We start from the raw sequence: 115,343 nt of genomic DNA on the forward strand, positions 1-115,343 counted from the left end.
ATGTGTTGCGAATACCACCAGATGGAAAAGAGCTGGCGTCAGGTTCTTGTTGTACAAGTAATTTTCCTGAAAATTCTTCAATCATTCCGCCTTTACCATCAGGTTCTATAAACGAATCATGTTTTTCTGCGGTCCCTTCTGTTAATGGTTGAAACCAATGCGTATAATGTGTGACACCATTATCTTCCGCCCATTTTTTCATTCCGTTGGCTACGCCATCAGCAATGGAACGGTCAAGACGTTCGCCATTTTCCATAACATCCATCATTTTGTTGAAAATGTCTATCGGAAGATATTTAAACATCTTTTCGCGGTTAAACACATATTTTCCGAATAATCCTGATGGACGCTGCTCTTTTGGAATTTCTAACTCTACGGGACGTTTTCTAAAAGCCTCTTTTACTACCTCAAATCTTAAGTTATCCATACTTATTTTTCTTTTAGCAAGTCATTATGATGCAAAAATAACCATTTAGTCGGAGTTTGCAAAATAATTATAATATTTTGATGGCTTTTTATAATAGAAAATAAGATAGGTCATTTTTATTTATTGTTCTTTGTATAAAAGAGGCGGTAGTTATATAATCTTTAAGAGTGTTCCTGCAATATGGGGTAAGGCTATATTTCGTTTTGGTTGGAGTGTGTTGTATATGTAATTCTGCTTCTACAAAATCTATATGATTTTCCATTATATATATTAATGTGTATTACTCTTCATTCTATTTTCTGAATTATAATTTTGAATAAAAAAATAGCCTATATTTACTCACGCAAACATAGGCCTTGCCACTTAACTAAATAACTCAAAAAATTACTTGACTCAATTCTCATCAGTGCATCTTCTCACGAAGACATACTAACTAACATTTGTTTGACTATTAACTTACTAATAACTATTTTGTATATTTGTAATCAAGATTTATCTCATAAGATGGTGCAAAGGTATAGATAAAAAAAAGTATTACCAACTATTTAGACGTCTTTTTTTTATGGAATTATGAAATTTTATGACTATAATTTTGACTCAAACGATGTTTTTGTTCTCTATTTCTAATAAATATAGCTGCATTTACCATTATTTACTATCTTCTAATGCTGATATGTTCTCTTTTTCTTGTAACCTTTGTGGAATATCTATGACAAAAGTATTATTATATGAAGGCTTTTTAGATGTTTCGAGACGTTTACGTGTAGATGATTTCACCTTGTTACAAGGACTTTTAAGTACAAAAGACAATTATTTTGTCTTTTCTTTCTCCGCCAAAACTAAAGTAATATCGTTGTAAGTTACATCGGGCGGGCATGCATCTTTAATATATTTTATACCTTCGTTGGGCGGAAGATTATTTGCTATGTGCCGAATGGTTGTTATTTTCTTTTCTTCTACAAAGTCGGTGGCTTGTAAATCACCACTTCTGACATACTTTGCAATATGATTTACGATAGTCTGCAGCGTTAGACCGCGTTCTTTAGCAATGGCTTTTAGGTTCATTCCTGCCTTATAAAGTTTGTAGCTTATGGTATGTGTGGCTTCTTTTTCCTTTTTATCAGCCTTTGTTTTACGTTTTTTATTGCGTTGTTTTGCTACATTTTCATCGCCCATTGATATTAAAATAGCCTCTTGTTTGCATTTAAGATAATGACTTGTGCTAAAGTCTTCCGTCATCATATCTTCCAACAACAATAATTTTGCTATTCTATTTTGTTCAAGATCAGCAATATTGTTGTCTATGCGTTTAATTGCTTCTTTGTTTTTACTTTCAATTCCTTTGGTTTGTTCTATCTGTTCTGGAAATATATTCGAAAGCTCATTGTAAAAATATTGTGCACTGTTCTTTATTCTATTTAGAAATTCTGGATTATGTAGTTCTGCTGTTGGAATACCTTTTATGAATAGTGTCCATTTCGTAGAAACGTTGAGAATGCGTTTTTGTAAATCTGTAAGTGTTGTTTGATGAAGTGCAATTAGTTTGGCGTGCTTATGAAAATATTCTACTAAAGTTCTAAAAAGAGCTGATTCGGCAGTAAATATTTCGTTAAAGTTGAATAATTCCAGCAGCATCAACCTGTAATATTCTTCTTTTAGCAATGGTAAATTCTTGATGCTTTCAACAGCCCGCATATTTTGTTGAGCAATATAGCTATCTACTCTTGCATCGTTGATAACTGCATTTTTGTTTAGTGTTGAAGCTAACACTAAACCTTCTAACGAACGGCATCTACTTAATGCAACATAAACTTGTCCAGATGCAAAAGCTTGTTGTGCATCTATTATTGCATGTTCAAAAGTAAGTCCTTGGCTTTTATGAATGGTGATAGCCCATGCCAATCGTAATGGATATTGTGTGAAAGTTCCTAATACTTCGCCTTCTATTTGTTTCGTTTGTTCGTTGAGCGTGTAACGCGTGTTTTCCCAAGTTTGTGGTTCAACTTCTATTGCTTCGTCCTCGTTTGGACAAGTTACTACGATTTTCTCTTTATCAATATAAGTAATTCTCCCAATTTTGCCGTTATAATATCTTTCGGAACGGTCGTTATGTATAAACATTACTTGTGCGCCACACTTTAATGTCAATTCATAGTCGGCTGGATAACTATTTTCGGGAAACTGTCCTTCTGTTCGTGCGCAAAATTTATATGCTTTCTCTTTAATCTGTTCTAATTGTCTATCGTTTATATTATCGGCAATGCGATTGTGAGTTGTCAGATGTATGTAATCGCTATTTTTGCCGGGATTGAAATTTGCTTGATAACGTTTATTTAAAATTTCAAAATCGTTGTCGGTTACATTGCCATTTCTAAAATGGTTCAATATGTTTATAAAAACTTCGTCTTGTTGTCTGAAAACTTTTGTCAGTTCTATTGTTACATATTGTGTACTTTGCAGTGCTTTGGAATCGAAGAAATAAGGTGTATTGTAATAGCGACTTAATAGTTTTTCTTCTTCCGGTTTCACTATAGGTGTAAGTTGTTGTAAATCTCCAATCATTAAAAGTTGCACTCCGCCAAATGGTTTGTTATGTTCTCTGAAGCGACGAAGTATTGAATCGATAGCATCGAGAATGTCAGCGCGAACCATACTTATCTCATCAATAATGAGCAAATCGAGCGTTCGCATAATTTGTCGCTTCTGTTTGCTATATTCAAAGCGTGGTTTTACCATACTTTCGGGAACGAAAGGCGACAGGGGGAGCTGGAAAAAGGAATGAATGGTTACACCATTCGCATTAATGGCAGCAACTCCAGTAGGTGCTACCACTATCATTCGTTTCGTGCTGTGTTGTTTTATTGCACGTAGAAAGGTTGTTTTTCCCGTGCCTGCCTTTCCTGTTAGGAAAATGCTGATGCCTGTGTGTTCTACAAAATCCCATGCATTGCGCAATTCGGTGTTCTTTTCCATTATTTTGTGGTATGGATATTATTCAGCAAATTTAAGAAAAAAGTATAAGAACAGCAAATTTGTATTGACGAAAATCAATTAAATTGATGAATGATAATAAAACAGCTAATATTGTTTATTCTCATCTTTATTTCTTGTCTAAAATGCGATATGCTTGTACCTTTGCACACGTAATAGGAAATAAGAACAGACCAAAGCATTCAAGATAATTCAATAGGTAAAAGGAAGAGGTAAAAGAGATTTTCAGGATTACATAATTTGGAATTGACTGGATAACAGGTCTGGAGAGGTAAAAAAGATAGTTGATTAGTTATTATTATAGAGTAAATAGTTTTAGTTAGTTGATGATTTGAGAAAGTAGAAAGGTGGTGTTTCGTGAAGCGAGGCGCCACCTTTCTGCATGTAAATTGCGAGTCGAAGAAATAATAATAATAAATTTTATTTTTCTAATTATAAAATTTTATCTTTTAATTAAAATTTTCGACGATTCTTATTAAAAAAGATTGATGGTTATAAAGAGTGGAGCAGAAGTTAATTACATTGATTTTTTAGCGTAACCAGTAGTAGTGAATATATTTTAAAAAAACGGACTTGCAATAGTTTATAGAACCTAATTGCAAGTTCGTTTTTAGTTAGCTTTCATAGCTTTTCTCCATAACATAAGTCACCGGCATCGCCAAAACCGGGAACAATATATTTGTGTTCGTTCAAGCCTTCGTCTATTGCACCGCACCAAATAGTAGTATTACTATCAGGAAAAGTCTTTTTTATATGTTCTATTCCTTCTGGAGATGCTATTACGCAAGCAACGTGAACATGCCGTGGCGTACCTTTAGACAGTATTGCCTTGTAGCCAAGTTCCATTGAACCACCTGTTGCCAACATTGGGTCGGCTATAATTAAAGTTTTACCATCTATATTAGGAGTTGCCAAATATTCTACGTGAATGCCCACTTCGTGGTGTTCCTTATCTTTATATTCCCTGTATGCACTTACGAAAGCATTGCCTGCATGGTCGAAGATATTGAGGAAGCCATTGTGGAAAGGAAGTCCTGCGCGGAAGATAGTGGCGAGCACAATCTTGTCGGTAGGCACGTTTATTTTTGAAATGCCCAGCGGAGTCTGTATTTCCTTCGTTTCGTACTGAAGTGTTTTAGAGATTTCGAATGCTTCGAACTCTCCTATTCGCATTACGTTGTTGCGGAAGAGGAGACGGTTTCTCTGGTAGTCCTTGTCGCGGATTTCTGCCATGTACTGGTTTACAATGGAGTTCTGTTCCGAGAAGTTAATGATTTCCATTTTTTCTTTATTATAGTCGGGTTATACAGGACGATAGTTTTTCATACGTCCAAAATTTCGGCAAAATTAAGAAATAAGTTTAGCATTTGCAACGTCTGAATAGCAAATATCTTTCAGTAATAATATTTTTTATATTCTTTAACCTTATAGCAATGTTATCGTTGCATTTTTTATATTTATGATTTTGCATTGCATCATAAAATTATTACCTTTGCGGTGTGTTTTTAAGGTAAAATTGTTACAAGATACGGATATTAATTTCAACATAATTTTATATTATAACAAATGGCAAAATTTGATAAGAGCGTACTTGCGAAGTACGGCATTACAGGTACAACAGAAGTACTTTACAATCCTTCTTACGAAGTATTGTTCAATGAAGAAACAAAAGAAGGTCTGAAAGGTTACGAGGTTGGTCAGGAAACAGAACTTGGTGCTATCAACGTAATGACGGGTATTTATACCGGTCGTTCTCCTAAGGATAAGTTCATCGTTGATGATGAAACTTCTCACGATACAGTATGGTGGGATTCAGAAGAATACCACAACGACAACCACCGCGCTACAAAAGAAGCATGGGCAGCTGTAAAGGACATCGCCAAGAAAGAACTTTCAAACAAGCGTTTGTTTGTAGTTGATGGTTTCTGCGGAACTCACAAGGACACACGTATGAAGATTCGCTTCATCATGGAGGTTGCCTGGCAGGCTCATTTCGTAACAAATATGTTCATTCGTCCAAAGAACGAGGCTGACTTCGATCAGGAACCAGACTTCGTTGTTTACAACGCTTCCAAGGCAAAAGTTGAGAACTGGAAAGAACTTGGCTTGCATTCAGAAACTGCTGTTGTGTTCAACGTAACTTCTAAGGAGCAGGTTATCATCAACACTTGGTACGGTGGCGAAATGAAGAAGGGTATGTTCTCTATGATGAACTACTTCCTGCCATTGAAGGGTATAGCTGCCATGCACTGCTCAGCAAATACCGATATGAACGGCGAGAACACGGCAATCTTCTTCGGTCTTTCTGGTACAGGCAAGACCACACTGTCTACCGACCCTAAGCGTAAGCTTATTGGTGACGACGAACACGGCTGGGACGACAAGGGTGTATTCAATTTCGAAGGTGGTTGCTATGCGAAAGTAATCAACCTCGACAAGGAATCAGAGCCTGACATTTACGGTGCCATCACACGCGACGCTCTCCTTGAGAACGTAACAGTAGACAAGAATGGCAAGATAGATTTCGCTGACAAGAGCGTAACCGAGAACACTCGCGTTTCTTATCCTATCTACCACATCAAGAACATTCAGCGTCCAGAGTCTCAGGGTCCGGCTGCAAAGCAGGTAATCTTCCTTTCTGCTGATGCTTTCGGTGTACTTCCTCCAGTATCAATCCTCGATTCTGAACAGACAAAGTACTACTTCCTTTCTGGATTTACAGCTAAGTTGGCAGGTACGGAACGCGGCATCACAGAGCCTACTCCTACATTCTCTGCTTGCTTCGGTCAGGCTTTCTTGGAACTTCACCCAACAAAGTATGCTGAAGAACTGGTTAAGAAGATGCAGAAGAGCGGTGCCAAGGCTTACTTGGTGAACACGGGCTGGAACGGAACAGGCAAGCGTATCTCTATCAAGGATACACGCGGTATCATCGATGCTATTCTGAACCACTCTATCGACGCAGCTCCTACAAAGCAGATACCTTACTTCAACTTCACTGTTCCTACGAAGTTGGAAGGCGTTGCGACTGAAATCCTCGACCCACGCGATACATACGCTGATGCAGCACAGTGGGAAGAGAAGGCCAAAGACCTTGCTGGTCGCTTCATAAAGAACTTCAAGAAGTACGAAACGAACGAAGCCGGCAAGAAGCTCGTAGCAGCTGGTCCACAGCTCTAATATATATAAGGTGTAACGAACGGACATATATTAAGATGTAACGAAGGCACCTTATTAAAACTTTTAAACTCACCTTTGCGTATCGCGGAGGTGAGTTTTTTTGTGTCCAAAAGAATGCATTGCAACGAAAGCATTAGTTAGCGTGAGTCGGGCGAATTATCAATGCACGGGGTCATCGTGTTTCAATCTTCAGAATACCGTTATTCACGGGGTCAGAGAACAGCTGTGTCTATGTGCTCCGAAACGCCATTCGTCGTAACCCTGTTGCGACGATTGCCGTAACTCCGTTGCAATTTTAGGAGCTGTTCAGAAGCGGGTTGCCTTCGAACCCACATCATTTTAATTTCATCGAACTGACATTATTTTTGTTAGAGTTTTGCAGAGGTCTCGGAACAGAAAAAGCCCACGATTGCAACGGCAATCGTGGGCTTTTGTATGATTGAATGTGTTATAGCACAAGTCTTACGCTTGCAAGACTTGCGCAACGGGTTTTATTTTGCCGGTGTCATCACCACTTCTACGTGGTTGCCGGCAGCGAGCAAGCCTTTCAGGAATGCTGCAATCTTCTCCGGAGTCAGGGCCTCAACGGCAGCCTTGTAGCCGGTTTGAATATCTACACCCAATGTGATATACTCGTTGAGAACATTTATCCAGTGATCATTGCTCTTTGCGCTGATGTCAGCCTGCTTGAGCATAAAGTCTTTAACCTTCTGTAATTTGTCAGCATCAACCTTTACACTGTTGTTCTTAATACCTTCGTTGAGAAGCTTAACAGCAATTTCAGCCTTCTTAGGATCCATCGGGCACTGTGCCTGAACAATGGCAAAGGTCTTGTCGGCTGCCTGATTCAAACCGCCACTTGCACCTACCGAATAGGCTGCTCCTTGGTCTTCGCGAATGTCCTTCAAGTAAACCATAGACAATACTTGGGCTGCAGCGTCTACAAGTACAGAGTTCTCTAAAGTGTACTTCATTGGCTGATGCCAGAACTCGAAGCTCATTGCCTTTGGAGTCTCTGACTTGAAGGTGAAATGGTTCTCAACTTTGCCCTTAGCGAGGCCTGGAATTTCCTTCCAGTTCTCTGCCTTGCCCTTTGGCAGACAGCCGATATACTTCTCGATAAGTGGGCGGAGAGTAGCCTCGTCGTAGTTTCCAACGAAGTAGTAAACGAACTGACCAGGGTTGGCATAGCGTTCTTTCCATATCTGGATTATGCGGTCGTAATTCACGCCTTTGAGTGTGTTCACTGAAAGAGGGGCATTGCGAAGCTCGTGATTGTAGAGCGTAACCGTTGCAGAGTCGCCAAATACACTTTCAGGAGAAAGGTTTTTATGCTTCAAAAACTCTTCGTACTGCTTCATGAGTGCGTTGAAAGCCTGCTCGTCTTTTGTTACATTGGTTAATTTGAGATAAACCAACTGCATCATGGTTTCAATATCCTTCGGTATGGACTGGCCGTCTATATATTGATAGTATGTACCGAGCGACAAGTTTGCACTTGCCTGTTTGCCATAAAGAGCCTTTATTAAGTCTTGTTTAGAGAAGTTTCCAAGACCACTATTGGCTATTACAGAATTGAACAACTTAAGATTGTCGAAGTCTGCCTTGCCATACAAGCTGCTTCCGCCCTTGGCTGTAGCGTAGAAACTTATGTCGTTGGCTTGGAAGTCGGTCTTCTTTAAGATAACGCGAGCACCGTTGCTCAATGTAAGTTCCTTGTAGCCGAGCTTCTTGTTCTCTGTTTCCTTCACTATCTTGCCAGCTTTTGGCAACTTCTTAACGTCCAGCAATGGTTCACTCTTTACATTATCAACGTATGGAGTAATCTTTTCTGCACGCACTTCCTTGATGACTTGTGCCATCTGTGCTTCTGTAATGTTTGCCTTTCCAGGCTTGTCCTGTGCGAAGATGTAGACAACGAGGTTGCTGTCCTTGTCCGAAATAAGCTCTTTGGCATACTCGTTCACTACCTGATAGTTCAGTGCAGGCATCTCAACGAGCTGCTTCATAATCTTGTATTCGTCTTCCTTGCTTGGTATTGGCTCGTTCTTCAGGAAGTGGTCGCGCAGTTCGTCGCCGTATTCGCTGTTGGTTGTCTTGTCGCGATTGGTATAATCAGACTCGATTTGTGAGAGATACTCCTGCTTTGTACGTTCAAATTCAGTTGGCGTAAATCCGTATTGGCGTACACGTTGAGCCTCGCGATAGATGGCTTTTAATGCTTCCAAGTCCTTGCCTTCCTTGGCAGAGCCCCCCAAGTTGAATGCTTCTTTTGTGCTTGAAAGCATATAGTTGCCGTCATAACAATATGCCATGGTGAAAGGACAGTCGGCTTTCTGCTTCATTTCGCTGAAACGTTGGTTTAGCATCATGGTTATCATGGTCTTCATATAGCTGTCAATGTAATATGCCTGACTTGTTTTCATTTCGTCAGGGAATACGTCGTGCTTCATCATGATGCCGATAGTAGTGTTCTGCATCTCCTTATCCTTGTCGAAGACATAGATGGCTTGTGCGTTGTCTTGCACCGGAAGCTTCGTTACCTGGGCTGCGTTGGCAGGAACTTTAGCATTAGCCCACAGCTTCTTAATCTGTGCTTCGATGTGGTCTACGTCTACATCGCCCACAACGATGATACATTGATTGTCCGGACGATACCATTTGTGATAGTAATCACGGAGAGCTTGATACTTGAAGTTGTCTACCACGCTCATCAAACCGATAGGCAAGCGAAGTCCGTACTTGTTGTTAGGATAGAGCTTTGGCAACGAACGGTCGTAGATACGCATCATAGCATTCTGTCCTAACTGCCATTCTTGGTGAATGACACCACGTTCCTTGTCTATTTCCTTGTCGTCGAGTGTCAGACCGTTCGACCAGTCTTTCAAAACCAACAAGCAAGAATCGAGTGCTGTCTGACGCTTTGTCGGAACGTTGCTGATGCGGTAAACAGTCTCTTCGATAGAGGTGTAAGCGTTCAAATCGCTGCCAAACTGCACGCCGAGTGAGCGTGTAAACTCCAACAGAGTAGAGTCTGGAAAGTGTTCGGAACCATTGAATGCCATGTGTTCAAGGAAGTGAGCCAAGCCACGTTGTGGTTCTTCTTCCTGAATAGAGCCGACACGCTGTGCAATATAAAAGTTTGCTACGTGTTCTGGCCAGTTGTTGTGCAAGATGTAATAAGTCAGCCCATTGCTGAGTTTACCCTGCCTCACGTTCTTATTCATAGGAATAGACCCAAACTGCTGTGCGTTTGCCATTCCTGCAACAAAGAACAAGGCTGCAAAAAGGAAATGTTTTAGTTTCATTTTATAAGTTAGATTAAAAATATTGTTTACTAAGTTGCACAAAGGTACTTATTTTCCTATAATAATTCAGCATTTTTCTTATATTTCTATGGTTGTCTTGTTAAATATAGAGAAAGTCATTGCTATTTTGTCTTTCTTTTATGTTTCCCACTTCATCGGTAACTAATAAAATCTTTGTACAGCACAGAATATTTATCATTAGTAAGGATTTTGTCTGATGGAACGAGCCGATTACTTTATACATTCCGCTCTTATAGTTCTATTTATACCTGTATATAATACGACTTTCAACGGACTTTTGCAAATTATCTAAGCTTAGATAGAAGTTTCTCTAAGCTTAGATACAAATCTACTAAAGCTTAGATACAAATTTATCAAAGTTTTGAGAAATTAACTTGATGCCTATATAACGAATATGGGGCATAGAGAAAATAAAACGGAACTGGTAAATAATTATGATTTCATCGGTATATTAGTCGCAAATTGCACAAGGTATTGATTTCTAACTATAGTTATTCCACCTTATTATATATATGGGTAAAGGAAACAGAGATAATGGTAAAACTCATGGGAACTGATACTGCAAACATAAAGCAGATAATTAATTGCTAAAACTTGATTAATCTTTTTTTTTGCCGTACCTTTGCCACAAAGTATAGAAGATGACTGTTTTAAAAGTTATAGCCAAAGTTTTAGAGGAAGTAAGTCTGCCTATTAGGAACAATTTTTGCTTTTTCTTCTTTATGTATCTCGTTGGTATTGTTGTTTCGTATGCGGAACTTCCTGCTAACAGAGAAGATGCATCGGTATATGGAAACCTTTGGTTAGAACTGTTTTTCGACCTCTACATCATTTGTATTTTACTTTCGCTGATACCTAAACGTGTGCGTTGTTGGCTGACTGGAGCATTTTATGTAGTAGCCTACACCACAAGCATAGCCGATCTTTTTTGTTGGGTGAAGTTCCAATCGCCCTTAAATCCGTCAATGTTACTGTTGGCTGCAGAAACCGATAAGCGCGAAGCAAGTGAATTTCTAAGTAGCTACATCAATTCAGAAGTGCTTACATCGAGTGTCGGATTGCTGTTGCTTATAGTTGTCGTGCATTGTTTGTTTGCAGTGTGGAATATTTATCGCAGACGGAAAAACATAAGACTTCCAATGTGGATAGGCATATTGAAAGACAAAAGTGCCTGTTTTATCGGGCTAATCGCACCCTTTTTGCTTGTAATATCGGCTGTTTCGTCTTTCCACAATAAACGCGAGATGGTGCAGATGTTCTCGTTAAAGACGATAGGTGCAGTAGAACACGAACTTACTACACCTGATTGTGCTGTATTTTACACACCTGTCTATCGACTTGTATTCAGTCTTTATGCCAACCATTTGGCATCGCAACAAATAGACAGGCTGGTAGAAGCGAAAGACCATGCGACCGTTCAAGGTTGCACTTTCGATGCAAAGAACATAGTTTTGATTATCGGCGAAAGTCTCGGACCTCACCATTCGCAGCAGTACGGATACTTTATGAAGACTACGCCACACCAAGTTGCGCTGGAGAAATCGGGGCTTCTCATACCTTTCACCGACGTAGTAGCACCGTGGAACCTTACGAGTTTTGTTTTTAAAAACATCTTTTCAATGCACGTTGTTGGTCAGGAAGGCGAATGGTGCGACTATCCGCTCTTCCCACAATTGTTCCGCAAGGCAGGCTATCATGTGTCTTTCATCACCAATCAGTTCCTTCCGCAAGCCAAAGAAGCCGTCTACGACTTCAGTGGAGGCTTTTTCTTGAATAATAAAGAACTGTCGCAATCGATGTTCGATACTCGGAATACACGCTTGCATACCTACGATGAAGGATTATTGACCGACTATGACAGCAGGCTGAAGGCAGAAAACAAGGAACACAACCTGATTATATTCCACCTGATAGGTTGCCATGTGTCGTACAATCGGCGCTATCCAGCGGATAGAAAGCATTTTAAAGCATCAGATTATAAGCAGAAACGCCCGGAACTAACGCTGCAACGGCGTTATATGGTGGCACACTACGACAATGCCGTGCTGTACAACGACTCGATAGTAGACCAGATAGTGAGACGTTTTGCCAATGAAGAAGCTGTGGTAATCTATATGCCCGACCACGGTGAAGAGTGTTTTGAAGGCAAACGAGACATTATATGCCGCAACCATTCTGCCAAGATTGATTACGACTTAGCACGCTACGAATTCCGAGTTCCATTCTGGATATACTGCTCGCCCAAATATATAAAGAGGCACCCAGAAGTGTTTGCACAAATAAAAGCAATAAGGCATAAACGTTTTATGACCGATGCTTTACCCCATCTGCTGCTCCATTTAGGTGGTATAAAGGCGAAAGACTATCACGGCGAATACGATATTCTGAGTCCACAATACAACGAGGAGCGTCCACGAATACTTAAAAACACGACTGATTACGACGACCTGGTGGTTGCACATAAACGAAAAACTGCGATGAAACCGTAGATTATTGACGTAAGAAAGTAATATACATGGATAGTAGAACGAACAAAACAATAAGTCGAAGAGCAGTGGGGAAGATGTTAAATCGCACAGAATGCAACATCTTGCGCGGCATTGCCATTGCCGGTATAGTGCTTCATAACTACTGTCACTGGCTTCGCCCCATCGTAAAAGAGAACGAATACCAGTTCAATCAGCACAATGTGGACTGGTTCAACAACATTATGGCGCACAGTTTCACCGAGCTGACGTTTTTTCATCTGCTTTCTTTCTTTGGTCATTACGGCGTGCCCATCTTCCTTTTCTTGTCGGCTTACGGCTTGGTAATGAAATATGAATCGGGCAATGGCACCGCAAATCAGCCGAGCACATATCGCTTTTTACGCTTCCATTGGCTGAAACTCTTCCGTATGATGATAGTGGGCTTTGCCGTATTCGTATTGATTGATGCAATAACTGCGGGGCAACACCATTACGAAGTGATGGACATTGTGGCACAAATGGGCTTGTTCAACAACCTTCTGCCCAATCCCGACGACATAATATGGCCTGGTCCTTATTGGTTCTTCGGCTTAATGCTTCAACTATACATCGTTTACCGCTTGTTCTTGTACAGAAAGGGCTGGACGTGGGTGGTGTCTTTCATTGTTGTTTGTACCATCATCGAATTGCTGTGCGACCCTAATGGCGAACCATTAAACCGTTGGCGATATAATTTTATTGGTGGAATGCTGCCTTTTGGTTTGGGTTTGCTCTGCGCAAAGTATATGCGAGACGTGCCTTTGCGTATTTACGGAGCAACGTTTATAGGCTCGTTGCTCTTCATTCGGTCTGGTAGTAACTACTTTTTTACATGGCTTTTCGTGCCAATGTTTGTGTGTTTAGCAAGTATCAGCTTTGTAAAACTGCTTTCGTATTGGAATCGGTGTTATCCCAAATATACTTTTGGGGTGGCAAAAACGTTTGAATGGTTAGGTGTTATATCAGCAGCACTGTTTATTTCGCACCCTATTACACGGAAAATAACTATTCCGATATCGCGTAGTGGAGATTATTGGACAGGACTGTTACTCTACATTATTACTTCTGTTTGTGTCGCTTGGCTGTTCAAAGAAATAATGAAACGTGTACCATCGCCAAAACTTTGATATGAGAAGAAAAGGATTAGAACTTGCAGATATTAGCCGGTTCCGTGGAGAACTGATGGGCTTGGCAATATTGTTTGTCATGCTTTTCCATGTAAGCGTACCTCGTACAGATATGTTCTTCGGACTTCATCGTATCGGAAATATAGGTGTCGATATGTTTTTCTTTCTCAGTGGTGTAGGACTTTGGCATTCCTGGACGAAAAGTTCCGATACAATGCGGTTCTATCAAAAGCGACTTTTACGAATTTATCCTGCATGGCTAATTGTAGCATCGCTGTATTACATTCCTGATTTCTTTTCTATTCCATGGTTGCAACATCATGGGAACAGTACGGATATAATCGATTTAATCGGTGATATTACGATAAATTGGGACTTTTGGATACACGATGAATTAACGTTCTGGTATATCCCCGCAACTATGATGTTGTATTTGGTTACACCTGCTTACTTGACACTTATTGTGAAACACCCCATATACCGATGGATTCCTGCCGTCATGATGGTTTGGTGTGTGGTTGTTCAATATGTTTTGCCCATCTATAATGTTGTAGGACACCTTGAAATATTCTGGAGCCGTGTACCTATTTACTTTATTGGACTTAATTTTGGTGCTGCCGTAAAAGAAAAACGAGTTCTGGAAAGTAGTTCCATTTGGCTTGTTCTCTTAGTTTTTTTAGGAACATTTGCTACTTGTGTTTATTTGGAACAAGTACGACATGGACGTTTTCCCTTGTTTTTGGAACGTCTGATATATATACCGCTCACAATAACAGGAGTATTCCTGCTTTGCAAAACATTAGGTTGGTTGTCGAATAAACGTCTGAACAAGGTTCTTATATTTGTGGGAAGCATAAGTTTAGAAATCTATTTACTGCACAACCACTTTATACTTATCTATATAGAACAACTTAGATGGCATTATTGGTCAAAGTTTTTTGCAACACTTGTTATAGTGCTGCCCTTTGCGTGGCTTCTACATAAAGGTGTAGAAAAACTAACAATGATAATAAAAAAGAATTAAGACTATGAAGGAGATTATCAGATTAGTACGCCCACATCAGTGGATAAAGAACCTTGTAGTGTTGTTTCCTGTCTTCTTTGGTAGGGCTTTGGGTAATATAGAATCGCTTTACGAAGGTTGTATAACGATGATGGCATTTTCTTTTATAGCTTCTTCCATATACTGTTTGAACGATATTGTTGATGTAAATGATGACCGTCGGCACCCGCAAAAGTGCAATCGTCCTTTAGCTTCTGGCAGAATAAGCATTACACAAGGTTATTGTATTATGGCAGTAATGGTGATTTTATCGATTGTTTCGCTTATTTTCTTGCCTGCCCACCGTATTGAAACGGGTGGCGTTATTGTTTTTTATTGGGCTTTAAACGTTGCTTATTGTTTATTTCTAAAGCAACATGCCATTATAGACGTTTGTGTTGTTGCGTTTGGTTTCGTATTACGTATTCTCGCAGGAGGTATCGCAACCGATATTCGATTGAGTAAATGGATAGTTTTAATGACTTTCCTTTTGATGCTATTTCTTTCGTTTGCCAAGCGTCGCGACGATGTTTTACGTATGAACGAAACTGGCGAAGCACCGCGGAAAAATACTATTCGTTATAATCTGACCTTCATAAATCAAGCCATTACCATAACTGCAAGTGTTACATTGGTATGTTACATTATGTACACAGTAAGCCCTGAAACAATCGCAAATTTCCATACAGACAATCTCTATCTAACAAGTGTTTTCGTCCTTCTGGGTTTGTTACGGTATATTCAGCTTACAGTAGTAGACAAAAAGAGCGGTGATCCGACAAAAGTCCTTATTCACGACCGTTTCATTCAATTTATTGTATTGGGCTTTGGACTAACATTTCTTGTTATAATATATTTCTTATAGTATGAAAGTATATGCCTTCGATTTTGATGGAACATTGACGAAAAAGGATACTTTTGTCGAATTCATCGAATATTCTAAAGGATATGGGAAAACTTTTTGGGGACTTATGTTGTTTTCTCCTATCCTTGTGTTAATGAAATTACGTCTATATCCTAACTGGAAAGCCAAACAGCGTATATTCTCATGGTTCTTTAAAGGAATGGAAATAGACGAATTTAATAAACTTTGCCAAAATTTCGCAACAGCAAAACAAGACATAATCCGCCAAAGTGGATTAGAAACGATTCGTAAAGCACTTAGCCAAGAAGATAGTGTGATTGTTATTACGGCAAGTATAGAAAACTGGGTGAGACCTTTCTTTCAAGAATTTGGAGATAAGATACGAATCGAAGGCACACAGATAGATGTCAGATTAGGCATTATAACAGGCAGCTTTTTAACAAAGAATTGCTATGGACAAGAGAAAATAAAGCGATTAAAAAGAGCATTTCCATATAGAAAAGCCTACAAACTAATTGCCTTTGGTGACAGTAAGGGCGATAGTTATTTACTAAAAGAGGCAGACGAAAGCTACTATAAGCCTTTCCGGACGAAACGGAGGATAAACTTCGATGAAATCGTTCGTTTTTGTGTTGTAGGTGTTTTAGCTACCGCACTTCAATATGGAATATATCTTTTATTAATTAAATGGATCGACCCACGAATTTCTAATACCATTGGCTATTTGTTAAGCTTTATGTTTAACTATATAGCATCGACGAAATTTACTTTTAAAGTTAAATCAACAGCAAAGCGTGGAGCAGGCTTTGCTGTCGCACATCTTGTCAATTATGGATTACAAACTATACTTTTAACTTTCTTTCTTTGGTTCGGATTGCCTAAGACAATTGCCATGATTCCTGTTTTCGGTATATGTGTTCCTATAAATTTCCTATTAGTGCGTTTATTCTTAAAACGACAATAGGATAAGTTTATGGGTAAGACTTACCTACGAACACTTGTGAGGTATATTATAAATGTGTATCTTTGCAACTCTTAATCAAGAAGTAAATGTCTGTATCAGGTGTTTTTGCAATAAAAAAAGAAGAGCGTTTATTAGCATTTTCTATGCTTTTAGTCTTCTTGGCATTTAATGCACTGCTCATAAGTAGCCATTTTGGAGTCTATACAATGGGAGCGCATGGAGGTTTTTGGTCGCTGTTCACCAAAAATTTCCGTATGTCTGGTTACGATAATTGGTCATGGATTACCATTTCTTGTATGCGAGTCCACTTTGAAACCATACGGCATCCACTATTTTTAACACTGCTTTATCCTTTGTATTGGCTCGACCATTGGCTTATAAATGCTGTGGGGATTAATTTTGCAGTATTCTTTATGGCTGTTATCGTTGTTTTTTCAGCATTCTATAGTGTTATTTTCACTTACCGGATTTTGTGTGAGGTATTAGATTTGAAGCGAAAAGACGCAACTTTACTCACGCTTTTCTTTTTCTCTTTCGGTCATATTCTTGTTCCAGCAATGGTCCCCGACCATTTTATAATATCCTTAATGTTGCTTACACTTACACTTTATATTGCAGGAATGCGGCAAAAGCAAGGAAAGTTAATAAAAGCGTGGGAATCTTTCCTTCTAATGTTCTTTACGGCAGGAATAGCTGCTTCGAATGCAGGAAAAACAATCTTGGCTGGTATTTTTACAAACGGTAAAAAGCTCTTTAGTTTTAAATATCTTGTAGTGGGTATTCTGCTCCCTTTAGCTTTACTGTTTGGAATACAACAAATACAATACTATCAAGTAGAAGTTCCGCAAGAAGAAGTAACCAATAAAATTGTAAAAAACAATAAAAAGAAACAACCTGGAAAATTTGAGGCTCATACAAAAGAACGCAATGCATGGTTGCAAGCACATACGGGACGCGCAGCGAGCAGTGAAGGGATAGGAAAGCTGATGGATATTTCTACTTCTCGAACTCAAACATTAATCGAAAATTTCTTTGGCGAGCCCATTCAGCTACACCAAAAATATCTTCTAAAAGATGTATCTTGGGATCGCCCCATATTTGTAAAGTATAGTTGGATAGCCAATTATGTCGTTGAAGCATTAATAGTATTGCTTTTCATTATCGGAATTTTAGCAGGTTGGCGTTACAAGTTTATGAAAATGCTTCTGTTATGGTTTGCCTGCGACTTTACGTTGCACATTATTATGGGCTTTGCCATCAATGAAGTATATATTATGACAGCAGGCTGGGCTTTCATAATTCCTATTTCCATCGGATATTTGCTGCGTATTCTTTCTCATCAGTCTCGACTTATTTTGCGCATTATATTGCTGGCATTAACAAGTTGGTTATGGATTTATAACGGCGGACAAATCATTTGTTATCTCATTCAATGAAAGCTATTGTAGGTTTCCTTAGTATTAAGAGAGAAGAACACCTACCAGTGGGCTTATTCTTTGTGTGGCAACTATTGTTACAAACTCTTGCCATTACAAAATATGTACCATTATTTACGAATCCATCGAGCAATTACTATAAATTGTTTGTAGACAACTACCATCTCTCTGGTTTCGATCCTTTAACCTATTTGGTAGTTTCCGATTGGTCGTTAGCATTCGATGTAAACCGACACCCACTGTTGGCACTCTTTTATTATCCTTTTGCGTTGTTAAACGAATTGCTCATTTATATTACGGGAACAAACTTTGCCATTTATATAGTTGCATGTGTTTTGCTATTCTTCTCTACCTGTGGTTTTGTTCTTATGTTGCGTATTTTGCGCCAAATCATCGGTATATCTTCTTTCGATTCAGCGCTTCTTGCATTCTTTCTCTATTCTTTTGCTCACGTTTTACTTTCAAGTATAGCTCCCGACCATTTCATTTTGTCGATGTTTATGCTTTTGCTCACGTTGTATATTGCAGGAAAATGTATGAAAGAACAGAAAGAAATGGGCATTTGGCAAACTGTTCTATTGTTTTTGCTTACTGCAGGCATATCTCTGAATAATGGCTTAAAAATATTTCTTGCCAATCTTTTTACACGAGGCAAACGATTTTTCACTATAAAGAACCTTCTTTTAGCAATTATTCTACCCTCTGCAGCCATCTTTACAATTGGAGAATGGCAACACGAACAGTTTATTGCCGATAAAGTAACAGCATTAAAAATTAAAAAGCGTAATGCCATTAAGGCAGAACGCAAGGCTATGTTTGCTGCATTTAAAGATACTACCCACATTAAAGATAGTGTAAAACAAGAGAAAGTTTTCCAAAATATGTGGAGAGAACATCGCAGAAATGTGTTGAGAGCAGAAGATAAACAACCACAAAAAGCACATTCGGGCAAACCAGTAAGTAAGCTACGTTTTCTGAATTGGACAGATATTTCTACTTCTCGTACAGAAACGATTGTGGAAAATTTATTTGGCGAATCCATACAGCTACATCAAACGCATAAATTAGAAGATATAATGAAGACACGTCCTGTTATTGTTTCCTATAATTGGGCAGTCAATTATATTGTAGAAGCTATAATTTTTCTCCTTTTCATCGTAGGAATTTGGTGTGGACAGCATTCTAAATTTTTGTGGCTCTTCCTTTCTTTTGCTGCATTAGATATGGTATTGCACATTGGTTTAGGCTTTGGCATAAACGAAGTTTATATAATGGCTGCTCATTGGATTTATGTTATACCTCTGTCTATTGCTTTTCTTGTGCACAAAAGCTATGGAAAAAGACTGTTCGGAGTGCGTACTTTGCTTGTCCTGCTTACACTGTATCTCGTTGTCTACAACGGTTCATTGCTCATCAAGTATTTGTATTTTTAAATATTAGTAGTTATGAAAGCAAGTGTCTCTATCGTTTTATGTACTTACAATGGGGCAAAATACCTCAGCGAACAGTTAGATTCTATTCTCGCACAGACATATCCGCCGCACGAAATAATAATACAAGACGATAATTCTACCGATGAAACCGTTGATATTATTCACGAGTATGCTCGTAAATATAGTTTTATGAAGTTTTTCAAAAACAATTCTGAGCATGGTGTAAATGGTAATTTTATTTCTGCTATGCAACGAGCCACAGGCGATTATATAGCAATTTCCGACCAAGATGATATTTGGGAAACAGACAAAATAGAAAATCAGATGAATAGTATTGGTAAAAACTTACTTTGTTCTGGTTTTTCGCGTCCTTTTTCCACCGATGGCTCGTTTGCCTATTTCGACCATCGAAAACGTAATGTAAGCGTAGTCCGAATGTGTTTCTTGGGGCTCCCCGGACATACATTGTTGTTCCGCCGTGAACTTGTAAATATGTTGCCGACATTGGAACATTCAATTTACAAATATTCTATGTACGATGCTGCACTTTCAATAACGGCAGCTGCACATAAAAGCATCGTATTCATCGACAAAATACTGGTTAATTTCCGCCGACATTCTGCAGCGACTACCTATAACGATTATAAAAAAAGTTTGCCATCGTGGCAAAATGCTTTATACATGTTGCGGTGGGGAATAAAGCATTACAAGGAAACAAGAAAGCGCATACGTCCTATTTTTGCAGCAAAACTGTTGCTTTTAAATTATGTAAATGCTAATAACGACGAGGCAAATGCTGCAAAAACGATACTCGAATTAGAATTGCAAAACGGCATTTTACCTTTTTTAAAATTGCAATATTGCTGTATGAAGAATTATAAGCACCTATTTCATACCGAAGGAAAAGGATTTTTACGATTCATTCGTGCAGCTCTTTATCCCATTATGCAGCTACAAATGTATGCACAATAGTTACTTTGTTATTCAACCTATCCTAAAAATTATGTAAACAAATTTTGTTTTAAATAAATTCTAAAAAATAATAAGTAGAAATATGCTGGTACAAATCTTTGGTTTCGCCATTCTATCTTTTATACTTGTGGTAATGTATGGCATTAAGTTTAAGCCTAAAAGTGAAGTACTTCCTATGTTAAGCGTACTTGTTTGTATGCTTTTAAGTAAAATACTGCGTCAATTGTTCAATTTAAATACCATAGAAGTAACACTGCTTTCTATTTTCTATTTATTCTTGTTAGCGTTACTCCTCAAGATTTTTGTATCAAATAAATAGTCTATATTTAAAATAATATATGGTAGATTTCAACGAAATTATGCCTTTCTAAATTTTATATGAAAAATTATTTCTTTGTAATATAAAAACGATGCATTTATAATATAAAAAAAATATTTTCTTATTATATTTTTTATGTATAAGTTAGAGTTTTTTTCTTAGCTAAAATAAGTTATAATTTCAGTGAAAGCTTTTCTCACGTCATACGTCCTAGTAAAATAAAGATAAAAGTAAGGGGTACCTATTGCGAAACCTACGAAATAAAATACTGCCCCACGCCAATCTTTCTCCTTAATATTCTTGTACATTTTAAATAATATTCCTAAATCACAGTAAACGACAAAGATAGCTGCTAGTATATGTAATACACTTAATATAACTCCTAACATATAATTTCTTTCCTTAATTCCGCAGTATTATTCCTTGTGAGGTACTTTTATATATTGAAGTGACATTTTTGGGATTTATCCATTGATATGGGGATTTTCTGGGGTTCTTGGTTCTTGCATAATCATGAAATCCCCCACCCAAACCAATGGGGAAGTATGATAACCACAAAGAAATACTGTTTATTCAATGAAGACCTCAGAGTAGTATGCTTTATTTGTATATAGGTTCAGAACGTTCTGCCTTCCAGTGCGCACCCATTTTGCTGGCACGCTGACAAAATGCAGGATAAAGGCTTTCAGCCTGCTTGTCTTTTTCAATGGCTTGACCTTATCGCTGATATGACGGACGAGATAGAGATAGAAGTTCTTCAGCATGGCGGTAACCATCATGAAAACCATGTTCTCAGCCATAAAGGAAAAGGGCAGATGCGACCATCCGAAGTCATTGTTCTGTATGTCGAAGTTCTTTTCGCTTGCTCCACGCTCATTATAAATACTTCCATAACAGAATGCTTTGCCGCTACTTCCACGTTTACCCAATACAGATTCGGTAAGTTTTTCAAAGCCCAACTTTGAGAAAACGTCCATAATGTGATAAAATCCACCGAAAGAAGTGATATTCACGTTTTTAATTGCTACCTTTGCCATGTCAGTTTTTTGCTTACTTGTTATGTTTGCAGCACTAAGATAGGTGAAATTTCAGACATATTCAAGTGTTTTGAAAATTTTGTTTCTCAGGCACTTGGGATTCTCACAAGAATTTATGCTGCAGAATTAAGGTATTATAAGATGCGAACACGAACTTACTTTTTTAAGCCAGTACAATAATGAAATATTTTTTTATATTCGTGTTAGTATTATTCTCTTGTTCAGATCCAAGGGGAAAAATTACCCTATAATTTGAGCGCACAAGTAGTTTATGAATATCCTGCGCATTTTGAGATAATAGATTCGCAAGGATTTCCTGTACTTGGGCCAGGCTTTAGATATACAAGGTCTTCCAGTTTTATAATTGCAACAACTATTGCCTATGGTTACAATAAAAGCGGTATAATAGTGCAGGTTACAGATAAACAAAAAAGAGTCCATTATTTAAAGACAGAGGTGAAAAAAATAAATAATGATTATAATATAACTTTTATAGAAATAAGTAACAAAGCTTTTAATAAAGAAAAAAAGAAATATAAATGGAAGATGGTTAGTATATAGTTATTATGGCTTATTTCTGACATGTCCAAGTGTTTTGAGAACTTTGTTTCTCAGGCACTTGGAGTTCTTACAAGAATTTATGCTGCGGAATTAAGGTAAAAAATAGATATGAAAAGATTTGGCTTACTATTGATTGGCGTAATGCTTGTTATTACAACTAACTGTAATAATCAGCAGTTAAATAACACATATTCATCGAATAACTTATCATTTATAAAGAATGATAAACTTCATTATAATATCTTCTTAGTCGCATGTGACACCTGTGTTCCTATTATAAATAAGGGCTATAGAGTGCGTGTTAAGCTGACAGATAAACAGAAAAGTATCGTTAAGAAAATAAAAAAGGAAATGTGGAGGCACTTATTATCTGATAAGAAGACCGATTTTGCAGCAAATCTGATCCTCTATGATATTTATGATAAAGATGCTATTCTACTCTTTGTATTAGGTAACAATATAAGAGATTGGAGGAAAAATCTAAAACGGGATGATACATTGTTTTGGTTGAAGAAATTAAAATGAATTCGTATTGGTCATCAAATATAAAGCGTTATGAGGAATATTATATTCATTTTATCGATGCTTCTCATAAGGGCGGGACACTCCTAAAGCAGATACGAGCAATGGTAAGCTTTGGACAAAGAAAGTGAATTAATAAAAATACTTATCAATGGGGTATAGCATATATTGCTCCATTGATAAGTTAAAGTTTTGATTTCCTCTATTACCTCAATTCCGCAGCATTATTCCTTGTGAGGTACTTTTATATATTGAAGTGACATTTTTGGGATTCATCCATTGATATGGGAATTTTCTGGGGTTCTTGGTTCTTGCATAAGCATAAAATCCCCAAACCAATGGGGAAGTATGATAACCACAAAAAATACTTCCATAACAGAATGCTTTGCCGCTACTTCCACATTTACCCAATACAGATTCAGTAAGTTTTTCAAAGCCCAACTTTGAGAAAACGTCCATAATGTGATAAATTCCACCGAAAGAAGTGATCTTCTCGTTTTTAATTGCTACCTTTGCCATGTCAGTTTTTTGCTTACTTGTTATGTTTGCAGCACCAAGATAGGTGAAATTTCTGACATATCCAAGTGTTTTGAGAACTTTGTTTCTCAGACACTTGGAGTTCTCACAAGAATTTATACTGCGGAATTAAGGATGAAAGTGTTTTTACTTCTTTTATTATTATATTTTCCTCTTAACAGTAAAGTAGCGGAAGATCATCAGGTGGATGTTACCTTATCGTATGAATCTGGGTATATTTCCAAGAGTCTATATATAAATGGAAAGAAAGAAGCTGTCTATAAAAGCAAGAAAAAGAAACCTATAAGGCTCTCAAAAGTCGAGAAAGATATGCAAAATATCTTTTTCGAACAATTAAAATACTTGGAATCGTGGGGGGTGATTATAAAATATCCAGAGGTTATTTTCGAAGACCTTTGTATTATCTCTGATATATTATCCAATTATGATAAGTCGGAAATTCAATCTTTTATTCAAACAAAAGGCGATTGTAAAACAATTAATATATTAAAAATCAACAAATATTACACATATATTAATGCAAGAGTCGATTATGTTTTAACGCTCACAATAGTTATAGAAAAAGGTTTACTTAAAGAGTTCCGATATGAATACATGCCAGATTTTTCTGACGAGACCGTTATTTACAGATGTCAGTACAAATATGATAATTATGGTAGAATTATATATATAACAACTTTGGGGAAAGAAAAAAATGAGATTAGAATAACATATGCGAGTTTAAGATAATCCTTAATTCCGCAGCATTTTTTTATGTATAAGTTAGAGTTTTTTCTTAGCTAAAATAAGTTATAATTTCAGTGAAAGCTTTTCTCACGTCATACGTCCTAGTAAAATAAAGATAAAAGTAAGGGGTACCTATTGCGAAACCTACGAAATAAAATACTGCCCAACGCCAATCTTTCTCCTTAATATTCTTGTACATTTTATATAATATTCCTAAATCCAAGTAAGCGACAAAAATCGCTAATAGTATAAGGCCTACACTTAAAATAACTCCTAACATATAATTTCTTTTATAATAGTAATATTTTTGGGGGTATTAATAAATTGTTTCATTGCAAAAATAGAGATATTTATTAAAACTACAACACAAATAGCAATATTTTAACTATTCAACGTTCATTACCGCTGAATAGTTACTAGAGTTTTTTCTTAGCTAAAATAAGTTATAATTTCAGTGAAAGCTTTTCTCACGTCAAGATCCCAAAAAAAATAACAATAAAAAAAAGGGGTACCTATTGCTAAGCATACGACATTAAATACTACAGAACGCCAATCTTTCTTCTTAATATTCTTGTACATATAATATAATAGTCTTAAATTCAAGAAAACGACAAAGATAGCTGCTAGTATATGTAATACACTTAATATAACTCCTAACATATAATTTCTTTTATAATAGTAATAATTTTTTGGTATTAATAAATTGTTTCATTGCAAAAATAGAGATATTTATTAAAGCTACAACACAAATAGTGATATTTTAACTATTTTTAGTTTTAGGTGGATATAACGTAACTATTCAACGTTCATTACCGCTGAATAGTTACTAGAGTTTTTTCCTTAGCTAAAATAAGTTATAATTTCTGCGAAAGATTTTCTCAGGTCAAACGTCACAAAAAAATGATGATAAAAAATAGGGGTACATATTGCTAAACTTACGACATCTAATACTACTGAGCGCCAATCTTTCACCTTAATTTTCTTGTACATATTATATAAATGTCTTAAAATCAAGAAAACGACAAAGATTGCTGATAGTATATGGATTACACTTAATATAACTCCTGACATATAATTTTTTGATATTAATAAATTGTTTCACTGCAAAAATAGACAATTTATTAAAACCGTAACACAAATAGTAGTATTTTAACTATTTTTAGTTTTAGGTGAATATAACGTAACTATTCAGCGATAAGGTGTATAAACTATTTTTGATTATCAACAAGTTACATAAACAGATACATACAAATTCTGGTAAAGAATATCATTTCGAGCCTTTCTACTACAATATTACGTTTATAAGTTCTTGACATTCAACGTTCATTATCGCTGAATAGTTACAATATAACAGCTTAAATTTAATATTTGTTAAAAATCGGGAGGGGTAATACTTTTCTAAGAAATATTTATAAATTTGTATTCGAAGAATGTCAGGAAAAGCATATTATTACGATCTGCCCAAATAATTGGACCAACAATGAAACGAAAGGGGAGTATGTAATTCTTGCCTTTACGAATAAACAACAAGATAAAATTATTTTATCTATCCGTAAGAAAATAACTTCTTCACAAATAATAATAAAAACTAAGAACAATATACCTATGCTTATCAAACCACAACAACTATTATTGCTTCTGCTCTTTATATGCATAGGGGCAAAAGCACAAGAACGAACCATTTTGCTGCAGGGATATGTGAGAGATGCATTTACAAACGGAGGCATAAAAAATGTGTCTGTGATTTTGATGGATGAAGACAGTACCATTATAGATAAACAAACCGTGAAATACATTGATGAGGATAAAACTTATATGGAATCTTATTACAGTTTCAATATTCCTGCCTCTCCTAAAAAGTATATTGTTAAAGCGGAACAATCTGGATACGAATCGGCTTTTTCTAATTATAATGTGAAGTATATTGCAAGAAACCAGTCGTTCCAAGTTCCAACAATATATATGAAACGAAAATCGAAACTACAACAAGTGAACGAATTAGACGAAGTTGTGGTAAAAGCTACTAAAGTAAAGATAGTTTTTAAAGGCGACACAGTTGTTTATAATGCAGACGCTTTTAATTTGCCCAATGGTTCTATGCTCGACGAACTTATCAGGCAAATGCCTTCGGTAACACTTAATTCGGCAGGAGAGATATTCAAAGATGGAAAGAAGGTTGATAATCTTTTGCTGCAAGGAGAAAAATTTATGAAGGGAGAGAAGAACCAAAAGATATTGTTGAGAAATCTCCCGGCTTACACGGTAAAGAATATAAAATTTTATAACCGAACGAATGAGAAGAACCAATATTTAGGTTACAACAACGAGAAGAAAGAGTTTGTAATGGACGTGCAATTAAAAAAAGAATATGCTACAGGCTATATTGTAAATGCCGAGGCTGGTCTTGCTACACACAAACGTTACAATACAAAACTATTCGGACTAAGATATACTCCACTTTCGCGCTTGTCGTTTTTTAGTAGTGCTAATAATATTAACCAAGATTTGCGTCCGGGTTCTGATGGAGAATGGGACGCTTATAAAGCAGGAGACGGAGTTTTAAGTTTCAAGATTGCAGGTTTAGACTGGTTTCTGAAAAATACAGACAAGTCGGTGTCCAACGAATTTTATGTAAAGACACTTTGGCGCGATGGTAATTACGATGCTAAAACTATTACCACGACTTTCTTGCCTACACATAACAATTATGCTGCGTCTACCCTGCATACAAATGGGAAAGAGACTTCGATTACAGCGCAAAACGATTTTATTGTCTCTAAATCGTTCTATCTATATGCATCTACATTCTTTGAATATTGGAAAACATCGGGTACACTGAATTCGAAATTGGCAACTTTCCAAGCTAATCCTTTCAACAGCGTTAAGAATACAGAAGATTTGCTGAATGACGTCTTTAATAAAAACGATTCCACTATAAGGAAACAGCTTGTAAATAGCAACAAACAAGACAGCGACAACCGATTTTATCGTTATGGAATATGGCAGACACTTGAGGTTTCGAAAAAACTTCCATGGGGAGACAATATTAGTTTAGAAGCAGAAGCATCGTACGTAAAGGAACGCAAAAAGAATTTTAATGGTTACCAGCTTCAGTTTATGCAAACAAATACAAATGAAACGGAACACCAATATGTGAATGAGCCTTCGCACCACTATAATATTGCAGCCAAGTTGGCATATAACATTCATCTGCTAAATAATTGGAACTTTAATGCAAGTTACGGTTATCAGCAAAATTATCAATACGACAGTTTTAACAGGTACCGGTTAGATAAGCTTTCGGGGTGGACAAATAGCAGACATCGGCTCACGGATTTGCCTTCTACAAGAGATTCACTATTGTTGGCTATGGACTTAAACAACAGCTACCAAACATGGAATAGATTTCACATGCATAGTGGAACAATGCGGATTTTCTATGATAAAGAAGGTAGAAAAGGTACTACGCGGATAGATTTTTTATTACCATTGGCTTATAAGTATAATTGTATGAATTATCTGCGCAGTGATATTGACACATTGGTTTCTCGGCGCGACTGGCTTTTTACGCCTACAATTTCGTATAGTTTCAGAGGTGCAAATGGAAAAAATTGGCAACTGGCATACAACATGGAAGTTACAACGCCCGATTTGAAACAAACAATAAGAGTAACCGATACATCGAAGCCGTTGTCGGTTTATATGGGGAATGGTGATTTACAGAATACTACGACGCACAGTTTCTCGGCAAGTTATGGCAACATTATACAGAAACTAAAAGGACAGTATTATTTAAGTGCCGACTTTAAATTGTTTCATCAGGCTGTGGGCAATGCAATGTCGTATAACACAACAACAGGAATTTACACTTATCAGCCACGCAATATAAACGGTAATTGGATTGCTGGATTTAATAATGGCTTTTCAGTCCCCTTAGACAAGAGAAGGATATGGACTTTAGAAAACAATATGAGTTTAAAACTCAATAACAATGTAGACTTCGTTACCCTAAACTCCATTCAGAGTTACGGCATAAGCAAAGTGCGTAACTTCTATTTTACCGATGGTATAAAACTCACTGTACAGAAAAATAGTTTGCGCATAGCATTCATAGGAAATATAGATATTCATAACTCGAAAAGTTTGAACAGCTATTTTAAGACTTTCAGTGTTTGCGACTTTTACTACGGCTTGGCTGGCAACTATACGCTTCCTTACGATATACAGTTTGCCACCGACCTGAAAATGTATGGCAGGAGAAAATACAGCGACCAATCTTCCAACAACAACTGTCTTGTCTGGAATGCATCGCTCGTAAAAACATTTATGCACGACAGGCTAAACATCAGCATTACAGGCTACGACATTCTACAGAATATCTCGAACCACACATACATTGTGAATGGACAAGGAAGAGAAGAAACGTTTTACAACAACATTCCAAGCTATGTCATGCTGACTATTGGATACAGAATATCGAAAAAACCTTGAAACTTTAGCAAGTACAGCTTGTTGAAGCGAAAGGCAGAATAATTTTTAATATTTAATTTTACCAATATGAAAGAGCTTTCTAAATTTTTCGCTGCTCCGAGTAGAAAGCTTTTAATGCATAAAGAGCTAAAGCCTATTAATTGGTACCTGATAAAAGCAAAGGCTCGTGTTTGACGACAGGACTGGCATAACTTTTTATCACAAAGAACAAGATGCTTTTCTTATCGCTTGAAAGTATTCGTTGGGAAAGTTTTCTACCGAGCATCACCTTTCAGAACATTGTTCTATGCCAGGAAAAACGCATTATATTTTCCCCCTATTCCTGTTTAGGGAAATGATGAAAAGGGGGAGTGAAAGCAAGGTGGGATTATAATGCGTTTTCCCTATAAGCATTAAGTTATTGTTCCATAAACATATAAATGCCATTTCATCGTTGTGTAAATATCATTATAATGACATCTAACTACTAATTAATGTCCATTTAAACAGAACACATTTGTTCATAATCATAGTTATAACAATCTGAATATTCGTGGAGAAGAAATAATAGTAAGCATCTTTTATAAATCTTAGCTACAATTAGAAGAATAAAGAGTAGATTTCATGGGCACGAAACTCTTTATGAGACCATTGGCAGCTAAAGATTCACACCACAACCAAACAAGGCAAAATCGCCTTTCAAAGGGTCATCGGGGAATATCTTAAGTAAGACATCGGTCAATCGGCGTGCAACCGACATGGTTGTCGATGTAGTATTCAGTAATTCCAAACTATTGGCTTGCTGCAACACATGTGTATCTAAAGGAATTATAAGCGATTGTTTGTCTATCAGGTCGTGCCAGATTCCCAAATCGACGGGGGAGTCGTTGCGCACCAACCAACGCAGAAACATACAGATACGCTTGCACGACGATGAAGTGTTTTTAGGCACAATGCCCACCACTTGCCGTTCGGCAAAGAATGCGCACAGTGCTTCTATGGCAACAATAGCTTCTATTTTATCGGTTGTTTCGCCGTTTTTCTCGCTTGCAAAATGTTTTATATATTCGGCAATGCTGCCATAGCGGTTCAGCATTTCGGCAAGTACAGAGAAAAACGAGTGCATGGTATGGTTGGTATAAAGGCGATAAAAGCAAGCGGAATTGTCGGGAATATCTCGCCGAAAACCTTCTTTGACAATCCACTCGTAGGGATTTCCTTTTGCACAATCGAGCAGGAACTGAATGCGCGGCATAAACACCCTGCGCGAACCGTAGCTTAAACACGCTGCCATGAAAGCCATAACTTCCTTGTTTTGCCTGCCATCTACTTGGTGCATAAACCACGATGGGTCGCCGTCAAGAAAGTTCTCGTTCTCGTATAAAGCAGCAAAAGCTACGAGTTTCTCCTTCGTAGCTTTGCTTATTCGTTGTGCTTGTTTCACAATTATACCTTTATTCCACCCCTAACTTCAAGATTTGTTCGGCGTGTTCCTTCACCTTAATCTGCTTTGGAGTGAAGATCTCTTCTATCACTCCCTCTTCGTTTATAATAAAGGTGGTGCGATAAGTGCCCATATAGGTGCGGCCGCACATCTTCTTTTCGCCATAAACGCCAAACGTTTCGTTCAGTGTCTTGTCTACATCGGCTATCAATGGGAAAGGAAGATTGTATTTCTCGATGAACTTCTTGTGCGATTTCTCGTCCTGAACGCTCACACCTATTACGGCGTAGCCACGCTTCTGCATCAGCTCGTAGTTGTCGCGAAGGCTGCAAGCCTGCGATGTGCAACCGGGCGTAGAATCCTTTGGATAGAAGTAAAGCACAATCTTCTTGCCTTTATAGTCGCTTAGTTTAATCTCTTTTCCGTCTTGGTCGGTTCCCAACAGTTCGGGAGCCTTGTCGCCTATATTCATACTTTAATGTGTTTAAATTGTTTTATTGAGTTACTACTGTTGCAAAGTTAGTCATTATTTTTTGTATTTATTCCATCTCCCCCACATAATAAATATAAAATCGAAAAGTTTGTATTGGACATTCATGGAAAAAGTTACAATTTACAAAAGATTTGTTCTTATACGCCTTGATATCTTTTTGTAACCGACACTACACTTTTTCTAACATTTAAACCGTATTATTCTCAAATACATGACAAAATGTGTTAAAACATAATAATAAACAGAACATTTTTCCAATAAAGGCTCCAATGATAGTGTAAAAATGTTATTTTTGTATTATCATAACACAAAAACAAATAATATGGGGACTTTAGTAATTGCAGAATTACTCGTGGTTTTGGCTATGATATTTATTGGCGCACGAGTGGGAGGAATTGGATTAGGTATTTATGGCATGATTGGCGTGTTTGTCCTTGTCTTTGGTTTCGGACTTAAACCAGGCTCAGCACCAATCGACGTTATGATGATTATTGTTGCCGTAATTACGGCTGCTGCAGCTTTGCAGGCATCTGGTGGCTTGGAGTACTTGGTAGGAATAGCCGCCAAATTCTTGAGAAAGCACCCCGAACAGATTACTTACTTCGGTCCTCTGACCTGCTGGCTGTTCTGCGTCGTTGCAGGAACAGCACACACGTCTTATTCGTTGTTACCTATTATTTCCGAAATAGCACAAGCCAACAAGATACGACCCGAACGCCCGATGAGTCTGAGCGTTATTGCAGCCTCGCTGGGAATAACGGGAAGCCCCGTAAGTGCGGCTACCGCTGCATTAATCAGTCAGGATATTCTCGGCGCAAAAGGCATCGAGCTGGGCACAATCCTGATAGTCTGTATTCCTGCATCGCTCATTGCTATCTTGGTAGCAGCCTTTATTCAGAACCGCGTAGGCAAGGAATTGGAGGACGACCCTGAATACAAGCGCAGAGTGGCAGAGGGTATCATCAACCCTGAAGAAGACAAACGCAACCTTGAAATTGCAGAAGAACAACCTAACCCACACGCAAAATACTCTGTTTGGGCATTCTTTGCAGGCGTTATCTTGGTGGTCATCTTCGGTTTCTTCCCCAAACTGCGCCCTGAAGGCGTTACTATGAGCCAGACAATCGAAATGGTAATGATGTCAATTGCTGCAGTCATACTCCTTGTCGGCAAGGCAAAGGCAAGCGATGCAGTGAATGGAAACATATTCAAAGCAGGTGTGAATGCCGTTGTAGCCATCTTCGGTATTGCGTGGATGGGCAGCACTTTCTATCTCGGCAACCAAGAATACTTGAACAATGCCCTGTCGGGTATGATTTCGACGGCACCTTTCTTGTTCACAGTGGCGTTGTTCATTATGAGCATTATGCTCTTCTCTCAAGCCGCAACCGTAACTACTCTCTACCCTGTGGGCGTAGCCTTGGGCATCAATCCTATGTTTTTGGTGGCAATGTTCCCCGCTTGCAATGGCTATTTCTTCTTGCCAAACTACCCTACCGAGGTGGCGGCACTCGACTTCGACCGCACGGGAACAACGCGCGTGGGCAAGTATGTAATCAATCACAGCTTCCAGCTGCCTGGCTTTGTTACGACCGTCGTTTCTATCGGTGTGGCTGCAATCATCGTGCAGTTCCTTTAAAGAATAATGAAGGTAAAAAGCAAACTAAACATTAACAACTTATTAAAATTCAATTTATTATGAGAAGATTTAAGATTTCAGTTCTATTGGTATTGACACTGTTGGTGTCTTCAGTGGTATTAGCACAGAAACCTAAGATTCGTATTTTGGCAACAGGTGGCACAATCGCAGGTGTTTCTGCATCGGCAACAAGCTCTGCGTATGGCGCAGGACAAGTTGGCGTTCAGACTTTGATAGACGCCGTGCCTCAGATAAAGGACGTTGCAAACGTTTCGGGCGAGCAGATTGTAAACATCGGCAGCCAAGATATGAACGACGCAGTGTGGTTGAAGTTGGCAAAACGTATCAATCAGCTGTTGAACGAAGAGGGTTACGACGGCGTATTGGTTACTCACGGTACCGACACAATGGAAGAAACAGCTTACTTCCTTTCGTTGACGGTTCACTCTGACAAGCCTGTTGTATTGGTGGGTTCTATGCGCCCTTCTACTGCTATCAGTGCAGACGGTCCTGCTAACCTCTACAATGGTATCTGCGCCGTAGCCGACCCATCTTCAAAAGGACAGGGTGTAATGGTTTGTATGAACAACGAACTGTTTGAAGCCAAATCTGTATTGAAGACCCATACCACAGACTGCGCAACTTTCAAAGGCGGTATTTACGGCGAAATGGGTTATGTTTACAATGGCAAACCTGTTTATTTGCACAAGCCAATGGCGAAGCAAGGACTTCAATCAGAGTTCGATGTAAAGAACTTGACCGCACTTCCAAAGGTGGGAATCGTTTACGGCTATGCCAACTGTTCGCCACTTCCGATGCAAGCTTTCGTAGATGCCAAGTACGACGGCATTGTTTTGGCAGGTGTGGGCGACGGCAACTTCTATAAAGATGTGTTCGATGTTGCTCTGAAAGCTGTCGGCAATGGCATCAATGTCGTACGTGCAAGCCGTGTTCCGTTCGGTCCTACCAACCTTAACGGCGAGGTAGACGATGCGAAATACCACTTCATTGCATCTTTGAACCTTAACCCGCAAAAGGCTCGCGTGCTTCTGATGCTTGCCTTGACAAAGACGAAGGATTGGCAGAAGATTCAGCAATACTTCGCTGAATACTAATCGCCGTGCATAAAATCGTAAAGGAGCGAGAAGGAAATATCGCCCCTTTACGATAGTAACATTGAGAGAAAACCACTTTTCCCACTCACAACATAAAGACAAAGAATTATGAAAAAGACGATACTTTTAAGCGCATTGTTGGCAATTGCAACAAGCGGAATGGCACAAGACAACCACAGCTATGGTGCCGGAGACGGCGATTTCAAATCGCTTTCTGAAGAAGTTGCGAAGCTGAAGAAGCACAACGACATGTTCAACGTTTATTTCAACTACGCTGCTTCGGGTCAGATTTCACAAGATGCAAACAAGGATTGGGGCACAAGGTTTGCCAACAAGCAGTTGCGCATCGAAATAAAAGGTAACCTGACCGACAAGCTTTACTACCGTTTGCGCCACCGTTTGAACAAGGCGAACGGCGCACAGAGCGAAGACAACTTCGCCAAGGCTACCGACATCATGATGGTTGGATACAAGTTCAACGACAAACTGAAGATTGAAGCAGGTAAGATGTGCCAGATTTGGGGCGGTTTCGAGTTCGACGAAAATCCAATGTACATCTACCAATACTCCGATATGGTAGACAATATGGACAACTTCATGGCGGGTGTGGTACTCAGCTACAAGCCAGTACCCACACAAGAGCTTGCCTTTGAGGTGAGCGATGCCCACAACAACAAATTTGCAACAGAGTATGGAAGCAACCCCGTATCGTTGGAGAAGAACGGAGTCCGCCAATTAAAGGCTTCAAGAAATCCGCTCACCTACATTGCCAACTGGAACGGAAGCTTCTGCGACAACAAGTTGCTCACACGTTGGTCTTGGGGAATACAGACGCAGGCTGAGCACAAATACTCTCGCATGTTGGTTTTAGGTCAGCAGCTAAACCTTCCGAGAATGCAATGGTACTTCGACTATATGGGCGCATTCGACGGTTTAGACCGTTTGAAGATTGCATCAAGCGAAGCAACGGCAGTGCCTGCACATACAGGAGAATCGTATTTCAGCGACGTTCACTACAACTCATTCATCACAAAGATGAACTGGCAGTTTGCTCCTCAATGGAACTTAATGCTGAAAGGTATGTACGAAACAGCAAGTGTAACAAAGATAGAGCAGATGAAGGACTATCGCAAGAGCTACGCCTATATGGGTAGCATAGAGTACTACCCTGTAAAAAGTCAGGACTTCCGCATCTTCTTGGCATACATTGGCCGCAAATACGACTACAGCAAGGCTTCAGGATTGAAGGATTACAACACGAATCGCATTGAGATTGGATTTATGTACAGAATTAAAGCCTACTAAATCACAAACTTAAAAGTCTTAAAAACAACATTACCTTGCGTTTAGCTACATACATCAAAGAGCCCTGTCAGACTTTCCGACAGGGCTCTTCCATATTATTTTCTGATTTTCTCAGCTACTTAAAACGTAAGACCAAGACCAAATATCACAGAATGACGCGTTGCTTCCAAGTTGGGTATATTCGAATGCGTGTATTTAAACTGCTTCAGGTTGTAGCCCAACTGAAAGTTTACACCGAAATGCTTTGCAAACATCTTTGTATATCCTACACCAAGATTGAACAATACGCCCGGCGTGAAATCATCTTCCTCGCTGTCTATACCATATCCCAAGTCTGTAAATACATAAGCATCTTTCATCTTTTCGATGGGCTTATACCTTAACGTTACATAGATAGGAAGCGTATTGACATATCCTTGAGTATATCTTGAAAGACCAAAGCCTGCTCCCACTGAAACTTTAGGGTGTACATCGTAGCGTGCTGCTAAGGTCAGCGAGTTTCCACCCATTTTATAATCACTCCGAGTGTCTGTATGCCGATTTATACTTACTTTTTCAGTCAATCCGAAATAATAATGGTAGTCTAAATCAACGTGAAACTTGCACTGCGCCTCAGCATCCATTGATTGAAACAGTATCAATGCAAACAAAATAACTATTGATTTCAAGCGAAATATTTTTGTCATAAACTATAATAATTAAAATGCACAATCTTGTTGTTTAATATAATCTTTAGCAATTATGGGTGCTCTTCCCCACCACCTTCAGGCTTCTTCTTGCCCTTCGTTTTCGGCTGTGCAGGCACTTTGAAGAACTCTACTCCGTGCAGTGTCCGGAAATCGGGACTTGGCGTAAACAGAACCTGCGTCTTCGTGATGTGTGTAGACGGCTTGAAGTCCTCTTCCTTCTCCACGGCTTTCGAGGTGAATGTGGGGCGGAAGGAGCCGAGCGGTCCTGCGTCCACGATGCTTCCCTGCGAGCAAAGACGGTTCAACACTGTGCGGAATTTGTAGAAAACGGCTGCAATGTCAGCTTGTCCTACGGTAGAATCTTCCGCCATAATCTCACAAAGTTTGTCGAAACTTACACGTTGCTTTTGGCAAACAGGGCTGGCTACATACATCATTGAGCCTTTCTTGGCACCGATTGCCATTTTGCGTTTGTTTAATGAATAGTCCATAGTATGTGTATTTATAGTTTAAAAAGTATAGCGCACCGTTCAGAAAGTTCGTACACTTCACTCGCTTCTTGTATGCGCCGGGTACAGGGAAAACGAGGATGTTTGTTTTATATGCCGAACAAGCTAATAAAGCAGCAGCAGTCCGGCAACTGCTGCATAGCAAATCATGCGGATAGGGTTTATCTTCAGCCACATCGTGCCAACAAAGGTGGTAATAAATAAGGCAAGACTTATGCAGAATTGCCATAAGTTTATATTGGGCGACGAGAAGTTTTCGGCATTGCAGAGCAACAAGGTTGCAGCAGCCAGCAGACCAACCACCACAGGACGAAGCCCCATAAAGACAGATTGAACCAAGGGCGTCTTCATATATTTCAGGAACATCTTGCTGATGAGAAGCATCAGAATGAGCGAAGGCAGCACCAATGCAACTGTGGCTGTAACACTGCCTAACACTGCCATTCCGCCTGTAAAGCCTGCATTGTGCACTGCCGTGTAGCCGCAATAGGTAGCCGAATTTATGCCAATAGGACCAGGTGTCATCTGCGAAATAGCCACGATGTTGGTAAATTCTGCTGAAGACAGCCAGTGGTGGCGTATCACCGTCTCGGTCTGGATAAGCGAAAGCATTCCGTAACCGCCACCGAAACCAAACAGTCCAATAATGAAGAAAGTGTAAAAGAGTTGCAGAAAAATCATGTCTATTCGGTTGGAACAATGAATTTACCATACAAATATCCGCCTGCAGCCGCTGCGATGAGCACGTAGATGGGATTTACGCCCAAGTAGGCAATCAGCAATGCGGTAACAATCGGTATCCAGCAGTTCGCCAGATTAATCTTTGCGTTTTTCGCAAGCGTGAATGTTGGCACGGCAATGAGCGCGACGACGGCAGGGCGAATGCCACGAAACATGGCTGCCACCCACGCTATGTCCATGAACTGGTGGAAGAAAAGTGCGATGAAAAGAATGATAAGGAACGATGGCAACGCTGTTCCCAGACTCGTGCACAGTGCTCCCGGTGTCTTTCGGAGCTTGTATCCGATGAAAATACTTATGTTTACTGCAAACACGCCGGGACAACTCTGTGCAATCGCAATAAGGTCGATGAACTCTTCCTTGCCTATCCACCTCTGCTTATCCACCACTTCGTTCTCTATAATAGAAATCATGGCGTAGCCGCCGCCCAGTGTGAACGCACCAATCTTGAAGAATGTCTTGAAGGCATTCCAATAAATGGCAAGCCCGCCTCTTCCGTTTGAGGCAGAAGAAGACAGGCTTGCATTGTTTAGTTCTTTGTTCTTGTTGTCTGACATTGCTATTTTATTCGTTCCTCAACCCATCGGCGCGCATTGACAAATGCCTCTATCCACGGAGTAACTTCGTCGTTGCGACGGTCTATTGGGTACCACGCTTGTTGCCAAGGGAATACAGAACGTTCGAGGTGAGGCATCATTGCGAGGTGTCTACCATCGTCAGAGCAGATACCAGCTACATTGTAATTGGAGCCGTTCGGGTTGCCCGGATACTGCGCATAGTTGTATTTCGCAACAATATTATAACGATCTTCAGGTTCAGGAAGCATAAACTTGCCTTCTCCATGTGCCACCCAGATGCCAAGTTTGCTGCCACTAAGCGACCCTAACATAACGCTTTCGTTCTTAGGAATGCTTAATCCGAGGAAAGCACTCTCGAACTTATGGCTGTCATTGTGTACTAATCGGGCACGATTCTTGTGTTCAGGATTGATAAGATTGAGTTCTACCATCAGCTGACAGCCATTGCAGATGCCTAAAGAAAGAGTGTCTTCGCGTGCATAGAAGTTGTCGAGTGCTTGTTTTGCCTTTGGATTATAGAGGAAAGCACCTGCCCAACCCTTTGCTGAACCGAGCACATCGGAGTTGGAGAACCCACCGCAGAACACTATCATATTTACTTCTTCAAGTGTCTCGCGACCCGAAATGAGGTCGGTCATCATAACATCTTTCACCTCAAAACCTGCAAGATAGAGGCTGTAAGCCATTTCGCGGTCGCCATTAGTTCCTTTTTCCCGAATGATGGCAGCCTTTGGTTTGTGGCGTGTCAGATGCGTTGTTGTGTCGTTGTCCTTCCATCTATTTGGATTTAAACCGTACTGCTGCAACTTGCCTGTGAAGCTTTCGTTGAACTTCATCTCTATTGGTTGCTTCTTATAGTTATCGTGTCGTTTCTCGGCTAACCCATTTGCAGTCTGCTTACGGTCTAACAAGTAAGATGTTTCGTACCAAGCTTCACGCAAAGCATCGATGTCGAAGTCATGTTTCCAACTTCCATCGGCAATGCTAAGCGTACGGCTTTTGGTGTTTGGATAGCCAATGCGTGCGAAACCAATGCAATTGTCTTCCAAGAAAGCCCTTACTTCGTCGTTGTGTTCGTTGGCAACTTGAATGATGACACCTGGATTTTCGGCAAACAACTTGCGCACAATGTCGTCGCCTTGCATATCGTGCAAGTTGATGTTCAGACCACCTTCAGGATTTGCAAAAGTCATTTCGAGCAGCGTTGTAATCATACCACCAGCCGAAATATCGTGTCCTGCAAGAATCCAACCGCGGCGAATCATCTCTTGAATGGCATCGAAGCAATCGCAAAAGTAGCGAGGCTCCTTCACGGTAGGAACGTCAGAACCAACCTTGCCCAGGCTTTGTGCAAAGGCAGAACCGCCCAGACGCTGCTCGTCGAAGCTGAAATCAATGTGATAAAGGCGTGTATTCTTGTCGTTTACCAATACTGGCGAAACCACTTGGCGCACGTTGCTCACCTCTGCACCGCTTGAAACGATGACTGTTCCCGGCGAAACAATCTTCTCGCCGTTAGGATATTGCTGTGTAAGCGACAGCGAATCCTTACCCGTTGGTACGTTCACACCAATGGCGCAGCAGAAATCCGACAAGGCTTTCACTGCATTGTAAAGGCGTGCGTCTTCTCCCTTTTGAGCACGGCAGGGCCACATCCAGTTTGCTGAAAGACTGATGCTGTCCATTCCGTTGGCAAGCGGAGCCCATACAATATTGGTCAGCGACTCAGCCACAGAGAGCACCGAGCCTGCTTCCGGCGATGCCAAGCCTGCTTGCGGAGCGTGTCCGATAGCGGTGGCAATGCCCTTGTAACCACGGTAGTCGAGTGCTACCACACCACAATCAGACAGTGGCAACTGCACTTGTCCTTGGCATTGTTGGCGTGCTACACGTCCAGTAACCGATCGGTCTGCTTTGTTTGTAAGCCAATCCTTGCAAGCTACGGCTTCTAATTGCAACACACGTGCAACGTAATCATCAATCTTTGCAATGTCGTAAGTAACATTGGCATATTTGCGTTCCACCGTTTCGTCTTTCATTACGGTCTTCGGTGAGTGCCCGAACATTTGCGCAACATCAAGGTCGAATGGTTTTACACCATCTTTCTGAACGAACGAGAAGTGCGCATCGCCCGTTGTTTCGCCTACCACATACATCGGTGCACGTTCGCGTTCGGCGATGCGACGCACGTGGTCGAGATACTTCTCGTCTATCAGCAAGCCCATACGTTCTTGCGATTCGTTGGCGATGATTTCCTTTGCACTCAGCGTTTTATCGCCGATAGGCAGCTTATCCATGTCTATTCTGCCGCCACAATCTTCTACCAACTCGCTCAAACAGTTCAAATGTCCTGCCGAACCGTGGTCGTGAATAGAAACAACAGGGTTTTCGTCTTCTTCCACCAACGCACGAACAAGATTGTAGGCGCGCTTCTGCATTTCGGGATTGGCACGCTGTATAGCATTCAACTCGATTCCGCTTGAATAGCGTCCAGTATCTACCGATGACACCGAACCGCCACCAAGTCCGATGCGGTAGTTGTCGCCACCTACAACAACGACTTTGTTTCCTGGTTGTGGCGTTTTCTTCAAACAGTCGCGCTTCGCACCGTAACCTACACCGCCAGCAAGCATAACCACCTTGTCGTAAGCATATTTTTCGCCGTTTTCTTGGTGCTCGAAAGTCAAGACAGAACCTGCAATCAGCGGTTGTCCGAACTTGTTGCCAAAGTCGCTTGCACCGTTAGAGGCTTTCGTAAGTATCTGTTGAGGCGTCTGATAGAGCCATTCGCGCACTGGCAGAATGTCTTCCCAGTCACGCAAGGCGGGCGTCTTTCCATTTTCGTCTTGCAAGCGTGGATAAGCCGTCATATAAACTGCAGTTCCTGCAATAGGCCAAGAGCCTACACCACCGCCCATACGGTCGCGAATTTCGCCACCTGTGCCTGTTGCAGCACCGTTGAAAGGTTCTACGGTAGTAGGGAAATTGTGGGTTTCAGCCTTCAGCGAGATAACGCTCTCAATGTTCTTCACACGGAAGAAGTCGGACGTGCTTTGGTTTTTCGGAGCGAACTGTTCTATTTCGGGGCCTTCTGCAAAGGCTACATTGTCTTTGTAAGCAGACAGAATCTTGCCTGGATTTTCCTTTGTTGTTTTCTTTATAAGGTTGAAAAGACTGCTTTCCATCACCTTTCCGTCGATGATGAATTCGCCACCGAATATCTTGTGGCGGCAGTGTTCCGAGTTTATTTGTGCAAAACCAAACACCTCAGAGTCGGTCAGTGGGCGGTTGTTCTGCTTCTCTACCTTATGTAAATATTCTATTTCCTCTGGCGACAGTGCCAATCCTTCCTCCTCGTTGAACTTCTCAAGATTGTCAACGAACTGTATTTCTGCTGGCTGAATATCCACGGTGAAGATGTCTTGGTTCAATCCATCGTAGTTACGGAATATCATTCTGTCCGGATTTGCTTCCATCGACTGCGAAGGGAAATATTCTTCTATACGAGAAATGCCACTGATACCCATATTTTGGGTGATTTCAACAGCATTTGTACTCCAAGGAGTAATCATTTCGCGACGTGGTCCAAGATAGTAGCCCGACAGTTCTTTATCGTTCATTACCTTTGCGTCGCCATAAAGCCAACTCAACTTTTCGACCTCTTCCTTTGTTGGATTATGGTCGATTTCAGTAGCAATTACTGTATCGTAAGAAGCCAAGAAAAATAGAATCATATTCGTTTTATGTAATTAGGTGTGTATCATAGAGGTTGCTAAATGCCATCAACGCACCTCTTATTAATAAGATTTTCTTTTGCAAAGATACACTTTAATCGAGGAAAGTACAAGAAAATAACTTCCTTTTTTAGGATAGTTAGAAAAATTAACTGCCATTCTGGTTAAGTAAAACAAAGACCGTCAAACTTCATTTGAGACGAGCAAGACGAAGTAATGTCTTTCCGAAGAACCTGAAAAGAATACAAACGCATATAAAACAAATACGGAAACTCTCAACGAGCTTCCGTATTTATGTTGTTTAACTCAATTGTTATAGTCTATGAATAGAGGAAGCCTCACGGTCTCCTGATATCCCTTACTACAATCTGTTAAACTTTTACCTTTAAAAAATAACTAAAAACCTAAATCTATTACTACTAACCTAAACAATCTATTAACCTTTTGACACTGCAAAGATACACAGTTTTTGGAATTACTGCAAATGTTTTAGCGTTTGTTTTCCCTAAAAAAGCTAAATATTGATATAAATCAACGAGTTTCAATCAAAAAGCTCCAATTATCTTGTAAAAAGTGTATTTTCTTGCAATAGTATGCTCGAACAAGTTTGATATTGCTTGTTTAACTTTACGAAAACATTCGTTTTATCTTCTCAAATACTTTTCTTACTGCTGCATATCTATATGCTTTAAGCTTAGACCATTAGTTTTTTGATGTCAAGATAGACTTCTTTCAAATAATATTTCGTACATTTGCAATCACTATTTGTGTATTCTCATTGTTAATATAATGGGAATAGAAACAAATACTAACAATATAAATACGTCGCATTCGAATACGAAGAAGTAAGACGGAAGAGGAATGCCTACCACTGTTTTACTGTAGAAATGCAGAAAGAGAAATATCATCAGTAAACAAATAGAAATACAACGAGAAATGAGAAAATTAGTTCTTCTATCATTATTAGCTATCTTTTGCAATGCCTTACCAGCCTTAGCACAGACCGAATATTCTCCTCAATGCAAGATGAACTTCGGAAAAGGTGAAGTGTACACGATAGAAGTGGGAGCCGTCGAAGACCAAGAAAGCGACACTACCATAGTTGGTCCTGTTGCCATTATATTGCTGAAGAACGGCAAAGAGGTATCGCGCTTTAATACATTTGCCATAGGCGATAACTGTCCAGCCGACGGATTTCACGACATAAAGGTTAAAGGACGCTACTTTACAGTAGAAGATACGTACTGTGCAGGGTTCTATTTCGTACTGACTTATACCACATTTCGCTACGATACAAAGAGAAAAGAGTTTGTATTGCACCGTTATGGCGAAAGCTACATATACAGGGGAGACCCCGAAAAGGACATACCCGACAACTCATACTTAGTGAAAGAGTATATTCCTTTTAGTAAAGTAACAACTGATTTGTTGCTTAATCTAAGGAAACACTTCAAGTAATGAGCCGAATTCTGACGAATGTACAATCGGCATGTGGCTATTACGACGATGCTAAAAAGTTGCATGCAAACTACATAGCCTTGCATCGAAAGATGAAAAGACGCACCATCGCCTACAAATAACAGAAATAAAGAGGTGCTTGCCTTGCTTTATATAAATATAACAATGAAAAGATTAGTTATCCTTTTAGTATTGACAGTCCTGTATAACATCTCTTCTGCTTCGACTAAAGGCAAGATAATAGAGCAAAAGAGATTGTACTTTGGGAAAAATGCAGACTACTATGTAATTGCAAAAGAAAACGGGAAAGGTGGCGGAGATGTTCCGCAGTGTGGTCCGATTGATATTATACTGAAGAAAGGAAAGAGGGAAATATCGCGTTTCCAGTCTTTTCCTATATGGTACAATTGTCCCTTAGACGGTTTTCTCGGTATCACTGTCAAAGGTCGTTACTTCACAATAGAAGACTCTTATTGCGACATAGCCGACCGAGTATATACCTTTACTACATTCAGATACGATGCTACGAAGAAAGAGTTTGTGCTGCATCGGTACGGAGAAAGCTATATAGACAGCCGTGAACCTGAACGAGATATACCCGAAAAGTCGTACTTGGTAACAGAGTATATACCTTTCCAAAAGGTAACAGCCGAACTGTTGCTGGGTCTAAAAAAGAATTTCAAGTAATCGAAATAACATATAAGAGTTCTCTCAAATGGATATACTATATATAAATAAGGAGAAAATACTCTGTAACTTCGAGGAATTGAGCAACGTATGGGACGCTTCGGCAAATATATCTCTGTGCCTTGACATTCAAATACCAGACTTTGAACTTATCGTTACTGAATTATTGAAGAAGCCATCAAACGACTTAGCCTATAGCATTCTGTCGGAAATGGCAGAAAAGAACGGTTTAGACGAAAGATTGATGCGCTTGATTTATGAGCAAGGGGACAAGGCTTGCAAGGTAGCAATCAGTCTTCGGAACGACTTGCCAATGGATTTGAAAGTCAAATGTGCAGACTCCAATGATGCAGACGTCAGAGAACATTACTTCAATATGCCATGATTTGTATTAAACGAAAGAAACTATGAAAGTATCTAAACAGGAAATTGAAGCTGTAACAGCACTCTCCCCAGAGGAGCGTTATGGCTATTTCATAAAACGAATATGCGATTGGGAGCAGGTGTGGGGGCTGTTTGAAGACGACTGCATTGTACTGAACGAGGCTAAGAATGGTAAGCTGTATGTGCTTTTGTTCCCATTTGAAGACTTTGCTTCGCACTATGCGACAAACACAAAAGGTATGCAAACAACCTCATATAGGAGTTTTGATATACACAAATTCGTTGAAACAATCATGAAAAAGTTGCAGGCAAACAACGTTAGCAATGCTTTGGTCTTCCCCGTACCCCATGGTTATGGACTGAACGTTACGATGGAAGAGATTGTCGAGGACATAAAAAACGAGTTGAAGAATTACGAATAAAATATATGAAGCAAACCATTATAAAGAAATTGAGTGTCTTCTCTAACGAAAATCCTACATTATTGGGCAGCATTGCAACCAACAAGCAAATTGAAAATGCCAAAAAGATACTTCGTGTAACAATGAACGAAGACTACAAAGAGTTTATTCTGAATTTCGGAGGTTCGTATGCTAGTATGGCAAAAAACACCCTTTTGCAAAGCCATAATGCTTGTAAATACTCATCTTCTCAGGAACTCTAAAGATCAGGAAAACACCTTTTGCACTACAAAACCCACTGTTTTATAACGCAAAAACCACCCTTTCACCCTGCAAAAACCACTGTTTTGCATTGCGAAACAGGCGTGTTCGCAATACGCAGACATACAGATGGTTATACAAACACATAGTGGGAGAAAAATGTTTACATGTTGATTGTCGTCCATTGGGTATATAACTTCCATGGGAACGGCAATAAAAAAGGTCTTCGAACGCAGGTTCCATGCATTCGAAGACCTTATTCCGCTATGCTGACAGCAATTTAATTCAATGGATAACAGGCTGTTTCGCCAGCATATTTGCCTGCATTGCCTACTTTCTTTTTATTTCTCTGCAGACTCGGGAGCCTTACCAATGAGGTCCATAAACTGGTCGAGCTTAGGCGTAATGATAATTTGTGTACGGCGGTTGCGCTGCTTTCCAAGTTCCGTATTGTTGGTTGCAATAGGATTGAACTCGCCACGTCCACCTGCAGTCAGGCGCTTTGGGTCTACACCGAAGTGAGATTGCAAGTACTGTGCAACCGATGATGCACGCAAACAAGAGAGGTCCCAGTTGTTACGAATGTTCTTCATCTGTGCACTTTGTGCGTTTACTGGAACGTTGTCGGTATTACCTTCAATCAGTACATCGTAGTCTCTGTAGTCGGTAATAATTTTTGCAATCTTGCTAAGGGTCTGTTCTGCACGGTCGTTTACTTCGTACGAACCACTCTTATAGAGCATATTGTCTGCCAAAGATATATATACAACACCCTTCAACACCTGAACATCAACCTCTTTAAGTTCCTCCTTGCTGAGGCTGCGTGTAAGGTTGTTGGTGAGAACGAGGTTGAGCGAGTCGCTCTTAGTCTTCACTTCTACAAGGTGTCGGATATATTGGTTACTCTCATTGATTTGGTCTACCAACTTCGAAATATTGATATTGTTTGAATTGGCATTGTTCAAACTCTGGTCAAGACTACTCTGCAAGGCTGCTGCACTTGCCTTTGCTTGTGCCAATTGGTCTTCCAAGCTCTTTATCCGGGCATTGTTTGCTGCAATCGTTTCCTTTGCGTTCTGATACTCACTCGATAGTCTTTGATTCTCCGATTGGCAGTTTTGCAAATCTTTCTTGCTGGCGCAACCTGTCATCAACAGTGCACCTGCACACAAGGTTAATACTAAAAGGTTCTTTTTCATATTGCTATAGTTTTTTAATTTATACTTATGACATTCGTTTTATCCGCATATAACGGACGCAGACTTATTGCACCTGCTTATTGTACAAAGGTATTCATTTAAAAGCAGATACCCACAAAAGTAAGAAAGCTTTATGTTATTTTAAGCGAGTTTAAGCATTTTCAAAGTAAAAATGCTTGTTTTCCCTATTCTATAGGCTCTATCTTAGGTTCTTTTACATCGGAAGGCGCCGCGCCATTGTCGTTCGTTTCCTCTTTAGTAGCGGGCGGTGGTGTAGACGAAACATCGATAGGTTCCGGCTCCGGTATGCCTTTTACACCATTGTTTGCATCTTCTGTTTCTACATAATCTACCTTTTTGTTCTCTTTTACTTCAACCTCCTTCGCTTCTTCTCTGGTCAATACAGGTATTTTCGACGTAGTATCGATACCTATCACCGTGCCCGACATGTCTACTTCGTACTTGCGTGGTGGCGCCATGTCGCGTGTTGCCATAAGTATCGACAGCAATAGCGAGCCTCCAAAAAGTATTCCCGCACAAACAGCAACGGGCTTGGTGTACGTAGGTTTCTTATTTTTCTGTGAGTTCATAAGCGCATTTCAGAATAAAAAACGTATGCGAAAGCAAAGTTACATCTACTGTACAAAAGTACTTAAAATATACAATATTGCCAAAGGAAAGTATAAAATGCTATTGTTTATTCTTATTTATCTGATGTTCGGAAACTGCATCGCTTGCTTTATTGAGTGCTTTTCCAACATTATCTCCAAACTTTTTACCAGCCTCGCTTACTTTTCTTAAGAACTTCTTTCCATTCTTTTCTGCCTTGCCGGCAATTCTTCCGATGGCAGCGGACTCTCGTTCCATAAACTGTTCCATGCCGTCGCCTATGGTGCTGAGACCTTGCTTTATTTTCTCTTCCGAAGTTTTCTTCCTGTACAATGTAGTATCAGCCGTATTGATATTGTTGTCGGCAGAATTGTAAGTGCGGTTTTTTGTATCCTTTCCTGTGTTTTGTTGGTTCTGCTTCTGTGTAGAAACCCGTTTCTTGGCAGGCACAGGATAGTTTAAAACGGCATTTGTCTGTGCACTAACACGTGTGCCAAATCCTATAAGAAGGAGCAGCAGCAGAGTATAGATAGTCTTTATCTTCATATCATTCTGTGAGTTTAATTTATAGAAATAACGTAGACAGCCCTATAATATTACTTTTTTACGAACAGCCTGACCACAAACCAAGCGTGTTTTGCAAGGGTCGGGAGTATGCCATAGTGCCTACACATAACTTGAAACCGTTCGTACAGCGAAGTCCGATGATGCTTTGTAGTCTGTCCTTCTTCTAAGTAATTGGCAATTACCGCATGTACATTTCTTAATAATAACCCTTCTTTTTCGCCTTCACGCATTATCTTTATGCACCAATCAATGTCGGCTGAATAACGGAAACGTGTATCGAAAGGAATCTTTTTGGCAATGTCCAATCGGGCATAAAAGGCTTGATGGCATACCAACATACCATCGCGGAACGAACGCCAAGACAGCTTTTCGGGCGGTTGCAGCCTGCGATGATATAAGAAGTTCCCTTTTTCGTCTACAATATCGGTATCTCCATATACGACGGCAGGACGCCTTTCGCCATCGCCAACCTCGGCTGCCAATGCTACTTTTTCTATTGTATCGGCAGCGGGAAAGCGGTCGCCAGCATTCAAAAACACCACATAATCGCCATTTGCACGTGCCAATCCTTTATTCATAGCATCATAAAGCCCTTTGTCCGGCTCGCTTTTTATACGAACAACATGCCCATTTTCCGCACTATCCGAAAGCTCTTTATAAGCGTCTGCAATTGCCAAAGTGTTATCGGTTGATGCTCCGTCCACGATAATATGTTCTATTGTGGGAAAGCTTTGTCGTAATACGCTATCGAGTGTAGGCTTTAATACATCGGCAGCATTATAGGTTATGGTTACTACAGAGAATGTTATCATATTTGTTTGTTGTTTGAATTGGCAAGCGCTTTCTTGTAAATATCGATGTATTGTGCTGCTACACGCGCTTGTGAATAGTTTTCCTTGACTTTTTTAATGGCGTCTGCAGAAAGTTTATCGTAGTCGGCAATGTTCAGCACCCAATAGATACCATTAGCCAAATCGGCAGAATCTTTCTGTTCAACGATATATCCATTGCGTTTATGATCTATCATTTCAGGTATTCCTCCCACTTCAAAGCCTACGCAAGGGATACCGCAAGCCATTGCTTCCATGATGGTATTGGGGAGATTATCTGATAAAGATGGAGTTACAAACACGTCAACAGCATTGTAGACATCTACTATTTGTTGTGTATCAGCCACGTATCCTAATGGAAACATCGGCAACTCGAAGTCGTTACACAATTCTTCGGCATGCCCACCGAGTACAATCACGGCTGTATTTGTTAATGTTTCAGGGTGTTGTCTCACCATTTTCTGGCATGCATCAACTAAATAACCCATACCTTTATTATGGTTTGTAACGCGTTGCGATGCGAAAAGTATCAGACGTTTATCGGCAGGCAAGCCTAATTTTTTACGTGCTTCGTTTTTATTAGTCCTGCAAAAGATATTGGAATCTATTGGGTTCGGAATACTTTCAATGATATTCTTGCCTATTAATGCACTCTTTTTTGCTTCATTTTGCAGCCATTTACTGCATGCTATATATATAATATGTGAATGTCCTTTTATTTGTTCCTTACGTCGCCACGTCCTTTTTGCAAGGTCACAACCGAAAGGAAAGGGCAGCAAACGGCATTTTTCGCAGTGCGTTTCAAACTTCCTGCAGTCCAATGTTATATGGCAAATGGCGGTGGCAGGCCATATATCGTGCATTGTCCACACAAGGGGCTTGCCTGCCTTCAGTACTTTTTCTATATTGTTGAGCGATATAAAACCTTGATTTATCCATGCTAAATGAATGACATCGGCATTCTTAAATTCTGGCAATTGCGTTATATCAGTTCCTGTATTGGCTATATCAATCGCAAAAAGATTTCGCTTTGAAAATCGCAAATGACAAAATATGCACCATCTTTCCCACAATTTGTTCCATCGTGTGCGCCAGTTGTTCTTTATAGCAAATACCGTTTTATCGTCACTCAACTTGTCCCGAACAAGCATAGATGCATCTATTCCACTTTTATTCAGTGCATCTTTTAAACGATTTGCAGCTACTGCAGCTCCGCCCGTCCGTTCACTTGTATTTACAATTAATACTCTCATTCTACTTTTTTCGTATTACAAAGATAAGAGTTTTCGGCGAAACAACGGAAAGAAGACTCAAAGAATGGCATAAAAGTTAGATTACAGCAGATTATATTGCCCGAATAAACAAGTTTATTACCACTTTGAAGAGCTGTATCAACACTGTTTTAGTCCACTCTAACTTGGCACCTACATCGTGTTAAACACATAATCCCAAAGTTGTTCAGGCATTATCATAACGTGGAAACACATTTTCCGAAACATAAAAAAAGAATAAAGAGACTTCAATCTTTTCGATAAAACAATGTGAATTATAAAGAAAAATGCTATATTTGCACCTCTCTAACGATTTTAAACAAGCAATGTCAATCGCATTATCAAGAGCTTTTGTACACTATGGACTTCATTTTCTCGCACCTTTATTGTTTGCACAATTCTTTAAACGCGAGCATAGAATGAAGGCATTTTGGATTATGTTGGCGACAATGCTTGTAGATATGGACCACTTATTGGCTACACCTATGTTTAATCCGTACCGTTGCAGCGTAGGTTTTCACCCCCTTCACTCTTATTTTATGGTAGGTATCTACGCACTTTTGTGTGTGTTGCCCTACGAAAGACTAAAATTACCGTGGTGGTTTCGCCCCATTGGAATAGGATTATTCTTTCACATGCTCACCGATTTACAAGATTTTTATTTATGGCAACAGTGGTTATAAACATGTTTAGAACTATGACACTGTGCTCCATTAAGTAACTTTCTAAAAGGATTTAATGCCCATTTGGTGCTTTCATCTCTTTTTCGTACTTTTGCAATAATAAAATGTAAGGACTATGATACTATCAATGACAGGCTACGGCAAAGCTGTCGTAACCTACAAGGAAAAGAAAATAAACGTTGAAATAAAGTCGCTAAACAGCAAGAACTTCGATCTTTCAACTCGTATTGCTCCTTTATATAGAGAAAAGGAAATGGAGATAAGGCAAACTCTTGCCAGTTTGTTGGAACGCGGCAAAGTAGATTTCTCGCTTTGGATAGAGAAAGATGCTGTATTAGACGCAACACCTATTAATGCGCAATTGGTAAAGAACTACTATCAACAAATAAAGAACATAGCAGCAGAAATAGGCATTCCGGAACCTGCAGAATGGTTTCCTACATTGCTGCACTTACCCGATGTTACAACAAAAACCGAGATTGAAATACTCGACGAAGAAGAATGGGAAGTTACAAAACAAGCTATCAATAATGCAGTAGAAAACCTTATAGACTTCCGTAAACAGGAAGGAACTGCACTTGAACGTAAGTTCCACGAAAAGATTAATAACATAGAAGCGCTTTTAAAAAGCATAGAACCTTATGAAGAAAGCCGAGTTCCAAAGATAAAAGAAAAAATTATAGAGGGATTGGAGCAGGTTGCAAAAGTAGATTACGACAGAAATCGCTTGGAACAAGAACTAATTTACTATATAGAAAAATTAGACATAAACGAAGAGAAGCAACGTTTAGCGAACCATCTGAACTATTTCCGTGAAACAATGGAAGAAAAAGGACACGGAGTTGGAAAGAAATTGGGTTTCATTGCACAGGAAATGGGACGCGAAATAAATACAACTGGCTCGAAAAGTAACCAAGCCGAAATGCAGAATATCGTGGTTAAGATGAAAGATGAGCTGGAACAAATAAAAGAACAAGTGCTGAATGCACTGTAAAGAAACTACAAATGCAAGGTAAACTAATAATTTTCTCAGCCCCATCTGGAGCTGGTAAAAGCACCATTGTGCAATGGTTAATGAAAGAACACCCCGAACTTAAATTAGCTTTCTCTATAAGTTGTACAACACGGCAGCCACGCGGTACAGAGAAAGATGGAGTAGAATATATCTTTCTCAGCCCCGAAGCTTTTAAAAAGAAGATAAACGATAATGAATTTTTGGAGTACGAAGAAGTTTATACCGACCGTTTTTATGGTACCTTGAAGAGTCAGGTAAATACGCAAATGGCTAAAGGACAAAACATAATCTTCGATGTTGATGTGAAAGGCGGCTGCAACATAAAACAGTTTTATGGTGAAAAAGCATTAAGCTTGTTTATTCAACCACCTTCTATCGACGAACTTCGCAGACGTTTGGAGGAAAGACAGACCGATTCGGCAGAGGCTATAGAATACAGAATGGCAAAAGCTGAACACGAATTGACATTTGCCGATAAATTCGACTATATTATTGTGAACGACGATTTGGAGAAAGCGAAGCATGAAACCTATAAAATTATAAAACAATTCATAGAGTCGTAAGGTGCAATGAAGGTTGGAATATACGGCGGTTCGTTTAATCCTATTCATAACGGACACATAAAACTGGCTGAAGTATTCTTAAAGGAACTTGGCTTAGACGAGGTTTGGTTTATGGTTTCGCCGCAAAATCCTTTTAAAATAAACAGCAAGTTATTAGACGATACACTGCGCTTGCAATTAGTGAAGAAAGCTTTGGAAGATAAAAAGAATATGATTGCTTGCAACTACGAGTTTAGTTTACCAAAGCCTTCGTATACTTGGGACACCTTACAACGACTTTCTTCTGATTTTCCTACCAATGAATTTATTCTTCTGATAGGTGGAGACAATTGGCAAGCGTTCGACAAATGGTATCACGCAAAGGATATTTTAGAAAACTATCGCATTGCCGTTTATCCGAGAAAGAGCAGTGAAACTGCAGGAAATTGCAATTTATTTTCGACTGAAAATGTAACCTTGCTGAACATTCCTCTTGTCAATATAAGCAGCACAGATATCCGGCAACACATAAAAAATGGAGAAACTATAAAAGGATTGGTTCCTGAATGTATTGAAAATGATATAAAAATGTTTTATAATAGAATATAAAAACTATCGGAAGATGCTGACAAGCTATACAAACAAGCACACTGTTGAACGGAAATTATAATAAGATGGCAGAACAAACTTTAAAAGAAAAAACGGCAAAAGGACTCTTCTGGGGAGCATTGAACAACGGTACAATGCAGATTTTGAATGTGCTTATTGGTATTTTGTTGGCTCGTTTGCTTTCCAATGCCGATTACGGTCTAATGGGAATGCTTGCTGTTTTTACTGCTGTTGCAGGAGCCTTACAAGAAAGTGGCTTTACTTCTGCTATCGCAAATATAGAAAATCCTACGGACAACGACTATAATTCGGTGTTTTGGTTCAGCACTATTGTAAGTTGGTGCTCGTATCTGGTGCTTTTCTTTTGCGCTCCGCTAATTGCTGACTTCTTCCACCATGCAGAACTCGTAAATCTTTCTCGTTTCCTATTTGTTTCTTTGCTTTTCTCTGCCATTGGTACTGCACCAACGGCATATCTGTTCAAGAACATTATGGTAAAGGAAACAACTATCTTGCGTGTATCGTCTTTGGTAGTTTCGGGCATTGTCGGCATCGTGTTGGCACTGCAGAATTATGGTTACTGGAGCTTGGCTTGGCAGCAGGTTCTATATATAACGCTTACAAGTTTAGGGCGTTTTTTTATAATCCCTTGGCGACCTTCCTTGAAAATAAGTTTTGCTCCAATACGCAGAATGTTCTCTTTCAGCTACAAAATCTTAATTACTACTGTTGTAAACATAGTGAGCCAAAACTTACTTACATTCATTTTCGGACGCCTTTACACGGCAAATGCTGTTGGAAACTTCTCGCAAGCATTCAAATGGGACACGATGGCAAGTACAATGGTATCGGGAACTACATCGCAAGTGGCACAACCTGTATTGGCAGAAGTGAAGTCGGAAACAGAACGACAAGCAGTCGTTTTCAGGAAGATGCTACGTTTCACCGCCTTCTTAGCCTTCCCAGCCATGTTTGGTTTGAGCATGGTTGCACACGAATTTATAATTGTCCTCATATCCAACAAGTGGGCAGATAGTATTCCGCTGCTTCGCATACTTTGCATCAGTGGCGCTTTTCTGCCTTTCTACACATTATATCAGAATTTGATGATAAGCCGTGGCAAATCTGATGTATATTTATGGGTAACAACTTCGCTTATTGCAGTTCAGTTATTGCTTGTTTTGTTGTGCCATAGCAAGGGAATGGTGTTCATGGTGAGCGCTTATACAGTAGCCACAGTACTCTGGCTGTTTGTTTGGCAATATTTTGCATATCGCGAAATCTCCCTTCGCTTATACGATGTTTTGTGTGACATTACACCTTATATGGTTATTTCTGCAGCAATTATAATCGCAGTTTATTTTGCTACAAGCGGTATTCAAAATCTTATAATTCTCTTATTGACACGAATAATCTTGGCAGTTGCAGCCTACTTCATTGTCATGAAACTATTAGGTTCTAAAATGCTCGACGAATGTATTGCCTATTTGTTTCATAAAAGGATAAAACCGTGAAAGAGGAACTGTCAGATACAAGCAGATTTTGTAGCACTTGGAAAGTTGGAAACAACCCTTTCGCTTACAAATCCCAAAGAATTGTTTTCGATTTTCAGAACGTTATTTCTTTCCATTCAAATATTCCCATTTACTAAATCGTAGGATACAAAACGCACCGAGAATAGTTTACATTGAATAAAACAAATATCTCAATTGAATAGAACAGATATCTCATTTTTAGAATGAAAGAAAGGGAAAAAGAGCGAAACTCTACTCATAGAGTTTCGCTCTTACATATCTTCTTAATTAATTAAAATTCGTAGCCCACTTTGACAGTAAGACCATCGTAAGTGCCCGATATTCTAAAATATTCATTGTAATCCCAGCTAAGACATTGGCTTGCATAACCAACACCAATTGTTACATTCGAGAATTTTATTCCAGTAGTTCCGCTAAAATAAAAACCACCATCTAATCCCTTTTCCAATGATGCTCCATAGCCTGGCTTTAGGTCTATGTAAGGCTTAATCTTGCCTTGTACAGGTACTGTTACGTGTACATCAGCAAATACAGGCATTATGAAGTTTTCACTTTCTGTATAATAATTGAAGCCTAAACCACCACCAAGTCTGAAGTATTTATTTATATTGCCACCGATGGCACCAACTAATTCCAGTCTACCTGAATTGCCACTGCCGAATGTATAGCCACCTTCAATGTTTCCACGAAGTTGCTGTGCTGATACTGTAATACCAAATAAGACCGCTCCTGCTATTAAAAATAACTTTCTCATATATTCTTACTATATCTTTACAATTAGCTATACCTTAATATTTGGCCTTGTACAAGTGTTGTATATATACCTAAGTGATTCAGTTTACACAATTGTTCCTTGCTTATACCGTGCTGGCGTGCTATCGATTCGAGTGTTTCGCCTTCCGTTACCTTGTGGTAGAGTATTTGGTTACTGTTTGTTTGCTGTGCACCCGAATTGCGGCGAGCAGAGTAATCGGTATTCGGCATGCTGCTTTCATTAAACGAGTATCGGGTGCGCCCCTTTCCCTGAATATTCTCACGCGAATAGCCTGGACTTGCGTCTTTGCCACGAAGCGCTGTAGCACGAGCCGACTCGTTGTCCAAAGTTTGCTTGCGGAAAACGTAGAAATCGCCAGTTACGTCTTGGTGGGGAAAATCAAACAGAAGAGCCGGGTTGATGGCTACACCTGCCAAACGTGTTTCGAAGTGCAAGTGCGAACCTGTAGAACGCCCTGTGTTGCCACCGAGTGCGATAGGTTCACCGGCTCTAACAGTTTGGTTTGCATAGACAATTTGTTTTGAAAGATGCCCATAATAGGTTTCCAAGCCATTGTTGTGGCGAATGACTATATACTTTCCATAGCCTCTTGCATCGTATCCTACAATGCGAACCTTACCAGAGAATGCTGCGCGGATAGTATCACCGATATATACCTTAATATCGAGTCCTTTATGAGCACGTCCCCAACGACGGCCGTAGTTACTTGTAACCACCCTGCTTGGAGTAGGCATGTGGAAGCCACGCAAGTCTATTTTGTAGACATCAGGCAAATATCCTTGTGCGTGTGTTTTAGAGTTGCTCCAGTCGTTGTATAAAGATGCCGATGGACTTTCTACTTCTTCTGCTTCTTGTAAGCGATTTATAACCATCGTGTCTAATGATTTGGCACGGCGGTCTACGGGCGATTGGCGTGCTATTAAGTCTTGTGCGCAAACTGGCGTAACAACAAAACCTAACAAAGCCGATAAACCTAATGTTTTTACTATTCTTTTTAAAGTCATTATATTTTCTTTTCTGATTCGGTTATATTTCAAATGGATTAACCGTTTGAGTTTCCAAAATGTTGTTCTTAAGTAGTTGAACAATACAAAAGACCAGCTAAATCGATTAAGAACGTTGCAAAGATAGGTATTTTCTAACAAAGACATTACTGTCTTAACAGTTTTTATTGTATTGCGAGATGGCTGTTCCGTCCACTTTATATATTTGTATATTTATCTTCAACTCCTTTACTTAGGGAGTCGTAGGACATTTGTTGGTATATATTTACGAGATTGCTGCCCAGTTTATATTAGTATTTCTTAACTCTTTAAGTCTGTCCCAAAGCAAATTATATTCACTTTTCGAGCAAGTAGGGTCGTTGTCTATTATCTTCTTGGCTTCGTCGCGAGCCAATTGGACCAGCTGTCCGTCGCGAGCTATATCTGCTATTTTCAGGTCGAACGCAATACCACTCTGTTGCGTACCCTCAAGGTCGCCCGGCCCGCGGAGTTTTAGGTCGGCTTCGGCTATTTCAAATCCATCGTTCGTATCGCACATAATATCTATTCGTCGGCGTGTCTCGGTTGTCAGTTTATGGCTGGTTACCAGTATGCAGAAACTTTGTTCAGCACCTCTGCCCACCCTACCCCTAAGCTGATGTAGCTGTGACAAGCCAAAGCGTTGAGCATCTAAAATAACCATAACACTTGCATTTGGAACATTTACGCCTACTTCTATAACGGTAGTGGCAACAAGTATCTGTGTTTTCCCCTCCACGAAGAGTTTCATTTCGGCTTCTTTCTCCTTATCCTTCATCTTGCCGTGAATCTTGCTCATCTTAAATTCGGGGAACACTTCTTTTAGTGCTTCATAACCACTTTCAAGGTTTTTAAGATCGATTTTCTCGCTCTCTTTGATTAGCGGGAATACGATGTAAACTTGACGTCCTAAGTTTATCTGCTTGCGAATGCCGTCGTAGAGGCTTGTTGTCTGTGTGTCGAACTTGTGAATGGTTTGTATCGGTTTGCGTCCGGGAGGCAGTTCGTCTATCACACTCACATCTAAATCGCCGTATAGGGTCATTGCTAAGGTGCGCGGAATAGGGGTAGCAGTCATTACAAGAATATGTGGTGGATTTTCGTTCTTGCTCCATAGTTTTGCACGTTGCGCCACACCGAAGCGGTGTTGTTCGTCAATGACAGCTAAGCCGAGGTTGTTGAACTGTACCTTGTCTTCTATAATGGCATGTGTTCCTACAGCAATATGAATGGAACCATCGATGAGTCCGTCCATCACTTCTTTACGTTTTTTGCCCTTTACGATACCTGTGAGCAACTCTATGCGTAGGTTCATACCCTTCAGAAGGTCTTTCAAGGTTTGTAAATGCTGTTCAGCAAGAATTTCGGTAGGTGCCATCAAACATGCCTGGAAACCATTATCGACGGCAATAAGCATGGACATCAGTGCGACAAGTGTCTTTCCGGAACCGACGTCGCCTTGTAGCAAACGGTTCATTTGCTTTCCGCTCCCCATGTCGGCACGAATCTCTTTCATTACGCGCTTCTGGGCATTGGTAAGTTCGAAAGGCAAGTTATGCGTATAAAACCAATTGAACTGTGTGCCAATAGTTTTGAAGTAGTAGCCTCTGTACTTCCTTCGCTGATCGCTCGCATACCTTAATATATTCAGCTGCACATAGAACAGTTCCTCAAACTTCAAACGAACTTGTGCTCGTTGTGTGTCGTCTACCGAGTTCGGATAGTGGATTTTGCGTAAAGCATCGTTGCGTGAAATAAGATGCAGGCGTTGGGTAATGAAGTTGGGTAACGTTTCGGGCAATGGCGTAACCAGTTTCTCTAAAAGCGTTTTGGTCAGTTTTTCTATGGTATGCGAGGTTATCCCCGACTTCTTCATTTTCTCTGTAGTCGTATAGAATGGTTGCATGCCCATGTTGTTGAGTTGCAGTTCTGAAGCGTCGTCTATGTCGGGGTGTGTAAATTGGAAGCGTTGATTGTAGATAGACGGTTTCCCAAATATTACATATTCTTTTCCGATGAAGTAGTTCTTATATATATATTGTGTACCATTGAACCAAACGAGATCGCAAACACCGTGTCCATCGCTGAAGTGGGCAACGATGCGTTTCTTTCGTCGTCCCATATCAAATTCCTCGAAACTTAGGATATGCCCTTTTATTTGAACGTAGGGCATGTCGGGAACAAGTTCCGAAATGCGATAAACCTTTGTACGGTCTATGTATTTATATGGATAGTACTCTAACAAGTCGCCATAAGTAGAGATACCAAGTTCTTTTCTCAGAATCTCTTTGCGGTGTGGTCCTACCCCCGTAAGATACATTATGTCTTGTTGGAGTATGTCCATTCAGGCTCGTCAATTTTTTGTTTCTTTCTCCTTTATAAGTATTTCGGCCAATTTTAGGTCTAACGGTGTTGTTATCTTAATGTTCTCCCGGTTGCCTTCTACTAACGATATTTTACAACCAAATTGCTCCATTACAGTAGCATCGTCGGTGAAGGATTCCTGATAAGGTTGTGCAAAAACCACCTTTGCCATCGCAATGTTAAACACTTGTGGCGTTTGTACACTGCGGTAATTGGCTCGTTCTACACTTCTTGAACTTCCGTTCTCTTCGACAATGCGTAAACTTTCGGTTATGGGCATCACGGGAATAGCAGCACAAGTACGTTGTGCTTCGTCGTAACATCGCTTAATCGTATCGACCGATACAAAAGGACGCACTCCATCATGAATTCCAACAAGTCCATCGTTGCTTTCTGGGATATGCGATAAACCATTGAGCGATGATTCGAAACGTGTAGAACCACCATTCACAATTTGATGTTCGATGGTAAAAGCATACTTGTTGCATAGCTCCCGCCACAAGTCTTGTTGCTCTTCGGGGAGCACAAGAATAATATTCAATGTCTTATCGTACTCATAAAAACGCTCGATGGTATGCATCAAGATGGGCTTGCCGCCGATGAGCAGGAACTGTTTGGGCAGTTCGCTCCCCATTCGTTGTCCTTTGCCACCTGCTACTATTACGATATAATTCATTGTTTAATACGATTTAGGACATTGTTTAATGGAGTTTTATTAACTCTGAGACCAACATTCCGTCTTTCACATCTTTTGCAATTGCTGCTGAGGTGAGCTGTTCCAAGATAGCAAAACCGTAGATGAAAGCAGCAGCAGGTCCTTTGCCAGTAGTGATATTACCGTCTATTGTGCAAAGTTCTCCTGTGTATTCTGCACCAGTCAGTCGTTTTTCAAAACCAGGATAGCAAGTTGCATGCTTACCTCTTAATACTCCAACAGAACCTAAAACCATTGGCGCAGCACAGATTGCACCCAGACGTTTGCCTTTTTCGTTTTGCTCTACAAGCAATTTGCGCAACCCTTCGTGCAGGTTTAAGTTGGCTGCACCAGGCATTCCACCTGGCAGCATAAGTATGTCTGCATCAAAAAAATCATCGACCTCATCGAACAAAAGGTCAGCTTTAACTGTTATTCCGTTTGCAGATTTTACCATTAAGCTATTGGAGATGCTTACAGTCTTAACCTCAACTCCCCCTCTTCGGAGAATATCTACAGGTGCTAATGCTTCTATATCTTCAAAGCCATTAGCAAGAAATTCGTATGCTTTTGCCATATATTTTCATTTAAACCTTTAACATTCCATCTTATTTTGTTATTTTTGCAAAAGGAAAGCATCGGTCAAGCTCTTTAGATATGACCAGGAAGATGCTCAACAATGTATTCTTTCTCTTTAGGAAAGACGATTGCAAATATACAATATTATTCACAAACTGACAAAGACGAAAGAGAAAAGATTAGTTATGCGCTGTATTTGAAAACAGAATATAACTTTAGAAATGAGATTTATGACAAGAAAAGAACTTAGTTTCGCGATCTTCGGAAATAGCAGACAAACGCTTGAAGCCAACTATATAAAAGATGTCTTTGATTATCTTACTAAATATGGGGCAAGAACCTTTGTAGAGGAACATCTATACGAAGGACTTTGCAAGAATCTGATTAAGAAGGAACAAGTAGCGGGGGTAATTAAAGAAAATGACTTTAATACCGATTATGCTATCTCTTTAGGAGGCGATGGTACGTTTCTTAGAGCAGCCAGCAGAGTAGGTGCAAAGCAAATTCCAATTATTGGAGTGAATATGGGACGTTTGGGTTTCCTTGCTGATGTGTTGCCTAACGAAATAGAAGAAGTCTTAGACGATATATATAAAGGTGATTTCGATATTGACGAACGTTCTGTTATCAAAATAGAAACGGAGAACGAGGTTATAGAGACGAGTCCCTACGCTCTGAACGATATTTCTATACTGAAACGCGATAATGCATCAATGATAACAATACACGCCAGGATAGATGATGAATATTTGGTAACGTACCAAGCTGACGGCTTAATAGTGAGTACTCCCACCGGTTCTACAGCTTATTCGTTGTCAAATGGTGGCCCCATTATTGTTCCTCGGGGTGATATTCTGTGTCTGACCCCTGTAGCACCACACAGTTTAAATATCCGTCCGATAGTGTTTAACGACGATGTTGTCATACGTTTAGAGGTAGAGAGTAGAAGCCATAACTATCTTGTTGCCATTGATGGACGTTCTGTAAAACTTAAGGAGGGAACCATGCTGACAATAAGGAAAGCTCCATTTGTAACACGAATAGTGAAGCGTCGGGATTATAGCTATTTCGCTACATTGCGCACGAAGCTGATGTGGGGTGCTGATTTGCGAAAGTAACATAACGTCTCAAGCTATATGATGAAGACGAAATAAAGAAAAGGGTCTCCAACGTAATGGGAATAAAAGTTTTTTTCAACACTCCAGAAACTAAGTATGGAACCAAAGATATTTTCCTTTGGCTTTGGCGCGCATGGCGAGGCAACCGATTGCAGGCTGTCCTTAATGCTGTGGTTGGACTATTAGGTGTTGTAGTATCGCTATCGTCGGTATGGGCTGTGCAACATGCCATTGACGTTGCGGCGCACGAAGTTGAGGGGAACATCATAATAGCCGTACTTCTTATGGGCGGTCTCATCTTGTCTAACTTTGCGCTGAATATAGCTTCGGTCTGGATACGAAACATCTTGGGAATAAAGGCTCAGAACAGAATGCAGCAAAAACTGCTCGATCGTATGTTACGTTCGAAGTGGAATGGCAAGGAAACCCATCATTCGGGCGACGTGTTAAATCGTTTAGAGACCGATGTTACAAATGTTGTGAACTTCTTAACGGAGATTATACCGAACTCGCTTTCCACATTGGCACTTTTTGTTGGAGCGTTCGGTTACTTGTTTATGATGGACTGGCGGTTGGCAATCGTTATTGTAATAATGATTCCTATCTTCATTCTTTTCAGCCGAGTCTATGTACGACAGATGCGCCATCTGACAAGTGAAGTGCGAACGTCCGACTCAAAGGTGCAAAGCATATTGCAAGAAACAATTCAACATAGGCTGCTTATTAAGACCTTAGAAGGAGATAGCGCTGCCGTTGATAGGCTCGAAGATACACAAAGTGTGTTGAGAAGCAATGTTGTACGGCGTACAAAGTTCTCAGTATTTTCTTACTTGGTGCTTAATTTAGGATTCTCTGTCGGTTATCTTATTGCTTTTACTTGGGCAGCCGTCAGACTTTCGGGGGGCACATTAACCTTTGGTGGAATGACTGCCTTTTTGCAATTGGTAAACAAAATACAAAATCCGGCACGTCAGCTTACGCATCTTGCACCTCAATTTGTGTCAGTTTTCACAGCAGCAGAACGATTGATGGAATTAGAAGAAAATCCATTGGAAGAACAAGGAGAACCTATCGAACTGAAGGCACCATGTGGTGTACGTTTCATAGACGTGGCTTTTGCTTATGATGATTCTGAAAATAATGTTATTGAACATCTTAGTTATGACTTCTATCCAACATCTTGCACTGCCATTCTGGGCGAAACAGGTGCCGGGAAGACAACCATGGTGCGTATGATTTTGGCTCTTTTGCAGCCTAACAGTGGGAAAGTTGAAATCTATAACGAAAAAGAACACCACGACTTAAGCCCACTATTACGAACTAACTTCGTATATGTCCCGCAAGGAAATACACTTATGAGTGGTACAATTCGCGATAACCTTCGTCTCGGAAAACTTGACGCTACAGACGACGAGATGGCAGAAGCACTCAAACGCAGTTGTGCTGACTTTGTGTTTGAACTTCCTGACGGACTTGATACGAAGTGCACGGAACAGGGGGGAGGACTAAGTGAAGGGCAAGCCCAGCGCATCTCAATAGCACGCGCACTATTGCGTAACCGTAGCATCATGCTTTTCGATGAGGCTACATCGGCGCTTGACCCTGACACTGAGCGGAAACTTTTGCAAAATATTCTCTCGAAACGCGATAAAACCATCATATTCATTACCCACCGACCAGCTGTGATGGAATATTGCGACCAAACAATAGAAATAAAAAAACGACATTCGTGCAGGGAATACATAAAGGAGAGACAAGTGTAACCCCCAACAGAAAGATATAAAACAATTAAATAAGAAGAAAAAATGAGAAGAACAATTCTATCGACAATGTTTCTTTTGGCGACTTTCGCTACAGCTGCAGCACAAGACTTAGACAGCAAATATGCTACAAATCTGCTGAAGCCAGGAACTGTTGCGCCCGATTTCACACTGAGAACCGCCGACGAAAAGGACATAAAACTACGAGAATTTCGTGGAAACTATGTCGTTTTAGACTTCTGGGCATCGTGGTGCCCCGATTGCAGAAAAGATATTCCAGCCATGAAACAGCTTTGGAGCAACCTCATGGATTACAATGTGCGCATTATTGGAATATCGTTCGACACAAACAAAGAGGCTTGGGTCAATACATATTGGGACAAATATCAAATGAATTGGACGCAAGTAAGCGAACTGAAGAAGTGGAAGAAGGATACGAAAATAGACCGTTTGTATCACGTAGACTGGATTCCAACAATGTACCTCATAGATCCTAATGGAAGAATAGTCCTGGGCACGGTAGAGATAGAGAAGCTTCGTGCTACTCTTGAAGGGCTGAGACCCCAATTAAAGATGTCTACTGCCGATGTTATGCCCGTGTATGTAGGTGGTAACGAGGCAATGCAACAATACCTGAAAGAGCATCAGCTTTATACCTTACAAACACGAAAGATGCGTATCAGTGCCAATGTTAAGGTGTCGTTCAGTGTAGAAATGGACGGAACAATTACCGGGGCACGTGTCCTGGACGTTGCCGAATTGAAGGCAAATAGTCCTAAGTACGACAAATTAAGCGAAGACAGGAAAGCTGAAGTATTGGCAGCTGCCACAGAGCATTTCCGAAAGGAAGCCATTCGGTTGGTAGAACACATGCCACTATGGACGCCTGCATTAAAGAACGGTCGTCCTGTCAAAGAGAAAACAACCATAGTCATAGAATTCGATCCCTATTATAAAGGACCAAAAAAATAATTAACTTGCAATTAAAACGTAATGAACTACGTTGAAAGAAGAGCTGTGTCTGCTAATGCAAAGATACTAATTTTAAAACTAATCACAACGCGACATATTGTTTCTAATGACCACCATTAGAAAATAATTTTTGGAAATGGATGTTATTCAATAACTTACATCATTAACCACGGGTAAGTATTCCCAATGACCGGTTTGGGTTTAAGACAGTACCCTAAACTTATCCCGAACTGGCGTAGATACTGGAAATCGCCTTGGTTTTATAAAAATAATTCTGACAGAAAACGATAATTTCGATTTGGCATTGCGAAAGCGGCTGTTTTGCACGGTAAAAGCATAGGTTTTACGTTGCAAAACAGCCGCTTTTGGAATGCAAAACAATAGGTTTTATAATACACTGATAACAAGACTGTTAAGCAATCGCTATTCTTTTGAAAAATATTTACACTTATTTACCGTCAGATGCACGCAACCGAAGCAGTTTTAACAGGCTGTTCAGTGCTGTCCAAACATCTTGTTGGTTGAGCTATTCTTTCAGCAATTGCTCGGCAACAGCTTCCAATTCGGCATACCATTCTTCGCCAAAGCGGCGAACAAGCGGAGCTTTCAGGAACTTATAAATAGGCAAATCAAGTTCCCTACCCTTCTTCACCGCATCTTTGCAAATGTCCCAACGATGATAATTCAGACCTACAAGATTGTTTCCAAACTCCTTTACACGAATGGGATAGAGGGCGCACGAAATGGGTTTTACGAAGCTTGTCTTCCCTTCACGGTACGAACGCTCCAGTGCACAGAGGCAGCAATCTTTGTCGTGGAAGGTGAAAACACAGTCTTTTCCGTGCACAATGCTGGTTACCAAGTCGCCTTCTCGGTCGGTATAAGCAACGCCCTGCTTGTCGATAACGGCTTGCGCAGACGCACTGAGGTCGCCCCACACCGCATCTACAACATCTTCTATGGCTGCTATTTCGTCCATAGAAACAGGTGCGCCAGCATCTCCTTCCACGCAACAGATACCCTTACAAGCATCGAGGTCGCAACAGAACTTCTCCGTTATAATGTCAGGTGAAACCAAAACATCGCCAACCTGCAAGATAGGCATCATCTTCTTATCGCTCATTTCTTTCGTTTTCTCTTTCCTCAGTACGCATTAACCAATCTATTTCACCCATTCCTTGTTGCTTTAAATAAGCGTTGCAACATGTAAATTGGTGCTTTTTAAATTTATACCTTTGCCTTGCAGTAGGGTGATATGATTCGATTATATGATGACGTTCGGTATCTATCAGTCTTTTTTTCCTCTTTGCATCATTTCCCCAAAGCATAAATACAATGTTTTCACGGTTTTTATTTAATGCTTTAATGGCTGCGTCTGTAAAGTTCTGCCATTTAAATCTCTTATGACTATTGGGTTTAGCATCACGCACTGTCAGTGTTGTATTCAGCAACAACACACCTTGTTCAGCCCAACGAGTCAAATCGCCTGATTCGGGCATAGTCTTGCAAAGGTTATCTTCTATCTCTTTATAAATCTTTCGGAGCGATGGCGGCAGCTTTACTCCATCGGGCACAGAGAAGCTCAAGCCCATAGCTTGCCCTTGCTCGTGGTAAGGGTCTTGCCCCAGAATAACCACTTTAACCTTGTCGAACGGACAAAGATTAAAAGCATTGAAAATAAGTTTTTCTGAAGGATAGCATGCTTCTTTATACTCGCTATTTAGTTCTTTAACGAGTTCAGTAAAGTAAGTTTTTTTAATTTCACCCCTCAAATGTTCTTCCCAAGAAGCCTCAAGAGGAACATCTGTACCATTAATCTGCAAGGTAGGCATCATCTTCTTATCGCTCATTTCTTTCCTTTTATCTTTCCCAAATATGGGTTTACCAATCTATTTCGTCCAATCCCTGCTGCTTTAAATAAGCGTTGCAACGTGAGAATTGGTGCTGACCGAACCAGCCACCTCTATTTGCCGACAGCGGAGAGGGGTGCACCGATTCGATAATACAATGGCGATTGGCATCTATCAATCGCTTTTTCGAGCGGGCAAAACCACCCCAAAGCATAAAGACAACGTGTTCGCGATGGGCACTGAGTGCCTCGATAGCGGCGTCTGTGAAGTTCGCCCAACCTAAAGTTTGATGACTGTTGGCTATATGTGCACGCACCGTCAGCGTGGCATTCAGCAGCAATACGCCTTGTTTCGCCCAACGTGTTAGGTCGCCCGATGTGGGTATGGGTTTGCCAAGGTCGTTTTGTATCTCTTTATAAATGTTTTGAAGCGACGGCGGCAGCATTATTCCTTCGGGTACAGAGAAGCTCAAACCCATAGCTTGTCCTTGCTCGTGGTAAGGGTCTTGCCCAAGAATAACCACTTTAACCTTGTCGAACGGACAAAGATTAAAAGCATTGAAAACAAGTTTTCCCGGTGGAAAGCACAAGCTGTTCCTATACTCGTTGCGCACACTTTCGGTGAGTTGGGTGAAGTAAGGTTTCGTAAACTCCCTCTCCAAGTGTTGTTTCCAAGAAGCCTCAATATCTACCATAACATTTTCTTAGATACAATTCAGCCCTATCAGGCATAAGTCTGATAGGGCTAAACCATTGTTTTTATCTTTATTTATCTTCTATCAAGCATTCGCCTGTCATCTCTTCGGGTTGTTCCAAGCCCATAATGTGGAGAATAGAAGGCGCAACATCAGCCAACCGTCCCGACTTTACACGAGCCGAATTGTTGTCGGTAACGTATATAAAAGGCACAGGGTTCAACGAGTGTGCCGTATTTGGCGAACCGTCTTCGTTCAGCGCATTGTCGGCATTACCGTGGTCGGCAATGATGATAGCTTCATAATCGTTCGCCTTTGCAGCTTCGATAACTTCCTTCACACAGTTGTCTACCGCATGAACGGCTTTCGCAATGGCGTTCATAACGCCTGTATGACCTACCATATCGCCATTGGCAAAGTTCACAACAATAAAGTCGTACTCCGCTGTATTGATGGCTGCAACTAACTTATCCTTTACTTCGAAGGCGCTCATCTCAGGTTTCAGGTCGTAAGTAGCAACCTTTGGCGATGCCACCAAGATGCGGTCTTCGCCTTCGAAAGGCTCTTCGCGACCACCATTGAAGAAGAATGTAACGTGCGCATACTTCTCTGTTTCAGCCGTATGCAGCTGTTTCTTGCCTTGCTTACTTAGATATTCGCCAAGCGTCATGGCTACATTCTCTTTCGGGAACAAGATGTGTACGCCCTTAAAGTGTGCATCGTATGGTGTCATACAGTAATATTGCAAGTCCTTTATGGTGTGCATGCCCTGGTCGGGCATATCTTGCTGCGTAAGAACGTAGGTAAGTTCCTTAGCACGGTCGTTACGATAGTTAAAGAAAATAACCACATCGCCCTCGCCAATTGTTCCATTTACATTTGCATTGTTAATTGGCTTGATGAACTCATCGGTAACTCCGTCGGCATAACTTTCCTTTACTGCTTTCACCATATCGGTGGCTTGCTTTCCCTTTGCCTCGACAAGCAGATCGTAAGCCTCTTTCACACGTTCCCAACGCTTATCGCGATCCATTGCGTAGAAGCGACCAACGATAGATGCTATGTGCGCATCGTTCTTGTCGCAGGTCTTCTGAATGTCGGCAATAAAGCCTGCACCACTTTCAGGGTCGGTATCGCGACCGTCCATAAAGCAATGCACATAAACTTCTTTCAGACCGTATTCCTTGCCTATCTCGATTAATTTATGAAGATGATTCAATGAAGAGTGGACGCCACCGGTAGATGTTAAACCCATCAGATGGAGTTTCTTGCCCGTTTTCTGCGCATAGCTGTAAGCGTTAATTATCTCTTTATTCTTCAGAATTTCACCATTTTCGCATGCCTTGTTAATCTTTACCAAATCCTGATATACAATTCGTCCGGCACCAATGTTAAGGTGTCCTACTTCAGAGTTACCCATCTGACCGTCTGGCAGACCTACGTTTTCGCCCGAAGCCTGCAACTGTGAGTGTGAAGATACTGCATTCAGATAGTCCAAGTAAGGTGTTGGCGTATTGTAAATAACATCTCCTTTACCATGTTTTCCGAGACCCCAACCATCGAGAATCATCAGAAGTGCTTTTTTTGCCATAATAATTTTACTCCTTTAATACCTATTTTACTGATTGCAAAGGTAAGAAAAAACTTACAAAGCACAAAGAAATATCGTTATTCTACTACTTTTTACACTTATTCATTCTACTATTTTATTAAAATAATGTGTAGAGCAAATAACCCCAGTGTGCCACCAATGCTGCCGCAAAACCACCGATGGTATGAGAAAGAATAGCCTTTGAAGTAAGTTCCCGATAGCCGATTGTATCGAGCATAGCAGTATGTGTGCTGAGGAAACCGCTCCAACACATACCCATACCCGTAAACACGGCAATGGCATTCCCATCTATCCAACCATGAGAAAGGAAATTCGGAACAAGGCTCAAGGCGGCTCCAACGGCTCCAAGGGCAGTTATAGGAAAGGCTACTTGGTGTGGATCGGTAAATCCAAACAATGGTTCCAACAGCCAGTTTATATAGTTTGCAGCTTTGGGCAACACAGCAACTCCTTCGTAAGCGGCCCCCGTAAACTCGCCCGTCTTGCTCGGACCGAACGTCAGAATCATTACAAGGGTCGATATTATAAGCACCCCGGGAATAATGGCAACGCCTACATCTACTCCCGACTTACCTCCATCGAGCAGCGAATTAAGCGTACGCAAAAACACAGACTTCTCCTCTTCATGGCGTGGACGCTCCATTTGCTTCTCAAACTTCTCTGCATCGAGCGCATTCTCCGTAAGATATTGCGGATAAGCCTTCAATACGAAGTGCTGCATGCAACGTGTTGAAACGATACAACCACAGCAAGCACCGAAGAAACCAATCAATGGCTCAACGAAATAACCTTGTCCGAGCATAAACACAATTACGATAAGTCCCATACCGAACGCTGTCCCGAAGTTGGTAAGCGAAATATATTGGAACTTCTTGAAATATCCGCTGAAATGCTTGTCTTGCGCCAACGTAATGATGGCGGGATTGTCTGAAAGGAAAGTAAGTATTGCTCCGAGCGATGCAACACCGGGAAGGTGAAACAACGGACGCATAAGCGGGCGCAGAATTTTCTCTATAAGGTCTACCACACCAAACTCTACGAGCAGCTTACCCAATGCTCCTGTCAGCACACAGATAGCCATTAGATAAAAGCAAGTGTTCAATAACAAATCGTGCGCCGTGTGCATTATGGTGTTAAGCATTGGTGCAACGCCCATTATCCAGCCTATACCGCCGAATAAAGCAATTATAATGAGCAGACACATAACACCTTTTGGTAATATCTGCTTCGACTTTTTAGTCGTGTTGTTTTGTCGGTTTTGTTCCATTTTTGTTTAGGATTACATCACAGGTTTTAAATTTCGGGCGTAAAATTACTATATTTTCCTCAATTACAATACTAATTCCTGAAAAATATTTAATTCGTTCTTAACATATTCTGTAAGTGTAGAGTCAACCAGCAAGTGCAAAATTATAATATTCTTTTGTAGAACTCGCATTTGGGTGTTTGAAAATTTAGTTTCTGTCTTGGTCTTCTGTTTATTTTCTTCTGTATCATTGCAATCTTTTTGTCTGTGAAATCATCGAAGTTTGCCTACTTTGGGATATATTGCCTGATGAGTTTGTTTGTATTTTCAACCGCTCCTTTCTGCCATGAGGTATATGGCTTGGTACAAAAATAGCCTGGCATGGTGTTCCGTTTCTGCTTTCTCAGTATAACGAAAAGTTTTTTGTGCTATTGCTATGGCAGCGTTGCTCACAGGGAGAGATTATTTATCTATCTTGGCATCGGCGTTTTTGTGCTTCTCTTCTATTTCTTTTTCCATCTTTTGGCGTGCTTGTTCGGCTTTTGTTTCATTATAGGCACGCAAAATGGGGTCTTCGGTATTGATGCCGTCGAATTTCTGGAATATTTCACGTTGCTTTTTTACGTGTTCTTTGTCGCGGCGGAGGCGTTTGTCGAGCATTAATCCTATATCAAATTCACGGATATCATGCTTTGGGGCAGCCTCTAATATATCACGTTTTGGCATTTGCTTTAGCAATTCTCTGCCATTCACTGTGTGTTTTCCCCATACAACAACTTCGCCAAGCGATTGTTTTTCAGGAAAAAGAAACACGGTATCCTTTTGTACTTCTGTTTGTGTTAGTGTTTCTGTATGGTATTTTGTTTTAGAGAATGTTGCAGTTTCGTAAGCAACAGGAAGATTTATTATGCCACGATAATCGGTTTTTCCAAAATGTTTTCCATTTACAGCTATAAGAACATCGCGAATGGGCAAACTGCTTACGCCATCGCACACTTGGACTTGCTGGGCACAAACTATGGTAACGTGCATTATAAAGATAAATAACGATAATACCTTACGCTGCATAGATGTCTGGTTTACGATTGCAAAAGTAAACTTTATATTCGGAATTGCAAGCTTATTAACACACAATTATCTGTAAATTTAATAAACGAAACAAAAGACCGAAAATGCCTTGATAATTATTTACTAATGCGCGATTTACAGAATGTTCCTATAGATAGAATATAGACTCGTTACCCATATTGAAAAGTAAATCGAGAATGCTTAGATTAGGTTGGAAACCAATTTTCTGTTCGTACACCTGATAATAAGGTTTTAGCACAAAATCTTTATCTACGAGTGGGTGCTTCGGACGTATTACTTCGCGAAAATCAGTATATTCACCGATGAAATCGTTATTTTTTTCGATTGGTATAAACCTATTGGTGGGTTTGAAATTGGGTTGTAAGTCGAGCAATTCGCAAAGCATGTATGTTATTTCGACATTGAAATCGAAAAGAAATTTCCACTTTTTTTCGAAGAATGGGCGAATGTCGTCTTGATAATATTCGAAGAAAGGACTTTCACCGTATGCCGAAAGTAGTGCATTCCAATGCTGATGCCGCCAGTTATCGTGTTCGCTAATGCAAACATCGCACATTTCGCATTTAGTATTATCGAACTTTTCTACTGGAATAGACAGAGTTTGCAGTCCGTTTGCTGTTGCAATAACACATCGGTTCCGATAAGTTTGCTTTACAAAATGGTCGTGTTGCTCAATTAAGCACACATCATATCGATTCAGCTTTTGGAACCACTGAATGGGAGCAAAGTAGGCAGAGGAAAGCAATGCAGACATCATAAAATTGGAATGAAAAGAAAGAAAAAATAGCATTGCTGACAAGTCTGCTTTACCAGATTTCCCAAACAATGCTATTTTGTCTTAAACAATATATTATTTTATATTATCAACCCATTTAAACAATCGGTTCCAACGTATGCCACTAAAGCCACGACGGTCCGGATCGCTTGACCACCATATAAATAATGGTTTGCCAACTATGTGGTCTTCAGGAACAAATCCCCAGTAGCGGCTGTCGGCAGAGTTATGTCGGTTGTCGCCTTGCATCCAATAATAGTCCATCTTAAAGGTGTACGATGTTGCAGGCTTACCATTAATATATATCTTTCCGTTCTTTACATCGAGCTTGTTTCCTTCGTAAACTTTGATGCAACGTTCGTAAACAGGCAGATTTTCTAAGGTAAGATTAATGCTCTTTCCTTTTGCCGGAATCCAAACAGGACCATAATTGTCGCGTGTCCATACTTTCCAACCAAGGTCGGAATTGCGTGGATAGTTAGAACCTGTATATATATCCTTATCTGTTACAGGACGAATAGCCTTAACCAAGCCATGTTGTTTCAATGCGTTTACCGCACGTTTGGTCAGCGGCATATAACCATCGTATTGTAAAGCTGCCTGATTGAGTACCAATCCTTGTTCAACATCGAAGCCGTGTAAGCGACTAAGACTCTGAACATCTTCGTTGCTTATACCTATTTCCTTGCGAAAATCGTCGTATTGCTCGCTCATTAAGTCGGCTGCAGTAACATTGTTGAACTTTACTAAATAAGCATATTCCACATTTTCGGGTTCTTTGTTTGGTTTTCCGTCCAAATATACAATCTTATTCTTTATCTGGAGGGTCTGCCCTGGCAAACCTACACAACGCTTTACATAATTTTCGCGACGGTCGGTAGGACGTGATTCTATTTCTCCATAAGTAGCCACATTGTTTAAAATATAGTTGCGTCCAAGCGTATATGCTTTATCGTAGAAAGCTCGCTGTTGCAGTGCGTTCTTTTTAGTTGCAGCAAACTTCGGATTTTGTTGCATTAACAAACTTGTTCCCATTTCATAAACCATTCTGTAATAATCGTCTGCCTGATATTGTGGTTCGCTTACAATTGTATCGCCCGCAGGATAGTTGAAAACTACAATATCATTCAGCTTAACTTTTCCTAATCCTGGCACACGGCGATATTCCCAATGTGGAAATTCTATGTAGCTTTTTATGTTAAAGAAAGGCATTGTGTGCTGCGTTAAAGGCATTGTAAGTGGTGTTTGTGGAATGCGTGGTCCGTAACTTAACTTGGAAACGAAAAGATAATCGCCTGTAAGCAACGACTTTTCGAGTGAAGAAGAAGGAATTACATAGTTCTGGAAGAAGAAAAGGTTAATGAAGTAGACTGCAACAAGCGCAAAAACAATGGCATCTACCCAACCCATTATAAATCGGACGGGGCCTTCTGAATTTTTCCACCATTGCCATTTTATTTTTTTTGAAATATAAACGTCGTAGATAAATGGCAGTACCAATAGTCCCCACCAGCTTTTTACCCAAAACAAGAAAGCGAGATAGAGCACTGCAACAATGATAAATTTTGTCCACTGTTTCTTCGGGTCGAGTTTTGCTTTTTCTTTGTCAATCATAGGTTATAAAATTATTCTTTTTAGTTCCACATTGTGGACATTATTTATTTAAAATTGAAACAAATCGTTTGTAGATAGCAGTCCACTATGTTCTTTCGTGTATTCGGCTGCCAAGACTGCACCCAAAGCAAAGCCCTTTCGGTTGTGCGCATCGTGTGTAATTGTGATTTTGTCGGCATCAGAATCGTAGCATATACTATGAATGCCGGGAACTTCGCCTTCACGAATAGAAGTTATTGGGAGAACATTGGCAGCCATTTCCTTTGCCAGAGTAACTTTACCATCGGCGGCAACTTGTTTTCCTTTTTCCCATTTTGTTTTGCGGTCGATATTTCTTAAAATATCTTCAGCCAAAGTAATAGCAGTTCCAGAAGGTGCATCGAGTTTATGTATATGGTGTGTTTCTTCCATTGTAACATCGTATTGAGGATAATTGTCCATTATCTTGGCTAAATAACGATTTATTGCAGAAAATATAGCAACTCCGATAGAAAAGTTGCTCGCCCAGAACAAAGTTTGTCCTCCTTCGGTACAAAGACGTTCAATATCAGTCTTATGTTCATGTTGCCAGCCTGTAGAGCCGCTAACAACTTTTACATTATGCGCAAAAGCTTTCAAATAATTCCCATAAGCTGCTGTCGGATTTGTAAATTCAATTGCCACATCAGCAGTAGCAAAAGCAGGAGAATCGAAATCTTCTTGGTTATCTTTATCTATTTTGCAAACTATTTCGTGCCCACGTTCAAGAGCAATTTGCTCTATCATGTGTCCCATTTTGCCATAGCCTATCAGTGCTATCTTCATCCCTTTTCTAATTTGTATCGTTTCGTTTCAGCATAAAAGTATTATAAAATGCCTTTATACCTCTGCAAAGGTAGTAGAATTAGTAGATAAAACAAAAAATATTTATTATTTTTAATGCTTCCCATATAACTTACAAAATATTTTTCACATAAAATTCGAATAATGAAATTTTCCAAATTCACAATAGGTTGAGAATTATCAAGCAAACAATAGACTGGGCAAAAACATAAATGGGGAGACATACAGACAAGGTTTTTAAGAAAAAATGCCATTGCATCGAAAATTATAATATATTTTCTTGCATAATGTTTTTCTTTTTTCTACTTTTGCAGCAGAGAGAACTATATCTTGAAATAAAGAAAACTTTTTATAAACAATTTAATAAACAATTCTGAAGTATGAGAAAATTTTTATGTTTAAGAGCGTTAGTGGCAATAGTTATTGCTACTTTGGGAGTGTCTGACAGTTTTGCACAAACTGGAGTAGAGGAACAACTTGTCTTCCTCGGAACGACAATGACAAAAGAAAATGGTAACAATCTTGACCCAGAGCATAAGTGGATTAAGTCGGGAACTGTAAAGTATGATGCAGATACACGCACCATTACATTGGAGAATGCAGAGATTGTTGTTACCAAAGAAAATTGTCCTCAGTATCAATCAGAAAGTGGAACTTGGTATCCTGTTATTGGTACATTCCGTTTTTATTGTCCGGTCGACAAGATTACGGTAAAATTAATAGGCAAGAACTCTATTAAGACAACTCAGACTGGTTTTGTGATGCTTACTTATCAAGAAGCGGAATCTGTGGATATAGATATGATAGGTGGCGGCAGTCTTACTATTGATGCAGGATTGAATGGTATCGACGATAGACATATTGGTAAACTTACAATAAAAGATGTAGATATGGATATTCGTGCAGACAGATGTGGTCTTTGTGGCGGAAATATAAGTCGTTTAATTGTAGACAATTCAAATGTTAAGTCTGAAGCTAAATACGGAGCAATTTGCGCTTTCAAGAAGTTTACCATGAAAGGAGTGAAATGTGTTTCACCAGTTCCAGACCCTAACGCAACTGAGGAAGATAAAAAAGATCCAAGCAGTACCAAGACAGTGTCTTTTGATAAAGGTGGTGTAACAAATGCTTATGGTACACCATGGGATATTGCTGTTTTGGTTCGCGAAACAGCAGGAATTGACGCTAAACCATCTGTAAAGAACAACGCAACGGTAGTTGCAGTTTACGATGTTTCAGGCCGATTGCTTAAAGACTTGCAGAAAGGCATTAATATCGTTCGTTACAGCGATGGCAGCGTAAAGAAAGTTATTAAGTAATGCGAAAAAAATGAGTTGGCATTAGAACAAACAGTTATTTGAATACAATGCTAATTCGTTGAGCGTATATTAGGAAACTCATGACCTTGTTGTAGGTATGAGTTTCCCTTTTCCTAAAGAATTTATTGTCAAAAGAAAAAGATATTTGCAGCTTGTAATAAGTCAGGTTGGAAATTCTTTTGGTATGAAATGACTTATCGCTAAACATTTATTTTATGAAGAAGATTTTGCTTTTATTTGTGCTTTTCTCATTGGGGAATATTGTGCGAGGCAATCCCGTGAATTTAGAAAAAGCACGCCAAATAGCTTTAGAATATATAAAAGGTAGTGGTGCATACGCTCCCGGCAGGTATGCACAAGTTGCAAAAACGATAAAGAAAGTGCAGCTTTCTACCAATGCCTACTATATATTTAATGTCGGGCAGAATGATGGATTTGTAATAGTGGCTGCCGATGATAATGCTCCCACGGTTTTGGGACATTCTAATAATGGAACATTCAGCGAGAAAAATATCCCGGACGGAATGAAATGGTGGTTGGAATGTTGCCAACGTTACATAAAGTTTGTGGCTCGCCATAAGCAAGCAGTATTGGCAGCGGGCGAGAAACTGAAAGATTTGCCAGGATTAGTGGAAACAAAATGGAACCAAACAAGTCCTTATAATCTTAGATGTCCAAAGTTCGACGAAGGATATGCCGTAACAGGTTGTGTTGCTACTGCTGCAGCGCAAATTCTGAAGTATCATGAATGGCCACAGAACAATACGCCATTGATTCCTGGTTATGAATCGAAAATGCAAAACTACGAGCAGACACTTCAAGACCTTCAACCAAAGAAGTTCAATTGGAGTGCCATGAAGAATAGTTATAAGTTCCATGAAGATGCAGACGAAGTTGCTTGGCTTATGCGTTATGTAGGACAAGCAATGAAGATGCAATATTCGCCTAAAGAAGCAGGTGCGAATGTTCTGGTAAAAGCATTCAAGGATTATTTTGATTATGCTACTACGGCACAGGAAATAGAACGTTCACTGTATACGGAAGCAGAATGGCAACAAAAAATTTATAATGAGATAAAGGAGAAACGTCCTGTATTGTATACAGGCGGTAAGTTCGATGTTAATTCTGGAATCATTGGTTATCACGCTTTTGTTTGCCACGGTTACAAAGATGGCAAGTTCCTTATAAATTGGGGTTGGGGCGGAATGTCTGATGGCGAATACGATTTATCGGTACTTAATCCATCAATGCAAGGAACAGGTTCGTTCGCCGGAGGGAGTGGTTACACCATCAAGCAGGCAGTTATTGTAGGTTTACAACCCAATAAATCCGGACAGCAGTCTGAAACTACAAATACAATATTTGTGCAAGATATAAAAGATGTGCAAGACAAGTATCAGCGTACAGACAAATCTGCGAACTTCGTTATAGACAGAATAACTTTGAAGGTACAGCCAAATAATTACACAAAACAGGAAATGATATTTGGTTGGCAGCTGCGTAATGCTGAGAATAAACCTGTAGAAGGTGTATCAATACTTGGTCAAACTGATGTTATGGATATAGAATCCAACAATCAAACTCTCGAATGTGTAAATAAATCGTTGGCATTTGGTAAGAATCTATCTGCAGGAACTTACTATCTTGTTCCGATGTTTGCTATAAAAACAGCTGGAAACAATAGCTGGAAACCTTGTGTTAATTCAAGTATGTACATAAAACTTGATATTAAAGACAAGGAAATGCTTACTACTGTTTTCGCTAATAGAAGCGATGTGGAATGTAAAATGCTGACACACGAAGGACAAGCAGAGGAAAATATGGAGACTAAACTTACTGCAACACTTGTGAATAAAGGCATATCGAACGCAGTAACCGTATATCTTTACGATACGGCTACAGGAAGAAATGCGAATGCTGTCGGTTTCATGATAGATGCAAATACAGAAAAGAGGGTTACACTTCCATATACGCCGAAGACACCGGGCAAACATCTGTTAGAACTTTATGCCGACAATACAAGGAAAGTTAAGATAGGCGAAGTTGAAGTAAACGTTAAAGAAGGGTTAGATGCTGAATTAATGCAAAGTGGCTTTAAGGTTAAGAATGCTCAAGGCAAAATCGTAATGGATAAATTTGAATGTGAAGTTACGGTAGAAAACTTGGGCGATAATCCTTACAAGAACAAAATCATAGCCATTCTTTCTGACCGCAGTTCTGTCAATGTGGAAACATTGACTCAAGACGTTGAGATAGCCGATGACGACAAACAGAAACTTACATTCACCTTTAGCAAGATGCAAGATGGTGGCGAATACTGTGTGAAGCTTTATTATATGAAGAAGAATTTGCAGACGAGATTGTCTTTGGCTCCTCCTACATATTATACGTTCCGTTTGAGCAATGGTATCGAGAATGTAGAGAACGGTAAGGTCGAAGACGGTATTGTAACTATCTATCGTATTGATGGCAGTGTGGCAGGACGTGTACAGCACAATGCTTTGAAGCAGACACTGAAAGAAATGCCTCATGGTGTTTATATCATAAATGGTAAAAAATATCTGAGCAATTAAAAATACAGGAATGTCTAAATTTAATATATAAACCATAATTAATTGAAAGCAGTGTAGGCTTTCGAGCGTAATCTTAAAAGCCTATCACTGCATAAAAAACAAACTACAAACTATGAAACATTTATTAATGTCGTTATTAGTAGCTTCTGCCTCAATGTCAGCAGTAGCACAAGACATACAGATGATGAATGCGCCAGTCCTTTCAGGAGTGGTGGCAAAGGCTAAACCACAAATAGCAGCAAACCAACGCATAATAAGCGACTATCTTGAAACTGCGGGACATGGAACTGCTCCATTTAATAATGGTGAAACAATGATAGGCTCTTTCTACTCTCAAGAAATGTTGAAACCTTTCATTGGTTGCAAAATTAAATCGATAAGAGTGCTTTCTGCAGATGCAAGCCGTATTAAAAATATCTTCGTCAGAGAAGGTAGTACCATATACGATGCATCGGAAGTAAAAGCCGAAGAACAACTTGGTAATTCTATTGGCGATAATTGGTATGAAATCAAACTGAGTAAAGAAATAGAGATAACAGCAGAAACCAAGGGGTTGGCTATAGGTTACAACTTAAATAATGGCAATCAAGGAAGAGTAACCATCGGAAAGAATGGCGTAAATTCTTACAAAGGTAATCTTTACACTTACTTTGACGAAACGAACGAATGGGTAAATCGTTCCGCAAACCAACAGTTTACATTGCCATTGCAATTGGTCGTAGAACCTGCTGCCGGAGCTACTATGAGCGAAATGGTGGTCAGCCATATAGAAGTGCCAAATTACACTGAGGTTGGAAAGGCTATTAATGTAGACTATTGGATAAGCAATGCAAGTTCAACACCGATAAACAACTTTGAACTTGATGTCTTGGTAGACAATAAGAGCATAAAGACCATAACTGTGAACCAAGGTGTTAAAGTTGGCGAAACAAACAAGAAGTTTACCATTGAAGGACTTCAACCCAATATCTCTGCAGTGGGTAAACACAATCTTGCTTTGGTATTGAAGAAGACAAACGGAAAGGAACTTACAAACGCAAAAGGGGTTGAGAACAATCACAAGGTTCTTTATTACAAAGATGTGGTTGCACGCCAAAAGACATTGGTTGAAGAATTTACTTCTGAACGTTGCGTAAACTGCTACAGAGGAGTTCGGAATATTAAAGCATTAAAGCAACGCCAGCCTGATATGGTGATGGTTGCAGTGCACTTGGACGAGACAGCGTATCACGATGATGTAGCTGCCCCCGAGAGCCAGTTTATCAAACGAATGGCAAATGTCAGTGGAATACCTTCGTTTGCCTGCAACAGAACAGCATTTATTTTGAAAAAACAAGAGACTATTGCCAATCCCAGTATTGCTGCCGAAGATCCTTCAGAAGGCGCAACAATCATAGACAAGTTCTACAATTATTCAAAATCTAACACTTGTGTGTTCTCAACACTTGCTATTGCGAACAAGTACGATAAGGACAGCAGGAAGATTAACATAACAGTAACAGGCACAGGCGTGAACAAGGCGAAGGAATTGCTTGAAGACTATGCGCTCTTTGTTCTTGTTACAGAGAATAATGTAGACGGACATCAAGGCAATGAAAGCGGAATGCTCGAGAAAACGAAACACCAAGATGTGCTTCGTGCATACGTTTCAAGTGTGAAGGGCGACAACGATTTAGTATGGGAAGGCGATAACTTCTCAAAGACTTACGACTTTACAATAAAGAATGATTGGAAGCCGGTTGATTTGGAAGTAGTAGCATTCATTGCTCCTAAGATAAAGGAGATAGGTGCTAATCTTGAAAGTTTGGCTGTGCAGAACTGCATAAGCGAACCGCTTGCCAAAGATCCTAACGCCATTGAAAATGTAGCTACCGACCAGCCTGTAAAGGTTGTGGAACGCTATAACATCAAGGGGCAGCGCATAGCAACTCCGCAGAAAGGCATCAACATCGTGAAGCTCTCTGATGGTAGAGTGGTGAAAGAGATTGTGAAGTAGTGATGTTTAGACAAAGTCACTCGTAAAAACCTTTCTATAGAACGTGCTAAAGTTGATAATAAAAAGTTCGCGAACAATTTTAAGAAGTTCGCGAACTTTTTTCTATTTATTGGCGAACAAGCTGTTGAATGGTCCGCCAACTTCTGTTGAGATTGGCAATCTGCCAAGCAATTAAAGAAAAACCATATTGCTTTAATGTTCCTGCCCTATTGGCACTGAAAGTTGGCAGTCTGTTTTATTTTATTTTCTTCTCCAGGAAAGTAGACAATGCGTGTCGAATGGAGCGCAGACCGAATTCTTCGGTGTGGATATCCTCGAGGTTTATCCACAATGCTTCTTCTGCATCGTCGTTAGATTGTAGTTCTGCTTCGTTGTCGACTTTGCAAATGAAAAACGTATCGAGCGTAGGCACGACAAAACCGCTGTATTCGTATCGGTTGGGAAGAGTGGTGAAGAACTTGAACTCTGTAACGGTCAATCCAGTCTCTTCTTTCACTTCGCGCATCAAAGCTTCGTTTATGTTCTCGCCAATATCTACAAATCCACCTGGCAGGTCGAGCGTTCCTTTTGCAGGTGCTTTGCTGCGACGTAGTGTTAGCAACTGTCCTTTGCTGTTAAGTATAAAGGCAGCAACGGCGGCACTCGGATTTAAATAGTATTCAAAGCCACAACGTTTGCATCGTTTGCTTTTCTCGTCTTGTTCTTCAAAACCACTGCTGCCACACACAGGACAGTATCTGAACTTCTCTAATACGTGCATAGGCTTTTGTCTATTCTGTAAGTTGTTAATATAAAGTCTATTTTCATTAAAAATAGTTTAAGTGCAGATAGAATGGTCTGCTATGTCTGCAAATATACTAAAAACTCTAAACATTCAGGATTATTCCATCGTTTTTTAGTACTTTTGCGTATGAAACTTGATCTGAACCATTCTTTTGAGTTATAAACAGATAATTTTCAGAAATAAGAACAATGAATTTTAAGAGACTCTTTTTAATAGCCGGCTTCGCAGCCACCACAATGTTTGCTGCTGCACAAAGCAGATTTGAAGTGAAACTTTATAATAGTCGCCCCCCTTATGGCAATGGCGACGACAGAGATACTGCCAAGGTACGTGTTTATCTGCCTGTCGACCGTGAATCTACAGGCAGAGCTGTCGTTATTTGTCCTGGTGGCGGTTACAGTTCGCTTTCTATGGAAACAGAAGGTTACGACTGGGGAGAGTTTTTTCAAAATCAAGGCATTGCTGCCATTGTTCTGAAATATCGTCTGCCACACGGTAAGCCAGAGGTTCCAATTTCAGATGCTGAGCAAGCCATAAAACTTACGCGCATGAATGCCACTTCATGGAAAATAGACCGTAACAATGTTGGCATCATGGGTTTTTCGGCAGGCGGACATTTGGCGGCAATGGTGGCAACAACATCGAAAGGCGATGCTAAACCCAACTTCCAAATATTGTTTTATCCCGTTATTTCTATGATGGAAGGTTATGGACACGAGGGAAGTTTCCGCAATCTCTTAGGGAAACACCCTGGCAAGAGTGACCAGAAGAAGTATAGCGCCGATATGAACGTAACCCGCATTACGCCTCGCGCCTTCATTGCACTTAGCGACGACGACGATTCTGTTCCGCCAGCTAATGGCGTAAACTATTACACCGAACTTTATCGCAACGATATTCACGCATCGCTCCACGTATATCCTGGAGGCGGACACGGCTGGGGTAGCAAGATTGGTTTCCGTTATCACGAAGAACTGATGATGGATTTGAAAGCTTGGCTTCGCAGCTTCTAAACATCATTATGATATAAATAATATAGACAGTATGTAGCAAGAATGTCATCTGGAAGTAGTATCTTTGCACCTGTAAATAACTAATCTCGTAATAAAACCTGATGAATATGAGAAGTAAAATAATTGCATTGCTACTACTTTTGTCGTGCATGTTAAATGTAAATGCACAAGACGACAATGTGCGTACAAAGAGTGTTTATGTGGAAGTGTTAGGTCCTTCAAATGGTATTGGAGTAACTTACGATGCTCGTTTCAACGAAAATTCTCGCTGGGGATATCGTGTCGGATTTGGTTTCGGATATAAAAGAACTTCGGATATCTTCGGCAAAACGTCTGTACGAGGCTATTCTGTGCCAGTCGGCGTGAACTATTTAGTGGGCGGAAAGAAGCATGCCTTGGAACTTGGTGCCGGCTTGAACGCAGGAATCTATAACAATCACGACTTTACATTCGAGCCTTGGTATGTAGAAACAACCCCAGGGAATAAAAAACAGATAGGTTGGAAGACTAAGCCTATAAAGGAAAACAAGTTCGGAATGTTTGCTTACACTACAGTTGGCTATCGTTATACTTCTAAAAAGGGGTTCCAGTTCCGTGCAGGTGTAACGCCTGCAGTAGCTTTTGCCTTTAAGGGTATTCACGACCACAAGGTAGTACTTGCACCATACATCAGTTTCGGTAAGGCTTTCTAATATTAAGCTTTATTGAATTACATGCCAAAAGCGTCTGTTCTCGAAAGAGGACAGGCGCTTTTGCATTGCCTATTGCTAATATCCGATGAGACTTTTTTGTACGATGTATCGAAGTCGATATGCCGTTTGGCAGGCATTCATATACCTATGGAATAGTATTTGATGCTGATTTAAACGAACGGAACCATATAGAGAATGTTACGGGAAGCCGTGGAAGCTATTGCGCAAGCGTATTCCCACATTTCGTTTTAACTCAAAACGTATGCCGATATAAAAAGAAAACCCCTTGCTCGAAAGTACGAACAAGGGGTAAAAATGAATAAATAATTTTTAAAGTTCGGAAGTATGTGATTGTAAACTCCCTATAGCTCTGCGATGCAGAGTGTATTATTTGTCTTCTTGGAACAATGGGTCGTCTGGCATAACCATAATAGGTTTCTGCTGTGCGGCCTTTAAAATGTTTTCGGGAACATACTTCTTGTCTATCACCAGACGGAAGCTGTATTCGTTGAACCAAGGATTTGTCATAATCAAACAGCCGTTATGCCCATTCGTTGGACCCCAGCTGTTCTCCACTTTCCACTTCTTTGGCTGTCCGTTTTCGTCAAGGTCCACAGCAGTAAGTGTCATTGCGTGGGTAGAACCACTGTCGAATGTAGAAATGCGTTCGGCTTTGTTCATTGGGAAAGAAGTTCCAAAGAGCGTTGCATAGTCGAAGTTGTCCAAGTCTAAATAGCCACGTTTACGGTCTAACTGCTTGCCTACGTCATAGCTCGAATACATCTTTGTGTCGTCTTTTAACGATGCGATAGCCATCTTTGCAATATCTTCCATCGGCAGGTTTATGTACTTCCAGTTGTGTCCGTCGTATGTATGGCGGTCGTATTCCACTTCGTAAGTCTTGTAGTATTCGCGGCGTGGGTCGTTCATCGCCATGATGAAAGTGCCGTTAAGTTTGTGTCCAACCACCTCGTCGCGGAACGATTGCGGGGTGTAGGTCTTTGGTTTGCCAACGCTGTTGCCATTCTTGTCCTTGAAAGCATACTCGAAAGTTTTTACAGGTTCGCCCAATGCGAGGGTAAGAATGTGGTAAATATCGCCCAACATTTCAGTTTTGCGTGCCTTAATGGCAGCAGCTGGTTTCTTGTTGGCTACCATCTTGCGAAGTTCCAAGCCATATTCGCGGAGCTTGGAAGAGATGATAGACGCCATGCGAGAGGTGTTTTCAGCCGAATAACTCTCCGGCATCACCTCCATCGGCACCAGTCCATACTTGTCTACAAGGTCGGAAACGCCGCAGAAAGTACCACCATCGCTAATCGGACTCTTAAAGAAGAACTGCACCATAGGGTTGTCCATTGGCTTGTTAGCGTTGTCTATAACTCCCTGGAGCATAAGGTTGGCTTTCTCCAATTGGTCGTGGAAGCTAAGGTAAACGTGCGAAAGCTCTACGCGCAGCGTGTCTTTGTGCTTGCGCGCGAAGTTTGAACGCAACACATTCAAGCCCGAAAAGAGCCAGCACCGTCCCGAACTCTTTTGGTTGTGAATGTTCTGTTTGGTTGTTTCAACGCTGAAATGGGTGTCGAAGCTACCCTCTTTCTTGAAGTTACGAGCAAGGTCGTCGATAGCGTTTGTCTTGATGGCGTTTGCCAAAGCGCGGTTTGCAGTAGACGAACTCCCTGCAGTAATCTTGTCCATCATTTGCTGGTCAATTCCCCCAGCCTTTGTCTGTGCTTGCATTGACACGGCAAAAGTGAGCAATCCACAGGCAATAAATGTCTTTTTGTCCATAGAACTTGTTTGTAATTTTATAGATTATTTCTGTATTTATAGTATTCTGTTAGTTGTATCGCCAACCTTTGTCTGTGCCGAAGAGGCAAAGAAGCCCATCTTGTAAAGCGACTTTGCAAAGATAGATAAAAAACTTTAATCACACAACCTTTATGCGAAACTATGACGAAAGTATGCAGAATACACGGCATGGTTGTGCCCGTAGCCAGCTATTTTTATACTTCTATCTTGGTATTTCTCTATAAAAGGTTTACCTTTGCACGTATAAATCACACTTTTACGCAATGAAAAATATATTAAAAACAATTGTTGCAAGTATTTTTGTCGTAGGAATTACTGTACTGATGAGTGGTTGTGGCAAAGAAATGTTCCACGTTGAAGGAGCGATAGGCAATGCCAAAGACTCCATTCTCTACTTTGAGCATAATGGTTTGACGGGTTTCACAACGGTCGATTCGGTGAAACTCGATGCGAAAGGTGCGTTCTCGTTTGCGAGCGACAAGGTAAACAATCCGGAGTTCTATAGATTACGTATTGCAGGACAGATTATCAACATTGCAATAGACTCTACAGAAACGGTTAAAGTAGATGCGAAATATCCGCAAATGGCAACCGATTACAGCGTGAATGGTTCGTACGAGAACGAAAAGATAAAACAACTGGCTTTGAAACAAATAAACTTGCAGGCTCAATGCCAGGCTCTTTACAGTGAGCAACCTCAAGCAGCCGACTCGCTTGTACAGCAACTTATTCAAGCATATAAGTACGATGTGTCGCATAACTACATATTTAAAGAACCCATGAAAGCCTATAGTTACTTCGCGCTCTTCCAGTATATAGTGGTAAACAACGAGGCACGACTCATCTTTAATCCCGCTGTAGACCCTGAGGACAATAAGGTTTTTGGTGCAGTAGCTACAAGTTGGGACACTTACTTCCCTAATTCGGAACGTGGACAGAACCTTCATAACATTACTATAAAGGGGATGCGCGACAATCGTATTGCTGCTGCCAACAAGCAAAACATACAAATTGAGGCTGAAGAAACAGGGGTGATAGACTTGCCTTTACGCGATAACAAGGGGAATATGCACCATCTGACCGATTTGCTAGGCAAGGTTGTGCTGCTGGACTTCCACGCTTTTTCACTGCCAGATTCGCCGGAATATATTATGCAAATGCGCGAACTGTACGATAAATACCACGCAAAAGGCTTGGAAATATATATGGTGTCGCTCGACGAAAACGAACATTTCTGGAAAGAAAGCGTGGCAACCCTGCCATGGATTAATGTCTACGACAATACAGGAATTAGCGAAGCGTACACCAGTGCAGCTACAGCAACACCTATTATCTACCTTATCGACCGCAGCAATACCGTTGTTAGAAACCCTGCACAGATTAAGAACTTGCCTAAAGAAATAGAAGCACTGCTCTGAAGCAGGCTTACAGCACAATGAACAACGCGCTACTATTTCCACATTCCGTAGAAACAGTGGCGCGTTTCCGTGTCTATAAGCTTTGTAGGGTATGGCTTTCGTTATAACGTATATTGCTTTAAAACACACCCTTCCATATCGTAGGCAGTGAAAGTTCCCCCTTCATACGTCATAAACGTAGCCACATTGCCACCTTTCGGAAAGGTTATCGAGCCTGTATTGCAGATAACCGTACCTGCTTCGGGCGTTATTTCCCACAGGTGGGTGTGTCCATAAACCACGGCATCGAACTTTCCTTTGGGCATATTCTCCTTATTATATATATGCCCATGGGTAAGAAACAGCTTCTTGCCTTCGTCTACCAACAATACATAATCGCCAAGAATAGGAAAGTTCAGCAACATTTGGTCTACCTCGGCATCGCAGTTTCCCCGCACGGCAACAACGTCTTTAGCACGTGCATTCAGCAGTTCAACAATGCCTTTAGGATCCAATCCTTCCGGAATAGAGTTGCGTGGACCATAGTTTAATATGTCTCCTAAAATGCAAAGCATATCGCAATGTTGTTCATCGTAGAACTTTAGCACTTTTTCCAAGGCAGGACGGCAACCGTGAATATCTGATACCAGTAAATATTTCATACCACTCTTTTTGCTGGCAAAGGTACTATCTTTAATTCATAGTTTTTGTTTTTTACGGCTGTAATTATGCAACTTAGATATTTTTTATTATCTTTGTGATATCCAAACAAGATGGAGAAAGGAACGATACTATGGAAGTAAGAGACGTGTTTGAGCTGAGAAAGCAGGGAAAAATAGAAGAAGCATACAACGCTATCCGCCCTATGTATGCAGCACACAAGGGGCATTATACTACAATTGCCATGTTCTGGATTGGTGTAGACGTCATGCGTCTGCGCTATCAGCAGCGCCGTCTGGAGGAAGCATACAAGATATTCCAAAGTCTTTTGCGCCTTTATCCAACGATGGACGACAAGAATCTGCGCGGACAAGCTACGCTTTTGCGTGCGGCTATGTTTGTTTTCGACCATGATACCAGCTTTTCTATCCTGAACTTTGTGTCCGAGCGGAATGTCATAACGAAGCTGACAGACGATGACTGGCTGACGACCGAGAGCAACGGGCACCCTGTCCAGTCGTTAGGAATGCGTATTGTAGGAAAGGTTTTTAAGGAAGTAGAAGGCAAGCCGACAGTGGAAACAGCACTAAAAGCAGCTCCAATACTTGCCGAAGCACTGAAGCATAGCCCTTATAACCTTAATAATCAACGCTACAAAGCCATGATTTATACCATTATGGGCAAGCGTGGTAAAGCCATAAACATATACCGACATTTGTTAAGAGACCGCCACCGGTCAGTTCTGTACAAGGAGTTGGCAGCGTTAATCGACGACAGACAGTTCAAGATTGCGTTGCTGACGCGTGCCATAGCCACACAACGCGACGAGAAATTCCGACAACGAATGCGCTTTCAGCTTGCCAACATGTTGTTTAACACCCACAAGCCGTATGCAAAATACGAATTGGAGAAATGTATTTCGGCACGTAAAGCTGCCAAATATGCCATTACGTGGGAAATGCAGAACCTTTCCAGCAGTCTGAACGACGTGGCTGCTGCAAGCGAGATAGACCATAAGGCTTTCTATCGTGCACAAGCTGCTGTAGTAGAAAAATATGTAAAGGCAATCGATATTCTTTGATTCTTTCAATCAGACTTTGCCTGATGAGTGATTGGCGATGAGTGTTTGGCGTTCAGTTCTGTTGTGTTTAGTTTAGCAACCCCACTTAAACCTCCAACAAATGGTAGCAACCGCCAGCCATTGTCTTTACTATTCCTTTCATTTCCAGCTCGAAAAGCAAAGCCATAAGGCGTGCCATAGGAAAATTGGTTCGTACTGAAAGCATGTTGATTTGCTGGTCGTTCTGTTGCCGGAGAGCCTCCACTACTGTTTGTTCTTCGTTGTCCAGGTTTGGGAACAACGTGCGCTCTATGCCTCGTTTCTGGGCTTTTTCTATTTTAATGTCGTTGTCCCAGTTCATGGCTTTCACGAAGTCGTAAGCCGAAGTAACCAGACTTGCAACGTTATCGCGTATTAAATGGTTGCAGCCTTCGCTGTATTCTGCTCCGATAGACCCGGGAAAGGCGAACACTTCACGGTTATAGCTGCGTGCTATGCTGCACGTTATAAGCCCTCCGCCCTTGTTTGCCGACTCAATAAGCAGGGTTGCGTCTGTACAACCTGCCACAATTCTGTTTCGTTGTACGAAGTTCTTGGGCATAGGTTGGGTATTTGTGGTATATTCTGTAATAATGCCGCCTCCCTTTTCGCACATTTCCTTTGCCGTCCCGGTATGCATACGTGGATAGACCATGTCTAATCCGTGTGCCACAACGCCCACAGTCTCCATGTTGTTCGCCAGACTTTCGCGGTGTGCACAGATGTCTATGCCGTATGCCAAGCCACTAAATACGAGTGCGTCGGGGCAGATTGACTTCAGTTCGCGTATGAAAACACGAATCAGGTCGCGCCCATATTGTGTGCAATTGCGTGTACCTATAATGTCCAGTGTGTGCTGTTTGTTCAGGTTTACATTGCCACGCTTGTATAAAACTAATGGTGCATCGGGACATTCGCGCAGTCGTTGCGGATAGTTTACATCGTTAAGGCAAAGCACTTCTATGTTGTTCTGCTCGTCGTATTGCAGTTCGCGTTCGGCAAAAGGCAGAATGTTGTCCCAGTTCTTCAGCACTTCAACAAGATGTGGCGTAGCGTCCGGGAGAATGTCGCGTATGTTGTGGCGATGTTCATAGACAACCGTTGCCGACCCAGCTTTTTGATAAAGCTCCATCAGTGCAGGCAAATTAAACCCACCTATACGTGTCAGCGCAATGGCATAGAGGTGTTCTTGCTTCATGGCTTGCGTTTATTTCTATTCCTTTTGTTTTATTCTTGTTGCAAGAAGGGTGCGAAAGCGTCGTCGTAATCTTTGCTTTCGGCGAGTCGCCCGTTAATCAATATAACAAGCGTAACGTCGGCATGGAAGCACAGACGTTCGTCGCTCGCCCGGTAAAGGTCCTGTGTAAATATGTAGCGAATGCCCTCTTTACGGAGTCCCAGCCGCGAAATAAACTCATCGTCGCAAGTCAGCGGGGTTTTATATTCCAAGTTCATGCGAGCCACGACGGGGTCTATGCCTTTATCGTGTAACTTCGAGAAGCTGATGCCTAACGAACGAATGAAGCGGTGGCGCGTATGTTCGGTGTAGTGCAGATAGTGTGCATTGTTCACAATACCTTGTATGTCGCACTCGTAGTCGCGCACTTCCATTCGTGTCTCGTATATGTACTTTGTTGTTTTCCTCATTGTTTTTTATTTCCTTTCCTTTAAGTATTCGTATCCTATTCTGCACCGTAAGCATTCTTTGCGGTCGCAATAATCTTTTTTCAGTTGTATCAATGCCTGAGAGTCGCCGGCAGTTTCCACCGTTAGCCCCACCTCTTTCCACATTCTTACAATGTGGTTGTTTTCGGCTTTCAGTGCTTCCAAGAAGGCGAAAGCACGGTCGCAAAACTTCTCTGACATTTTGTATTGCCCGTAAGCGAACAAGAATGGTACGACCGTATTGATGATAATGAGTTCTATTGATGTCTTCGATAAGTTCTTTTCCGACTGTTTATTGTCGTTCCCACCAAATGTGTAATGTGTCTCCCAATAGGGTGTTACCTGCGTTTTTAGCAGTTTTGCAACTTCTTTTATAGTGGTACAATCTGTCATTTCTGCCAATCCTGCCCGTCTGTTGTAGTAAAGTTGAGCAAGCTGCGCTATGCGAATGTACGGAAAATTCTGTGGACGTAGCCTAAGAAAGCGCCACTGATGCCCGTCTATTGGGGTGAGTGCGAACTTGTGTGCCAAGTATTTGTATTCGCGTTGCAGGCGTTGGAAGTAGTCGTCGGCTACGGCTTTTTCGCGATGTTGCCTTGGTAACGCATCGGCTTGCAATAGTCCTGCCTGCCCCATAAATAGGGCTTCCACCTGGAATAGATCGTCGCGATGATGGTCTGCAGTATGAAAAGGTATTGCCTTCGCCCACTGTTCGAATGCATCACCGTTTATTCCGAAGCCGAAATTGCGTGCCAACGACACAAAGTAAGTTGCCTCCCAGTCGCCGTTGCAGGCTTTCAGACGTTCTGAAATGGCTGTTGTTCGCTGTTCCAACCGCTCGGCTTGTAGTGCACTCAGCCACGAATGAACCATAAATTTCGGCAAGTCTGGCACGATTTTGTAGCAAGGCGGATAGGCGTCGGCAGTGAGCAGTTCTTTATAATGTAGCCTTACAGCTTGTGGTACAGGCAGAACAAGTTGAGGTGGAGTGTCGCCATTCTGTTTCTTTACCGTAGTGTCTGCTTGTTCCACGACGTGCAACACGACATTGTTGTAGTGTGCATCGGTGTCATGTCTGTGCATATACCAATCGGAAGCCTTATCGTGGATCTCTACATTCCCCACCCACAGCGTGTCGTTAATTTTTATTTTCGCATTAAAGAAGTCGGGACCTGCATTGCTGTTGGGCAGTCCTACGTCTACCACTTCTACCAATTGTCCATCGGTAGTAGCAAGTTGTGCCAGCGGGAATAGTTTATGTTTCCACACGTAGTGGATAAGTTTTTCCATAGTCGGTAATGCTTTACGAGGACAAAAATACAAAAAAATAGTTGGAGAAAGAAAGAAGTTGAGTGCTTTTTCTGGTATAGGCAGCAAACGGAAGTTGCTTTTTGGCTTATTCTGTCTTTTTGAAATGTATTACGCCAAGTGGACTTACACACCCTGTGGCATAGATTGTTCGGGAGGGAATGTGCTGTAAATATTTTCAGCAAAGTGTTGTTTTGTGTAATTGCCTCTTTATCAGTACCTTGCAAAAGGCATTGTTTTGCGTGGTAAAACAGGCTGTTTTGCGATGCAAAACCCACTGTTTCACTTTGCAGAAGTGTATATTCCAAAATCTGCATGAATTCTTCTTGAAATTCAATATCCTTTTATTGCTTCATGATTCTATTCCGTTTGTTCTGCCCAAGCTCCTGCACTAAACGTTTACACACGCATTTCAAATTCTTTGCTACGACCAAAATTCACGGCTGCCCATATCTTCCATACTGCCCTTGCATTGCGGACAAGTATGTCCGTCCCACTTTATGATGTGTTCTGAACCGCAATTCAAGCACAGTCTGCCTACCAATGTGCGAAACGAAGGGGCAGCATCGCCGATTACGCCACCCACCACCAATGGCTGCACCGAGTGGCAGTCGGCACACGATACCATTTCGATGGTTTGCCCCATAAAGCCTTTTCCCTCGTAAATGTCAGCCTCATAGCCGCAAGCAACGCATTTGTATTTCCGTATAAACCCCATTATTGCCGTTTTGTAATACTGATAACAACGCAAAGTTACACAAAAAAAGGATTGCACAAACACTATGTGCAATCCTTTTTATGAACGAAGTTGCAATAATGAGGAAGTAAAAAAGATACTAAAAACCTTTTCAAATAAATATTAATATTTACCTTTGCAAAAGTTCATAGGTTGTCGTCGATGATTAAAAACAAATGTTTTCTTTAAGTCAGACAATACAGAAAATTCAACAACAACAATAAAAAAACAGAACAAATGAGAATTATTTTGCTTATTATTTTATTCTTTATACATTACTTTTTATCTATAAAAACTTATAAGAAATATCAAGGCAAGAAGTTGTTACTTCTTTATCTTAAATGGACTGTAGGCGCATGTATTCTGGCTGTCCTTACCTCTGTTATGGTTAATTGCTTCCCTACAATGGACAATAGGGAGCTTTACATTATGAGTACAGGTACTATAGTAATCATCAGTTTATCCAATCTAATGATACTCGTGCTAACAACCGTATTCCCTTATACATTTTCTCTTATGAAGAAACAAGCATTAAAAAATGGGGTTCAGATGCCAGAGAATTATGATGAAAGAATAAATAAAAAGCAGACATGGCTTTTCAATTATCTTAAAATTATGCAATTGGTAATGTGTGCCGTTGCAATATTAGCAATTATGTTTCTATAAAAGGATTGCATAAACACCATGTGCAATCCTTTTTATCAGTGAAAGTATTATTTTTTCTTCGGATTAATGTTGAACTTCCACGCAAGAGAAAGCATTACATATCGCGGTATGCTGTTGTTCCACGACTCTGTACGCCCTTGCGAATTAATAACGTAGCGGGTGTTTGACAGTTGTTGCAACAGGTCGAAACCTTGCAGTTTAGCGGTAAGATGTCCTTTTAAGAAGGTACGTGCCAACTGAACATTCCAAATCCAATCGGTGGTATTCATCTCCGTTTGCTGATAGCCACGGCGTGCAAACATTGTCATGTCGGTAGTAAGTTGCAACTCCCAAGGCAATACGATCTGTGCATTCAGCCCTATGTTGTAGTCAGATGCCTTGATTTTCTCAAAGCCTACACGCTCGCTATTTATAAGATAGTACTTTCCACCTGTATGGAATGTAAATTCATAGTTGTCGTTCAGACGATAATTAACCTTCAGTTCATCGCCAAACTCCCAGTTATTTACAATGCTTCGTTGGCTTTCAGTGCTTCCAGCTATTGAAGCCATATCTACACTGTGGTTATAATTCGTAGAGAAATTGTTGCTGAACAGGATTTTGTTCGCTTTATCCAATGCACGTTTAAACTCTACTTCAAACTTTGTATTCCAATTGCCATTCACACTGGTAGGATATATAATTGAAGCTCCAGTCGTCTTATCAAAGATGAGCGCATAGGCCACTTGGTTGTCTGTTCGGTGATAATTGGCAGATAAACTAATTGTTTGTTCATTTTCTCCATTAAGGGTAACATTGGCTTCTACATCATAATGATGCAGGTTGCGTAAGTCTTTATTACCCAATCGAATGTTCAGAGGGTCGCTGTCGTTGCGATAATCAGCTGTGGCAAGCAGAGTTGGAAAGTCTGATTTCATACGTGCAGTAAACACCCACGATACATTTTCGTCCCAATGGTATAATTCTATGTTCGGTTCAAAGAACAGTTTGCGGCGAGAAAAACGTTGCTCACTAATACCATAATAATGGAAATCGGCATTTAATAAACGTAGCGGAAGGTTTAGTGAAACAAAGCTATTTAATACTTTAATCTTACGATTAAAATATTTAAAATTAAATCTGTGTTCGTTTCGATACTCATTGAAGCAGTAGCTATTGTTATTATCCAATGCAGAAAGAAGTACATTTGAAGCAGAAGGCAAGACATTAAACTGATTAATATCTCTTCCTGCAAGCCAGTCAAGACGATAAAGCAAATTGCTTGCCTTGTTGTAAGTGTAGGTATAAGAATAACTTGGAGCGAACGTTGTCTTACGTATATTTATATCATAGCCCACACCAGCAAATAGCTTCAGCTTCTGATTGGGCATGTCAAAGTAATTGTTACGAAGGTCGTTGGGCTGACCTCCTTGCAAATATTGAACGTTGTTCAACATAAACTGCTTTTGCTTATTACGATTGTAACTTACAGAAAAGTCTCCTCGTATCAAGTCTGTAATGTACTTAACATAATTGTCTGTCGAGAAGTCAAAGTTGAAATCGCTTGACTCGAAACTGTTTCTCGATAGCAAAGTATTCAGCTTTGTTGTTTCATTTGCAGTGGCGCTGTTCATACTTCCAAACCCATTATTGCGCAGATAGGAAATACTAAGAGAGTTAGATGTAGAGTAATTAGTCTTATCAATAGAAAGACGGTTTATGCTTTCCCACTTATCCGAACTATTCAGTTGTTTGCTATGATTGTGTAAGAATGAGTTTCCTTCAGGCAAATAAGTTTGCGTATGTGTAATAGACTCGTTGTCTGTACCGATATGTTGCCAAGTGTTTCCGGTTGAAACCCACGCTCTTTCATTATTCAAGAAACGTACATACGATACACCTGCGTTCTTTACTGTAAGCAAACCGTTGCCCACATCTTGCGGTTCCCATTCTCCAGTGAGTTCGGCACGCTGATTATCGTTCAGATTATTGATATTGAAGAAGGCTCCCATACGTTCTTTATCGGAGAACTTCATACCGAAACCACGAAGTTTGTAACGCTTCTGTGTACCGCCACCAGCTTCCAAATCGCCCATATAGCCCGTTGCATACTCGCGTTTCAACCTGACGTCCATCACGTAAGTATTATCGCCCATATTTTGTTGCATCAGCCTTGACTTTGTTCCCGCCTTGTTATATACCTTTATTTTGTTCACCGTATAGGCAGGAAGGTTCTCTAAAGCCAACTTAGGATTACCGGCAAAGAATTCCTGTCCGTTTACCAACAGACTCTGAATGAACCTCCCATTCACATAAATCCTTCCGTCTTTCTCTAACTTTGCACCTGGCAAGCGGGCGATTAAGGCATCGAGCATATTGCCTTCGGCTAAGTTAAAAGCATTGGCATTGTAGACAATAGTATCGCCTTTCATGACCATTTTCACCTTCGAAGCAACAACTGTAACTTCCTTCAGTTCGTGTTCTACAATCTTCGTCATTCGGATTTCTTTTACCTTAATATAGTCTTCGCGAGTGCTTCTCAATTCACAATTCATATAACAAACGTCATAGCCCTCTTTCTCAGCCTTAATAATGTACTTTCCTTTCGCAGTTACAGCATCTTTAAATTCATAATAAGCCTTGTGATAACCAATATCCCAAGGCATCTCTTCAATATCCGCTGTAATCGTATCAATAACAACACTATCAGCAGTCATCAAAGTTATCTTGGCTGTAACGCCCATTCCTGTTATGTTATCAACAACAGAACCTTCAACGGAATGTTTGTAATCGCTCGCTTGAATAGGTAAAGCAAAAAGCAGTAATGCTACATAAATACAGCTGACATACTTCTTAATACAGATTTCTCTCATAAGTATAATTTGGGGTTTTAAAGGTTTCAACAGAATCTTAGAAAGCTCTGTTTGGGTTAAAACTTATACGATAGATGCTATAATAGCACCATACGATATTAAGCGTTATTCTATTACATTATGCAAAGGTAGGAAAAAACAAGTGTTAATTGCACGTTGGTACACATTTAATTTTTATTTAAGGATATGAGAACGCAATAATTCTTTTATGTCATTCTTTCGTTTCTTATATATGTTAGTTGCATTTTTCACGTGTCAAATAGTATTACTTACGCGTAAGGGTTGCTGCATTGCTTTTCCTTCTCTATTCCCATGTGTCATCTAACAGCCCAGCAAGGAATGTTTCTTCCGATTCTTCCATCTTCCTTTCATCTTTTTACTACCCTTTCTATTGCTTCTGTTTATCTGCATCAAGGCAAATTTACAAAACAACAAGAAGTTCAGAGCGGTATTCTTTCTCTTCCTTGTACTGTCCTCGTCAAAGGTAGCAGCCAATAGCCAATGCAGGTTGTTCCCAATCTCCAATGTGATCCTAAAGGCAGAGAGACAGACAAAATATGGTGTTACCTTAATCTTATCAGCTTCCAAGTTTTCAATTGATTGATCTGCAACATATGTTTTCATCTGCTCTGCAGAAGTCTGCATGTCTGCAAAATGATTATCATGTTTACTTAATACCTCATACTTTAAGGTCATTACATCTTTGACACCTTCTCCTATATATTGTGATACTTCAGGACGAACCAAATGGTGTAAACCGGTATAACCACCATGGTAATGAGTATAGAATAAAGCATTAGCACCTGCTGTTAGTGAGTCAATATCCTCCCTGGACAGTTCTTCCTGATGGCTGCCAGGAAAATTGCTGCCAAGATCAATGATTATCTTACAGCCATCGTGCTCGATTATAGTGATGTACCCCCCCCAATCTTATTTACTCTGTGAATGGTTATTTTCATCTTGTTATCCTTCTATTTTTTTGAAGTAAGGATCGTTCCTTTTTCATCACATGTGAAAGCTTTCATAGACGGAAGAAATAGGTCTCTAACAAAACAATACCTCTCACAAATTGATTTTGAAAGTTTGCTGTCTTTACCGTAAATGACGCATGGAATTATCTTGTTAGATAATTTGGAAGGAAAATATCTCAGGAAAGATTTCGATATTAACCCCATATTGATTTTCTGTTCAACCATAGTCTTGATATGTTCATAGAGGAGGTTGTCACCAGACAAGAGTTTACTCAACTGCTTGTAATAATAAGCAGTCTGGATAGGCGAAAGAGCTGTTTTTGCAGGAGCGTCCTGTTTTAGTTCCATGATTAGAATATCGCCATTCTTATTGAGACCAAGGAAATCGAACTCTCCATATTCTGCTTTTATATCCTTAGGCAATTTTCCCTCGTAGGTAGAACGTAGGACTGTGATATTTTTTTGTTGATCATAAACAATATCTTTATTCCATTCAGTTTTTATGACTTCATCCTTAAATCCGATAACAAACTCTTTATCGATAATTATAAAATCATCAGATTCCTGATAATTGAACGTATACCTTCTGCCTATCAATGTCTGATAATGGCCTTCTTTATGCGTCCCATCTGTAGCAATATAATATCTATCGAACTCCTTTTCTGCTTCAATCTTTGAGAGATATTTCTCGAAAAGTGAGGGAGAAGGAGAACTGAAAAATTCTTCATCTAACCTCATATATTTATCAGCTGCTTTATAACCAGCAAATTTCCCTTTTCTGAATAATACTTGGAAAATTCTTCCAGTTCCTCTATAAATAGAAAACCAAGAACGATTTTGTTTAGGATCATGTCCAGTCTGAAAGTCAAGAGACTCATGTCTCTTGACAAAAGGTATGAGCCAATCTAACTCTTGCGTTATGTGCTGAACCAATTCATCACACATGATTCTATCATAATACGTTGTGATTATTTCCATGATTTTATTCTTATATTGATTTTCTTCTTTAATATTGTTGAATAGCTCTATTCCTAATCTGTCTAATTCGCTCGGCAACCAAGCCGTACTCCTTAGCAATTTCGGTACTATCTTTAAAAAGAGTGTAAGGCACTACTGCATTATTACACAAGAAGAATACAACCTGCTAAGTGTCGCCTTTTCACTAAAATAGGGTATAAACAAGACAATTCCACAGTCTAATACATACACAAGTGCAGATAAAGACTGTGGAATTATTAGCATAGTAGTATAACAGTCAGGTAGCATGTGTGGAACTGCTTACCTATAAAAACTTTTCAAGTTCTTCTAACGCCTACTTTAGTCTTCCTTAAAACCAATAACCGCTGTTGTCGTGTGGTGCGGGTTCCCCGTTTAACCGATAGTATAATTCGGTAAGTGCCTGCTTGTAGGTAAGGTTGAAGCAGTATTTCAGCGTGCTTATCAGTCGTCTGAACGAGGCTGGCACTTCGCTTTCCTTCATTGTCAGCGACACGTTGTCTTCGCCTTCGCCCAGTTCCGCTCTGTCCATGTAGACCATTACAGGAATGGTTATCGTGGGATACCACTTCTCGTTCTTCAGTTGTTCGGGTGTAGGAACCCAGTCAGCCACTTGCGAATGCTTCTCTACAGGTTTTCCCCAGGTATCTTTAAACACTAATTTCTTTAGGTTTACCGTCTTCTTGTCGTGGCTTTCCATCAGCATAATGTTAAGATTGCAAGTCTGACGACAGTACCCAAACGACATAATTCCCTTGAAACCGAGTGGATCTTTCAGTCCGTTGTACTGTCCTTCCCCGCTATGAATGGTTTTGTTCCAGGGAGTTGGATCTACATAATCGTAGCGCATGAACTCCTGATTGGTGGGATTGTCGAGCCGTGCATCGAAGTTTGGAAATGGTTTCTGGTCTTTTACCACAAAGAAATGCTGGTAATGCTCGCTCTTTCCGTTGTCTATGAACTGACCGTTCATAATGTTTCCGGCAGCATCGTAGTACCTGATGTCCAATGCATGGCTCACTGCGGCTTCCGAATTCTGCATCTGGTTATAGCTCATTGCGTAGAGATAAGGTGGATTCTTAGGGTCTGGCACCCACTTTCCGTTCTGCATCGTGTAGACAAACACCTGCGGAGCGTCCATATACTTTACACCATCGTACATCTTGTTCTCGTGAAAGGCGGCGTAACCGTGCAGGTGTCCCTCGTAAACGTGTATGACCACCTTTGCCGGTTGGGGACCTACAAGTTCTTTCGTCTTATCTTTTGGCTTTACTTCGTCTTCGCTACATGCCGTAAGTCCGACAGCAACGATAAGGCTCATTGCTACGAACAGCATAGATTTAAATACTTTTTTCATCATTGTTTTTTTTATTAATGGGTTATTGTTATATAAGTTTCTATTGTTTGAAACCTTGTCAGTCTTCTATCTCTATGGGCAGTTTGACACTCAAATCCCACAGGGCTTTGTTCAGCTGAGAGGGCGATGGTGCCCAGAAAGGAGAGGCTTTGCCATCGTTACCGAACTTTGTTAAATTGCCGGAGTGCATCAATGCCACTTTCAAGTTAAACTTTGTGCCGGGCTGCAAGAAGCGAATGAAGCCGAAAAAGCCCATAGGGTTGCTGTCGCCGATGAACTTTCCTTTGTATGTATCGGCGTAAGTGTATTCGTAAGGCAGCTTTGTGCGGTCTCTTACCAATACGTTGTGGGCACCATCGTTTATGTAATACATAAAGAAGTGCTGGTGAATCTTGTCTTGTTCGTTATCGAAGAACTGGTGATTCATGGGCTCTCCCTTTGCATTGTAGTAGTCTATGCGTAGAGAATAGACCACGTCGGGGTGCTTCTTCGTGTTTTTTACAACGAATTTGGTCTGTCCGCCGTCGCCTGTTTTGAAGTTTTCGCCTTTCACAACTTCCCAGATGATTTTCTGAACATTGCCTGTTGGAACAAAATCGGACTCTTTGGGCATACTCCCGAATGCTGTTCCGCTGCGCAGTTTACCCTCTGTAAGGGTGAAAACAGACTTTGTAGGGTCTTCGTGCAGCTTGTTTCTTTTCTCGTTTTCCGGCTTGTCAGGGCTGCAAGCAGCGAAAAATGCAATGCCGAACAAGCCTAATAGCATTGGTAAAATACTGTTTTTAAGTTTCATCATCTTGTCTTTTATTATTGGTTTATTTATTTTTGATTTTTATTTAGAACTTCCACCCCACGGTAATCCTTATGTCTCGACCGAGGTCGTGTGCGTAGTAACGGGCACGATTTGTATATTCTTTATATTCCTTATTGAAGATGTTGTCTGCCGAAACAAACAGGTTTAGCGTGTTGCGCTTGTCTATCCGCCATTCGGTGCCAGCCTCGAAGCCGAACAAGCTGTACGAAGCCGGGGCAAAATCTATAAGGTCGGTAGCCGCATCGAACCTGTGTTGCCGTGCTACAAAACGGTGTCTGACTTCCAACCACGGCGCAAACTTTCCCGAAAGCCTCGGTGTGTAAGTCAAGCTATGGTTGAAACGGAACGAAGGAATGTAAGGCAGGTAGTTATGCGTGTGGGGGTCGTTCGCCCAAATCATAGACGACACGAAGTGATATTCTATCTCTGCGATAGGACGAATGCGCAAATCGAGGTCTAATCCCCGTATAAATGCATCGGTCTGCATATACTGGAACAATGGATAAGTGCCCGAAATAACTGTTACATATTCGCCTTTCATCGGTCTATCGTATATATAATGTTTTACCCATTGCAGGTAGGCATCGAGCCGTACACTGAGAAACGTGCTGCGATATTCGGCAGATGCAACCCATTTGTAGCTGTTTTCGGAGGTCATGGTAGAGTCGCCACGCACGAAACGGCCTGTTCCCAACTCGTTTCCGTTGCTATACAGTTCGAAAACGTGGGGTGCACGCCATGCCAGACCAAAGTTGGAGGTTAGCGTAAGCTTGTCGGTGGCATGGTAATGGGCACCTATGCTGTAAGTGAAATTGGAGAAAGTGCGATGCCCTCCATAGTAGTCGCCTGTCCAATCGTAGCCTGCAGCCTTTGTGTCTTGCCAGTCGAAACGAACGCCAAGTTCTGCTCCAAGCCGGTTGTTCTGGTACTTTTGCAAAGCGTAAGCACCTATCTGGGTTTCCGTATGGTTCGGAATAATGGGCACGACACCCGTTCCACGCTGGTTGGAATGGTCGCTGTTCACAACTTGCGCACCCACTTCGCTTTGCCAATCACCATAGTATTTGCGCCAACGCAGATAGTTTTGCAACGATTTAAGGTGCATGCTGACAGCAGGAATATAGGAAAGGTTCATGCGCCGTATCCTATTCTCCTCTCTATCGTCCTTCTGAAAGGAGGCTAACCAATAGAAATCGCCATACTTTTCGCTATCGTAGAAAAGCTTTAACGTTGCGTTGGTGTGAATAATGTGCTGGAATGGGTAGTCTATATGGCGTGTATAAGGTGTTATATCGACCGGCTTTCCTATCTTGATGCGTTCGGCAAGCAAGTCAGCATCGCCCATCTGGGCATTGAAAAGCACGCCCAGCTTCAGGTCGTATCTGCTAAGATAGCCTTCAACACGGAACTTCTTATGCTGATAACCTAATGCTGTTGAGAAGTCGAACTCGCGTGTTCCCGTGTTGTTCAGCAAGTAATGTGCTGCTTTTTGGTCTCCGCCATTGGCATAGGTGGCTTGAATGCGCCACGCCAGCGATGGCAAGAAAGACATGGAACCTTCTGCATTGCCCACCATTTGGTAGCGATAACCGTTGGAACCATACATTCCCGACAGTCTGCCATGCACTTTCTTCTGGTTGTAAGGCAGCATGTCCTGTTCCATTACAACTATTCCGCCAAGAGCTTCAGAGCCATATCGCACTGCTTCTGCCCCTTTAACTACTTCTATTTTGGTGCTGCTGTTCTTGTCTACCTCGGGAGCATGGTCGGCTCCCCACTGTTGTCCGGTTAGCCGCGCGCCGTTATTAACCAGCAATATACGGTTTCCGTACATGCCATGGATAACTGGCTTCGATACTGTTCCGCCAGTCTGGATAGAGCTGACACCGCTGACACGTTCCAGCATCGTGCCCAACGACTGCCCTAACGAGCGTTCTATCGTTTTGTTGGTAAGCTGCGAGCTTACAGTATTGTTGCTGACGAGTTTCCGAACAGTGGAAACCTCCACGCCATCTAACACATGATAGTTTTGTTTGGTTGTATCTGGTTGCGCCACAACCTGGTCTTGCTTGTGCTGTGCAAAGCCATTTACGGGTACGAAACCATACAATCCCACTACACTTACAAAGGTGTAAACGAGCTTTTTCATATTTTTTACTATGAAATAAGAATAAAATAAGTAATTAATTGCTGTTTTTCCTGCATTGCATAGCTGCGCAAATGTGTGGCACTTACTTGACACGTAGCACCTCAGACACATTGTCCGGCACACAAAAAGGCACTATGGCAACACAGCAAAGCCTACAAACAACATGGTGTTGCAAGCTGTAAAAGGGTTTCTAAGCATGTTTAGAAACTAAGCAGAAAAGGGAGGAGCGTGAGCGTTTACCGATTCAACAGACCTGTAAACTATAATGGGTTCTAACGCTTTAGGCTTGTGCAAAAGTGTGCAGACCGTCATAGGAACATAGCTAAACAGCTTTACAGCACTGGCTTTGTGCATCGTGAAGTCGCAGACAAAGCAAGATGAGCCTACCTGGGCATTGCCTTTGGCAGACAGCTTCTCTACATGCACATCTTTATAGTCGTGAAAGTGCAAATCTTTTATAGCAAGCACGGTAGTGAATGTTATCAATAACATCCATGCCATAAGTACTTTTGATAGATTTGTTCTTTTCATTCCAACTATCTTTTGCATTCCTGGAACGGTACTGAAAAATCAATAATCCTATTCACTGGCAAAGGCATTACTACCCTATTATCTTCGTTTTAGCACCTTGTTCCTATATTAGGTCTTTGCAAAAGTATAGAAAATAGTAGAAACAATACAAGTATTCTGCTGTTGTTTATATCTTTTTAACGATATAGATGTGTTGCAGCCATAAAGGCAAAATTCCGTTAATGCCTTTCTATATATATAAGGTGTAACCCTCGAAAACCTGTCAGGACGATGAAAAAATATTCCCAATAAAATATTTTTCGCAAATAAATGCGAAAAATATAGGTAGTTATTGGAATATTTGTACCTTTGTACCGTCCTATTACTATTGCAATTTAATAAAAGACTTATCATATAAATACACTATGGAGCACTTGGAAGTAATAAAGGTTTCGGAGGAAAAAATATCTTCTGAACATCTGAATGCAAACAAAGTTTACTTCGCAACAGATATTCTGAACGACAGTAACATGATGCCAATTTATAGTAAATTGTGCATGGTACTTGACATCTACGATGTCAAGCACGAGCTTATTGAAGACCCATCAACACACTCTTGCAAGGCACTGAAGCCTGCTTGGCTTGCTAACAACGCAAGAATTACAGACCATGTAGACTGCCTTGTACGCTATATTGGCAACAAACGTGTACTGATGACGAACTGCACGGAGTATGACACTGAGGTTGCCGCAGCCTTGAAAGAGAAAATCGAGGCTGAAGGATACGAGGTCGTAGAACTTAGTTACTCGTCTTTCGATGGTGCACGCGGGGCTAAAGACACCAGTTGGGCATACATTAACTACATACAGACATCGAAAGTTATTATTGTTCCGATGCAACGTGCAAAGGAAGACAAGGAAGCTTTGCAGCAAATTAAGGCTTGTTTCCCACACTTGGCAGTAGTTGGCGTTTATGCAGAACCATGTCTGGGCAACGAGGGAGAGTTTATTTGCTACAGTAAAAGCATTGACGAGAGCATGGTGTCGTAGCAAGATTGTATGGTTAAAACATAGCAGATACTTAGTTCCCTTAGGGATTCTAAAAAACAAAAGAGCCTGTTTTGCATTGCAAAACAGGCTCTTTTACATGGCAAAACAATGGGTTTTGGCATGCAAAAGGGTGGTTTTTACAATCTTATTCGTCAGCTCGCTTCATGCGTGCAGCCAACTGGAAGAGCGCAGGAACAAGAATGCAGAACGAGAAAAGTAGTCCCAAATACATAGAACGCTCGCTGCCGTGGAAGTAGTCTATAAGCTTTCCATCTGCCAAATTTGGCATCAGGTTAAACATTAAGTAGGCTATGGTGTTGTTTACCCAATGCAGCACAATGCCCGGAAGCACACTCCGGGTGCGTGCATACAGCCAGCCTAAAGCCAAACCAATAATGAAAGCGTGCACACCTTGAGCTATATTGCCATGTATCAGCGCAAATATCAAAGCCGTTAAAGCTATGGCTGCCCACCTGCCTTTGCGTCCGAAGGTATCGAGCAAGACGCGCAATATTGCACCTCGAAAAATCAGCTCTTCGGCAATAGGAGCAAATATGCCTACAATAAGATAGCCAAGAGGTTGCTTCATGATGCCTTCAAAGAGCTGGGTCAGATTGTCGGACATCGTGATTTGCAACTTTTCGTAAACGAATTGTGCCGGAAGAATAATTCCAACCGACAGCATGGCTGCCCAAAACAGTACGCCCCACGGTTTCGTCTGAAGGTAAGTGCGAGAAATTGGTGCCCATTTCGCTTTAATATAAATAAGAATTGCGGCTACGCTCGAAAGCAAATTGGCTGCTATCAACACGTCGCTATAATGTCCGGACTGCATGCTTCTGGCTACATCGAATAGGTTTAGACCCTTCAAATAGGCATAAATTGCTACAGTTCCAAACTCAAAAACAGAATGAATAACGATGAAAAGCGCAACGAAAAGCGCAACATACAGCAAGTTCTTTAAGGTGTTATTTTCTCTAATAGTAGTCTTTTTCATTATCTTTACCTATTGTTTTTTAAAATCGTTCTTATCTGTTGTTCGTCCAACTGCATTTGTCTTGCAAGCGCATCTAAGCTTGGAAACTTTCGGTTGGAACGCACGCGAGCAATAAAACTTACTTCTATCGTACGACCGTATAAGTCGCCCGAGAAGTCGAAAATATTAACTTCTGCCGACACATTCGTACCGTTAAAGGTGGGGCGAGTACCTATATTGAGCATTCCGCCATACACTTTTTCATCGCCCCAAATACGGATACGCACCGCATAGACACCCATTGCAGGGAGCAGTTTTTCGGTTTTCCCAATATCTATATTCGCAGTTGGAAAACCCAGCTTGTGCCCATTTCGGCAACCGTGAATTACTTTGCCACGCAACGAATAGGGAGAACCCAGACAGCGGGCAGCATTTTCCATGTCGCCAACATTGATAAATTGACGTATTATAGATGAGCTTACGTTGAAATTATCCATCGAAAGAGCTGTATTCTGACACACCTCAATACCTGTTTCTTTGCCAAGAGACACGTAATCATCGAAAGTTTCGGTTCTGTTATGCCCAAAACGATTGTCATAACCCATAACCAACTTACACACATTAAGCTGTTTGTGCAGCACGCTTTCCATAAACTGCTTCGACGTGAATTGCGCCAAAGTCTTATCGAAATGGAGCACAACAACATAGTCGATGGCAGTTTGCGCAAGTTTCTCGAGTTTCTCGTCGAGTGTCGACAACATTTTTGGCTGATAGTCGCACTGCAAAACCTGACGAGGATGGCGATCGAAAGTTATAACCATCGACTTTAACCCATCTCGTTTTGCCATTTCGGCAAGCCGGTTAATAAGAAACTGATGTCCAAGATGCACACCATCGAAAAAGCCAATCGTGGCAATCGCACGATTTTTTATCACTAACCCGTTAGTATTTAAATCTTTAAGAAATATCGTCTTCATTCTATATCTTCGTCTACCTACCTATATATCCAAGGTCATCAAACCATACTTCACAGTTATCAGACCATGTATTCATAGTTACAGAAACCTCATGTCCATACGGCAGCCATTCTTTAAAATGCACTGCAAATATACATCAAATAGCCATAACTATCGTTTTGGAGCACGCAAAATGTGTTAAAACACGAAAAATATCTCATTATCATTCACGTTTTCTCGAATTATTTATTACCTTTGCACCCACATTTACGAATACTGGACTTGTAGCTCAGTTGGTTAGAGCAACAGACTCATAATCTGGAGGTCCCTGGTTCAAGCCCAGGCTGGTCCACGCTGAAAATCAAGCACTTACAAAGGTTTTGTAAGTGCTTTTCTTTTTAGAGTGCCCCTCAGGTGACCTTTCTGAATCGAAAGTGACCTTTAGTAACCTTCTAAAACGTAGTGTGATTTTTTGAGAGTTCATGAAATCATTTTTGCCATTTGGCGGAATATTCAACAGTAATAAAGGATGTAATCTTGCCTAACAATTGCATAATACGCAAATAAAAATATCTTATTTACATTGATTTTTGCTTTTTCTATTATGGTATTCATGTTTATTTGTTAACTTTGTACTCACAATCTATAAAATCAATGCAATGGCAAGAGACATCAACCGTATCAAGGTGGTTTTGGCAGAGAAAAAACGGACAAATAAATGGCTGGCAGAGACATTGGGTAAAGATCCAGCTACTGTTTCCAAGTGGTGTACAAACTCTGCTCAGCCAGGACTTGAAACTCTGCTTCAAATAGCAGAATGTTTGGAGGTAGACGTGAAGGAACTTATCAACTCCAGTAAAAACGATGTGATGTATATTCAAGTTACCAAGTAAAGAGTATCTATATTTATGCCAGTAAATAAGAACGCACAATTCAGATACCAAATTTTAGATCGATGTTTTAGAGACTTCCGTCATAAGTATGACTTTGACACCCTTCTAGAGAAGGTTAATGACCACTTGGAGGATATTCAAGGGGGTGATTCTATAATAGGTATTCGGCAATTGAGAGGAGACATCAATGCTATTCGCAAGATGCTTCCTGATGGAATATACCTTGACGCTAACCCGTATTACGACAAGAAGTGTTATTACCGCTATTCAGAGCGTGGCTTTTCGATATTCCAGAATGTGCTATCACCTGTCGAGGTACAAAAATTGCGTTCCACCATAGAGATGCTTAGCCGATACCGTGGTATTCCTAATAATGTTTGGTTGGAAGAAGTAATTTCCAACCTTGAATATCGTTTTGGCATTAAGTCAAATAGCGATAACGTAGTCGCATTTGAACAGAATGAACAACTTAAAGGTTTGGAATATTTGTCGGAGGTAATTGATGCAGCCGTGGACCATATACCTATTATTATATATTATAAGACATATAAGGGAAAGGACCTAACATCTACCTTCCATCCCTACCACGTTAGGCAATATAATAATCGTTGGTTCCTGTTTGGTTATGAGGAAGAAACTGGGAAAATAGCAAATAAGGCTCTTGACCGTATACAACACATCTCATTGGCAAATGTTCCTTTCAAACCGAATACAACCATCGACTTTGCTCATTTCTTTGACGATGTAGTAGGTGTCTCTATACCATATAACGATGTAGAGAAAGAAACTATCATTCTGCGTTTTACACAGACAAGATTTCCTTATGTAACATCAAAGCCCATTCATAAATCGCAAACTACGGTCAACGAAAAAGAGTGTACAATATCTTTGAGCGTTAAACCGACTCGTGAGTTGGAACAACAAATCTTATCATACGGTTCTGACGTAGAAGTTCTCTCTCCTGAGTCACTTAGGCTACAAATTGCAGAAAAAATAGCAGATAATTATAAAAAATATTTTCCTATGCAGAATGAGCGCATAGGTAGTATTTAACTTTGCACCAGTAATTGAAAAAAATAATTCCAGCATATGAATAAGCAACAGCTTGCAAACAGAATATGGGCTTCAGCCAACAACATGCGTAATAAGATTGAAGCCAATGAATATAAGGATTATATTCTTGGCCTTATCTTCTATAAGTTCCTTTCTGATACGGAGGTGAAATATTTCACTGAGGTATGCGAGTGGGAAGAAGATGAGTTTCCCGAACTTGTGGAGAACTATGAGGATTTGAACATGAAGAATGCCATTAAGGAGTGCCAAGAGCACATTGGTTTCTTCATCGAGTATAAGTATCTGTTCTCTACATGGCTCAATGACACCAGTTTCAGCGTACAGACGCTGAGCGAAGCTCTCAGCAACTTTGAACGTTTAATGAGTGAGAACTACGCTTCTGTTTATGATGGCATCTTCAAGACGCTTCGTGAAGGGCTTAGTAAACTAGGCGATAACCCCAGTTCTCAGACAAAAGCACTGAAGGGACTTATCAAGCTCATTAAAGATATTCCTACCGATGGATCTCAGGACTACGATGTATTGGGCTATGTGTATGAGTTCCTTATCAGCAACTTTGCCGCCAATGCTGGCAAAAAGGCAGGTGAGTTCTATACTCCGCATGAGGTAGCTATGATTATGTCGGAGATTGTGGCAGAGCATCATAAGAACAAGGAAAGCCTTGAAATCTATGATCCAACATCTGGTTCTGGTTCATTGCTTATCACTATTGGCAAGGCTGTGAGCAAGCATATTCAGGGCAAGAACAAAGTGAAATACTATGCGCAGGAGTTAAAGGAGAACACCTACAACCTGACTCGTATGAACCTTGTCATGCGTGGCATCATTCCGCAGAACATCGTTACTCGTTGTGCTGATACCCTCGAAGAAGACTGGCCTATGCATGAGGAGGGGTCTGAAATTGATAAACCTCTGGCTGTGGATGCTGTGGTCAGCAATCCTCCTTATTCTCAGCACTGGGAGCCAAAGGACAAGGAGTATGACCCTCGTTTCAAGAACTATGGTGTGGCACCTAAGACCAAAGCCGACTATGCTTTCCTATTGCATGAACTGCACCACCTGAAGAGCGATGGCATTATGACAATTGTCATGCCACACGGTGTGTTATTCCGTGGAAAGACTCCCAAGATTTACGATAAGGATGGCAATGTGCTACCCTTGGAGATGCAAGAGGAAGGTCAGGCCGAAGGTCAAATTCGTGCCAACCTCATTGAAAAAAACAATATCGATGCTATCATCGGACTGCCAGCCAATATTTTCTTTGGTACTGGTATTCCAACACTTATCATGGTGCTGAAGAAGAGCCGTGGAAACGAGGGCGTACTTATTATCGATGCCAGCAAGGGTTTCGTTAAGGATGGAAAGCAGAACAAGTTGCGTGCTTGTGATGTAAAGAAGATTGCCGATACCTATCGTGAGCGCAAAGAAATTCCTGGTTTCTCCCGTGTTGTAACTCGCGATGAGATTCGCAAGAACGAGTACAACCTCAACATTCCTCGCTATGTGGATTCTGGTGAGGCAGCTGTGAAGTACGATATTTATTCCACAATGTTTGGTGGCATACCTAATAGTGAGATTGCTGACCTCTGTGAGTATTGGAGCGCATTCCCTACACTTCAGCAGGAGTTGTTCGCTCCAGAGCAAGATAGACCTTACTCTACAGTTAAGATGGCCGACATAGTGGAAACAATCCATGAGAATAGTGACGTACAAGACTTCAAGGCTCGTTTCTTAGCTGCTTTTGAAGACTTCAAGCGTATGCTCCACATCCGTCTTATAGACAATGTAGAGCAGGTGAAGGATGTCGTGGAGAGCGACATCATTTCTTCAGACATCTTCCGTCGTTGCGAGGGTATGCCGCTTATTGACAAATATGCCGCCTACCAGATTCTTGCTGATAACTGGCAGGGCATCATGGGCGATGTGGAAATCATCCAGACCGAGGGTTTCGGTGCTTGTAATGTGGTGGAGCCTAAGATGAAGATGGTGAAGGATAAGAACGGCATTGAACAAGAAGTTGAGGACGGCCTTAAGGGACGTATCATTCCGTTCGAACTGGTTCAAAAGATTCTCTTCCAGGATTACCTTGACGCTATCGCTGCCCTTCAATCTCGTATCAAGGCTATCGACGGCGAACTGGATGCTGTACGCGACGAACTTCTTGGTATGGAAGATACAGATAAATACTTCGATGCAGAGAAAGACAATGTCTTCATAAAGAAAGAAATTACAGCCGACAGCAAGCCCAAAGCAGATGTAGAGGATGATATCAAGGAACAACTGAAAGCTATTGTTGCCCTTTGGAATGAACAGTCTGCGAAGAAGAAGCAAGTTACTAAAGACAAGGATGCCTTAGAGGCAAAGACCATCAAGACGATAGAAGGTCTTGATATGAAGGACATTCAAATGTTCCTCGAACTGAAGTGGATTCTACCTATCACCTCTGCCATCGAGTCGTTGCCAGATGAAGTCATTCAAACACTTGCCGATGCCATTTCTGGTCTCAACGAGAAGTATGCCATTACCTATAACGATATAGAGCAGGGTATTGAGGAGTCCGAGAGTAATCTTGCAACGCTCATTGACCAACTCACAGGTGATGAGTTTGCCATCAGCGGTTTGTCTAACCTTATTAAGAAGTAAGTATGGAGCCAAAGATAAGATTAAAAGGATTTCAGGGAGAGTGGAAAGAGTCTGCTTTCTCAGAATCTTTCGAATCTCTGAAGAACAATTCCCTATCACGAGCAGAGCTGGATGACAGCGGAACTGTGTACAATATTCATTACGGTGATGTCCTAATAACCTACAATGAATGCGTTAAGATTGATAAAGAGGTTAAGACCTTTGTCAAAGATGCAGAAGTTGCAAGGAAACTGTCTCATTTGTGCGCTATTAAGAATGGAGATGTTATCTTTGCAGATGCTGCCGAGGACAATACTGTAGGAAAGTGCACTGAGGTTATTGCCCATGAAGCAGATGCAATAGTGTCTGGACTTCATACTATTCCATGCCGTCCAAAGAAAGAATTTGCATCTCGATATCTGGGGTATTACTTAAATTCTAAAGCGTATCACGACCAACTTCTTCCACATATACAAGGAACTAAGATTTCCAGCATATCAAAAAGGACTTTGGCATATACTCATATCAGTTGTCCAAGTGATAAGAAAGAGCAACAAGCAATTGCCTTTTACTTCCAGCACCTCGACTCTCTCATTCAATCCTTCACAAAAAAGATTGAATCGCTCAAAAAGGTGAAAGCTGCAAGTTTGCAATCCATGTTTCCACGGGAAGGAGAAACCATCCCAAGAGTAAGGTTCAAAGGCTTTGAAGGGATATGGGAAATTATCAAATTCTCAGATTTTGCAGAAATACACCGAGGACTTACATATACTCCGAATAATGCGATGGAAAATGGAGTTCGAGTATTACGTTCGTCAAATATTGACGAAGATACTTTTGTAACATCTAAAGGTGATATATTTGTAGCACCCAATTGTGTAAATATTGACTATGCAAAAAAAGGTGATATACTTATTACAGCCGCAAATGGTTCACCTCACTTGGTGGGAAAGCATGCAATCATAAGAAATACATGCTCAATTCCTATGGTCGCTGGTGGCTTTATGTATTTGGTTAATTCACAAGAATCTGAATTTCTAAACGCAAGTATGAGTTCGAATTGGTATTACCGATTTCTCAAGACAGGAGTAACAGGCGGTAATGGATCGATAGGAAATCTTAGTAGAAACGATTTGAAGAAAGCAGAGTTTTTAATTCCTATCCAAAAAGAAGAACGAAATATGCTCGCCGATTACTTCACATCTCTCGACTCACAAATCTCTCTCCAGACCCAGCGTTTGGAAAAGTTGAAGCAGATTAAATCTGCATGTTTAGATAATATGTTTGTATAACCTAAAAAAAATATTAGACCTATGCCAGTAGATGTTTTAATTCGTCCGTTCCTAAAGGAACTTGATTTTGAGAAGGCACTTGCAGACTTTCTGCCACAACATGGTTGGGAGCCTAACGTGATAATGAACCCAACAGAGGATATCCTCATTAAAAACTGGGCTGCTATTATATTCAACAATAATCGTGACATGAATCGTCTTGGTGACTTTAAACTCACCGACACAGAGATGCAGCAAATCATGGCACAAGTGGACGCGCTTAAGAACCCATACGAGGTGAACCAGTTCATCAATGGTGGACAAGTGATGATAAAGCGTGACAATCCTGATGACAAAATCAACTTCGGCAAGGAGGTGTATCTCACTATCTTCAATGCTCGTGAAATTCATGCAGGACAGAGTGTTTATCAGATTGTTCGTCAGCCAAGATTCCAAACCAAGCATCCTCTTGGCACTACACGACGTGGTGATGTGGTGTTGCTCATTAACGGTATGCCTGTTATACATATCGAATTGAAGCGAAGTGGTGTAGATGTAACTCAGGCAGTGAATCAGATCAAGAAGTATGCCCACGAAGGCATCTTCTCGCATGATATCTTCTCTTTGATACAAATATTTGTAGCCATGACTCCAGAGAAGACACTCTATTTCGCGAATCCTGGGGCGTCGGAAAATTTCTCTCCAAGTTTCTACTTCCACTGGGCTGACTTCAATAACGATGAGGTTTACGACTGGAAGCGCATTGCCGCCAACCTTCTGTCAATCCCGATGGCTCACCAGATGGTGGGCTACTATACCATAGCCGATGACAAGGACGAAACGTTGAAAGTGCTTCGCAGTTATCAGTATTTCGCAACCACCAAGATATGGGAGCGTGTGCGTGCGACCAACTGGGATGACCACTATCATAAGGGTGGTTACATCTGGCATACTACAGGTTCTGGAAAAACGATGACTTCTTTCAAGTCTGCCCAGCTCATTGCCAAGGCCAATGATGCCGATAAGGTGGTGTTCCTGCTCGACCGCATAGAACTGAGCACACAGTCGGCTGACGAGTATCGTGGCTTTGCCAATGCCGATGATAACGTGCTCGATACGGATGACACAAGGAATCTGATACGAGTATTGGAAAGCGACAGCAAGGACGAGTGCCTTATTGTTACCTCTATACAAAAGATGAGTCGTATCAATAGTGGCAACAGCGTTTCACAGTCAACTATTGACAAGATTAACAAGAAGCGCGTCGTGTTTATTGTGGATGAGTGCCATAGAAGTGTTACAGGTTCTGGCAAGGACAGCGGTAGTGGCATGCTCCTGGCAATAAAGAATACCTTCCCTCGCGCCATTTTTTTCGGATTTACAGGCACACCGATATTCCCAGAGAATGCTCGTGGCGAGGTGACTACAGAGGTTATATTTGGCGACATGCTCCACAAATACACGCTTGCCAGTGGTATTCCTGACAAGAACGTTCTTGGTTTCGACCTTTATCGAGAAGACACATTCCAAGAGCACGACATCCGCGAAAAGGTGGCATTGCGACAGGCAGACCCTGATGCAGAGACGGTGGATGATATCGCAAAGGACAATGAGAAGATGGACATCTATAACAAGTGGATGTGTGACACTGATATGTTGAAAGTGGAAGATGAAGCGAAATCGCTCTACGCCACTGATGCACACCACATGGCGGTTGTTCAGAAAATTGTGGAGGAACGCCCTATGCTCAGCCACAATGGTAAGTTTCATGCCATATTGGCCACAAAGAACATTCCAGAGGCCATAGAATACTATCAGCTATTCAAGAAGCATTATCCAGAGTACAATGTTACTGCCATCTTTGATGACTCCATCGATAATAATGGCGGTGGAGAATATAAGGAAGAGGCTATCCTTGAAATACTTCAGGATTACAATGATAGGTTTGATACCACATTCCTGCAATCAACCTATGCCAAATACAAAAAAGACGTAGCAAAACGTCTTGCTCACAAGGCACCTTATCAGCACTTAGAGAAAGACAAGCAACTGGATTTGCTCATCGTAGTAACCCAGATGTTGACCGGATATGACTCGAAATGGGTGAACACACTTTATGTGGATAAACTGTTGCAGTATGTGGATGTTATCCAGGCATTCTCACGCACCAACCGCCTGTTTGGGCCAGATAAACCTTTTGGTATTATCAAGTATTTCACACGTCCTAACCGTATGGCGAAGAACATTGAGGATGCGCTGGCTCTGTATGTAGATCAGCCATTACTTGTGTTCACAGATAAGCTGGAGGCCAATCTGGAGAAGATTAACCAGTCGTTCCGCGTCATCGACCAACTGTTTAAGGCAGAAGGAATCGATTACTATGCTACCTTACCCCAGGCAGAAGCATCAAAAAAGAAGTTTGCCAAAGAGTTTTGTGAAATGACCAAGCGTCTGGAAGCTGCCAAGATGCAAGGTTTCCGATGGGAACAATCTGAATACGAGTACCAACATACCAATGGATGGGTGAAACTGAAGATGGAACTTGACGAACAGACTTACAAGATTCTTCTGGCTCGTTACCGCGAACTATTCCAGAAAGGACCTGGAGGCGATGGTGACGACGATGATGTCTATCAGCTGGAAGCATACATCACAGAGACTGGTGTCGGTACAATCGATGCTGAGTATATCAACTCCAAGTTTATTAAGTTCGTCAAGAACCTCTATACTTCTGGTCCAGGTAGCGAACATGTCAAGGTTGCGCAGGCAGAACTTCATAATGCTTTTGCCTCACTCAATCAGCGCGACCAGCGTACTGCCCAGCGCATTTTGCATGATATAGAAAGTGGTGACTTGCGTCTAAGCCCAGGCAAGACCATCTATGATTATATCATTGACTACCAGAAGCGTGAGTGTGATCAACAGGTTTATACGTTGGCCGAAGCAACGGGGTTGAACATCACCAAACTGCAGGAACTCATCAGTAAAGATACAACAGAGCAAAACATCAATGAACAAGGTCGTTTCGATACTTTGGTGCAGACGCTTGATAAGGTGAAGGCTGTCGGTTTCCTGAAGAGAGTTACCAGGCAGGATGTACCCAAGCGTTTTGTCATCACCAACCTGTCAAGCATCCTCCGTCGCTTCATCCTCGATCCCTCTGACAGAGCAAAGATTGTCTATGCCTATCAGAATGAAGATTTCTTCCTGGACGTAAATATTCCAGAGGAAATGCCAGAAGATGAAGTGCTGCAAGAAACTCAAAAGCAGAAGGAACAGCGTGAGGAGAGTAATAAGCTGTCCTTTGAGGAGATGAGCGAAAATGTACGTGAGTTAGTCAAAAAGGATTTGAGAAAGTGCGCAGGTATGCCACTGGCACATGATGTTGTTAAAGCGTTCTTTAAGATTCTTACAACCCCAACAATCAAGAATGTTGACGGCGTTGGTCTTGATGTCTATAAGGCAATGGACGAACTCTTCGGTAGAAAGGAAGTGAACATCATTGATAAACACGTCCATTCTGGTAACCTATCGGTTAAGTTTGAGGTTTACTTGAAAAAGCTGTACTATATGCTTCACGGCAGCGAGATTCAACCAACAGAGGAAAGAAAGAATGTCACTCTTGCCAATTGTATCTTTGCGTTCCCATGTTTGAAAAATCTACGTTGGAGCACCAAAGAAACAGAGCACAAACTTTCTGGTTACCTCGATATAATTCGAAACAATCGCAACACGTCTGACGGAAATGGCGCCCATTCTTCATACTTGCTGACGGAGGAACAGCTTGACGAGAATATCAAGGCATTCGTTACGCTGTATTTCTATGTAACAGGAATGTGCTATAATGAATTGAAGGCCAGGTATGACATCTGACTGACAAAGGTTTTTAGAAATTGTGATTCCTAGAATCGCAATTTTCTCTTTGCAAAAAATGTCACGAGATTATATAGTCATCCCTTAAAAACTATATTTCAGCATAAAGCTTGTACTGACAAGCTCTATGCTGATTCTTTTTATAAGGTACAAAAGAACTCTCATAGCTCTTTTGAAGTTATATGCTGCGGCAGCTAATAATACATTGATAGTATCTCCTTTGACACCTTTATAAAAGTTGCGAGATAATCGGTGGTCTGCTTTAAGATGTCCCATCGTTGGCTCTATACCAGCTCGTTTACAAAATAGTTTGTGTTTCTTTCTCTTTTGGTAGTAGCTGTCTTTAGCTTTAGGAGTGTCTGGGATGAGTATCTTTGTCTTCCCAATCTGCTTTATACCTCTATACCCTCTATCTCCTGCTAACTTATCAACCTGCCTTCCTGTCATCCTTTGGGTTTGTTCTAGCGTCTTTTCGATAGTATGCCCATCATATTCATTCCTAAAAGAACATGCACCAAGAATAAGTCCTGACCATGAGCGAAGAATAGATACTTTATTGCCAAACTCATATTGCTTATGGTCCTTACCCTTGCTGACGCAAACTACATCTGGTTCGTGCAGAGAATATACTTTGTTCTTTGACTTCCTATTCTGAGAAAGAACTCTGTAATATAGCTCAAACGTCTTCTCATATCCTTTCCTTCCCACAAGATTACGCTCTAGCTCTCTTACTAATCTACCCTGCTATGGTCTTCAGTTGTCTATCTGCCTTAAGAGCTTTCTTACGATTCTTGGGATGATTACGAAAACGTTGGGAACGGTAAATTCCTTTCAAGGTACGCGTATAACTCTGTCGTAGAGGAAGACAATTGCCATGAACTATCTTCAGAACGTTTTTGATTATCTTTTTATGCAACTTCGCATCTGTAGGATAGGTTATATTCTTCTCCTGCACGGTAGAATCAATGAAAGCCGTATCAAAATGGTCTTCGTTATCATGGTCAGTATTAACGCGGATGCTCTCGGCTAATATTAACTCCATACCTTTCTCACCTATACGATTTCTGAAGTGAACTAACTCGGAAGCGTCACAGGGTTCTTTTGGCATAAATTCAAGTCCACCACAGAAATATTGGTAGTAAGCATTCTCGCTCCATTGAGAAACCACCATTTCATCTGACACATTACGCAAATGTTTTAAAATTAAAAGACCACACATCAAGCGAATAGGATGGGCAGGGCGACCATTGGTACTGCAATACAATGGAGAAAAAGCATTTTCAAAACATTCCCAATTAATCTTATTACTAAGTTGGAAAAGGGGATGTTCATGGCTAAGCATGTCCTCTAAAGAAGAGAACAAAGAGAGCTGTTTGGATGTACGTTTAAGCATAAATATCTGCAAGATTTATAATGTAAAGGTACAAAAACTTGCAGATATGAGCAAATAATTTACAGGATAATATACTATGAATCAGAGGAATATTAGGTTTATAAGGGAGGACTATATAATAAGGAAGGTGTGTCAAAATTGACACACCCTCCTTATTATAAAAAATTGTCAGCTGTGCAGATAGACTGCATAGATTGGCATTACCTTTGCAGTGTTATTAATAAATAGAAGTAAATGAGTAAGACAACAATTCCTGAAAGTGTAAAGCGAGACCTTTGGTTCGCAGCCCATGGTAGATGTGAGTTTGCTGGATGTAACAAGGTGCTATTTAAACATGGGATAACAATGGATGAATGCAATATTTCCAATTATGCCCATATCATTGGAGACTCTCCCAAGGGGCCTCGTGGCGACAAGGAAAAATCTAAAGAACTTGCAAAGGATATAAACAATCTCATACTGCTCTGTCCTGAATGTCACAAACTAATTGACAGCGATGAAGATAAATATACCGTGGAAGTGCTCAGAAAGATGAAAAGGGAGCATGAAAAGCGAATCCTATTGGTAACAGGCATCCAGCCTAACATGAAAAGCTTGGTGGTTACGTATGGACCGAAAATCGGAACAGACACCCCCCATTTTAATAAAGATGTTCTTTTTAATACTATCTTTCCTGAGAGATATCCAGCAGATTTGTCACCTATTGAAATACAGATGAAGAACTCTGTTATGAAAGATGGTGAGACTTTTTTCTGGGAAGTAGAATTACGTCAGATTGAAGATATTTGCACAAATAAGGTATTAGGTCCATTGGAGCGAGGTGAATTATCCCATGTTTCGCTATTTGCGCTTGGACCTCAACCCTTGCTTGTGAAGTTGGGTACAATGTTGAATGATAAATATCCAATAACGGTCTTTCAAAAACACCGCATTCCTGATAGTTGGTGTTGGCTTGAAGAAGATTCACAAAATGACATTCAGCTAATTGAGCCTCATGATAAAACAAAAGAGCCTGTCCTAGTGATTGCATTAAGTACAAAAGCTATCTTGGAGCGAATCGCTGATAGATTTGGAAACACAGTAAGTCTATGGTCTATCACTTGCAGTGAACCTGGAAATGATATGATGCGTTGCCATAGTCAGTTAAAACAATTTAATCGAGTGGCCAGAATGGCAATGGATGCCATTAAGACGGCACACTCGAAGGCTGATTGCTTAAAAATATTCATGGCAGTTCCTGCTTCTTGTGCGGTAGAACTTGGTCGTATTAGAATGCCAAAAGCTGATTTACCTTGGATGCTGTATGACTATTGGGGTGATAAAAATAAAGATATAGAAACGATAACAATAAAATAGGGAGCGATGGGAAGAATTTTTAGTAAAGAACAAAAAGAAGAATTCAAGGATATTCTTGAAACATTAGGCGAGTCATTAGACATCACGCAAACACAGTATGATAACCTGACGAGGAGTTATAAGGCCGTGGGTGAGTTCTTGCAGAACGATCCTGTTTTTGAGCCCTATAAGCCGATAGTATCACCCCAAGGATCTCTAAGGTTGGGTACAATTATCCAACCTATTAATCCTAATGATGATTTGGACGTGGACTTAGTATACCGACTCTCGGAGAAGAATCCGATGTGGACACAGAAAGATATTAAAGACAAGGTGGGGTCTAGACTTAAGGGAAGCGATCGCTATGCTCCAATGGTTAACAAGAAAGAGGGCAGACGTTGTTGGACGCTGTTATACAGAGACAATTCTGACAACCCTAAAGAGAAATATCATATGGATATTCTTCCTTCGGTGGCTGATAGCAAATATGTAGAAAGAATGACACGTTTGTTCTCGGAGAACTTTTCGGATCAAACCGTGGATCAGATTTCCATTAGAATCACAGACAAGGAGGCGAAAGACTATGCAACATCTACGTATAAAGAGGATTGGCTAAAAAGCAACCCTGATGGATATGCATTGTGGTTTGCCCACAGATGCAAAGCAGATGAAACAGTAAAACTTAGGGCAGAGGCTATTGTGCCTGTTGAGAAATACAACAAGAAAAAGACTGTGTTGCAGCGCATAGTACAGATACTGAAACGTCATAGGGATATGATGTTCTATAACGATACTGAAGATAA

92 protein-coding genes, 1 tRNA gene and 4 pseudogenes (2 of these 97 only partly in view) are annotated in these 115,343 nt (G+C 40.7%); 47 read left to right on the forward strand and 50 right to left on the reverse strand.

Annotation, left to right across the window (positions count from 1 at the left end; genetic code table 11):
- The 3 genes from RDV52_RS02605 to upp all read right to left on the reverse strand — a co-directional run.
- A protein-coding gene (locus RDV52_RS02605; RefSeq protein ID WP_004367289.1) for a glutamine synthetase III family protein crosses the window boundary here: on the reverse strand, positions 1-427 show its beginning. 1,766 nt of this gene lie to the left of the window's left edge; only the first 427 of its 2,193 coding nucleotides appear in the window; it begins with the start codon at positions 425-427; its stop codon lies beyond the left edge, outside the window.
- Between the two features lie 810 nt (positions 428-1,237).
- Positions 1,238-3,400, reverse strand: a complete 2,163-nt coding sequence (locus RDV52_RS02610) for a helix-turn-helix domain-containing protein (protein ID WP_004367287.1) — start codon at positions 3,398-3,400, stop codon at positions 1,238-1,240.
- A gap of 639 nt (positions 3,401-4,039) precedes the next feature.
- The gene (gene upp / locus RDV52_RS02615; protein WP_004363024.1) at positions 4,040-4,699 is read right to left on the reverse strand and encodes a uracil phosphoribosyltransferase; all 660 of its coding nucleotides are present in this window, start codon (positions 4,697-4,699) and stop codon (positions 4,040-4,042) included.
- A gap of 285 nt (positions 4,700-4,984) precedes the next feature.
- Here upp and pckA point away from each other — a divergent pair, with 285 nt between their 5' ends.
- On the forward strand, positions 4,985-6,598 hold the full coding sequence (gene pckA / locus RDV52_RS02620) for a phosphoenolpyruvate carboxykinase (ATP) (RefSeq protein WP_004367281.1): 1,614 nt from the start codon (positions 4,985-4,987) through the stop codon (positions 6,596-6,598).
- Between the two features lie 491 nt (positions 6,599-7,089).
- On the opposite strand, the gene RDV52_RS02625 is transcribed toward pckA, so the two are convergent.
- A complete protein-coding gene (locus RDV52_RS02625; protein ID WP_050793645.1) occupies positions 7,090-9,906 on the reverse strand; it encodes a M16 family metallopeptidase in 2,817 nt (938 codons plus the stop codon).
- A 662-nt stretch (positions 9,907-10,568) separates the two neighbouring features.
- On the opposite strand from RDV52_RS02625, the gene RDV52_RS02630 reads away from it, so the two are divergent.
- The 8 genes from RDV52_RS02630 to RDV52_RS02665 all read left to right on the forward strand — a co-directional run bounded on the left by RDV52_RS02630 (position 10,569) and on the right by RDV52_RS02665 (position 20,273).
- Positions 10,569-12,416 carry a sulfatase-like hydrolase/transferase gene (locus RDV52_RS02630; protein ID WP_004367277.1) on the forward strand — a complete coding sequence of 616 codons (1,848 nt, stop codon included), beginning with the start codon at positions 10,569-10,571 and terminating at the stop codon, positions 12,414-12,416.
- 26 nt (positions 12,417-12,442) lie between these two features.
- Positions 12,443-13,561 (forward strand): acyltransferase family protein, encoded by a 1,119-nt coding sequence (locus RDV52_RS02635; RefSeq protein ID WP_050793644.1) that lies wholly within the window; start codon positions 12,443-12,445, stop codon positions 13,559-13,561.
- A 1-nt stretch (position 13,562) separates the two neighbouring features.
- The gene (locus RDV52_RS02640; protein WP_004367273.1) at positions 13,563-14,585 is read left to right on the forward strand and encodes an acyltransferase family protein; all 1,023 of its coding nucleotides are present in this window, start codon (positions 13,563-13,565) and stop codon (positions 14,583-14,585) included.
- Between the two features lie 4 nt (positions 14,586-14,589).
- Positions 14,590-15,468: a decaprenyl-phosphate phosphoribosyltransferase gene (locus RDV52_RS02645; RefSeq protein ID WP_004367271.1), complete on the forward strand. Its 879-nt coding sequence runs from the start codon at positions 14,590-14,592 to the stop codon at positions 15,466-15,468.
- Position 15,469: 1 nt separating this feature from the next.
- Positions 15,470-16,432 (forward strand): HAD-IB family phosphatase, encoded by a 963-nt coding sequence (locus tag RDV52_RS02650; RefSeq protein ID WP_004367269.1) that lies wholly within the window; start codon positions 15,470-15,472, stop codon positions 16,430-16,432.
- 86 nt (positions 16,433-16,518) lie between these two features.
- Positions 16,519-17,868: a DUF6080 domain-containing protein gene (locus RDV52_RS02655; RefSeq protein WP_004367268.1), complete on the forward strand. Its 1,350-nt coding sequence runs from the start codon at positions 16,519-16,521 to the stop codon at positions 17,866-17,868.
- Complete coding sequence (locus tag RDV52_RS02660) at positions 17,865-19,301, forward strand: DUF6080 domain-containing protein (RefSeq protein WP_004367267.1); 1,437 nt, start codon at positions 17,865-17,867, stop codon at positions 19,299-19,301. The genes RDV52_RS02655 and RDV52_RS02660 overlap by 4 nt, the downstream gene beginning before the upstream one ends.
- Positions 19,302-19,313: 12 nt before the next feature.
- Positions 19,314-20,273, forward strand: a complete 960-nt coding sequence (locus tag RDV52_RS02665) for a glycosyltransferase (protein ID WP_004367265.1) — start codon at positions 19,314-19,316, stop codon at positions 20,271-20,273.
- 888 nt (positions 20,274-21,161) lie between these two features.
- Here the strand turns inward: RDV52_RS02665 and RDV52_RS11190 are convergent.
- Positions 21,162-21,479, reverse strand: a pseudogene (locus tag RDV52_RS11190) (IS1380 family transposase); the annotation flags it as partial.
- A gap of 402 nt (positions 21,480-21,881) precedes the next feature.
- Between RDV52_RS11190 and RDV52_RS02675 the strand changes: the two are divergent.
- The gene (locus RDV52_RS02675; protein WP_004367260.1) at positions 21,882-22,190 is read left to right on the forward strand and encodes a hypothetical protein; all 309 of its coding nucleotides are present in this window, start codon (positions 21,882-21,884) and stop codon (positions 22,188-22,190) included.
- A 108-nt stretch (positions 22,191-22,298) separates the two neighbouring features.
- The gene (locus RDV52_RS02680; RefSeq protein WP_004367258.1) at positions 22,299-22,715 is read left to right on the forward strand and encodes a hypothetical protein; all 417 of its coding nucleotides are present in this window, start codon (positions 22,299-22,301) and stop codon (positions 22,713-22,715) included.
- 324 nt (positions 22,716-23,039) lie between these two features.
- Here RDV52_RS02680 and RDV52_RS11235 read toward each other — a convergent pair.
- Positions 23,040-23,231, reverse strand: a pseudogene (locus RDV52_RS11235) (hypothetical protein); the annotation flags it as partial.
- 132 nt (positions 23,232-23,363) lie between these two features.
- On the opposite strand from RDV52_RS11235, the gene RDV52_RS02690 reads away from it, so the two are divergent.
- Entirely contained in the window at positions 23,364-23,978 is a 615-nt protein-coding gene (locus RDV52_RS02690) for a hypothetical protein (protein ID WP_004345460.1), read from the forward strand.
- Positions 23,979-25,580: 1,602 nt separating this feature from the next.
- A complete protein-coding gene (locus tag RDV52_RS02695) occupies positions 25,581-28,466 on the forward strand; it encodes an outer membrane beta-barrel protein (RefSeq protein ID WP_115098589.1) in 2,886 nt (961 codons plus the stop codon).
- A 637-nt stretch (positions 28,467-29,103) separates the two neighbouring features.
- Here RDV52_RS02695 and RDV52_RS02700 read toward each other — a convergent pair.
- Together RDV52_RS02700 and bcp are read right to left on the reverse strand one after the other, a co-directional pair.
- Positions 29,104-29,889 carry a TIGR02757 family protein gene (locus RDV52_RS02700; protein ID WP_004367248.1) on the reverse strand — a complete coding sequence of 262 codons (786 nt, stop codon included), beginning with the start codon at positions 29,887-29,889 and terminating at the stop codon, positions 29,104-29,106.
- 10 nt (positions 29,890-29,899) lie between these two features.
- On the reverse strand, positions 29,900-30,361 hold the full coding sequence (gene bcp / locus RDV52_RS02705) for a thioredoxin-dependent thiol peroxidase (protein ID WP_004367246.1): 462 nt from the start codon (positions 30,359-30,361) through the stop codon (positions 29,900-29,902).
- Between the two features lie 343 nt (positions 30,362-30,704).
- Between bcp and RDV52_RS02710 the strand changes: the two genes are divergently transcribed.
- From RDV52_RS02710 to RDV52_RS02720, 3 genes are all read left to right on the forward strand, one after another.
- Complete coding sequence (locus tag RDV52_RS02710) at positions 30,705-32,021, forward strand: anaerobic C4-dicarboxylate transporter family protein (protein ID WP_004367243.1); 1,317 nt, start codon at positions 30,705-30,707, stop codon at positions 32,019-32,021.
- Positions 32,022-32,080: 59 nt separating this feature from the next.
- A complete protein-coding gene (ansB, locus tag RDV52_RS02715; RefSeq protein ID WP_004363738.1) occupies positions 32,081-33,136 on the forward strand; it encodes an L-asparaginase 2 in 1,056 nt (351 codons plus the stop codon).
- Between the two features lie 108 nt (positions 33,137-33,244).
- Entirely contained in the window at positions 33,245-34,441 is a 1,197-nt protein-coding gene (locus RDV52_RS02720) for a porin (RefSeq protein WP_004363739.1), read from the forward strand.
- A 119-nt stretch (positions 34,442-34,560) separates the two neighbouring features.
- On the opposite strand, the gene RDV52_RS02725 is transcribed toward RDV52_RS02720, so the two are convergent.
- The 5 genes from RDV52_RS02725 to purL form a co-directional block, all read right to left on the reverse strand.
- Positions 34,561-35,127, reverse strand: coding sequence for a porin family protein (locus RDV52_RS02725; protein WP_004367241.1), 567 nt, complete (start codon positions 35,125-35,127; stop codon positions 34,561-34,563).
- 53 nt (positions 35,128-35,180) lie between these two features.
- Positions 35,181-35,621: an HU family DNA-binding protein gene (locus RDV52_RS02730; RefSeq protein WP_004363743.1), complete on the reverse strand. Its 441-nt coding sequence runs from the start codon at positions 35,619-35,621 to the stop codon at positions 35,181-35,183.
- Positions 35,622-35,744: 123 nt separating this feature from the next.
- A complete protein-coding gene (locus tag RDV52_RS02735; RefSeq protein ID WP_004363744.1) occupies positions 35,745-36,320 on the reverse strand; it encodes a chromate transporter in 576 nt (191 codons plus the stop codon).
- A 2-nt stretch (positions 36,321-36,322) separates the two neighbouring features.
- Entirely contained in the window at positions 36,323-36,937 is a 615-nt protein-coding gene (locus RDV52_RS02740) for a chromate transporter (RefSeq protein ID WP_004363745.1), read from the reverse strand.
- 2 nt (positions 36,938-36,939) lie between these two features.
- Complete coding sequence (purL, locus tag RDV52_RS02745; protein WP_004367238.1) at positions 36,940-40,692, reverse strand: phosphoribosylformylglycinamidine synthase; 3,753 nt, start codon at positions 40,690-40,692, stop codon at positions 36,940-36,942.
- A 936-nt stretch (positions 40,693-41,628) separates the two neighbouring features.
- Between purL and RDV52_RS02750 the strand changes: the two genes are divergently transcribed.
- Genes RDV52_RS02750 through RDV52_RS02775 form a run of 6 tightly spaced genes read left to right on the forward strand, consistent with a single transcriptional unit; the run spans position 41,629 to position 43,885 of the window.
- Positions 41,629-42,150, forward strand: a complete 522-nt coding sequence (locus RDV52_RS02750; protein ID WP_004363747.1) for a hypothetical protein — start codon at positions 41,629-41,631, stop codon at positions 42,148-42,150.
- Complete coding sequence (locus tag RDV52_RS02755) at positions 42,150-42,272, forward strand: hypothetical protein (RefSeq protein WP_004367232.1); 123 nt, start codon at positions 42,150-42,152, stop codon at positions 42,270-42,272. The genes RDV52_RS02750 and RDV52_RS02755 overlap by 1 nt, the downstream gene beginning before the upstream one ends.
- 43 nt (positions 42,273-42,315) lie before the next feature.
- On the forward strand, positions 42,316-42,837 hold the full coding sequence (locus tag RDV52_RS02760; protein WP_004367229.1) for a hypothetical protein: 522 nt from the start codon (positions 42,316-42,318) through the stop codon (positions 42,835-42,837).
- A 28-nt stretch (positions 42,838-42,865) separates the two neighbouring features.
- Positions 42,866-43,222, forward strand: a complete 357-nt coding sequence (locus RDV52_RS02765) for a hypothetical protein (protein WP_004367227.1) — start codon at positions 42,866-42,868, stop codon at positions 43,220-43,222.
- A gap of 22 nt (positions 43,223-43,244) precedes the next feature.
- On the forward strand, positions 43,245-43,643 hold the full coding sequence (locus tag RDV52_RS02770; RefSeq protein WP_004367225.1) for a DUF2750 domain-containing protein: 399 nt from the start codon (positions 43,245-43,247) through the stop codon (positions 43,641-43,643).
- 5 nt (positions 43,644-43,648) lie between these two features.
- Positions 43,649-43,885 (forward strand): SMI1/KNR4 family protein, encoded by a 237-nt coding sequence (locus tag RDV52_RS02775; protein ID WP_004367222.1) that lies wholly within the window; start codon positions 43,649-43,651, stop codon positions 43,883-43,885.
- Between the two features lie 339 nt (positions 43,886-44,224).
- On the opposite strand, the gene RDV52_RS02780 is transcribed toward RDV52_RS02775, so the two are convergent.
- The 5 genes from RDV52_RS02780 to RDV52_RS02800 form a co-directional block, all read right to left on the reverse strand.
- The gene (locus tag RDV52_RS02780) at positions 44,225-45,082 is read right to left on the reverse strand and encodes an OmpA/MotB family protein (protein ID WP_004363718.1); all 858 of its coding nucleotides are present in this window, start codon (positions 45,080-45,082) and stop codon (positions 44,225-44,227) included.
- 185 nt (positions 45,083-45,267) lie between these two features.
- Positions 45,268-45,672, reverse strand: a complete 405-nt coding sequence (locus tag RDV52_RS02785; protein ID WP_004367220.1) for a hypothetical protein — start codon at positions 45,670-45,672, stop codon at positions 45,268-45,270.
- Between the two features lie 100 nt (positions 45,673-45,772).
- A complete protein-coding gene (locus RDV52_RS02790; RefSeq protein ID WP_004367218.1) occupies positions 45,773-46,237 on the reverse strand; it encodes a hypothetical protein in 465 nt (154 codons plus the stop codon).
- A 50-nt stretch (positions 46,238-46,287) separates the two neighbouring features.
- Entirely contained in the window at positions 46,288-47,070 is a 783-nt protein-coding gene (locus RDV52_RS02795; protein ID WP_004367214.1) for a glycosyltransferase family 2 protein, read from the reverse strand.
- On the reverse strand, positions 47,067-48,341 hold the full coding sequence (locus tag RDV52_RS02800; protein ID WP_004367212.1) for a glycosyltransferase family 4 protein: 1,275 nt from the start codon (positions 48,339-48,341) through the stop codon (positions 47,067-47,069). Before RDV52_RS02800 ends, RDV52_RS02795 begins: the two co-directional genes overlap by 4 nt.
- Positions 48,342-48,646: 305 nt before the next feature.
- On the opposite strand from RDV52_RS02800, the gene RDV52_RS02805 reads away from it, so the two are divergent.
- From RDV52_RS02805 to RDV52_RS02825, 5 genes are all read left to right on the forward strand, one after another.
- Positions 48,647-49,042 carry a DUF6122 family protein gene (locus RDV52_RS02805; RefSeq protein WP_004367211.1) on the forward strand — a complete coding sequence of 132 codons (396 nt, stop codon included), beginning with the start codon at positions 48,647-48,649 and terminating at the stop codon, positions 49,040-49,042.
- A gap of 115 nt (positions 49,043-49,157) precedes the next feature.
- On the forward strand, positions 49,158-50,036 hold the full coding sequence (locus RDV52_RS02810) for a YicC/YloC family endoribonuclease (RefSeq protein ID WP_004363710.1): 879 nt from the start codon (positions 49,158-49,160) through the stop codon (positions 50,034-50,036).
- An 11-nt stretch (positions 50,037-50,047) separates the two neighbouring features.
- Positions 50,048-50,620: a guanylate kinase gene (gene gmk / locus RDV52_RS02815; RefSeq protein WP_004363708.1), complete on the forward strand. Its 573-nt coding sequence runs from the start codon at positions 50,048-50,050 to the stop codon at positions 50,618-50,620.
- 6 nt (positions 50,621-50,626) lie between these two features.
- Positions 50,627-51,208 carry a nicotinate (nicotinamide) nucleotide adenylyltransferase gene (nadD, locus tag RDV52_RS02820; RefSeq protein ID WP_115098587.1) on the forward strand — a complete coding sequence of 194 codons (582 nt, stop codon included), beginning with the start codon at positions 50,627-50,629 and terminating at the stop codon, positions 51,206-51,208.
- 65 nt (positions 51,209-51,273) lie between these two features.
- Entirely contained in the window at positions 51,274-52,722 is a 1,449-nt protein-coding gene (locus tag RDV52_RS02825; RefSeq protein ID WP_004367209.1) for a lipopolysaccharide biosynthesis protein, read from the forward strand.
- A gap of 292 nt (positions 52,723-53,014) precedes the next feature.
- On the opposite strand, the gene RDV52_RS02830 is transcribed toward RDV52_RS02825, so the two are convergent.
- The 5 genes from RDV52_RS02830 to RDV52_RS02850 form a co-directional block, all read right to left on the reverse strand.
- Positions 53,015-53,497, reverse strand: a complete 483-nt coding sequence (locus RDV52_RS02830) for a hypothetical protein (protein ID WP_004367208.1) — start codon at positions 53,495-53,497, stop codon at positions 53,015-53,017.
- Positions 53,498-53,520: 23 nt separating this feature from the next.
- Complete coding sequence (locus tag RDV52_RS02835; protein WP_004367207.1) at positions 53,521-54,522, reverse strand: M23 family metallopeptidase; 1,002 nt, start codon at positions 54,520-54,522, stop codon at positions 53,521-53,523.
- Positions 54,523-54,787: 265 nt separating this feature from the next.
- A complete protein-coding gene (recG, locus tag RDV52_RS02840) occupies positions 54,788-56,884 on the reverse strand; it encodes an ATP-dependent DNA helicase RecG (protein ID WP_004367205.1) in 2,097 nt (698 codons plus the stop codon).
- 9 nt (positions 56,885-56,893) lie between these two features.
- A complete protein-coding gene (locus RDV52_RS02845; RefSeq protein ID WP_004367203.1) occupies positions 56,894-57,580 on the reverse strand; it encodes a 2-C-methyl-D-erythritol 4-phosphate cytidylyltransferase in 687 nt (228 codons plus the stop codon).
- 25 nt (positions 57,581-57,605) lie between these two features.
- The gene (locus RDV52_RS02850; protein ID WP_004367201.1) at positions 57,606-58,175 is read right to left on the reverse strand and encodes a DJ-1 family glyoxalase III; all 570 of its coding nucleotides are present in this window, start codon (positions 58,173-58,175) and stop codon (positions 57,606-57,608) included.
- A gap of 232 nt (positions 58,176-58,407) precedes the next feature.
- Here RDV52_RS02850 and RDV52_RS02855 point away from each other — a divergent pair, with 232 nt between their 5' ends.
- The 3 genes from RDV52_RS02855 to RDV52_RS02865 are packed head-to-tail and all read left to right on the forward strand — an operon-like array spanning position 58,408 to position 62,027.
- Entirely contained in the window at positions 58,408-59,295 is an 888-nt protein-coding gene (locus RDV52_RS02855; protein ID WP_004363695.1) for an NAD kinase, read from the forward strand.
- A 56-nt stretch (positions 59,296-59,351) separates the two neighbouring features.
- Positions 59,352-61,058 (forward strand): ABC transporter ATP-binding protein, encoded by a 1,707-nt coding sequence (locus RDV52_RS02860; RefSeq protein WP_004367196.1) that lies wholly within the window; start codon positions 59,352-59,354, stop codon positions 61,056-61,058.
- A gap of 42 nt (positions 61,059-61,100) precedes the next feature.
- The gene (locus RDV52_RS02865) at positions 61,101-62,027 is read left to right on the forward strand and encodes a redoxin domain-containing protein (RefSeq protein ID WP_004363692.1); all 927 of its coding nucleotides are present in this window, start codon (positions 61,101-61,103) and stop codon (positions 62,025-62,027) included.
- A 526-nt stretch (positions 62,028-62,553) separates the two neighbouring features.
- On the opposite strand, the gene RDV52_RS02870 is transcribed toward RDV52_RS02865, so the two are convergent.
- The 10 genes and pseudogenes from RDV52_RS02870 to dapB all read right to left on the reverse strand — a co-directional run bounded on the left by RDV52_RS02870 (position 62,554) and on the right by dapB (position 71,711).
- Positions 62,554-63,150 carry a DUF3109 family protein gene (locus RDV52_RS02870; protein ID WP_004367193.1) on the reverse strand — a complete coding sequence of 199 codons (597 nt, stop codon included), beginning with the start codon at positions 63,148-63,150 and terminating at the stop codon, positions 62,554-62,556.
- Entirely contained in the window at positions 63,140-63,877 is a 738-nt protein-coding gene (ung, locus tag RDV52_RS02875) for a uracil-DNA glycosylase (protein WP_004367192.1), read from the reverse strand. The genes RDV52_RS02870 and ung (RDV52_RS02875) overlap by 11 nt, the downstream gene beginning before the upstream one ends.
- 31 nt (positions 63,878-63,908) lie before the next feature.
- Positions 63,909-64,571, reverse strand: a complete 663-nt coding sequence (gene ung / locus RDV52_RS02880) for a uracil-DNA glycosylase (RefSeq protein ID WP_004367190.1) — start codon at positions 64,569-64,571, stop codon at positions 63,909-63,911.
- 70 nt (positions 64,572-64,641) lie between these two features.
- Complete coding sequence (gene gpmI / locus RDV52_RS02885; protein WP_004367185.1) at positions 64,642-66,162, reverse strand: 2,3-bisphosphoglycerate-independent phosphoglycerate mutase; 1,521 nt, start codon at positions 66,160-66,162, stop codon at positions 64,642-64,644.
- 118 nt (positions 66,163-66,280) lie between these two features.
- Positions 66,281-67,450 (reverse strand): nucleoside recognition domain-containing protein, encoded by a 1,170-nt coding sequence (locus RDV52_RS02890; RefSeq protein WP_004367184.1) that lies wholly within the window; start codon positions 67,448-67,450, stop codon positions 66,281-66,283.
- Between the two features lie 143 nt (positions 67,451-67,593).
- Positions 67,594-67,809 (reverse strand): annotated as a pseudogene (locus RDV52_RS02895) (transposase); the annotation flags it as partial.
- A gap of 82 nt (positions 67,810-67,891) precedes the next feature.
- Positions 67,892-68,497, reverse strand: coding sequence for a hypothetical protein (locus RDV52_RS02900; protein WP_004367183.1), 606 nt, complete (start codon positions 68,495-68,497; stop codon positions 67,892-67,894).
- Between the two features lie 148 nt (positions 68,498-68,645).
- A complete protein-coding gene (locus RDV52_RS02905) occupies positions 68,646-69,275 on the reverse strand; it encodes a WbqC family protein (protein WP_050793642.1) in 630 nt (209 codons plus the stop codon).
- Positions 69,276-69,368: 93 nt separating this feature from the next.
- Entirely contained in the window at positions 69,369-70,907 is a 1,539-nt protein-coding gene (locus tag RDV52_RS02910) for a S26 family signal peptidase (RefSeq protein ID WP_004363672.1), read from the reverse strand.
- Between the two features lie 48 nt (positions 70,908-70,955).
- A complete protein-coding gene (dapB, locus tag RDV52_RS02915) occupies positions 70,956-71,711 on the reverse strand; it encodes a 4-hydroxy-tetrahydrodipicolinate reductase (protein WP_004363669.1) in 756 nt (251 codons plus the stop codon).
- A gap of 398 nt (positions 71,712-72,109) precedes the next feature.
- On the opposite strand from dapB, the gene RDV52_RS02920 reads away from it, so the two are divergent.
- The 3 genes from RDV52_RS02920 to RDV52_RS02930 all read left to right on the forward strand — a co-directional run bounded on the left by RDV52_RS02920 (position 72,110) and on the right by RDV52_RS02930 (position 77,617).
- Positions 72,110-73,048: a hypothetical protein gene (locus RDV52_RS02920; RefSeq protein ID WP_004367180.1), complete on the forward strand. Its 939-nt coding sequence runs from the start codon at positions 72,110-72,112 to the stop codon at positions 73,046-73,048.
- Positions 73,049-73,263: 215 nt separating this feature from the next.
- Positions 73,264-75,621: a C10 family peptidase gene (locus RDV52_RS02925; protein WP_004367179.1), complete on the forward strand. Its 2,358-nt coding sequence runs from the start codon at positions 73,264-73,266 to the stop codon at positions 75,619-75,621.
- 112 nt (positions 75,622-75,733) lie between these two features.
- Positions 75,734-77,617, forward strand: coding sequence for an Omp28-related outer membrane protein (locus tag RDV52_RS02930; protein ID WP_040556941.1), 1,884 nt, complete (start codon positions 75,734-75,736; stop codon positions 77,615-77,617).
- Between the two features lie 235 nt (positions 77,618-77,852).
- Here RDV52_RS02930 and RDV52_RS02935 read toward each other — a convergent pair whose 3' ends face one another.
- Positions 77,853-78,377 (reverse strand): NUDIX domain-containing protein, encoded by a 525-nt coding sequence (locus RDV52_RS02935; RefSeq protein WP_004367176.1) that lies wholly within the window; start codon positions 78,375-78,377, stop codon positions 77,853-77,855.
- A gap of 212 nt (positions 78,378-78,589) precedes the next feature.
- Between RDV52_RS02935 and RDV52_RS02940 the strand changes: the two genes are divergently transcribed.
- Positions 78,590-79,414, forward strand: a complete 825-nt coding sequence (locus tag RDV52_RS02940; RefSeq protein ID WP_004367175.1) for an alpha/beta hydrolase — start codon at positions 78,590-78,592, stop codon at positions 79,412-79,414.
- A 107-nt stretch (positions 79,415-79,521) separates the two neighbouring features.
- Entirely contained in the window at positions 79,522-80,106 is a 585-nt protein-coding gene (locus RDV52_RS02945) for a hypothetical protein (RefSeq protein WP_115098612.1), read from the forward strand.
- Positions 80,107-80,493: 387 nt separating this feature from the next.
- Here RDV52_RS02945 and RDV52_RS02950 read toward each other — a convergent pair whose 3' ends face one another.
- Positions 80,494-81,897 carry a C1 family peptidase gene (locus RDV52_RS02950; RefSeq protein WP_004363655.1) on the reverse strand — a complete coding sequence of 468 codons (1,404 nt, stop codon included), beginning with the start codon at positions 81,895-81,897 and terminating at the stop codon, positions 80,494-80,496.
- Positions 81,898-82,181: 284 nt separating this feature from the next.
- Here RDV52_RS02950 and RDV52_RS02955 point away from each other — a divergent pair, with 284 nt between their 5' ends.
- Positions 82,182-83,336 carry a TlpA disulfide reductase family protein gene (locus RDV52_RS02955; protein WP_004367172.1) on the forward strand — a complete coding sequence of 385 codons (1,155 nt, stop codon included), beginning with the start codon at positions 82,182-82,184 and terminating at the stop codon, positions 83,334-83,336.
- 101 nt (positions 83,337-83,437) lie between these two features.
- On the opposite strand, the gene yfcE is transcribed toward RDV52_RS02955, so the two are convergent.
- Positions 83,438-83,977 (reverse strand): phosphodiesterase, encoded by a 540-nt coding sequence (yfcE, locus tag RDV52_RS02960; RefSeq protein WP_004367171.1) that lies wholly within the window; start codon positions 83,975-83,977, stop codon positions 83,438-83,440.
- Positions 83,978-84,108: 131 nt separating this feature from the next.
- Between yfcE and RDV52_RS02965 the strand changes: the two genes are divergently transcribed.
- Positions 84,109-85,056: a DUF7017 domain-containing protein gene (locus tag RDV52_RS02965; protein ID WP_040556939.1), complete on the forward strand. Its 948-nt coding sequence runs from the start codon at positions 84,109-84,111 to the stop codon at positions 85,054-85,056.
- Positions 85,057-85,141: 85 nt separating this feature from the next.
- On the opposite strand, the gene dprA is transcribed toward RDV52_RS02965, so the two are convergent.
- From dprA to RDV52_RS02985, 4 genes are all read right to left on the reverse strand, one after another.
- Positions 85,142-86,272 carry a DNA-processing protein DprA gene (gene dprA, locus RDV52_RS02970; protein WP_004367169.1) on the reverse strand — a complete coding sequence of 377 codons (1,131 nt, stop codon included), beginning with the start codon at positions 86,270-86,272 and terminating at the stop codon, positions 85,142-85,144.
- A gap of 29 nt (positions 86,273-86,301) precedes the next feature.
- Entirely contained in the window at positions 86,302-86,721 is a 420-nt protein-coding gene (locus tag RDV52_RS02975) for an acyl-CoA thioesterase (RefSeq protein WP_004367168.1), read from the reverse strand.
- Between the two features lie 6 nt (positions 86,722-86,727).
- On the reverse strand, positions 86,728-88,029 hold the full coding sequence (locus tag RDV52_RS02980; protein ID WP_004367167.1) for a DUF2851 family protein: 1,302 nt from the start codon (positions 88,027-88,029) through the stop codon (positions 86,728-86,730).
- A gap of 442 nt (positions 88,030-88,471) precedes the next feature.
- Positions 88,472-88,765 (reverse strand): hypothetical protein, encoded by a 294-nt coding sequence (locus RDV52_RS02985; protein ID WP_004367166.1) that lies wholly within the window; start codon positions 88,763-88,765, stop codon positions 88,472-88,474.
- A gap of 255 nt (positions 88,766-89,020) precedes the next feature.
- Between RDV52_RS02985 and RDV52_RS02990 the strand changes: the two genes are divergently transcribed.
- Positions 89,021-89,449 (forward strand): lantibiotic ABC transporter permease, encoded by a 429-nt coding sequence (locus RDV52_RS02990; protein WP_115098586.1) that lies wholly within the window; start codon positions 89,021-89,023, stop codon positions 89,447-89,449.
- A gap of 47 nt (positions 89,450-89,496) precedes the next feature.
- Here RDV52_RS02990 and RDV52_RS02995 read toward each other — a convergent pair whose 3' ends face one another.
- The 7 genes from RDV52_RS02995 to RDV52_RS03025 all read right to left on the reverse strand — a co-directional run bounded on the left by RDV52_RS02995 (position 89,497) and on the right by RDV52_RS03025 (position 99,119).
- Entirely contained in the window at positions 89,497-92,301 is a 2,805-nt protein-coding gene (locus RDV52_RS02995) for an outer membrane beta-barrel protein (RefSeq protein ID WP_004367164.1), read from the reverse strand.
- Between the two features lie 321 nt (positions 92,302-92,622).
- Positions 92,623-93,048 carry a hypothetical protein gene (locus RDV52_RS03000; RefSeq protein ID WP_004367163.1) on the reverse strand — a complete coding sequence of 142 codons (426 nt, stop codon included), beginning with the start codon at positions 93,046-93,048 and terminating at the stop codon, positions 92,623-92,625.
- Between the two features lie 224 nt (positions 93,049-93,272).
- Entirely contained in the window at positions 93,273-94,250 is a 978-nt protein-coding gene (locus RDV52_RS03005; RefSeq protein WP_040557105.1) for a hypothetical protein, read from the reverse strand.
- A gap of 349 nt (positions 94,251-94,599) precedes the next feature.
- Positions 94,600-95,628 (reverse strand): hypothetical protein, encoded by a 1,029-nt coding sequence (locus tag RDV52_RS03010; protein ID WP_004364861.1) that lies wholly within the window; start codon positions 95,626-95,628, stop codon positions 94,600-94,602.
- Positions 95,629-95,683: 55 nt separating this feature from the next.
- Positions 95,684-96,421: a hypothetical protein gene (locus RDV52_RS03015; protein ID WP_004367161.1), complete on the reverse strand. Its 738-nt coding sequence runs from the start codon at positions 96,419-96,421 to the stop codon at positions 95,684-95,686.
- Between the two features lie 40 nt (positions 96,422-96,461).
- Positions 96,462-98,588 carry a TonB-dependent receptor gene (locus tag RDV52_RS03020; protein WP_004367160.1) on the reverse strand — a complete coding sequence of 709 codons (2,127 nt, stop codon included), beginning with the start codon at positions 98,586-98,588 and terminating at the stop codon, positions 96,462-96,464.
- 207 nt (positions 98,589-98,795) lie between these two features.
- Positions 98,796-99,119: a hypothetical protein gene (locus RDV52_RS03025; protein ID WP_036874699.1), complete on the reverse strand. Its 324-nt coding sequence runs from the start codon at positions 99,117-99,119 to the stop codon at positions 98,796-98,798.
- Positions 99,120-99,523: 404 nt separating this feature from the next.
- Here RDV52_RS03025 and RDV52_RS03030 point away from each other — a divergent pair, with 404 nt between their 5' ends.
- On the forward strand, positions 99,524-100,147 hold the full coding sequence (locus RDV52_RS03030; protein ID WP_004367157.1) for an agmatine deiminase family protein: 624 nt from the start codon (positions 99,524-99,526) through the stop codon (positions 100,145-100,147).
- A gap of 145 nt (positions 100,148-100,292) precedes the next feature.
- Here the strand turns inward: RDV52_RS03030 and RDV52_RS03035 are convergent, their stop codons facing one another.
- Positions 100,293-101,144, reverse strand: a complete 852-nt coding sequence (locus RDV52_RS03035) for a CPBP family intramembrane glutamic endopeptidase (protein ID WP_004367156.1) — start codon at positions 101,142-101,144, stop codon at positions 100,293-100,295.
- 5 nt (positions 101,145-101,149) lie between these two features.
- Positions 101,150-102,100 (reverse strand): bifunctional riboflavin kinase/FAD synthetase, encoded by a 951-nt coding sequence (locus RDV52_RS03040; RefSeq protein ID WP_004367155.1) that lies wholly within the window; start codon positions 102,098-102,100, stop codon positions 101,150-101,152.
- A 257-nt stretch (positions 102,101-102,357) separates the two neighbouring features.
- On the opposite strand from RDV52_RS03040, the gene RDV52_RS03045 reads away from it, so the two are divergent.
- The 6 genes from RDV52_RS03045 (at position 102,358) to RDV52_RS03070 (ending at position 111,812) form a co-directional block, all read left to right on the forward strand.
- A tRNA-Ile gene (locus RDV52_RS03045) sits at positions 102,358-102,431 on the forward strand.
- A 307-nt stretch (positions 102,432-102,738) separates the two neighbouring features.
- Positions 102,739-102,972: a helix-turn-helix transcriptional regulator gene (locus RDV52_RS03050; RefSeq protein WP_004367154.1), complete on the forward strand. Its 234-nt coding sequence runs from the start codon at positions 102,739-102,741 to the stop codon at positions 102,970-102,972.
- A 15-nt stretch (positions 102,973-102,987) separates the two neighbouring features.
- Positions 102,988-104,025 carry a helix-turn-helix transcriptional regulator gene (locus RDV52_RS03055; protein WP_004367153.1) on the forward strand — a complete coding sequence of 346 codons (1,038 nt, stop codon included), beginning with the start codon at positions 102,988-102,990 and terminating at the stop codon, positions 104,023-104,025.
- Positions 104,026-104,061: 36 nt separating this feature from the next.
- Positions 104,062-106,689 (forward strand): type I restriction-modification system subunit M, encoded by a 2,628-nt coding sequence (locus RDV52_RS03060; RefSeq protein ID WP_004367152.1) that lies wholly within the window; start codon positions 104,062-104,064, stop codon positions 106,687-106,689.
- 2 nt (positions 106,690-106,691) lie between these two features.
- Positions 106,692-107,960, forward strand: coding sequence for a restriction endonuclease subunit S (locus RDV52_RS03065; protein ID WP_004367151.1), 1,269 nt, complete (start codon positions 106,692-106,694; stop codon positions 107,958-107,960).
- A 21-nt stretch (positions 107,961-107,981) separates the two neighbouring features.
- Positions 107,982-111,812, forward strand: a complete 3,831-nt coding sequence (locus tag RDV52_RS03070) for an HsdR family type I site-specific deoxyribonuclease (protein WP_004367150.1) — start codon at positions 107,982-107,984, stop codon at positions 111,810-111,812.
- 84 nt (positions 111,813-111,896) lie between these two features.
- Here the strand turns inward: RDV52_RS03070 and RDV52_RS03075 are convergent.
- A pseudogene (locus tag RDV52_RS03075) lies at positions 111,897-113,205 on the reverse strand (IS5 family transposase).
- A gap of 234 nt (positions 113,206-113,439) precedes the next feature.
- On the opposite strand from RDV52_RS03075, the gene RDV52_RS03080 reads away from it, so the two are divergent.
- Positions 113,440-114,561, forward strand: coding sequence for an SAVED domain-containing protein (locus RDV52_RS03080; protein ID WP_004367148.1), 1,122 nt, complete (start codon positions 113,440-113,442; stop codon positions 114,559-114,561).
- A 6-nt stretch (positions 114,562-114,567) separates the two neighbouring features.
- Positions 114,568-115,343: the 5' portion of a nucleotidyltransferase domain-containing protein gene (locus RDV52_RS03085; RefSeq protein ID WP_004367147.1), read on the forward strand. It continues 457 nt past the right edge of the window; only the first 776 of its 1,233 coding nucleotides appear in the window; it begins with the start codon at positions 114,568-114,570; its stop codon lies off the right edge, out of view.

Origin of the sequence: Prevotella nigrescens (assembly GCF_031191185.1) — a bacterium.
Lineage (GTDB): Bacteria > Bacteroidota > Bacteroidia > Bacteroidales > Bacteroidaceae > Prevotella > Prevotella nigrescens.

Coding starts and splice junctions, on each gene's coding strand:
- RDV52_RS02610 (WP_004367287.1), bottom strand. CDS start 3,400: ATGGAAAAGAACACCGAATTGCGCAATGCATGGGATTTTGTAGAACAC.
- upp (WP_004363024.1), bottom strand. CDS start 4,699: ATGGAAATCATTAACTTCTCGGAACAGAACTCCATTGTAAACCAGTAC.
- pckA (WP_004367281.1), top strand. CDS start 4,985: ATGGCAAAATTTGATAAGAGCGTACTTGCGAAGTACGGCATTACAGGT.
- RDV52_RS02625 (WP_050793645.1), bottom strand. CDS start 9,906: ATGAAACTAAAACATTTCCTTTTTGCAGCCTTGTTCTTTGTTGCAGGA.
- RDV52_RS02630 (WP_004367277.1), top strand. CDS start 10,569: ATGACTGTTTTAAAAGTTATAGCCAAAGTTTTAGAGGAAGTAAGTCTG.
- RDV52_RS02635 (WP_050793644.1), top strand. CDS start 12,443: ATGGATAGTAGAACGAACAAAACAATAAGTCGAAGAGCAGTGGGGAAG.
- RDV52_RS02640 (WP_004367273.1), top strand. CDS start 13,563: ATGAGAAGAAAAGGATTAGAACTTGCAGATATTAGCCGGTTCCGTGGA.
- RDV52_RS02645 (WP_004367271.1), top strand. CDS start 14,590: ATGAAGGAGATTATCAGATTAGTACGCCCACATCAGTGGATAAAGAAC.
- RDV52_RS02650 (WP_004367269.1), top strand. CDS start 15,470: ATGAAAGTATATGCCTTCGATTTTGATGGAACATTGACGAAAAAGGAT.
- RDV52_RS02655 (WP_004367268.1), top strand. CDS start 16,519: ATGTCTGTATCAGGTGTTTTTGCAATAAAAAAAGAAGAGCGTTTATTA.
- RDV52_RS02660 (WP_004367267.1), top strand. CDS start 17,865: ATGAAAGCTATTGTAGGTTTCCTTAGTATTAAGAGAGAAGAACACCTA.
- RDV52_RS02665 (WP_004367265.1), top strand. CDS start 19,314: ATGAAAGCAAGTGTCTCTATCGTTTTATGTACTTACAATGGGGCAAAA.
- RDV52_RS02680 (WP_004367258.1), top strand. CDS start 22,299: ATGAAAAGATTTGGCTTACTATTGATTGGCGTAATGCTTGTTATTACA.
- RDV52_RS02690 (WP_004345460.1), top strand. CDS start 23,364: ATGAAAGTGTTTTTACTTCTTTTATTATTATATTTTCCTCTTAACAGT.
- RDV52_RS02695 (WP_115098589.1), top strand. CDS start 25,581: ATGCTTATCAAACCACAACAACTATTATTGCTTCTGCTCTTTATATGC.
- bcp (WP_004367246.1), bottom strand. CDS start 30,361: ATGAATATAGGCGACAAGGCTCCCGAACTGTTGGGAACCGACCAAGAC.
- RDV52_RS02710 (WP_004367243.1), top strand. CDS start 30,705: ATGGGGACTTTAGTAATTGCAGAATTACTCGTGGTTTTGGCTATGATA.
- ansB (WP_004363738.1), top strand. CDS start 32,081: ATGAGAAGATTTAAGATTTCAGTTCTATTGGTATTGACACTGTTGGTG.
- RDV52_RS02720 (WP_004363739.1), top strand. CDS start 33,245: ATGAAAAAGACGATACTTTTAAGCGCATTGTTGGCAATTGCAACAAGC.
- RDV52_RS02725 (WP_004367241.1), bottom strand. CDS start 35,127: ATGACAAAAATATTTCGCTTGAAATCAATAGTTATTTTGTTTGCATTG.
- RDV52_RS02730 (WP_004363743.1), bottom strand. CDS start 35,621: ATGGACTATTCATTAAACAAACGCAAAATGGCAATCGGTGCCAAGAAA.
- RDV52_RS02735 (WP_004363744.1), bottom strand. CDS start 36,320: ATGATTTTTCTGCAACTCTTTTACACTTTCTTCATTATTGGACTGTTT.
- RDV52_RS02740 (WP_004363745.1), bottom strand. CDS start 36,937: ATGTCAGACAACAAGAACAAAGAACTAAACAATGCAAGCCTGTCTTCT.
- purL (WP_004367238.1), bottom strand. CDS start 40,692: ATGATTCTATTTTTCTTGGCTTCTTACGATACAGTAATTGCTACTGAA.
- RDV52_RS02750 (WP_004363747.1), top strand. CDS start 41,629: ATGAGAAAATTAGTTCTTCTATCATTATTAGCTATCTTTTGCAATGCC.
- RDV52_RS02755 (WP_004367232.1), top strand. CDS start 42,150: ATGAGCCGAATTCTGACGAATGTACAATCGGCATGTGGCTATTACGAC.
- RDV52_RS02760 (WP_004367229.1), top strand. CDS start 42,316: ATGAAAAGATTAGTTATCCTTTTAGTATTGACAGTCCTGTATAACATC.
- RDV52_RS02765 (WP_004367227.1), top strand. CDS start 42,866: ATGGATATACTATATATAAATAAGGAGAAAATACTCTGTAACTTCGAG.
- RDV52_RS02770 (WP_004367225.1), top strand. CDS start 43,245: ATGAAAGTATCTAAACAGGAAATTGAAGCTGTAACAGCACTCTCCCCA.
- RDV52_RS02775 (WP_004367222.1), top strand. CDS start 43,649: ATGAAGCAAACCATTATAAAGAAATTGAGTGTCTTCTCTAACGAAAAT.
- RDV52_RS02780 (WP_004363718.1), bottom strand. CDS start 45,082: ATGAAAAAGAACCTTTTAGTATTAACCTTGTGTGCAGGTGCACTGTTG.
- RDV52_RS02785 (WP_004367220.1), bottom strand. CDS start 45,672: ATGAACTCACAGAAAAATAAGAAACCTACGTACACCAAGCCCGTTGCT.
- RDV52_RS02790 (WP_004367218.1), bottom strand. CDS start 46,237: ATGAAGATAAAGACTATCTATACTCTGCTGCTGCTCCTTCTTATAGGA.
- RDV52_RS02795 (WP_004367214.1), bottom strand. CDS start 47,070: ATGATAACATTCTCTGTAGTAACCATAACCTATAATGCTGCCGATGTA.
- RDV52_RS02800 (WP_004367212.1), bottom strand. CDS start 48,341: ATGAGAGTATTAATTGTAAATACAAGTGAACGGACGGGCGGAGCTGCA.
- RDV52_RS02805 (WP_004367211.1), top strand. CDS start 48,647: ATGCTATATTTGCACCTCTCTAACGATTTTAAACAAGCAATGTCAATC.
- RDV52_RS02810 (WP_004363710.1), top strand. CDS start 49,158: ATGATACTATCAATGACAGGCTACGGCAAAGCTGTCGTAACCTACAAG.
- gmk (WP_004363708.1), top strand. CDS start 50,048: ATGCAAGGTAAACTAATAATTTTCTCAGCCCCATCTGGAGCTGGTAAA.
- nadD (WP_115098587.1), top strand. CDS start 50,627: ATGAAGGTTGGAATATACGGCGGTTCGTTTAATCCTATTCATAACGGA.
- RDV52_RS02825 (WP_004367209.1), top strand. CDS start 51,274: ATGGCAGAACAAACTTTAAAAGAAAAAACGGCAAAAGGACTCTTCTGG.
- RDV52_RS02830 (WP_004367208.1), bottom strand. CDS start 53,497: ATGAGAAAGTTATTTTTAATAGCAGGAGCGGTCTTATTTGGTATTACA.
- RDV52_RS02835 (WP_004367207.1), bottom strand. CDS start 54,522: ATGACTTTAAAAAGAATAGTAAAAACATTAGGTTTATCGGCTTTGTTA.
- recG (WP_004367205.1), bottom strand. CDS start 56,884: ATGGACATACTCCAACAAGACATAATGTATCTTACGGGGGTAGGACCA.
- RDV52_RS02845 (WP_004367203.1), bottom strand. CDS start 57,580: ATGAATTATATCGTAATAGTAGCAGGTGGCAAAGGACAACGAATGGGG.
- RDV52_RS02850 (WP_004367201.1), bottom strand. CDS start 58,175: ATGGCAAAAGCATACGAATTTCTTGCTAATGGCTTTGAAGATATAGAA.
- RDV52_RS02855 (WP_004363695.1), top strand. CDS start 58,408: ATGACAAGAAAAGAACTTAGTTTCGCGATCTTCGGAAATAGCAGACAA.
- RDV52_RS02860 (WP_004367196.1), top strand. CDS start 59,352: ATGGGAATAAAAGTTTTTTTCAACACTCCAGAAACTAAGTATGGAACC.
- RDV52_RS02865 (WP_004363692.1), top strand. CDS start 61,101: ATGAGAAGAACAATTCTATCGACAATGTTTCTTTTGGCGACTTTCGCT.
- RDV52_RS02870 (WP_004367193.1), bottom strand. CDS start 63,150: ATGAGCGATAAGAAGATGATGCCTATCTTGCAGGTTGGCGATGTTTTG.
- ung (WP_004367192.1), bottom strand. CDS start 63,877: ATGAGCGATAAGAAGATGATGCCTACCTTGCAGATTAATGGTACAGAT.
- ung (WP_004367190.1), bottom strand. CDS start 64,571: ATGGTAGATATTGAGGCTTCTTGGAAACAACACTTGGAGAGGGAGTTT.
- gpmI (WP_004367185.1), bottom strand. CDS start 66,162: ATGGCAAAAAAAGCACTTCTGATGATTCTCGATGGTTGGGGTCTCGGA.
- RDV52_RS02890 (WP_004367184.1), bottom strand. CDS start 67,450: ATGGAACAAAACCGACAAAACAACACGACTAAAAAGTCGAAGCAGATA.
- RDV52_RS02900 (WP_004367183.1), bottom strand. CDS start 68,497: ATGCAGCGTAAGGTATTATCGTTATTTATCTTTATAATGCACGTTACC.
- RDV52_RS02905 (WP_050793642.1), bottom strand. CDS start 69,275: ATGATGTCTGCATTGCTTTCCTCTGCCTACTTTGCTCCCATTCAGTGG.
- RDV52_RS02910 (WP_004363672.1), bottom strand. CDS start 70,907: ATGATTGACAAAGAAAAAGCAAAACTCGACCCGAAGAAACAGTGGACA.
- dapB (WP_004363669.1), bottom strand. CDS start 71,711: ATGAAGATAGCACTGATAGGCTATGGCAAAATGGGACACATGATAGAG.
- RDV52_RS02920 (WP_004367180.1), top strand. CDS start 72,110: ATGAGAAAATTTTTATGTTTAAGAGCGTTAGTGGCAATAGTTATTGCT.
- RDV52_RS02925 (WP_004367179.1), top strand. CDS start 73,264: ATGAAGAAGATTTTGCTTTTATTTGTGCTTTTCTCATTGGGGAATATT.
- RDV52_RS02930 (WP_040556941.1), top strand. CDS start 75,734: ATGAAACATTTATTAATGTCGTTATTAGTAGCTTCTGCCTCAATGTCA.
- RDV52_RS02935 (WP_004367176.1), bottom strand. CDS start 78,377: ATGCACGTATTAGAGAAGTTCAGATACTGTCCTGTGTGTGGCAGCAGT.
- RDV52_RS02940 (WP_004367175.1), top strand. CDS start 78,590: ATGAATTTTAAGAGACTCTTTTTAATAGCCGGCTTCGCAGCCACCACA.
- RDV52_RS02945 (WP_115098612.1), top strand. CDS start 79,522: ATGAGAAGTAAAATAATTGCATTGCTACTACTTTTGTCGTGCATGTTA.
- RDV52_RS02950 (WP_004363655.1), bottom strand. CDS start 81,897: ATGGACAAAAAGACATTTATTGCCTGTGGATTGCTCACTTTTGCCGTG.
- RDV52_RS02955 (WP_004367172.1), top strand. CDS start 82,182: ATGAAAAATATATTAAAAACAATTGTTGCAAGTATTTTTGTCGTAGGA.
- yfcE (WP_004367171.1), bottom strand. CDS start 83,977: ATGAAATATTTACTGGTATCAGATATTCACGGTTGCCGTCCTGCCTTG.
- RDV52_RS02965 (WP_040556939.1), top strand. CDS start 84,109: ATGGAAGTAAGAGACGTGTTTGAGCTGAGAAAGCAGGGAAAAATAGAA.
- dprA (WP_004367169.1), bottom strand. CDS start 86,272: ATGAAGCAAGAACACCTCTATGCCATTGCGCTGACACGTATAGGTGGG.
- RDV52_RS02975 (WP_004367168.1), bottom strand. CDS start 86,721: ATGAGGAAAACAACAAAGTACATATACGAGACACGAATGGAAGTGCGC.
- RDV52_RS02980 (WP_004367167.1), bottom strand. CDS start 88,029: ATGGAAAAACTTATCCACTACGTGTGGAAACATAAACTATTCCCGCTG.
- RDV52_RS02985 (WP_004367166.1), bottom strand. CDS start 88,765: ATGGGGTTTATACGGAAATACAAATGCGTTGCTTGCGGCTATGAGGCT.
- RDV52_RS02990 (WP_115098586.1), top strand. CDS start 89,021: ATGAGAATTATTTTGCTTATTATTTTATTCTTTATACATTACTTTTTA.
- RDV52_RS02995 (WP_004367164.1), bottom strand. CDS start 92,301: ATGAGAGAAATCTGTATTAAGAAGTATGTCAGCTGTATTTATGTAGCA.
- RDV52_RS03005 (WP_040557105.1), bottom strand. CDS start 94,250: ATGGAAATAATCACAACGTATTATGATAGAATCATGTGTGATGAATTG.
- RDV52_RS03010 (WP_004364861.1), bottom strand. CDS start 95,628: ATGATGAAAAAAGTATTTAAATCTATGCTGTTCGTAGCAATGAGCCTT.
- RDV52_RS03015 (WP_004367161.1), bottom strand. CDS start 96,421: ATGATGAAACTTAAAAACAGTATTTTACCAATGCTATTAGGCTTGTTC.
- RDV52_RS03020 (WP_004367160.1), bottom strand. CDS start 98,588: ATGAAAAAGCTCGTTTACACCTTTGTAAGTGTAGTGGGATTGTATGGT.
- RDV52_RS03025 (WP_036874699.1), bottom strand. CDS start 99,119: ATGAAAAGAACAAATCTATCAAAAGTACTTATGGCATGGATGTTATTG.
- RDV52_RS03030 (WP_004367157.1), top strand. CDS start 99,524: ATGGAGCACTTGGAAGTAATAAAGGTTTCGGAGGAAAAAATATCTTCT.
- RDV52_RS03035 (WP_004367156.1), bottom strand. CDS start 101,144: ATGAAAAAGACTACTATTAGAGAAAATAACACCTTAAAGAACTTGCTG.
- RDV52_RS03040 (WP_004367155.1), bottom strand. CDS start 102,100: ATGAAGACGATATTTCTTAAAGATTTAAATACTAACGGGTTAGTGATA.
- RDV52_RS03050 (WP_004367154.1), top strand. CDS start 102,739: ATGGCAAGAGACATCAACCGTATCAAGGTGGTTTTGGCAGAGAAAAAA.
- RDV52_RS03055 (WP_004367153.1), top strand. CDS start 102,988: ATGCCAGTAAATAAGAACGCACAATTCAGATACCAAATTTTAGATCGA.
- RDV52_RS03060 (WP_004367152.1), top strand. CDS start 104,062: ATGAATAAGCAACAGCTTGCAAACAGAATATGGGCTTCAGCCAACAAC.
- RDV52_RS03065 (WP_004367151.1), top strand. CDS start 106,692: ATGGAGCCAAAGATAAGATTAAAAGGATTTCAGGGAGAGTGGAAAGAG.
- RDV52_RS03070 (WP_004367150.1), top strand. CDS start 107,982: ATGCCAGTAGATGTTTTAATTCGTCCGTTCCTAAAGGAACTTGATTTT.
- RDV52_RS03080 (WP_004367148.1), top strand. CDS start 113,440: ATGAGTAAGACAACAATTCCTGAAAGTGTAAAGCGAGACCTTTGGTTC.